Source organism: Mycolicibacterium austroafricanum (assembly GCF_000612725.1).
GTDB classification, from domain to species: Bacteria; Actinomycetota; Actinomycetes; order Mycobacteriales; family Mycobacteriaceae; genus Mycobacterium; species Mycobacterium austroafricanum.
The window spans coordinates 114208-226848 of the sequence record NZ_HG964458.1 but is presented as its reverse complement, the minus strand read 5'-3'; the positions used below and the strand labels follow the sequence as shown (position 1 = coordinate 226848).

Sequence of the window (112641 nt, the reverse complement as noted above, 5' to 3'; positions counted from 1 at the left end):
AATCCCCGCGCTGTGGGTGAGCACGTGTCGGATCGTCGTGCGGTCCTTGCCGTGGCTGGTGTACTCGGGCAGATAGTCGCACACCCGGTCCTCGAGTGAGAACGCCCCGCGTTCGACCAGCATGTGCGTCACGGTCGTGGTGATCGCCTTGGCCGCCGAGTACACGCAGAACGGCGTGTCGGTGCGGACGGGGACGTCGTCCCAGGCGTAGCCGATGGCCCGGTCGAGGATCACCTTGCCGTCGCGGCGCAGGCACACCTGGATCGCGGGCTGCATGCCCGCCCGGTACCAGTGCACCGCGGCCTGCCAGATCCGCTCGATCGCGGCGGCGTCGACATCGGAGGGGTCCTCTGCCCCGATCGCGGTGACCGGGTCCAGGTCCGTCAGCGCGGGCCCCCGGAGAACATGCCGCTGCCGATCGCCTGCGTGAGCTCACCCAGCAGTGACCCGGGCCCGGGCTCGGGCGGCATCGGTGCGTTGGTCAGTTGCCAGGTCTGGCAGTCACTGGTGGTGAAGGTGGTGTCGGTAGGCATGATCTGGACGAACGAAGGCTTCTTCGTCAGCCTGTTGTCCACCGTCTCTTCGCCGGCGGTGCGCTTCCAGTAGCAGGCGCCGCCGTCGATCGGTCCCGCCGACTGGTACACGCCCGGAGCGATCTCGGTGCCCACGGCGTAAGAGCCGTTGGCGTCGATGGTGGTCTTCGGTCCTTCGGCGGGTGGTGCGTCGGCCGGTGGTGCCGGCGGCGGCTCGGGAGCGGGCTGCGCTCCAGCCACCGGCGCGAGCACGCACCAGCCTGCCAGTGCAGCCGTGACCAGCACGGCTGGTTTTCTCAGCCTCATAGAAAGTCAGTCTAAGTGCTGCGGCGACGGGGGTGAACCCGTCGCCGCAGCCTCAGTAGTCCGGACAGGCGTCCGGATCAGCCGGCCATGAACGTGTCGTACGCCGACTGCAGGTCAGCGGGCAGGACGGTCACGTTGCACGACCGCTGCGCATCGCCGAGCGGCGCCAGGATGCCCCGCAGGTCGTAGTACTCCGCCGGGTTGGCGGTGAAGTAGCCCCGCAGGTTGGCCTCGGCCGCGGGCCGCGGCTGGTTCATCGCGGCGGTCACAGCCTGATTCGCGCCCGGGTGCGCGTCGAGGTACTGCCGCGCCGCAGCGGTGACCGAGCTGACGGTTCCGGTCAGCGAACTCGCCGAGCACGGGGCCGGCTGCGCAGTGGCCGCGGGCGCGGCCACAGTTGCCACAGCCAGGCCGCCGAACAGACTTGCCGCCCCGACACCCGCCACGATGCGTCGTTTTCCCGGCACGGTGAAACCATTGAATTTCATGATCGATTTGGTCCTTCGGATTGTGAAACGGTTACTGCCTCCCCTACCCGAAATCCAAGGTAACCGAGATCTGAAGTGCTCAAACGTGACTCGGTGGCGGCGAATGTCCGGCCGCGGATGCGTTACATGTTTGCGGCGTGATGTTCTTCTCAATCAGAGGCCGATTCGGTGCAATTGTGACAGTCGGTGTTTCCAAACTCTGAAACTTCTCAAGATTTGCCGGAATTGCTTAATTGATCGTGATCTGCGTCGTCACCGAATCGTGACCATTCGGCGGCTCCGCGGTGGGGGTTTAGGTTGGTGATCGTGAAACTGGACCTGCTGACGCCCGGCATCGAGGTGGGGCTCGTCACGACCGATCTGGACCCGATGGTCGCCTTCTACGAGGGATTCCTCGAACTCGAGCCGCAGGGCGAGATCGAGTTCGACGGCGGCTCGCAGCGGCGCTATTCGCTCGGCGGCAGCGTGCTCAAACTCGTCACCTACACCACACCGCCGCCGGCCCCCGCGGCGCCGGGGGGTGGCCGCGCACAGGCGGGTCTGCGGTACTTCACCATCGGCGTCAACGGGCTGCGCGCCGTTGCCGAGGCCTTCGAGGCCTCCGGCTACGACGTCGTCGAACCTCTCACCGAGTTCGCGCCGGTACCCGGGATGGGGTGGATGTTCGTCGCCGATCCCGACGGCAACCACATCGAACTCTTCGGGACCCTCTGAGGTGACGTACCCCTACCCGCCGGGCGCCCCGTACCAGCAGGTCCCGACCTGCTTCCGGCATCCCGACCGCCAGACCTACGTGCGCTGCACACGCTGCAACCGGTTCATCTGCCCCGAGTGCATGCACGATGCGGCGGTCGGGCATCAGTGCCCCGACTGCGTGGGCGAGGGCGCCCGCTCGGTACGTCCGGTCACCAACGCCGTCGGCGCCAGGCCGGCGAGGTCGACGACTCCCGTGGTCACCTATGCGCTGATCGGCCTCAACCTGCTGATGTTCGCGCTCCAGATGGCGTCGCCCGACCTGGACCGCGCCCTGGGACTGTGGCCGCCCGCCGCAGCCGACGGCGAGCTGTACCGGCTGCTGACCTCGGCGTTCCTGCACTTCAGCGTCACCCACATCGCGTTCAACATGCTGGCGCTGTACTTCGTGGGTGCGCCACTGGAGTTCGCGCTGGGCAGGCTGCGATTCGTCGCGCTCTACCTGTTCAGCGCGCTCGGCGGCTCGGTGCTGGTGTATCTGCTGACGTTCAACGCGCTCACCGCGGGTGCGTCGGGGGCGGTGTTCGGGTTGTTCGGTGCGACGTTCGTGGTGGGCAAGCGCCTCAACATGGATGTCCGGTCCGTCGTGATGATCATCGGGCTGAACCTGGCGTTCACGTTCCTGATTCCGCTGTTCACGTCGCAGAACATCAGCTGGCAGGGCCATATCGGCGGGCTGGTGACCGGCGCGGTGGTGGCTGCGGCGTTCGTCTACGCGCCACGGCAGCAGCGCAATCTCGTGCAGGCGGGCGCGGCCGTCGCGCTGCTGGTGCTGTTCGTGGCGCTGGTGGCATGGCGCACCGTCGAGCTGCGGACGATGCTCGGGCTCGGCTAACGCAGCCCCACCCGGTCGGCGATCGCCTCCAGCACCGCGAGGTGCTCGTCGACGGTGCGCAGTCCGGCGCGCATCGTGTCGACCGACAGGTGAGAGGCGCCGTGCTCGGCCCACTCGCCGATGTCGGCGGCGGTCTGGTCGAGGTCGTGCCGCCACCGCAGCCGGCCCTCCATGCCGATCTCCGACGGATCGCGGCCGGCCTCGCGAGCCGCGGCGTCGACGGCGCCTTTGGCCTCGTCGAGCGCGGGGCCCGGCCCGACGAGTGGGAACCAGCCGTCGGCGATCCGGCCGGCGCGCGCGTAGCCCCGTGGCGCCGCCGCGCCGATCCACAGCGGGATCGGCCGCTGCACCGGCAGCGGCGCGATGCCGGCGCCGGTGACACGGTGATGACGCCCGTCGAAGGTCACCGTGCGCTGCGTCCACAGCTGCCGCAGCAGCTCCACCTGCTCCTCGGACCGGGTTCCGCGGTTGGTGAACTGTTCGCCGAGCGCCTCGTACTCGACGGCGTTCCAGCCCACGCCCACCCCGAACCGCAGCCGCCCGCCGCTGAGCAGATCGACCTCGGCGGCCTGTTTGGCCACCAGGGCCGTCTGCCGCTGGGGAAGGATGATCACGCCGGTCACCAGCTCCAACGTGGTCGTGACCGCGGCGAGGTAGCCGAACATCACCAGCGGCTCGTGGAACGTGGTGTCGACGTCGTACGGACCCGACCAGCCCGTGTGCACGGCGGGGTCGGTGCCGACCACGTGGTCGTAGGCGAGCAGGTGGGTGAACCCGAGCTCTTCGACCCGCCGGCCGTAGGCCCGGACCGCTCCGGGGTCACCGCCGAGCTCCGTTTGAGGAAACACCACACCGATCCGCATACAAAAGAGGGTATGAGTGGAAGATGCTCGGCTTACCCGACCGGATCCGCGCGTGTCTGTTCGACCTCGACGGGGTGCTGACCGACACCGCAAGCGTGCACCGTCGAGCCTGGAAGGCGATGTTCGACGAGTACCTGCGCAGCCGCGCAGAGGACGGCGTGCCGTACGTGCCTTTCGATGCCGGCGCGGACTACGAGCGCTACGTCGACGGCAAGCCCCGCCTCGACGGGATCCGCTCCTTTCTGGGCAGCCGCGGCATCGTCGCCCCGGACGAGACCGTGACGCTGCTGGGGGACCGCAAGAACCACGTGTTCACGCAGACCCTGCACACCGACGGCGTCACGGTGTTCGAGGGATCCCGGCGCTACCTGCAGGCCGCCGCGGCAGCCGGTCTGCGGCGGGCGGTGGTGTCCTCCAGCGCCAATACCCGCACCATCCTCGAGCTGACCGGACTGGATGTCTACGTCGAGGCCCGCGTCGACGGTGTGACCCTGCGCGAGGAGCACCTGCCGGGCAAGCCCGCGCCGGACGCGTTCCTGCGCGCCGCCGAACTGCTCGGCGTCGCACCGGCCGATGCCGCCGTCTTCGAGGACGCGTTGTCCGGGGTGGCCGCCGGGCGGGCCGGCGGGTTCGGGCTGGTGGTCGGTGTCGACCGCACCGGACAGTCAGAAGCATTGCGGCGCAACGGTGCCGATATCGTCGTCACCGACCTGGGGGAGCTGCTCTCGCCGTGATGATCGCCGACGAAGCCTTTCCGGTCGAGCCGTGGCACATCCGGGAGACCGAACTGCGGCTGGATCTGCTGCCGCAGACCGAGTCGCTGTTCGCGCTGTCCAACGGGCACATCGGGTTGCGCGGCAACCTCGATGAAGGCGAACCGCACGGGCTGCCGGGCACCTACCTCAACGGCTTCTACGAAATCCGGCCACTGCCGTACGCGGAGGCGGGGTTCGGTTACCCCGAAGAGGGACAGTCCATCGTCGACGTCACCAACGGCAAACTGATCCGGCTGCTGGTCGACGACGAACCGTTCGACGTCCGGTACGGTGAATTGAGTTCGCACGAAAGGGTTCTGGATCTGCGGGCGGGCACGCTGACGCGGGCCGCGGAGTGGACGTCACCGGCCGGGAAGCGGGTCGAGGTGCACTCGACACGGCTGGTGTCGCTGACCCAGCGCGGTCTGGCGGCCATCGAATACGTGGTGGAGGCCGTCGACGACGTGCTGCTGACGGTGCAGTCCGAACTCGTGGCCAACGAGGATCAGCCTCCGGCATCGGCCGACCCGAGGGTGGCCGCGGTGCTGAGTCACCCGCTGACCCCGGTGCAGCACGAGGTCAGTGAACGCGGGGCGATGTTGATCCACCGCACCCGTGCCAGCGAACTGACGCTGGCCGCTGCGATGGACCACGTCGTCGAGGCACCCGGCCGGGTGGACCTCAGCGGTGACGCCGGACAGGACTGGGCGCGCACCACGGTGGTGTGCGGGCTGAAAGCCGGTGAGCGTCTTCGGCTGGTGAAGTACCTGGCCTACGGATGGTCGAGCCTGCGGTCGCGTCCCGCGCTGCGGGACCAGGTCGCCGCCGCCATCGCGGGCGCCCGCTACACCGGCTGGGACGGGTTGCTCACTGCGCAGCGTGAATACCTCGACGAATTCTGGGACTGCGCCGACGTGGAGGTGGACGGCGACGCCGACTGCCAACAGGCGGTGCGGTTCGGATTGTTCCACGTGCTGCAGGCCAGCGCCCGCGCCGAGCGACGGGCCATCGCGGGCAAGGGCCTGACCGGAACCGGTTACGACGGCCACAGCTTTTGGGACACCGAGGGTTTCGTACTTCCGGTGCTGACCTACACCGCGCCGCGTGCGGCTGCGGACGCGCTACGCTGGCGGGCCTCGACGTTAGAGATGGCGCGGGACCGCGCCGCCGAACTCGACCTGCGCGGCGCCGCCTTCCCGTGGCGCACCATCCACGGCGAGGAGTGCTCGGCCTACTGGCCCGCAGGCACCGCGGGATTCCACGTCAACGCCGACATCGCGATGGCGTTCGACCGTTACCGCGTGGTGACCGGCGACGAATCGCTGGAAAAGGATTGCGGTCTTGCGGTTCTCGTCGACACCGCGCGGCTGTGGCTGTCGTTGGGACACCACGACCGCTACGGCAGGTGGCGCATCGACGGCGTGACCGGGCCCGACGAATACACCGCCGTCGTGCGGGACAACGTCTTCACCAACCTGATGGCGGCGGCGAACCTGCGTGTCGCCGCTGACGCCTGCACCCGGCAGCCCGACGCGGCCCGCGCGCTCGGTGTCGACACCGAGGAGACCGCCGCCTGGCGCGACGCCGCCGACGCCGTGCACATCCCGTACGACGAGGAGTTGGGTGTGCATCCGCAGTGCGACGGGTTCACCACGCTGCGGGAATGGGATTTCGATCAGAACACGAAATATCCACTGCTGCTTCATGAACCGTACGTTCGTCTCTATCCCGCCCAGGTGATCAAGCAGGCCGACCTGGTGCTGGCGATGCAGTGGCAGAGCCACGCGTTCACCCCGGATCAGAAGGCGCGCAACGTCGACTACTACGAACGCCGCACCACCAGGGATTCGTCGCTGTCGGCCTGTACCCAGGCGGTGATGTGCGCCGAGGTGGGCCATCTGGAGTTGGCCCACGACTACGCCTACGAGGCCGCGCTGATCGATCTGCGCGATCTGCACCACAACACCGGGGACGGGTTGCACCTGGCGTCGCTGGCCGGCAGCTGGACCGCGCTGGTCGCCGGGTTCGGCGGACTCCGCGACGACGAGGGCATCCTGGCGCTGGATCCGCAGCTGCCCGGCGGTATCAGCAGGTTGCGGTTCCGGCTGCGCTGGCGCGGCTTTCGGGTCACCGTCGATGCCGACCACGACGCCGTCACCTACACGCTGCGGGACGGGCCGGAAGGCGTGCTGACCATCCGCCACTCCGGTGACCCGCTCGAGATCAACACCCGCAAACCCACGCGGGTCGCGGTGCGGCCGAAGAAGCCGCTGCTCGCCCCGCCGAAGCAGCCGCCAGGCCGTGAGCCGCTGCGGAGATGGCGCTCAACGGTGGACGCGTCGCGGAATTCGCGGGAGAGCTGACGACATGGAATTCGCGGTGGAAGAGGCGCTCGACGAGCTCTACTGCGCCGCGCCCGAGAAGTTCACGCAGCTGCGCACCAGGCTGGCCGCCGCGGCGAAGGGTAGCGGGGATTCCGAGGCGGCGCGCCGCATCACCGCCAGCCGCAAGCCGACGACGGCCGCCTGGGCGGTCAACCTGCTGGTCTCGGGTGGCACGGCCAGGGCCGCGCTGGCCGATCTCGGCGAGCGGTTGCGGCAGGCCCACGCGGCGATGGACGGTGAGGCGATCCGGGCACTGACCGCGGAACAACGCAGGCTCGTCGAGGAGCTCACACGCACCGCGCTGGAGCGAGCCGGCATCGCCTCACCGTCGGCGGCGCTGCGTGACGACATCACCTCCACGCTGCAGGCAGCCGTCGCCGATCCGGAGGTGACGGAACGTCTGGGCCGGCTGACGAAGGCCGAACAGTGGTCGGGATTCGGTGATTTCGGGTTCAGCGCCGCGGTGTCGGGTCCGTCCAAGACGCGCGAGAAGGCGCGACAACCGGCTACCGCGCCGAACACGAAGACGAAATCGCGGGAGGCCCGTGCGGCGGTGGCCGCTGCGGAGCGCGCCAAGGCCGAGGCGGACGCCGCGCTGAGCGAATTGCAGTCCGATCTTGCGAGGGCGCGACTGCGTCGCGAGGACGCACGGCGCAGGCTGGCCGACGCCGAACAGGCGCTGACCGCCGCCGAAGACGCCTACGCCGCAGGCAAACAGACCGCCAGGGACGCGGCCGACGCGCTGAAGGTGGCGAAGCGCTAAGTTGCGTAGAGCGCCGCGTCGCACGCGCGCGGTAAGCGAAATGCTCAGCGCCACGCTTAAATTCGGGGGTCTTGACATGGAAACCGACATCCGCCGGGTGGTGACCGGGGCGTCGATCGGCAATGCCGTCGAGTGGTTCGACTTCGCCATCTACGGATTCCTCGCGACGTTCATCGCCGCCCACTTCTTCCCGGCGGGCAACGACACCGCCGCGCTGCTCAACACCTTCGCGATCTTCGCCGCGGCATTCTTCATGCGACCGCTCGGCGGCTTCTTCTTCGGCCCGCTCGGCGACCGCATCGGCAGGCAGAAGGTGCTCGCGGTGGTGATCCTGCTGATGTCGGCGGCCACACTCGGTATCGGGCTGCTGCCCACCTATGAGGCCATCGGTGTGGCCGCGCCGATGCTGTTGCTGGTCCTGCGGTGCCTGCAGGGCTTCTCCGCGGGCGGTGAATACGGTGGCGGCGCGGTCTACCTGGCGGAGTTCGCCAGCGACGCGCGCCGCGGCCTGACCATCACGTTCATGGCCTGGTCCGGGGTCCTGGGCTTCCTGATCGGCTCGGTCACGGTGACCCTGCTGCAGGCGCTGCTGCCCGCCGCGGCGATGGAGAGCTACGGCTGGCGCATCCCGTTCCTGATCGCAGGCCCGCTCGGGCTGGTCGGTCTCTACATCAGGCTGCGCCTCGGCGACACCCCGCAGTTCGCCGAACTCGACAAGGCCGAGAAGACCGCCGACTCGCCGCTGCGGGAGGCCGTCACCACCTCGTGGCGACAGATCATCCAGGTGATCGGTCTCTTCATCGTCTTCAACATCGGCTACTACGTTGTATTCACGTTCCTGCCAACCTATTTCATCAAGACGCTGAGGTTCTCGAAGTCGGAGGCGTTCCTCTCGATCACGCTCGCCTGCCTGGTGGCGCTGATTCTGATCCTGCCGCTGGCGGCGCTGTCGGACCGGATCGGCCGGCGTCCACTGCTCATCGGCGGCGCGGTGTCGTTCGCCGTTCTCGGCTACCCGTTGTTCCTGCTGCTGACCTCCGGGTCGCTGGTCGCGGCGATCACCGCGCACGGTCTGCTCGCGGCGATCGCATCGGTGTACATCTCCAGTGCGGTGTCGGCGGGCGTCGAGCTGTTCGCCACCCGGATCCGGTTCAGCGGGTTCTCCGTCGGCTACAACGTCTGCGTCGCGGTGTTCGGTGGCACCACGCCCTACGTCGTCACCTGGCTGACGGCTGCCAGCGGCAACGCGATCGCGCCCGCGTTCTACCTGATCGCGGCCGCCGTCGTCTCACTGGCCACCGTGTTCACCCTGCGGGAGTCGGCCGGTCGCGCACTGGCACAGGTCCAGGAGCGCCCGGCTAATGTGGGCTCAGGCATCCACGAAGGGGAGATGCGTAGATGAAGCTTCAGGTGCTGCCCTACGTCACCGTCGAGATCGACGACCGGCTCCGGCGCAGATTGCGCGTCGTCGGGGAGCGGTTCCGCGTCAACGTCCGCGCCTACCTGCGCAGCGCCGCCGATGACGTGGACGCCGCCGGCGACCGTGTCAGCGGGCTGTGTGACCGCGCCGTGCACCGGGTCGACTCGGTCGTCGCCCGGGTCAACGATCGGATCGCCCCGACGGACGATCCGGCGGCCGACCCGACCGGGACGACCCCACACCTGCGGGTCGTCGGCGGCCGGGCGTCCTAAGCCGCCGCGCTAGGCCCGAGACCGTGCGGTCCGACCGCCGACGAAGAACGATCCGGCGAGCACGACCAGCCCCACGACGGCGACGGGGATCGCCCACGAGCGGCGCGACGACACCGCCGACTCGCACGCCGCCGCGTAGTCCGTGTGCGGAATGATCTCGTTGAGCACCGGCAGGTTGGCCAGATTGCCGCTGTCGGCGTCACGGGCCTGCGACAGGTCCGCGGCGATACCGTTACCGCATCCGATACTGCCGTTGGGCCCGGGAACCGACACCGGCACCAGCAGCGCGATGACACCCGCCAACAGCACAGCCACCCCGGCGATCATGATCAGACGTCGCATGTTCATGCCGCACTTAATGCCCCAGTTCCCCGGCGCCGAAACAAGATCGATCGGCCGCGACGCCGGACCGGACTGGGCGCTGCGACGGTAAGTGTGCTGTCCTTGTCGGGTGATCGGCCATGGCGTTACCGTTCTGCTGGCATTGCTTGCCGCGGTGTTCCTCGCTGTCGGCATCGTGATTCGGCAGCGCGCGACCCTGGACGTGCCCGCCGAACACGGCGTCAGCGCCGTGATGTTCCAGACCCTGGTGCGGCGGCCGCTGTGGTGGGCGGGCACCGCGTCGGCGGTCGCCGGGTTCGTGTTCCAGGCGCTTGCCCTGGCCAACGGCTCGCTGCTGCTGGTGCAACCGATCCTCGTCTCGGCCCTGCTGTTCGCGCTGCCGCTGAGCGCCCGGTTGGCCCACCGCAGGGTGACGCGCGCGGAGTGGGCGTGGGCCGTGCTGCTCACCCTCGCCCTGGCGGTGTTCGTGGTGCTGGCCAAGGCCAGCCCGGGAGACTACGAGGCGTCACTGTCGACCTCTGCGGTGGTGGCGGTGGTGTGCACGGTCGCGGTGCTGGCCTGTGTCATCGTCGCGACCCGCATCGCCGGATGGATCCGCGCCGTGCTGCTGGCGGTCGCGGTCGGTGTGCTGTTCGGCGTGGTGGCGGTGCTGACCAAGCTCGTCATGCACGTGCTGACCCACGAGGGCGCCGTGGCGGTGCTGACCACCCCGGTGCTCTATCTGCTGGCGCTGCTCGGTGTGGTGGCGACGCTGCTGCAGCAGTCGGCGTTTCACGCCGGCTCGCTGCAGACGTCCGTGCCCACCATGCTGGTGCTTGAGCCGATGGTCGCGGTGATCCTGGGGGCGGTGGTGCTCGGTGAGCACCTCAACGTCGGGAGGTGGGACGCGGTCGCGCTCGTGGTGTCCACGGCCGCGATGGTGGCGGGCACCATCGCGCTGGGACGGGACGAAGGAGCCTACGAGGAGCAGTTGGAGGCGGACTTGGCCGAAAAGGCTCAGGCGGCCTCGGGCAACGGGTAGCCGCGGTCCCTGGCGACATCGGCCAGCGCGTCGCGCAGCTGTCTACGGCCGCGGTGCAGCCGGGACATCACCGTCCCGATCGGCACGTTGGTCAACATCGCGATCTCCCGGAACTTCCGCCCCTCGATATCTGCGTAATAGATTGCTGTGCGGTACTTTTCGGGCAGCGAGCGCATCGCGGCGGCGATCACCGGGTCGCCGGTGTGGGCGATCGCGAGCTCCTCGGTGGACCGCGTCGCCGAACTACCGCGCAGGCTGTGGGCGAGCAGCTGGCCGTCGGTGAACTCGTCGGTGAACTGAAGTGTCGGGCGGTGCTGCTGCCTGCGGTAGGCGCTGATGTGGGTGTTGACCATGATGCGGTACAGCCAGCCCACCAGGTTGGTGCCCTCCTGAAAAGCGGCGAATGCCGCATAGGCCTTGGCCGCGGTCTCCTGCAGGAGGTCCTCGGCGTCTGCGTGGTCGCGGGTGAGCCTGATGGCGTGCCGGTACAGATCCGCGATCAGGGGCATCGCGTCACGCTCGAAGCGGCCGGTGAGCTGGTCGTCATGGCGGTCGGTGTGCATGACTTCACTCTGGCTCCGATGCGCCGCCGGGTCTGCCCGGCTGGCCACCAAAACGGTTACGGAGAACCGCACCGCGCGCTACCGGTTAACCCCCATGCCAGGACGACCAGTGATCGATCTCGACCGTGATGACCGGCCCGTTCAGCTCGACGCGCTGGTACTGCGGATACTTGGCGCGCAGCAGCGCATAGCCGGTGGCCATCTCGACCCCGCTGTGGTGGATCGCGGCCTTGCCGTCGGCGCGTACCCACCACAGCCGGGACCAGTCGTCTTCGTAGTGGTCGACGAGCAGGCTGACAGCGGGGTTGCTCTCGATGTTGACCAGCCGGCGCAGCCGCTGGGTGGTCTTCGGTTTCGAATCGACCGCCGTGTACAGGATGTCGCTGCGGTGGCTGGGCACCGCGAACACGACCGGCACCAGATGCGGCACCGCATCGAGTCCCGCCGTCGCCAGCATCGCCACCGGCGCGGCAGCGAAAGCCGTCTCATGATCGAAATCTGCCATCACCCCAGGGTAGGGTTTCGCTCGACTGGTCGGATTCGTTCACTGCGGGGTCGCGGGGCGGTAACCGCTGAGCCACTGCGCAGCCTCCTGCTCATCGGAAGGTTCGGCAATGAACACCTCACCCCACACCCCACGGTTGATGTCCCGGGTTTTCGCGGTGGCCGCGTCGGCACTGTTGTTCGGGAGCGCCGTGGCGTGCGCGCCGCCCGAGAAGGACAACTCCAACGCACAGACCGAGTCCGGGGTGAACGCGGCCGAGGCCACCTCGGCCGGAGACTTCGGCGGCCTGGAGGGTCTTGTCGAGGCAGCCAAGGCCGAGGGTGAGCTCAATGTGATTGCGCTGCCGCCGGATTGGGCGAACTACGGCGCGATCATCAAGGCGTTCTCCGACAAGTACGGCATCAAGGTCAACTCCGCGCAGCCCGACGCCTCCAGCCAGGACGAGATCAACGCCGCCAACCAGCAGAAGGGCCGCAGCAGTGCCCCCGACGTGTTCGACCTCGGCCAGTCGGTGGCGCTGGCCAACACAGCGATGTTCGCGCCGTACAAGGTGGAGACGTTCGACGACATCCCCGCGGCGTTCAAGGACGCCGACGGGACCTGGGTCAACGACTACGGCGGCTACATGTCTATCGGGTTCGACTCGTCCAAGGTGCCGCCGGTGACCAGCGTCGACGATCTGCTCAAGCCGGAGTACCAGGGCAAGGTCGCCCTCAACGGTGATCCGACCCAGGCCGGTGCGGCGTTCTCCGGCGTCCTGATGGTGGCGCTGTCGCAGGGCGGCTCGGCCGACGACATCGCACCCGGCGTCGAATTCTTCCGCAAACTCAAGGAGGCGGGCAACTTCCTGCCCGTCGACCCGACCCCCGCCACCATCGAATCGGGGCAGACACCCGTGGTGATCGACTGGAACTACACCAACTCCGCCGAGACCAAGAAACTGCCGTCGTGGACGGTGCTGGTGCCGCCGGAGAACGCCGTCGCCGGGTACTACTACCAGGCGATCAACAAGGACGCCCCGCATCCCGCCGCCGCGCGGTTGTGGCAGGAGTTCCTCTACAGCGACGAGGGCCAGAACCTGTTCGCCCAGGGCGGGGTGCGGCCGGTGCGGGCGGACAACATGCTCGCCGACGGCACCCTCGACCCGGCGGTCGCCGCGGCACTGCCGGTGGTCGACGGCCCGGTGACGGTGCCGACGCCGCAGCAGACCGAGGCGGCGTCGAAGTACCTCGCGGAGAACTGGGCCGCCGCGATCGGCTGAGGTGAGCCCCACGTGAGCCTTGCACGCCGGCTTCGTGATTCGCTGCCGCTGCTGCCGTTTCTGACCGTCGTGGTCATCTTCCTGATCATCCCGACGGTCACCGTCGTGGTGGGCTCGGTGTACGCCGACGGAGTCTTCAGCCTGGACCGCATCGAAGCGTTGTTCACCGGCACGGCGCTGTCGGCCCTGCTCGACAGCGTGCTGCTCTCGGGTGCGACCGCGCTGCTCGGCGCCGTGTTCGGGGCGGTGATGGCGTGGCTGATCGTCAGCAGCCCGCCCACCTCGATGGTGCGCCGTGCGGTGCTGTCGCTGTGCAGCGTGCTGGCCCAGTTCGGCGGTGTCGCACTGGCATTCGCGTTCCTGGCCACCGTCGGGCTGAACGGGGTGCTGACCCTGTGGGTGCAGCAGGTGTTCGGGTTCAACCTGGCCGGCTCGGGCTGGCTGTACAGCCTGAGCGGGTTGATCCTGGTCTACACGTACTTCCAGATCCCACTGATGGTCATCGTGTTCGTGCCGGCGCTGGAAGGTCTGCGGGAGCAGTGGCGCGAGGCGGCGGTCAGCCTCGGCGCCTCCACCTGGGCGTACTGGCGTGAGGTGGCGATCCCGCTGCTGACCCCGGCGTTCCTCGGTTCGGCGCTGTTGCTGTTCGCCAACGCCTTCGCCGCGTACGCCACCGCCGCGGCGCTGGTCAGCCAGGGCAGCCCGATCCTGCCTCTGCTGATCCGCGCTTCGCTGGTCAGCGAGGTGGTGCTGGGGCAGGCCGGGTTCGCCTATGCGCTGGCGCTGGAGATGATCGTCGTGGTGGCCGTGGTGATGGCCGCCTACAACCTGATGGTCAGGCGTAGCTCGCGGTGGCTGTCATGACGGGCGCCTCGTGAAAAGGGCTGTGCGCGGCGCGTTGTGGGTGATGTTCGGGCTGTTCTTCCTGTTCCCGCTCTACGCGATGGCCGACTTCTCCACCCGCAATCTGATCGCGGGCGGGCGCACGTGGCGGGCCTGGGCGAACCTGTTCGCCGACCAGGCGCTCTACCAGGCGATCGTGGTGTCGCTGCTGCTGGCGGTGTTCACGGTGGCCGCGATGCTGGTGCTGCTGGTTCCGACGATGATCTGGGTGCGGCTGCGTGCCCCGTGGGCCAAGGGGTTGGTGGAGTTCATGTGTCTGCTGCCGTTGACGATTCCCGCGCTGGTGATCGTCGTCGGTCTGCGCAACGTTTATCTGTGGGTGACGTACTTCCTGGGGGAGTCCGCGCTGACGCTGACGTTCGTCTACGTGGTCATCGTGTTGCCGTTCGCGTACCGGGCGATCGACGCCGCGCTGTCGGCGATCGATCTGCAGACCCTCTCGGAGGCGGCCAGGTCGCTGGGCGCGGGGTGGCTGACCACCATCACCCGGGTGGTGGTGCCCAACATCTGGTCGGGAATCCTGTCCGCGGCGTTCATTTCCATCGCGGTGGTGCTCGGCGAGTTCACCATCGCGTCGCTGTCGGGCTACCAGACGCTGCAGGTGCAGATCGTGCTGATCGGTAAGAGCGACGGTCCGACCTCGGTGGCGGCCTCGTTGGCGACGCTGTTGTTCGGTTTCGTGCTGCTGCTGATCCTGTCGCTGGTCACCCGTGGCCGGCGCAACGTGGGAGTGACCGTATGAGTGGAGTTGCCGTAGAGCTCGACGAGCTGACCCGGGTGTACGGCACCACCCGGGCGCTCGACGGCTTCACGCTGCACATCGAGCCCGGGGAGCTGGTCGCGCTGCTGGGTCCGTCGGGGTGTGGAAAGACCACCGCGCTGCGCATCCTCGCAGGCCTCGACGAGGCGACCTCGGGCACGGTGGCGGTGGGCGGGGTGGACGTCAGCAAGGTGCCGGCGAACAAGCGCGACATGGGCATGGTGTTTCAGGCCTACAGCCTGTTCCCGCACCTGACGGTGCTCGACAACGTCGCGTTCGGCCTGAAGATGCGCGGAAAAGACAAGCGGGACAGGCTTTCTCGGGCCACCGACATGCTCGAGTTGGTGGGCCTCGGGGAGTTGGGCGACCGCTACGCCAAGGAGCTCTCGGGTGGGCAGCAGCAGCGGGTGGCGCTGGCCCGCGCGCTCGCGATCCGGCCCAGGGTGCTGCTGCTCGACGAGCCGTTGTCGGCGCTGGACGCCAAGGTCCGCACGCAGCTGCGCGATGAGATCCGGCGTGTCCAGCTGGAAGTCGGGACGACGACGCTGTTCGTCACCCACGACCAGGAGGAGGCGCTGGCCGTCGCCGACCGGGTCGGGGTGATGAACCAGGGCAGGCTGGAGCAGCTGGCGGCGCCCGCCGACCTCTACGCCACGCCGGCCACCCCGTTCGTCGCCGAGTTCGTCGGGCTGAACAACAAGGTGCCCGCCACCGTGTCGGGTGGCACCGCCACCCTGCTCGGGGTGTCGGTGGCCGCGCTACCCGGTTCGGTGGAGGGTGCGGGGGTGGCGATGGTGCGGCCCGAGTCGGTGACGGTGACCGCCGACCCGGCCGGTGCGTCGACGGTCAGCTCGGTGTCGTTCCTCGGCGCGATCTCGCGGGTCCACGTCGCGGTGCCCGACGGTTCCACGGTCAGCGCTCAGATGACCAGCTCGGCCGCCCGGGGGTTCGCGCCGGGTGACCCGGTGACCGTCGGTATCGAACCGCGCGGAGTGCTGGTCACACGTCCTTGACGGGTTCGATCCCCAGGTCCCGGTACGTCACCAGCGCGTGGAACGGCACGTTGCGTTTGGCGAAGCGCGCTGCGGCGACGTCGCCGCGGTCGACCATCGGGATCACCCCGGTGACGACGACGCCGAGCGGGGCGATGCGTTCCAGCGCGAGCTCGGTCGACCCGCCGGTGCTGATCACGTCGTCGACGAGCAACACCCGCATGCCGGGCTCCAGTCGGGTGCCCTCGACCCACTGCTCCCTGCCGCGCTTCTTCTGCTCCTTGCGCACCGAGAACCATGCCTTGCCGGTGACCATCGCGACGCCGTGCGCCAGCGGGTCGGCGCCCATCGTCAGCCCGCCGACGGCGTCGAACTCGATGCCCTCGGCGGCGGCCAGGTCGGCCACCGCCCTGGATACGATCGTCAGGCGCTCACCGGTGTCGACGGCGTACTTGCCGTCGATGTAGTCGTGGCTGAGCTGACCGCTGGCCAACTTGAACGGCTCCTCGCGCCGCTCGTGCCCTCGGGTCCGGATCAGATCGAACGCGGCTTGCCAGGTCTGGGGGCGGTCGGTGTGGGCGGGCATACCCGGCATCGTAGATCAGGCGTTTCGCGCTCGTTGCGCCAACTCTGCCGCAGCCGAACGCAATTCATCGATCGAATCGATCGGGCGGGCGTAACCGATTCGCGTGTAGGCCATTCCGCGTTCGGTGCTCAGCCGCAGATCCAGGCCGTAGCGGTCGGCGCCCGTACACGTCGCGGACTGGGTGTCCGGGTAGCCGCCCAGCGTCCGCGCCATCGCCGCCAGCGAGTCAGCATGGTCGGCGTTGAGGTGGGCGATCGCCCCCGCGGCCCGCGGCGTCACCGGATCGGGCTGGGCCGCGGTGTAGTCCGCTCCGCTGGTCGAGTCCATCCGGCCGTAACCGCCCACCCAGCGCACCCGCGACACCCGCAGCACCCACAGCGAGAAATCGCTGTAGTCGATGTAGTACTTCGCCGCCGCGACCGCCGACAGGTGTGCCTCCCGGGCGGCCGCCCGCTCGGCGCCCTCGGGAGCCTCCACCCGCCCGGCCAGGGTCACCCGCGCGCTCGCCAACGGGTCGGTCTCGGCGCCGGGTGCGACGATCGCGATGCTGGCCCTCGGGTCGGCCGCCAGGTTGCGGCCGTGCTCGGCGAGGTTGGACACGCACAACACGGGTGCGCCGTCGAGCAGTCCGTAGGTGACGAACGACGCCCACGGGTCACCGTCGGCGGTCAGCGTCGCCAGCGTCCCTGCGTTGGTCGACGCGGCGATGGTCCTGGCCTCCTCGGCGGCCGATGGCCGGGTGGTGTCGGCGGGATCGGTCAGCGGAGGCGGGACGCTGGGTGCATCACCAGGGTCGCCATGGTCACGAGTCGAGCCGGCTGACGTCACGAACGCACCCTATCTGCTCGGCGATCCACAGGAGCCGTCGTTCGCCCGGTACCCGCAATCGACCAGGCGACTTGTGCCGATATGCGAGAATTGGGGCGGATTCACCCCTCGTAGAAGCAACGAAACCTCCGGAAGTGGGGGCACCATGGTCGGGCCGGCGCTGCGTGCTCTCGCGGTTGCTGGCGTGCTGATCGTGACCGGCGTGTCCGGAGGCGTCGCCGCGGTTCCTGCGCTGGCCCAGCCGGCCGATACCGACGATTCCAGCCAGACGTCCGACGACCCGGCAGACGGCGGCTCCGAGGACTCCGGCGATGGCGGGGACACGACGAACGACCCTGTCGATCCCGGTGAGACGAGCCAGGAACCGGACGAACCGGAGCCCAGCCGCGAACCCGCACCCGATCAGGGTGGCAGTGGCGATTACGGGAGCACCGACGACCCGGCGACCGAGAGCCCCGCGCCCACGCTGCGGGAATCACCGTTCGAGAACTCGATCACGCTTCCGTTCATCCGGTTACCGTCCGCCGGAGAGATCCCCATGGGCAGCTGGCCCACGGTGTCGACCTTTTACACCACCATCGAGATCCCGGTGCCCACCCTCGGCGAGTTCCTGGAGGCGCTGCAGATCGTGCCGTCCCCGGCTCCGCCGCCCGGACCCGCCATCCGGACCCAGGAGGAAGCGCCCGTCGCGGATGCCACCACCGGAGCCACCGGCGGTGGCGGCGGTGGTGCGGTGTCGGAGCCGGTGATCTTCCGCGCTCCGCTGGTGACCGTGCCGCGCGCAGGCACCGTCGCAGGCAAGCCACCACGGACGGTGCCGGGGAATCCCGGCGCCGTGGCCCCGAACGGAGTCACTGCGCCCGGGGTCGCGGGGGTGGCGACGCCGGTGATCCGCGGATCGGTTCCGTCCACCCCGGGGGTGACGGCGCCGCCCCCGGCGTCGCCGGCGGGCGGTCAGTTCGTCCGGCTGGGCGCTTCCCCGCGCGGCGCGACCAATCCGACTCTCGCTGAGATCGCCGCCGTCGCGCTGCCCGGCCTGGCCGGCCTGATCTTCCTCACGTTCAGCGGCGGGGTGATCGGTTACCGGCAGGCCAACGCCACCCGGTTCGTCAGGACCGCCGGAGCCGAACGCTTCCTCCCGTAGCAGCATCCGGCCGGTGATTCTTTTGGCGCCGGCCTGGGTAGGTTCCACACCATGACGCTGGCATTCGGCGATTGGATCGTGCACCGCCGCTGGTACGCCGGCCGCAGCCGTGAACTCGCCTCGGCCGAGCCTGCGGTGGTGACCCCGCTGCGCGACGACCTCGACCACGTCCTGCTCGACGTGACCTACACCGACGGCACCGTCGAGCGCTATCAACTCGTGGTCAGGTGGGCCGACAGTCCGGTGGCCGGCTTCGGTGAAGCCGCCACCATCGGCACCGCCCGGGGCCCGCAGGGGGAACGGATCGCCTACGACGCGCTGTTCGACTCCGACGCCGCCCGTCATCTGCTGCGCCTGATCGACGCGTCAGCCACCGTCGCCGACCTGAGGTTCACCAGGGAACCGGGTGCCACGCTGCCGCTGTACGCGCCGCCGAAGGTGTCGAGCGCCGAGCAGAGCAACACCAGCGTGATCTTCGGTAAAGACGCCATGCTCAAGGTGTTCCGCCGGGTGACGCCGGGCGTCAATCCAGATATCGAGCTCAACCGGGTGCTCGCCCAGGCGGGCAACCGGCACGTCGCAAGGCTTCTCGGTTCGTTCGAGACGTCATGGGCGGGCCCGGGCACCGACCGCTGCGCGCTCGGCATGGTGACGGCCTTCGCCGCGAACAGCGTCGAAGGCTGGGACATGGCCACGGCCAGTGCCCGCGAGATGTTCGCCGACGTGGTGGGCAGCGACTTCGCCGACGAGTCCTACCGGCTCGGGAAGGCGGTGGCCTCGGTGCACGACGATCTCGCCGAAGCCCTCGGCACCTCGACCGAGCCGTTCCCGGTCGACACCGTGCTCGCCCGGCTGCGGTCTGCCGCACAATCCGTGCCGGAGCTCGCGGGCCGCGCCGCGGCGGTCGAGGAACGATACCGACGCCTCGACGGGCGGGCGATCACCGTGCAGCGGGTACACGGCGACCTGCATCTCGGTCAGGTGCTGCGTACCCCGGACAACTGGTTGCTCATCGACTTCGAAGGTGAACCCGGCCAACCGCTGGACGAACGCAGGCGGCCGGACTCGCCGCTGCGCGACGTGGCCGGCGTGCTGCGGTCCTTCGAATACGCGGCCTACCAGAAGCTGGTGGAGCTGACCCCGGATCAGGACGCCGACGGTCGACTCGCGGACAGGGCAGGGAACTGGGTGGACCGCAACAGCGCCGCGTTCTGCGCCGGTTACGCGGCGGTCGCAGGGGACGACCCGCGCAGGCACGGCGACGTCCTGGCCGCCTACGAGCTCGACAAGGCGGTGTACGAGGCCGCGTACGAGGCCCGCTTCCGGCCGTCCTGGTTGCCCATTCCGATGAGATCGATCGACCGCATCCTGGGCTGACCCCGCACCCTGGGTCTCACGGCCGGACCCCCGGATTGGTCTATACCAATTCTTCATCTTCCGTTCCCGTCACCAACAACCTCCGGTCAGGACATGGTCGCGCTGTCCGGCGAGGGTCCAAGTCGCGCCGACTCCTCCGCGCAGCGACGACCCCACAGGAGACCCGATCGTGGACATGACCAGGCCCCAAAGACTGTCGCGGCGGCTTGTTCCCGCCGTGCTGACCGCGATCGCGCTGCCGCTCGCGGCATGTGGCGGATCCGGAACAGGCGCCGACGCCGACGCCGCGGCACCGGCCGACGTGAGCGCCGCCAAGGAACAGGCCAAGCAGTTCCGGACCGCGGGCATGCCCGACGACTGGATCAACTTCGGTGAGTTCTACCAGTCCGTGTGCGACAGCTACGAACTCGGCTGCAACGGATTTGCGGCGCAGGGCGTCAACCGCACCGACACCGATATGAGTTCGGCCGAGGAGATCGCGGCGTTCAAGAACGAGACCACCAACGCGCCGATGTGCTCGGACATCGGCATCGCGTTCGGCCAGGTTGCCGAGTCCGAAGGTGTCCTGCTCGGCTACACGCCCGAGGCTGCGGCCGCGCTGCCCCCCGCGTACAAGGCCGCCGACGGCGGCTGGGTGGCCTCGGCCGTCGGCGTCATCTCGATCATGACCAACACCGACGCGATCCCCAACCCGCCGAAGTCATTCGCCGATCTGCTCAAGCCGGAATACCAAGGCCGCGTATCGATCTCCAACCCGGTGACCTCCGGAACCGGACAGGCCACCGTGTTCTCGACCGCGGCGGCGCTGTCGAAGAACAAGGGCGAGTTCGACATGGACGCGGCCATCGACTATTGGGCCGAGTTCTTCCGGCTCGGCCAGCGCAACGAGGCCGAATACTCCGCTGCCGCATTCGAGCGCGGTGAGACGCCCATCCGGGTGGCCTACGACTTCGTCAACATCCAGGCCGGCCAGCTGGTCGGGGAGAAGGGTATCGACACCGAGATCGTCATCCCCGCGGAGGGTGGTGTGTGGTCGCCGTCGGCGACGATGTGCAACAAGAAGACCGAGGACCCCGATCTCGCCAAACTCGTTCTGGACCATACTCTTTCCGACGAGGGCCAGCTCGCGTTCGCCCGGGTCGGCGCGCGTCCGCTGCGCTACGTCCTCGGCGAACTCGAGGTTCCCGCGGAACTGAAGGCCAACTGGCTGCCGGACGGCCAGTACGCCAACGTGATCCAGTATCCCGACGATGCGTGGCCCGACCCCGCGATGGTGGCCGAGCGGTGGGAGAACGACGTCCTCACCGCGGGCTGATGACGGTCACCACGCCCACGGCCCCCGGTCCGGCGGTTACCCCGCCGGCCGCGGGGCCGCCCCCGCGGCCGCGTCCGCTGCGAACCTTCCTCACCCAGTGGGGGCCGGCGATCCCGTTCCTGGTGACCGCGGGCGGACTGCTCGTCGCCGCGGCGATCTGGTTGATTCGCAGCAGCTTCGCCGGACCGGACGGCGGTTGGACGCTGCAGGCCTGGCAGGACATCTTCACCCAGCGCATCACCCGGGACGCGATGGTGCGTTCCCTGGGGTTGTCGGCGATCGTCGCGACCTTCTGTCTGGTGGTGGGCTCGGTGCTGGCCTACCTGATCTCCGGCCTGGCGCGACGCGGCCGGGCGGGGGCACAGGCCTTGCTCAACGTCGCCGCCAACTTCGGTGGCGCGTCGCTGGCCATCGCGATGGTCTCGACACTCGGCGCCGTCGGCTTCGTCCGGCTGCTGCTGGAGAACTGGTTCGGCTACCACCTGGGTCTCGACCTGTACTCGGTGTGGGGGCTGGTGGTCACCTACATCTATTTCATCCTTCCGCTGTACGTCCTGCTCGTTCTGCCCGCCATGTCGGTGCTGCGCCCCGAATGGTGGGAGGCGGTGCAGACCGCCGGCGGGACCCGGTGGCAGTACTGGCGCCGCGTCGGGCTGCCGGTGCTGTTCCCGTTCCTGCTCTCCGGATGGGTGCTGACGTTCGCGTGGTCGCTGGGCCAGTTCTCGGTGCCCTACGCGCTGCTGGGCGACACCACCACCACGTCGCTGATCACCACCCGCCTCGGCAATTTCCTGTTCTCCGCCACCGGCGGCACCAACCGGTTCGAACGGGCCGCCGCGCTGGCCGTGCTGTTGATGGTCATCTCGGCGCTGGCGCTCGTGGCTTACCGGAGGATCGCCGCCCGCATGCTGGCCCGGCTGGAGGGTCTGCGATGACGAGCCGGGGTATCTCCCGATCCACGCTGCTGGCACTGTGGGGCGTCTTCCTCGCTCTCCCGGTGGCGGCGACCATGCTCTACTCGGTGGCCACGGTGTGGCGCGGCCGGGCGCTGCCGGACGGCTTCACGGTGCACTGGTGGGTTCAGACCCTCAGCGAACCCCGGGTGGTGTCGGCGCTGCTGCGGTCGACATGGCTGGCGACGCTGACCGTGGTCATCGTGGCGGTCGTGGTGGTTCCGGCACTGTACTGGGGATACATCCGTAACCCGCGGATCCGCACAACCATGCAGGTGTGTGCGCTGCTGCCGTTCGCGCTGCCGTTCGTGGTGCTGGCCTACGGCATCAAGCGGCTCGCCGGCGCCACCGAGGTGACCCAGCCGTGGGAAGCCAGCCCGCTCCTGGTGGTGCTCGGCCATGTGGCACTGGCGTTTCCGTTCTTCCTGTGGCCGGTCGACGGTGCGATGGCCGCGGCGGGAGTGCGGAACCTGTCCGAAGCGGCCGAGACCTCCGGGGCGTCCCCGCTGTCGACGCTTTTCCGGGTGGTCATCCCGAACATCCGCAACGGCATCCTGACCGGCGCGATCCTGACGTTCGCCACCTCGTTCGGCGAGTACTCGATCGCCCGGGTGATCACCGGAAGCTCGTTCGAGACGCTGCCGGTCTGGCAGGTCGCCGCCTTGCAGGACAACCGCGGTAACCCCAACGGGGTGGCCGTCATGGCGATGTTCACCTTTGTGCTCATGTTCGTCGTGTCGGTGCTCATCGCGCGGACCGGCAAGGGCGAGCCGGTGCGACTGCTGCCCGGCATCAACGCCACCCAGAAACGTTAGGAGACACTGTGCCCAGTGCAGTTCGGGTCGAGTCGGCCGGCAAGGCGTACGGTGCGACGGTCGCCCTCGACGACGTCTCGATACAGATCGAGCCCGGGCAGATGGTCGCCCTACTGGGGCCGTCAGGCTGCGGGAAAACCTCGCTACTGCGCTCGATTGCGGGCCTGAGTCCACTCGACAGCGGCACCGTCCGCATCGGGGACATCGACGTCACGCATCTGCCCGCCCGCCACCGACCCATCGGGATGGTGTTCCAGCATTACGCGCTGTTCCCCAACATGTCGGTGGCGGAGAACATTTCGTTCCCGTTAGCGATCAGGCGGGAGCGGCGGGCGGCGCGCGACGCACGGGTCGAGGAACTCCTGGGGCTGATCGGCATGTCCGAGCTGGCCGACCGCTACCCCAATCAGCTCTCCGGCGGCCAGCAACAGCGGGTGGCGCTGGCCCGGGCACTGGCGCCCGAACCCGACGTGTTGCTGCTCGACGAGCCGCTGGCTGCGCTCGATGCCGCCATCCGCAACGATCTGCGCGACGAGATCCGGCGGATCCAGCACCGAGTAGGCACCACAGCGGTTTTCGTGACACACGACCAGTCCGAGGCCATGGCGGTGGCCGACCGGGTTGCGGTGATGGATCGCGGCCGCATCCTCGAGGTGGCCGCGCCGGCCGAGATCTACGAGCGGCCGACGTCCCGATTCACCGCGACGTTCGTCGGATCGCGCAATGCGCTCGAACTGCCTGTGGACGCCGACCGCGTGGTCCGCTGGGGTCAGGCGTTCGAGGTGCAGGCACCGGCGGCGGCAAACGGCAAGGCGCTGGCTGTCTTTCGGCCAGAGGATGTCCGCATCACCGGGCGGGACGGCCTGCCGGCAACCGTTGACGTGGTGCTTTTCCTCGGCGCCACCAGCCGCATCTACCTGACCGTCGACGGCCACACCGTGCACGCCGACCTCCCGTCGCGCGCGGCCGCCGAATTCCGGCCGGGCCAGCATGTCGGGGTCACCGTGGCGGCCGACGACGTGAAGGTGTTCGCGTCATGAGCGCCGATACCAACGTCGCGGTGGTGATGGTCATCCTCGACGGTGTCGGAGCGCGTCGCGTCCGCGCGGACACGATGCCGACACTGCACACACTGGCCACCGCGGGGGCCTGGCGGCGCGACGGGGCCGAAGCGGTGCTGTGCTCGGCGACCTATCCGAACATCCTGACGCTGGTCACCGGGAGCACCCCGGCCCAGCACCGGGTCTTCGCCAACCCACTGTTCGGCCACGAGTTCACCGCGGATGCGCACACACAGACCGTGTTCGAGCGTGCCGCGACGTGCACGTCGGAGTTCGTGGTCGGGGACCAGTTCCTCATCGACGTGGCCAGAGCACGTACCGCAGGGCGACATTGGCCGCCCGAAGGGATCCTTCCCGCATCGGCGGGTGTCGACGAGTTCGGCTACGCCACCGACGCGCAGGTGCTTCCCCACGCAGTCGCGGCGGCCGAACGGGCGCCCGATCTGCTGGTGGTCCACTTCAACGGCCCGGACACCGCCAGCCATCTGCACGGCCCGGACAGCCCGGAGGCCATCGAGTCCTATCGAACAGTCGACGCGGCGCTGGCCGCCTTCATCGACTCGATCCGCCCCCGCTGGGACGAGTTGGTGGTGTTCATCGCATCCGATCATGACCAGGAGTCGATCGACGACGACCGCCGCATCGACCTGGCCGGTCTCGCCGCTGCCCGCGGGGTGGACGCCGGCGTGTTCCACGAGGGGACCGCCGCGGTGGTGGTGGGCCGCGACGCCTGCGACGACCGCTGGCTGTCCGGGGTGCCCGGCGTGGAGGGATCCTGGCTGTGCGAGCCGGGGGTGCGGGTGATCGCGTCCGCCCCGCACCACTGGTTCGCGGCGCCCGGCTATCCGAGTCGCGGTGGCGGACACGGCGGTCCGAGAACCCGGGACCAGGTGGCCGTCGCGACCGGAGGCCACCCGATGGTGGCGCAGATCGCGCAGGTGTGGCGGCACCGGCGACCCGCCGCCCAGGACTGGGCCGGCCTGGTACTCGCGGCGCTCAAGCTGGCAACCGTGGCCCCCAGGTAGGCGGCCGCCGCTCTTCGGCTCCTACACCCGGCCCGCCCGGCCGGTGGCACGCGGGAAGCACCCGATGCCGCATCGGAGGCCACGGTTGCAACAGCATGATCAAATTAACACACGACTCCCCGGAGAGGGGCCGACTCGCCGTTAAGCGTGCTGCCGCACAACAGCTTTCAGCCGGGGTTCGACTCGGCCCGCAGCACCAGGACGGTCCTTGCCTCGACGGACACCGTGGCGCCGGCCTGGTGAGGCTCGCCGGGTTCCGGCGCCACCGGCGCCGCGGAGGACACCACGGGCTGCCATGCCGTCGCAAACTTCTTGGGCGGCAACGTGAACTCGATCGGTTCGTGGTGGGCGTTGAAGAACAGCAGAAACGAATCGTCGATGACGCGTTGACCGCGCGCGTCCATGTCGGGGATGCCGTGGCCGTTCAGGTAGACACCGACGGACTTCGCGAAACCCGAACCCCAGTCCTCGCCTGTCATCTCCGCCCCCTCGGGGGTGAACCAGGCGATGTCCGGCAGGCCGGCCTGGCCGCGGCGGCCGACGGGCTTGCCGCTGAAGAAGCGCCGCCTGCGGAACACCGGGTGCTCGGCGCGCAGCCGTGACACCATCCGGGTGAAGTCCAGCAGTTCGGTGTCGGCACTGGCCCAGTCGATCCAGGTGATCTCGTTGTCCTGGCAGTAACCGTTGTTGTTGCCACCCTGGGTGCGGCCCAACTCGTCGCCGTGGCAGATCATCGGCACGCCCTGCGACAACAGCAGCGTGGTCAGGAAGTTGCGCTCCTGCTTGGACCGCAGCGCGAGGACCTCCGGGTCGTCGGAGGGACCCTCGACACCGCAGTTCCACGACCGGTTGTGACTTTCCCCGTCGTTGTTGTCCTCACCGTTGGCCTCGTTGTGCTTCTCGTTGTAGGAGACCAGGTCGCGCAGCGTGAATCCATCGTGGGCGACGACGAAGTTGATGGACGCCACCGGCCGCCGCGCCGTGTGTTCGTAGAGGTCGGCCGATCCGGTGAGCCGGTAGGCGAATTCGTCGAGCGTGGCTGGTTCACCGCGCCAGAAATCGCGCACCGTGTCGCGGTACTTGCCGTTCCATTCCGTCCACTGCGGCGGGAAGTTACCGACCTGGTAGCCGCCGGGCCCGACGTCCCAGGGTTCGGCGATGAGCTTCACCTGGCTGACGGTGGGATCCTGCTGGACGAGTTCGAAGAAGGTGGACAGCCGGTCGACGTCGTAGAACTCGCGCGCCAGCGTGGAGGCCAGGTCGAACCGGAATCCGTCCACGTGCATCTCGGTCACCCAGTACCGCAGTGAATCCATGATGAGCTGCAGTGAGTGTGGATGTCCGGCGTTGAGGCTGTTGCCGGTGCCCGTGTAGTCCATGTAGTAGCGCTTGTCGTCGTCGACGAGGCGGTAGTACGCGGCGTTGTCGATGCCGCGCATCGACAAGGTCGGGCCGAGGTGGTTGCCCTCGGCGGTGTGGTTGTAGACGACGTCGAGGATGACCTCGATGTTCGCCTCGTGCAGCGCGCGCACCATCGCCTTGAACTCCTGCACCTGACCGCCGGGATTGGGGTTGGAGCTGTACTTGGCGTCGGGTGCCAGGAAGCCGATCGTGTTGTAGCCCCAGTAGTTGGACAGGCCCTTGTCGATCAGCGTCGAGTCGTTCGCGAAGTGGTGCACCGGCATCAGCTCGATGGCGTTGACCCCCAGCGACGTGAGGTGCTCGATGATCGCCGGATGCGCGACCGCGGCGTACGTGCCGCGGATCTGCTCGGGGATGTCGGGGTGCGTCTGGGTCAGGCCCTTGACGTGCGCCTCGTAGATCACGGTGTCGGCGTACTCGTGGTTGGGCGGCCGGTCGACGCCCCAGTCGAAGAACGGGTTGATGACCACCGACTTGGGCATGCTGTCGGCCGAGTCGTCGTCGTTGCGGCTGTCGGGATCGCCGAAGTTGTAGCCGAACAGCGACTGGTTCCAGTCGAAGTTGCCGTCGATGGCCTTGGAGTACGGGTCGAGCAGCAGCTTGTTCGGGTTGCAGCGCATCCCGGCGGCGGGGTCGTAGGGTCCGTACACCCGGTAGCCGTAGCGCTGTCCCGGCTCGATGTTCGGGATGAACCCGTGCCACACGAAGCCGTCCACCTCGGGCAGGGTCACCCGGGTCTCGACGGTCCCTCCGGCTGCGTCGTCACTGAACAGGCACAGCTCGACCTTCTCGGCTACCTCGCTGAACAGCGCGAAGTTGGTTCCGGAGCCGTCATAGGTGGCGCCGAGAGGGTAGGCCTTGCCCGGCCAGAGTTCCAGCGCGAGGGCGGTGCGCGACGAGCCGGCGATCTGGGTCAAGTAGCACTCTCCTGTGAATTGGGGTCGGCGGTGGCGACGATAGGGAATGCCCACCTCCGGGGCAGCGCAATCGTCGGTTGCCTCACAGGACCTCGACACCGGCCGCGCGCAGGGTGTCCAGGGCATCGGCGGTGGTCGCCGGGGCCACCCCGGCGGTCAGAGGTGACAGCACCCGGGTGGTGAACCCGGCTGCGGCCGCGTCGGCGGCGGTGGCCTTCACGCAGTAGTCGGTGGCGATGCCCACCACGTCGACCGCGTCCACGTCGTGGGCCCGCAACCAGTCCGCGAGCGCGCTGCCGTTGTCGTCCTTGCCCTCGAATCCGCTGTAGGCGGCCGAGTGGTGCCCCTTCTTGAACACCGCCTCGACGGCCGTGGTGTCGAGGTCGGGATGGAACTCGGCGCCCGCGGTGTGCGCGACGCAGTGCACCGGCCAGGAGTCGACGTAGTCGGGGTGGTCCGAGAAGTGCGGTCCCGGATCGATGTGGAAGTCCTTGGTCGCCACCACATGCCGATAATCCGGGGCGGAGGCGAGCAGGTCGGTGATGCCGCGCGCGACGGCGGCGCCGCCGGCGACGGCCAGCGAGCCGCCCTCACAGAAGTCGTTCTGCACGTCCACGATGATGAGGGTCCGGTTCGACGTCACCCGTCCACGGTATCGCCGGCGCGGTTCACCCGCTGGTGAGCGGTCAGCAGCAGGTGGTCGAACGTCGCGCGGGGCGGCAGCGTCTCGTCGTAGCTCAGCGTGGTGTAGTCGGCCAGCAGTTGGTCGGCCAGCAGTCGCAGCTTGACGTTGGTCTCCTGCGAACGCCAGCGCAGCAGCTCGAAGGCGGCCTCGTCGTCGACCCGGTAGATCAACATCAGCATGCCCTTGACCTGTTCGATCACCGCGCGGTTCTCGGTGATCTCCGCCAGTGCCGCGGTGACCATGGCCTTGGCCTGGGTGTCGGTCGGGGTGATGTCGACGTAGAACCCGTGTGTGCCGATGAGCCGGCCGGCGTCGTCGAGCAGTTGATCGCCGATGACGACCACATCGTGGGTGTCGCCGCGGGTGTCGACGATGCGGTGCCGGGTGGAGAACGTGCGGTGCGTGCGGCGCATCTCGTCGAGCGTCGCGGCGACCTGCTGACGGTCGTCGGGATGCTTGTGTGACAGCACCAGATCGGTGGTCGGTGTCACCGTGCCCGGTTCGTAACCGTGCAGGATCTGTACCTGCTCGGACCATTCCCACCGTTCGTCGGCGAAGTAGAACCGGAACCAGCCGACACGCTGAGGCGCGCCGCCGGCGAGCGCCTGTTCCACGGAGTCATCGCTCGGCACAGCACGACCCTAGCGTCACCACCGGACTGTTCATCCGCCGAACAGCAGATAGAGGCCGGTGAACGTGTAGCCGACCATGACCAACATCATCGCCAGCTGCCCGGTCAGCTGGTGTCGCGCGGGCAGAACCTTGAGGGCCCGATCGTGGGCGGCCACGACACCGGCGATGTGGCCCGCCACGACGAACCCGACCTTCAGCGTCGCCAACACCGCCGGATGCATCGAGAGCACGTACATGACCTCGGCGTCCGGCTGCCCGAGCAGCCGGTACACCGTCTGCTGGCCACGCTCGACCAGGTACGTCAGGTAGTGGGCGAACACGTAGCCGATCACGATCGGGATCAGCGAGTGGGCGAACAGCCCGGGCAGTTCCCGGCGCCGGCGCGCGTCGACCCCGCCGGTGCACCGGGCGGCCGCCCAGAACGTGGCCGCCACGACGCAGGCGAACAGCGCCAGCCCGGCCGTCCGCACCGCGGTCGCGCCCAGTCCCGAATCGGTCAGGTCGTCGACGAATCCACGGAACTGCGGCGTCGCCGAGAAGCTGTCGAACGCCGTGGAGCCCAGCAGCACCGAAAGCACGGCGACGATCCCGGGGCGTACCGGCAGCGACGGCAGATGGTCGAACGGGTTGCCGATCGCGATGCGACCGTCGGAATTCCGCCGCAACGGCGACACGCGCGACGCGACGACGCTGTAGACCTCGAACGGATCGGCGCGGGCACACCACTGCGGGCCGCACCACAGCGCGCCGGCCACGGTCACCGCCAGGTAGACGAGCAGCCAGGTGCGGATCGCACACAGCGATCCGGGATCCGGGCTGGCCAGCTCGAGCCAGACGAACGCGAACAACCCCGCCGCCGCGGGCCAGTACCCCAGCGCTGCGGGATAGGTCCGGCCCAGCGAGCGCCCGCCGGAGAAGCGGTGCAGGGCACGCACCGGCGACAGCACCCGCCACACCGGACCCAGCAGCACCGACAACGCGACCAACCCGACCCACAGCAACACATAGAACACGCCGGGCAGCGCGTTGCCGGAATCCTGGGGACCCACGAATGTGGACACGGCGACCCAGCCGGTGAACAGCAGGGTCGCCGCGGCCAACGTCCAGCGCGTCGCGGGGGCGTCGACCGCACGGGTCACCCACTGCGGCAACGGTCGTCCGGGCCTGGCCGCGTCGAACCGCGGCGTGCGCCACGCCAGCGCCACGACGGCGAACGTGAAGGTCAACGCCCATGCCGCGCCGATCAGGGCGTAGGTGTACGGAATCGGGAGGTCGGCCGAGCCACCCAGACCGTGGGCCACCAGGTGTGCGGTCACTGCACCTGGATCGTCGCGATCGTCTTGTGCAGCTTGTGCAGTTCGATGTCGACCCGGCCCGGCACCTCGACGGTGAACTGGAACGACTGCGCGGGCCCGATGCCGACGTCGAAACTGTGCTCGGGCGTGGAGTGCACGTGCAACTCGTCGGTGACGTCGCTGGCGACGCGCAGGATGATGGGCTCGTCGACACCGGCCTGCAGCTGCGCGTTGGTCGGGGTCACCTGACCACCCTCGATCGTCACGTCGATGACGACCCGGGCGGGCCGCGCCTGAGCGTCGGTCATCGCGGACGGGTCGACCGCTCCCGACTCGGAAACCGTTGCGGTGTCCCGGGATTCACCGGCGCAGCCTGCTGCGAGCAGTAGCACCGCACCGAGGGTCAGGATTCGCTGTGCTGTTCGATGTGCTGTTCGATGTGCTGTTGTCACTGTTCCCTGTTGTCGTCTGACTTCTGTCGGTTCTTGGCGGCGATGTAGACCACGACGGCGGCGACCACGATCGCCGGCGCGAACGCCGGGACGGCGATCCAGATCGGATGGTCGGCCAGCACCACGACGTCGGACGGTCCGGTCATGATTGCGCGCTGGGTGCGAACTCGGCCTCGCTGCCGCTGGGCTCGCTATTGTTGATCCGGCCTGCGCCCCAGGAGATCCCGGCGATCATCGCCAGGGTGCAGAGCAGAACTACCAGGCACCCGATGAGCCACAGCGACGCCGGGATGTCGGGGCTGCGCTCGCGCTGCAGGATGGTGATCTCCGAGACGAACGGGCGGGTGAACTGCGCCTCGGCGGGCACCTCTTCGGCGCCGATGCCCGGATCTCCGGCCAGATAGATCGGCACCGCGGTCAGCGTGCGGCCGTCGTGCACCCGCAGCAGCGTCTTCCAGGTGCCCGACACCGGCATCGGTTCGGTGGAGCGGTAGTGGCCGACGCCCACCTTCTCCAGGTGGTCGACGAACTGTCCCCGCTCGTTGGGCAGGCCGCCCTGCCAGCCGAGCACCGACACCCAGTTCGGATTGTCGCCGATGACGTCCGGCGGGTTGAACCGCACGTCGGCGGTCACGAAGCGTTGCCCGTCGACCGCCGGGGCCTCGGTCAGAGTGACTGAGGCGGTGGCGTTCTGGGGGGTGTCGTAACGCAGACCGTTGGCCGCGGCGCCGCCGATCGCGAGCACCGTCAAGGCGACCAGCCCGATTCCGACGGCCCGGCCGGGCAGTCGCCGGCCGGTCAGCACCATGCCGACCATCGCGCCGCACCCGCCGGTCAGCACGGCCACCGGCACCGACATCGCCAGGGCTTCCGGCCAGATGCTCGTCGGCCAGGGGTACGGGTAGACGGCGCCGATCCACAGCGATTCCAGCCACAGTCCGACCGTGCCGATGCCCAACCCGCTGACGAGCCCGAACAGCACCGGCCTGCGCAGCAGCGGGGTCAACGCCAGGATCTCGACGACCAGGGCCGCACCGAGGTAGAGGGGGAACCAGTTCAGCGGGGCGTCGAGCACCGGGCCGACGGCCACCGCGACCAGACCACGCAGACCGATCGCGATCAGGGCTGCGATCAGTGCGGCGCCGCGCCCCATGAAGATCCGGGCGGCGACCAGCGCGAGGGCCGCGGCGGCGGCGATCAGCATGGGCTGGAACACCTGACGGAACTGGGGCACGCCGAAGTCGAACTCGATCTGATACACCGACGCGCCGATCAGCACTCCGGCGAAGGCCAGGTATTGCACGAATTTGAGGCCGATGCCGTCGGGCGGCGTCTCGTCGGTCCGGACGCGCCGTCCCTCGTACTCCAGGTAGAGAGCCGCCAGGGTGGAGAACCCGGCGCCGCCGATCATCATCAGATGCGTCGGGCCCCACAGCGTCACGTCCTGACCGAAGATGCGGTGCCACATGTCGTCGAGGGGGAAGCCGAGCAGGGCGTAGAGGCCGCACCCGGCCATCACGATTCCGCCGACCGGGGCGTACCAGTCGTCGGTGATGCGCACGGCAGCCGGGCCGGGCCGGTCATAGGGCAGCACCATCGCGGTGCAACCGGCGACGAAGATGCCGAACAGCCCGATGAGGATGAAGTAGTGCGCGGGGTTCGCCAGTGCGCCGTCGTCGCGCCCGTTGCCGATGTGCAGGCTGACGTCCCAGATGAAACCGAACAGCGCGCAGATGATCGACGCGATGAACATCGCGATGGGCAGCGCCACCCACGGTGGTCGTTTGAAGCGGCGCGCCGACCAGTCGGCCAGGCCGGCCAGCCAGGTGATCTTGTGGTTGCGGTGTTGCCAGCCGATCCACAGCAGGACCGCCGTGACGACGGCCCCGGCCGCCGACAACGCGACGATCTCGCTCAGGGCGGTACCCCCGCCCTCGTCGCCCGACGACTGGGCCAGCACGGACACCGCTTGCAGAGAGAACTCCATCGTCATCCCATCCCGCGTACCGGACATACCTTTGTGACTGGTCGGTAATGTTGCCAGAATTGCGGCAAGTGAAACCAGGGGTACCGGGTTTTCCGGGAACGCGGGCGTACCCTCGGTGACCGCGTCAATATGTGTGGATGACCAGTGGAAACACTGTCTTCGAGCTGCGCGTGCACGGGGTGTCGGGCACGTCGCCCCAAGCGATGCTGAGTTGTCCGGAGGAGTTCGTCGAACGGGTCTGCGGCAATGACGACGCAGCCTTCTACCGCCGCGCGGAATGGGTCGACAGGGCCGCCAACCCACGGGTGGGCACGTGGTGGCGCCGGATGGAGGCGTACTCGTGGGGAGGTCTGACCTCACGCAAGGCCACGCGTGCGCTTTGGCTGCTGTTCCTGCCGTTCAGCCTGATCAACCTGGCGCATTGGATGTTGCCTCCGGTGTCACGGCCCGGACCGGCCACGGTCGTGGTGGTGCTGCTGCGACTGCTCGCGCTGTCGTTCACCTTGACCCTGCTGCTGTCGATGGCGGTGGCGGTCCTCGACATCGCGGTGTGGCAGTGCGCGGGCACGCCGGCCTGCAGCAGCGGTTGGGGGCCGTTGGCACTGTTGGGCTCGTGGCCGATGGGCGTCCGGTTGCTCGTCGGTGCGCTGCCGCTGGTGGCGGTGATCGGCGCGCTGTGGTGGCTGGGACGGGAGGAGACCACCCGCGAGCCCGAGGCGGCGGCCCCGGTGCCGGCTGTCGCGGTGCTGGACGCTGAAGCAAAGGCGCTGCTGGACAACACACCTCCGCCCCCCGGACCTGTGGTGACCCCGACGATGCGCTCACCGCTTGCCAGAACGACGTTCTGGAACGGTGATGACGCGGTGCAGTGCATGCGCGCGTGCCACGTCACCGCCTGGGCGGCGGGCCTTGGTGCGCTGGTGCTCGCGCCGGTGGTGAACGACGAGCACACCGGCGTCGCCGGCCTGATCAACGCCATTCTCCTCGGGGTGAACGGGCTGACCTTACTGGCCGCCGTCTCCGCGACGGTGTCGTCGAACGCGACGGGGCGGGGTGGACGCCCAGCGTCGACCCGGATGTACACCGGCTTGATGCGGATGCGGTGGTTCGCGTTGGCGATGCTGGGCATCTCGTTGATCTGGACCGCGGCCCACTACCGCCGTTCCGGCGTGTCAGGCCCGTCTTCCCTTCCCGGACTGCACGATTCGATCTACGCGTTGGTGGTGGTCCAAGTCGTTCTGCTGGTGGCCGCCTTCATAGGCATCCTGCTGTCGAAGCCCGAGCTGGCGACCGAGGAGGGCTACCGACCGACGCTGAGGGGTTACACCACCGGGTTCGTGGCGCTGCTGGGTTGGCTGCTCGGCGGCACCTTCAGTGCAGGGGTGGGCCTGTGGACCGCGCAGACCCTCGGCACATGGACGTACCCGGGGGACACCGACCGGAAGTCGGACGCTCTGCTCATCGTGCCACCGGCCTACGTGTGGGCGGCGGTGGCGGCGCTGATCGTCGTGATCGTCGCACTGGCGGCGGTGATCCGGCTGGCTGTACAGGTTTTCGGCGAGGCGGCAAAGAAGAAGATCGAGTGCATCGCCGAACAGGGCGAGTTCGAGAACAACGCGCCCGATGAGGTCGTCAGGAAGATCCTCGGTGCTCGCCGGCTCGCCACGCTGACCGACCGGGCGCCTGGTCTGGTCGGAAGTCTGGTGTTGATCGCGTCCGCGTTGTTCCTGGTCGCGGCGGCGCTGCTGTTCGTGTTCAGCGTTCCGTGGGTCGAACAAGCGGTCCGCGACGAGGTCAGCGGGATCGCGGTCGGCGCCACCGTGGGTCTGGTCCTTGCGGTGATCGCGCTGGTGACCGCGGCCTTCCGTAACCGGCAGACGCGCCGGGTGGTCGCGATCCTGTGGGATGTCATCACGTTCTGGCCCCGCGCCAACCACCCGCTGACGCCACCGTCCTACGGCGGGCGGACGGTGTTCGACCTGCGGTTGCGGATGCGGGACCTGGTCGCATCGCCGCGGACGCGGGTCGTTCTGGTGGCGCACAGCCAGGGCACGGTCATCGCGGCGGCCACCCTCATGCAGTGCAGTGGTGCCGACGAGCCGTTCCCCCTGCTGACCTTCGGATCACCGCTGAGGCGGTTGTACGCCCGCAATTTTCCCGCCTACTTCGGACGCAAGTCGCTGGAAGCGCTGAGGCTCATTCACTGCCCGGATACCGCGGAGCCCGTCAAGCATCGATGGATCAACCTGTGGTCGCTCACCGATCCGATCGGCAGCTGGGTGTTCGTGACCAGACCGGCATTCGTCAGAGGCGGTGACGCCCCGACCGCGATGGGCGACGTTCCGCACGTTGTCGATTGCCGGGTGTTCGATGTCCAGCAACGGTTTCCGAGGGTGGGAGAGTTCGACGTGGACCGCGACGGTGCGGTGTGTGGACATTCGGGGTTCTGGACGCGCGCGGAGTACACCGAGGCGGTCGCGGTGCTGCAGCAGTTGGTGGCGCCCGAGCCCGAGGGGGTGCCGGTCAACGAGACGCCGCCTCCGACGCAGAAAGCGCTGTGACCGTCATTTCCTGGGGGGTCGAAGCACTTTCATGGCCATCTGCATCACGGGCGCGGGGACGCGGTCCTTCATCGCCAGGGCGGAGGCGGCGACCTGTGTGCGGGCCGGGGTGCCGCGACCGAACATGCGGTTCAACGGGCCGCCCGTCGGCTCGAGGTCGACGTGCAGCGGGGGCTTGCCGTCCGCCGCCCCGAGCGCATTGGAGATCACCATGCGCTGGATCTCGCTGGTTCCCTCGAAGATCGTGTACAGCTTGGCGTCCCGATACCACTTCTCGACGGGGTGATCCTTGACGTAGCCCCAGCCGCCCATGGTCTGGACCGCCCGCTCGGTGGCCCGCACCGCGAGCTCGCTGGCCGCCAGCTTCGACATCGAGCCCTCACCCCGTTCGAACGGGACACCGGTGGCCGCCATCCACGACGCCCGCCACGTCAGCAGCCGTGCGGCATCCAGGCCGGTGGCCAGATCGGCCAGCGGGAAGGAGATGCCCTGATTGTCGATGATCGGCGCGCCGAACGCTTCCCGCCGATTGGCGTACTCGGTGACGTATTCCAAAGCGGCCCTGGCGATCCCGAGTGCCTGCGCGGCGACCATGGGTCGGGTCTGCTCGAAGGTGCCGAGGGTGGCCGAGCCGGAGTGCCGGGCGCCTTCGATGGCTTCGCGGGCGCGCGCGAGCTTGTGGTCGAGCTTCTCCTGCCCGCCGAGCAGATGGTCTGCGGGCACCCGGACCCCGGTGAGCTTCAGCTCGGCGGTATGCGATGCGCGGCATCCGAGTTTGTCGAGCTTGCGCACCATGTCCAGGCCCGGCGTGCCGCCGGGCACGATGAACAGCGCCTGTCCTTTGTGTCCGAGTTCCTGGTCGACCACGGCGTTGACGACGTGGACGTCGGCGATGCCGCCGTTGCCGATCCACATCTTGTGCCCGTCGATGATCCAGTCTGCGTCTGCTCCCGGGCCTGCGCGGCGGGCCGTGGTGCGCAGGTTGCGGACGTCGCTTCCGCCTTCGGGTTCCGAGATCGCCAGTGCGGCGAGTTTGAGGTCGCCCGGGGTGCCGAAACATTCGGGCGCCCACTGCAACATCTGCTCGGGCGAGGCGGCCTGGCCGATCGCCGAGAGCGCCAGGGCGGGCATCACCACCGCCAGCCCGATGCCGGCGCACCCCCAGAACAGCTCTTCCATGAACATCGGCAGCGACAGGCCGGTCGGGTCGCCGATCAGGTCGCGGTAGAACAACGGACTGTAGAAGCCGCGGGCGGCCGCCTCCTCCAACACCGGCCACGGGAACTCCTGGCGCTGGTCGTAGTCGGCGGCAACCGGGCGGATCACCTCTTCGGCGAACTCGTGGGTGCGTCGGGCGAGGTCATGTTGAGCCGCGGTCGGAGTGATGTCGAACGCCACTGCTGTCCCCCTTGGTCGGCTTAAGGTGGCGAGTACCCAACGTCGGCGAGAAATCCACCGCGGAGGGAGCTGATGAAGATCGCGCCGCTGCACCTGAGGCAACGTGACACCACCACGTGCGGACCGACCGTGGCCGTCGTCGCGGGCGCGATCGTGGATCCGGCCTACCGCTTGTCGCTGACTGCGCCCGATGCCGACGTCTGGTTCGAGGCCGAACAGGGTCGCGTGCACCTGTCGGTGAACCGGGTGTGGCCCAGGGCGTTGGGCACCACGCCGGTCGGGATGGCGCGCGCGGTGACCGCCTGCTCGCGCGGGCGCGGGGTGAGCTACCGGTGGCGGTTGTGGCGTGGACGTCGCGACGGGCTGGCAGACGTGTTGTCGGCGGTGCGGTCCGGCTGGCCGGTGGCGATGCTCGTCGGCCGGTTCCTGCCCAGGCACTGGGTGTTGATCGTCAATGCTTCGGACGACGAAATGCACTGCTATGAACCGTCATCAGGCGAAGTGCGCGCGGTGTCGATCGACATGGTGCGGCAGGCCCGGATGACGGGGCTGGGCTATCGGCGGCCGTTCGGGTTCGTGCTGCCCAGTTCGCGCTAGAGCGGGCTCTCCCGGGGTGGCGCGTCCTCGGAGCGCTGCGCCGGCGGCGACCGGCACCGGGCCGTAACGAGGCCACTCGACCACCGCCGCGCCGCCGGCGGCCTACGTAGGCACGGCGCCGGCATCTTCGATGCGGCGCTTCGCCTCGCCGACCGAGATGCGCAGCCGGCGGGCCAGCACCTCGGCCCAGGGCGCTCCGGCGAACTCGACCGGCGGGGGACCGCCGACCATGTGTGCGAGCAGCTGGCGCTGCCTGGTGGCCAGCAGCTTCTCGAGCGCGTCCAGCCGGACCAGCAGGGCCCGCTGATCGGCCGGTTGCAGGGTGTGAAACGGCAGCCCGGCGACTGCCCGGTGTGCGTGATCGACCGCGTCCAACGCCGCGATCCACTCTTTCTTCGAACTCATGTTCGACATCCTAGAAGCGGGGTACGACACGTCGATACGCTGACGAGATGGCCAGAAAGCTCGCCACCGCCGACGTGGTCACACTGCCCCAACTGCTCGACTTCGTCCGGCCGCGGCACCGGATGGTGCTCACCACCTACCGCGCCGACGGGTCCCTGCAGAGCTCCCCGGTCTCCGGCGGCGTCGACGCCGAAGGGCGGATCGTCATCGCGACGTACCCGCAGCGCGCGAAGACCGCCAACCTCAGGCGCCGGCCGCGCGCGAGCGTGGTGGTGTTGTCCGATGAGTTCGACGGGCCGTATGTGCAGGTCGACGGCGATGCCGAGGTGGTGGACCTGCCCGAGGCCCTCGAGCCTCTCGTCGAATACTTCCGCTCCATCGCGGGCGAGCACCCGGACTGGGACGAGTACCGCCAAGCGATGGTTGACCAGCGCAAGTGCCTGATCAGGGAGACGCCGCGGCGGTGGGGACCCGTGGCGACCGGCGGTTTCCCGCCCGGGTAGCCCGGCCCGCACGAAGAGGTCGGACAGGACGGCCGGCCGCGACTGTGGTAGTCAGAGCTAGCGGACGGATTGCGTCTGCTAGCACGTCAAACTATAGTCTGGACACATGTCCAGGAGGGTTCGGATTCCTTGCTCCAATCGGTTCGGCCAGCTCAGGGCCGCTCTCCAGGGTCTGTGAGTTGAGTATGCGCATCGCACTGCTGTCGTATCGGAGCAAGACCCACTGTGGCGGCCAGGGTGTCTACGTCCGGCATCTGAGCCGTGGGCTGGTGGAGCTGGGCCACGACGTGGAGGTCTTCTCCGGGCAGCCCTACCCTGAGATCCTCGATCCGCGGGTGCGGCTGACAGAGGTGCCGAGCCTCGATCTCTACCGCGAGCCGGACCCGTTCCGCATTCCGCGGCCCAGCGAGATCAAGACGAGCATCGACCTCGAAGAACTGTTGACCACGTGGACGGCCGGGTTCCCCGAACCCAAGACATTCAGCATGCGCGCCGCCCGGCTGCTGGCCGATCGGCGCGACGACTTCGACGTCGTCCACGACAACCAATGCCTCGGCACCGGGCTGCTGACCATCGCGGACTCCGGAATGCCCGTGGTGGCGACCGTGCACCACCCGATCACCAGAGACCGGGTCCTCGAGGTCGCTGCGGCGAAGTGGTGGCGCAAGCCGCTGGTGCGTCGCTGGTACGGCTTCGCCGAGATGCAGAAGCAGGTGGCGCGACAGATCCCCGAGTTGGTCACCGTGTCCTCGACATCGGCGGCCGACATCGCCGAGGACTTCGCCGTCGATCCCAACCAGTTGAACGTCGTGCCCCTGGGCGTGGACACCCAGCTGTTCCAGCCGTCGGAGCACCGCGTGCGCAACCGCATCATCGCGATCGCCAGTGCCGACGTCCCTCTCAAGGGGGTCAGCCACCTGCTGCACGCGGTCGCGCGTCTGCGCGTCGAGCGCGATCTGGAGCTTCAACTCGTCGCCAAACTGGAGGCCAACGGTCCGACGGAGAAACTGATCGCCGAGTTGGGCATCTCCGACATCGTGCACATCTCCAGCGGATTGTCCGATTCCGAGCTGGCTGCTCTGCTCGCGTCGGCCGAAGTTGCCTGCATCCCTTCTCTTTACGAGGGCTTCTCACTGCCCGCAGTGGAGGCGATGGCCAGCGGGACGCCGATCGTGGCCAGCCGCGCGGGCGCGCTGCCCGAGGTCGTGGGTACCGACGGCGAGTGCGCGCGCCTGGTGACACCCGCGGACGTGACGGAGCTGACCGCAGTACTCGGCGAACTGCTCGACTCGCCGCGAGAACTGCGCCGACTCGGGGACAACGGTCGCCGGCGTGCGCTCGAGGTTTTCAGTTGGGAATCAGTGGCCGCACAGACGGTCGCGGTGTACGAGAGAGCCTGCGAAAGGGTCGCGACATGCTGACCGTGGACTTCGACCGGCTCGGTGTCGGCGCCGGTACCAAGGTGATCGACGTCGGCTGCGGCGCCGGCCGCCACACGTTCGAGGCGTTCCGGCGTGGCGCCGATGTGGTCGGATTCGACCAGAGCGTTGCGGACCTCAACGACGTCGACGAGATCCTGCAGGCGATGAAGGAGCAGGGCGAGGTGCCCGCTTCGGCCAAGGGGGAGGCCGTCAAGGGTGACGCCCTGGACCTGCCCTACGCCGACGGAACCTTCGACTGCGTCATCGCCTCCGAGATCCTCGAGCACGTCCCCGAAGACGACCGGGCGATCGCCGAGCTGGTGCGGGTGCTCAAACCCGGTGGCGCGCTGGCGATCACGGTCCCCCGCTGGCTGCCCGAGCGCATCTGCTGGGCGCTGTCGGACGAGTACCACGCCAACGAGGGCGGCCACATCCGCATCTACCGGGCCGACGAGCTGCGCGACAAGGTGCTCGCACACGGCCTGGCGCTGACCCACATCCACCACGCCCACGCGTTGCATTCGCCGTACTGGTGGCTCAAATGTGCTGTGGGGACGGAGAAGACGAACCATCCGGCCGTCGCCGCGTATCACAAGCTGCTGGTGTGGGACATGATGGGACGGCCATGGCTGACCCGGACTGCCGAGGCGGCGCTCAACCCCTTGATCGGTAAGAGCGTGGCGCTGTACTTCCGGAAGCCTGCCGCTGCTGATGCATGACATCCCCGGTGTGCCGGGTGTCTTCACGCCGGCTCAATGTCGGCAGACCGCTGAGTCGATCGCCGCGACACAGGAGTCGAGCGGCGCGATTCCGTGGTCGGTGGGCGGGCACACCGACCCGTGGGATCACATCGAGAACGCCATGGCGCTCACCGCGGCGGGACTGCTGGAGCCTGCCCGCGCGGCGTTCGAATGGTCGCGCACCCAGCAGCGCCCCGACGGCACCTGGCCGATTCAGGTGCGCAACGGCGTCATCGAGGATGCCCACAGCGACAGCAACTTCTGCGCCTACATCGCCACCGGCGTCTGGCACCACGTGCTCGTCACCGAAGACCGCTCCTTCGCCGAGACCATGTGGCCCGTGGTGGCCAAAGCCATCGACTTCGTCCTCGAGCTTCAGTTCGGAACCGGTGAAATCGCTTGGGCCCGTGGATCTTCCGGTGATGCCGACGAGGCGTTGCTCACCGGCTGTGCGAGCATCTACCACAGCATCCGCTGCGCCCTGGCGCTCGCCGACTACGTCGACGACCCGCAACCGGAATGGGAGGTCGCGGTCGGACGGCTCGGTCACGCCATCGCCCACCATCCGGATGGGTTTGTCACCAAAGACCGCTGGTCGATGGAGTGGTACTACCCGGTTCTCGGGGGAGCGCTGCGCGGGCCGAGGGCGCGGGCGCGCATCGACGAACGGTGGGACGACTTCGTGGTCCCCGGGCTGGGTATCCGATGTGTGGATGACCGACCGTGGGTGACCGGAGCCGAAACCTGTGAGCTGGTGCTGGCTCTGGATGCCATCGGGGACAAGGCGCGGGCGCACGAGCAGTTCGCGGCGATGCACCACCTGCGCGAGGATGACGGGTCGTACTGGACGGGCCTGGTGTACGCCGACGGCAAGCGCTGGCCCGTCGAGCGCACCACCTGGACGGGCGCGGCAGTGATCCTGGCCGCCGACGCGTTGTCATCCACCACGCCGGCAAGCGGAATCTTCCGCGGCTTGGATCTTCCGAAAGGCCTTGAGGGGCAATATGATTGCGAGTGCGCGACCAGCGATCGCTAGGCTGCGCCGAGCGCGCCGGCCTGCCCGGACACCCGCTCGAGCACGCGCATCGACCCGGCGGCCCGTACCTCGCGGAAGTCCCCGCAGTCGAGCGCCCGCTTGTAGATGAAGAACGGCGCCTGGCCGCCGTCGGCAGGATCGGGGAACACGTCATGGATGACGAGCACCCCGCCCACGTCGACCCATCGTGCCCAACCGTCGAAGTCCCGGTTGGCCGCTTCCTCGGTGTGCCCACCGTCGATGAACAAGAGCCGCAACGGTGTTCGCCAGCCGCGCGCCACCACCGGGGAGCGTCCGACGACGGCCACGACGTGGTCGTCGAGGCCTGCGGAATCCAGGGCGTGGCGCAGGGTCGGCAGGGTGTCGAACAGGCCGGTGACCGGATCGACCATCGACGCGTCGTGGTACTCCCAGCCCGCCTGGTGCTCCTCGGAGCCGTGGTGGTGGTCGACGGTGTAGAGCAGGCCGCCGGTCTGCTGGGCGGCAGCGCCGAGCATCACCGTCGACTTGCCGCAGTAGGTGCCGATCTCGACGCCGACACCGTCGCCCAGGTACTCCAGCGCGGTGTCGTAGAGCGCGCGGCCCTCATCGGCGGGCATGAACCCGGTGATCCGCTCGGCGAGCTCGAAAAGGGCTGCTGCGACGGGCGGCAGCGCGGTGTCGGATTGACGGCTCGCCACGGTGTCGGATTGACGGCTCGCCGTCGTGTCGGATTGACGGCTCGCCACGGTGTCGGATTGACGGCTCGCCGTCGTGTCGTCCATGGCAGTCCAACCTACCGTGCCGTCCCCTAGTGGTTCCCCGCTGGTTGTAGTAGCGTCCGGACATGTGTCCGATCCGGCTCTGGAGTCGACGCGGCGTCGTCTGACGGCCAGGCAGGCCGACACGGTGGACCGCTTGGGGCGCGCGGCTGTCGAGCTGCTCAGGCGGGACGGATTCGCCGCCCTGACCGTGCGCCGCGTCGCCGCGGAGGCCGGAGTCGGCGCCGCCACCGCCTACACCTACTTCTCGTCCAAGGAACATCTGGTTGCCGAGGTGTTCTGGCGGCGCCTGGCCGGCTCGCAGCGGGTCGACCACGGTTCCGGTGACCCGGCCTCACGGGTCGTCGAGGTGCTGGGCCACATTTCCCTGCTGGTGGCCGGCGAGCCCGAGTTCGCCGGTGCGGTGACGACGGCGCTGCTCGGCAAGGATCCCGACGTCGAAGTACTGCGGCTGCGTATCGGCCGCGACATTCGGGACCGTCTGTCCGACGCTCTCGGGCCGGACACCGATCCGGACGTCATCGACGCGCTGGAGATGCTCTATTCGGGCGCCTTGGTGCGCGCGGGAATGGGTTACACCTCGTATCCGGAGATTGCCGCGAAGCTGGAGAAAGCGGCCCGCCTGATGCTGGGTTGAGCGCTAACCGGCACTCACCAGCGCCGTGGCCGCCGCGACCGCAGGCGCGGCGATGCCGTGCACATCCCGCTCGTCCTCGACGAAAAGTGCTGTCAGTTCCCGCAACCCGCCGACCAGGATGAGCGCCACCGGCGCCGTGATCGGATCGAGCCCGGCGCGGCGAAAGCCCGGGTTGCCGGTCAGCGACACCAACAGGTCGGTCAGGTCACCCATCACCAGTCGGTGCAGCGGACGGGCGGCCGCGCCGAGCCCGGGCGCCTCCCTGATCCAGCACAACGTGATTGCGGGTCGCGCGCTGATGTGATCGATGTAGGCGCCGACGGCCTGGTCGATCTGCAGTCGCCAGTCGGCCTCGGGCTCCACCGCCGCCCCGATGCCGGCGATCAGGTCGGAGTGGTTGCGGCGCAGCATCTCGATCAGGCACTCCTCCTTGCTTGCGAACTGCTCGTAGAACGTGCGCTTGGAGGTGCGTGCGTAGCGGACGACATCGGCGACGGTGCTGTCCCGGTACCCGCGCTCGGTGATGGCCGACGCCAGTCCGTCGAGAAGGCGGTCGGCCACCGAGGGGTGGGGCCCGGCCGCCAGCGGTGTCGTCCTCACCTGCCAAACCACCCTTGCGCCTTGTGGTACCAAGCGGTACCGTACCTGAACACACGATGGTACACAGGAGTACCAGCCGATCGATCGGGAGTCCGATGAGCGAAGCAACGATAGCCGCGCACCGCTCCACCGCCGACGCTGAGTCCGCACCGCCGCGGCCGGTTCGGCTGCCACCCACCCCGCGGATACCGAAACTCCTCCAAGGCCTCGGCTTCTCGTTCTCCCGCCAGTGGACCGTCGCCCAGATCGTGCGCCGGTACGGCGATGTCTTCTCGATGACGCTGCCGGTGTTCGGACCGACCGTCATGGTCGCCGATCCGGCTCTGGCCAAACAGCTGTTCATGGCCAACACCGACGACGTGGGCAACATCCAGCCCAACCTCTCCCGTGTCCTGGGCTCGGGTTCGGTGTTCGCGCTCGACGGCGGCGACCACCGCAAGCGCCGCAAGCTGCTCACGCCCCCGTTCCACGGCAAGAGCATCAAGAACTACGAGACGATCTTCGAGGAGGAGACGCTCCGCGAAGCCGCGAATTGGCCTGAGGGACAGCCGTTCGAGACCCTCGAGCCGATGATGCGCATCACGCTCAACGCGATCCTGCGCGCGGTGTTCGGCGCCGACGGCGCGCACCTGGACGAGTTGCGCCGCATCATTCCGCCGTGGGTCACCCTCGGCTCGCGGCTGGCCGTACTGCCCACACCGCACCGCACATACGGCCGATTCAGCCCGTGGGGACGGTTGGCGGCCTACCGACGTCAGTACGACGACGTGATCGGCCGCCTCATCGACGCCGTGCAGGCCGACCCGGACTTCGACACCCGCGACGACATCCTGGCGCTGCTGCTGCGCAGCACCTACGAGGACGGCTCCACGATGTCGCGCCAGGACATCGGCGACGAACTGCTGACGCTGCTGGCCGCGGGGCATGAAACGACGGCGGCGACCCTGGGATGGGCGTTCGAGCGCATCAGCCGGCACCCCGAGGTGCTGGCCAAGCTGGTCGCCGAGGCCGAGACGGACGGCAACGAATACCGGCAGGCAACCATCCTGGAGATCCAGCGGTCCCGCACCGTCATCGACTTCGCCGGCAGGCACGTGTACGCGCCGACCTTCGAGCTCGGGGAATGGGTTATCCCGCAGGGATATTCGATCGTCGTCGCGATCGGTCAGGTACACAAGCGCGCGCAGGACTTCGACGACCCTGACCGCTTCGATCCGCAACGCTACATCGGCCAGCGGCCGCCCACATTCGCGCACATCCCGTTCGGGGGTGGAACCCGGCGCTGTGTCGGCGCCGCATTCGCCAACGTCGAGATGGACATCGTGCTACGAACAGTGCTGCGCCACTTCGTGATCGAGACGACCACCGCGCCGGGGGAGAAGATGCACTCGCGAGGCGTCGCCTACACCCCCAAGGGCGGCGGCCGCGTCGTCATGCGTCGCCGCTGATCTTGGCAGGTGCGCAGATTGGTGCGCCGAAGGGTCCCGTCGGCGTTTTAGGCTGGCCAGATGACGACGTTGCGCGTGGACCCGGCGGGTCTGTCGGCCTTCGCATCGTCGTGTTCCTTCGCGGCGGCCGTGTTGCGCGCGTCACTGGTGGACGCGGACCCGGGACCGGCGTGTCAGGCGAGCGGGTCGGTCGTCGCCGCGGCCGACGACAGGATCGCAGCCGCCGCCTCCGCGTTGGCGGCACGCGCGGAGGAGATGTCACAGGCGTTGGCTACGGCCGCGGCGGACTATCGCAACCGTGATCAGGCATCGGCGGTGCCCATCACGAAGGCCATGGGGTCGACGGACCGATGAGCGTGGCGCACGGCCTTCCGACCCTGTCGCAGATCGAGAGCTGGGAGACAGCTCACCTCGACGGGGCCGCCCGTAGGTGGACCGCCACCGCCGAGCGATGGGAATCCAGCTTCGGGCTCATCGCGGACGGCGTTCGAAGTCCCAACGGCACGCACTGGGAAGGTGACGCCCAACGCGCCGCCCAGGCACGAGCCGACAAGGACCGCGAGGGTGTGCGGATACTGGTCGATCGGTTACGCACGGCGGCACGGACCGCCGTCGACGGCGGATCCGCCATCGAGGCGGCCAAACACGAGGCGTTGACGGTAATCGCGGCGACGGACGCGATGGGTTTCGACATCGCTGAAGACCTGACCGTCTCGAGCCGCATGGGCGCCGCGCTGCGGCGCACCGACGCGGTACTGCTCGGAATCAGCGTGCGGACCGGGGCGGCTCAGCTGGCGGCGGTAGATCACGCGGTCGCCGCTGAATTAGACAGCGTCACAGCGGGCTTCGACGCGTTGAACTTCGGCGAGGGACCGGTCATCGCGCCGATCGCCACCGGCGGCGACGGGCAGTCGTTCGGCCAGTGCTTCTCGGACAATTTCAAGGACGACATCGGGGAGAACATGGTGCAGGGTGTCTTCGTGGGCGGCGCCCTCGGTGCGTTGCGCGGAGCCGTGCTGGGTGTCCTGGGTGGACCACTCGGGGTGCTGGGGGGTTCGGTCGCCGGCTTTGTCGGAGGAGCAGCCGGCGGCGCGATGATCTCGGGGCCCGCGCGAACCGCGGTCACGTCGGCGTGGGATTGCCTGTAGCCGCATGACCGTCACCCGCCGAATCCTGTTGGGATGGTTCGTCAGTGTCGTGGCCACCGCGGTGTGTTACGCGGTGTTCTTCAACGGTGAGTTCTCCGATGGTGGCGCTGTACCTCCGTGGATCATCGCGGCGGCGGCAGGGCCGGCGGCGCTGACATTGGGGTCTGTCCTGCGCTTTGCCCGCGCCGGCGCGCACTCACGGTTCGGCGATCCCGACGGCATGTACGTCCTGATGACCGCGACTGCGATCGTCAGCGAGGGGCTGACGATCGCAGCCGAAATTGCCCTCGGGGCGCCCGCGCTGTGGTTGAGCATCCCGATCGCCACCGTGGTCTACAGCGTGGGAGCTGCGATCACACTTCGGCGCGCTTAGGCAGCTTCCAGCCGGGCCGCGGGAAGTGGCAGGTGTAGCCGCTGGGGTAGCGCTCCAGATAGTCCTGGTGCTCGGGTTCGGCCTCCCAGAACTCCGGCGCCGGGCTGACTTCCGTGACCACCTTGCCGGGCCACAGGCCTGACGCGTCCACGTCGGCGATGGTGTCCAGCGCGATCCGGCGCTGCTCGTCGTCGACGTAGAAGATCTCCGACCGGTAGCTGGTGCCGACGTCGTTGCCCTGGCGGTTCTTCGTCGTGGGGTCGTGAATCTGGAAGAAGAACTCCAGCAGCGCCCGGTAGTCGGTCTGCGCCGGGTCGTAGACGATCTCGATCGCCTCGGCGTGGCCTGGATGGTTGCGGTAGGTCGGGTGGTCGTTCTGCCCGCCGGTGTAGCCCACCCGCGTGGACACGACGCCGGGCTGCTTGCGGATCAGATCCTGCATACCCCAGAAGCATCCACCCGCCAGTACGGCTCGCTTGTAGTCGCTCACGCCTGCTCCTTGTCGGTCGCTTCGAATAATCCACGGTACTGCGCGTATCCCTGTGCCTCGAGGTCGTCGAGGTGGATGAAACGCAGCGCCGCGGAGTTGATGCAGTAGCGCAGTCCGCCGCGGTCCCGCGGCCCGTCGTTGAAGACGTGCCCCAGGTGGCTGTCGCCGTGCGCGGAGCGCACCTCCGTGCGGATCATCAGATGGGAGAAGTCCCGCTTCTCGAGCACGTTCTCCTTCTCGATCGGCCGGGTGAAACTCGGCCATCCCGACCCGCTGTCGAACTTGTCCACCGACGCGAACAGCGGCTCGCCGGAGACCACGTCGACGTAGAGGCCGGGCTCGTGGTTGTCCCAGTACTCGCCGGTGAAGGGCCGCTCGGTGCCGTTGCGCTGAGTGACGTGGTACTGCTCGGGCGACAGCGCGTCCACTGCCGCGGGATTCTTGTTGTATCGCTGTGTCATGGCGCTCGTATAACCTCCTGCGCTGCGGTTTTAATCCGTTGCCATGGCTGCCGATCTCACGGCAGGAGGCCCAGTTCGCGCCCTTTGCGCACGGCGTCACGCCGGCCCGTGGCGCCCAGCTTGCCGAGAATTGCGGCGACGTGGTGGTCGACGGTACGCACCGAGAGGTAGAGGTGTCCGGCCAGTTCAGCGTTGGTCATGCCGTCACCGATGAGCTGCAACACCTCGATCTGTCTGGCTGTCAGGCCCGCGGGATTGGCGAGGGTGGACGCGCGGCGTCGGGCGGGCACGGCGGTCGCTCCGCCCGATCGCAACGCGCGGCGCACCTTGGCCGCGACTGCAGCAGCGCCGAGGTTGTCGAGCCCGTCGAGGCCGCGGCGGATCAGAACGGGGTCGCCGGAATCGACAAAGGCGAGCGCAGCCTCGTAGGGCATCGACAGCCGGTGAAACTCCTCGGCCGCCGCCGCGTAGTCGCCGTCGAGCAACAGCCGATGGGGCCCCACCGCCCGGTCCGTGCCCACGCTGCCGTCCAGCCGGTGCAGCCAGACCGCGAGATCACCGATCGCCATGTCGATACCCCCGACGGGGCAGCTGTCGATGAGTGCGCGGCACTCGTCGAGACGGTCGTCATGCCGACCTGTCAGCCACACCCGCTCGGCGATCGCCGCCGCGGGAAACAAAAGGTAGTGTTCGCCGAATCGACGAAAGACGTCCCACGCCTCGTCGATGCCGTCCTCGGCCGTACCCTCGCGTCGGAGCGAGATGAGTGTCCGAACGACGAGCGGCCAGGTGCTGACCAACCGTCCGCCCGGACTGGCGAGCACCGTTCCTGCATCGGTGGCGGCGTCGTCCCAATCGCCGACGAGCAGAGCGAGTCGGGCGCGCATCGCCAGCAGCCAGGACCGGGTGAACGGCACATCGCGTTCGACGCTCACCGGAACGCTGATGTCCAGCAGCTCTGCCGTATTCGCGTGGCGTCGCTGTTCGATGTCGATGAACGCCAGGATGGAGCAGCCGTACGCATAGAGATCGTCCGCGTGCAGATCGCTCGCAGACCCGATGCTCGACAGAATGCCGTCGTGCGCGCCGTCCTCTCCCGCGAGCCCGCCGCGGTAGCCCTCGATGATCCTCAGTCGGACGTCGAGTACGGGATCGCCGCCGTCGCACCGTCGGGCCTTGGTCAGCAGCGTCTCGGCACGTGCGAGGTCGGCCGCCGAGAGTGCGAAGTACGCCTGGGTCGCGAGTGCGTTCCCGAGTGTGACGAGTTGCTGCCGGTCTCGTTGGTCCACCTGGCCGTCGAGGGCGCTCACTGCTTGTGCGGCATGGTGTTCTGCCGCGGGAAGGTCGGCGTTGTAGGACTCGTACAGGGCCAGTGCGTGGTGGTTCTCGGCAATCGCGACGGGCTCACGGAGTTGCTCGCGAAGGCGCAGCGCCCGGCGCCGAGCCGCGATTGCCGAGTCCAGTCGGTCGGTCAGGTAGTACTCGTTGGCGAGGCGTTCGCACAGCTCCGCCTCGGTGGGCTGCGGCAACGCACCGCCTCGGGTGAGGGCGATCTGGTAGAACTCCGTAGCCTCGATATGGGCGCCCGCCCGTGCCGCGGCGGGTCCCGCCTCGGATGCGGCACGCACGATTCTCGCGCGGTCCCCCGCGCCCAACGCATGATGGGTGATAACGGATGGATCCTGTTGTGGCGCTTGGTCATATGCGGCGATCATCCGACGGTGCACCGCAACTTCGGCGCCCGGCGGAATCACACTCGCCACCGCGAGTCGGCACAGGTCGTGACGGAATGTGACGCCCCGGCCGGTCTGCCGGATGAGCTTCGCGTCGGCCAGGGTGCGCAGTGCCGACACGGACACACCGAGATCGGCGAGGAGATAGTCCGGAATCGACCCCGGCGCACACGCCAGCAGATACAGCACATCCCACTCGTCAACCCCGAGATCCACAGTGCGCGACAGGATCGCGTCCCGGACCGTGGTGGGCAGGTCACTGCCGGCGTGGTCGAGCATCTCGACGACGAAGAAGGCGTTGCCGCCCGTGATGCGGTGCAGCCCAACGGGATCGATGGGACGAGCGCCGACGAGCTTGGTAACCGCCCCGAGGCTCAGAGGCGGTAGCTCCAGCGACGTCGCCGAGGTCGAGCGGGCGACGTCACCGAGCAGTGCCCGCATCGGGTGACTGATACCGATGTCGTCGTCGCGGACCGTGCCGATCACGAGGGAATGCGTGTGCCGAATTCGGCGAAGTACGAATCGGAGCAGATCGACGACGGCCTGGTCTGCCCAGTGCAGGTCGTCGATGACAAGGACTGACGGTACTTTCCTGAGTTCCTCGAAGACCGCGGCGAAGGTCTCGTGCGGGTGATCGCTTCCGAGCAACGATCGCTGGGTTGTCTCGCCGAAGTGACCGGCCAAGTCGTGGATGGGACCCAACGGACGGGGCGTGGACAGCGGGTCGCACATCCCCCACAACACCCTGGACCCGTCGGCCCGGCACTCCAGAAAGGTCTCGACGAACGACGTCTTGCCGACGCCGGATTCGCCGGAGACGATCACCATCCCGCCACGGCCCGCCCGCGCGTCCGCAGAACGCGCCGCGAGCACTCCAAGCTCTTGCTCGCGCTCTGCGAACACCACGAACGAATAATACCGAGGGCACCGCATCTCACCAGCGGAAACGCCACTCCAGGTAGGAATCCCCACGCATAGGCAGCGACCCGGGCAGCGTGAACATGGGCATCGGGTGCCGATGTCTGCGGCAGGCAGATCGTCGAGCGTGGACCCGGTCCATCAAGCCGGGCGGGCCGTGACACCCGATAGGAGCCGAATGCCGTGAAGCGATTCATCATCGAGCGGGAGATGCCCGGCGCCGGCCAACTGACCGACGCTGAACTGAAAGAGATCTCGAACAGGTCCAACACTGCGGCAGCCTCACTCGGCGTGCCGTACCGATGGGTGAACAGCTACGTCGCCGCCGACAAGATCTACTGCGTCCACGAGGCCGACGACGAAGGTGTGATCCGCGAACACTCTCGGCGTGGCGGACTGCCGGCGAACGCGGTGTGCCTGATCACCAACGAGATCCGGCCGCAAACACCACCCGATGCGCAGGAGTGACAACCGGATGAACACCATGATGACAATGGCCCTGACCGCAGGTGTGCTCACCGCGTTCGGAACCGCCCCCTCGAGCGAAACCCATTCTGTCCCAGAGCATAAGCCGCTCTCTGCGAGCACGACGGCGACATCCGTGCCCGCTCGGCAGAGCCCCCGGACTGCGGCGACCGGCGCACCTCGGACGGTGGCTGTCGGTGCGGACACCAGTCCGGGTCGGGTGCTGCACCCAGTCGACCCGCACCCCATCTTCGACGGACTTGCGCTCGGGCCGGTCCAAGCAGGAAGCCGCCCGCACCGTCCCGAGCGCACACGATCGGTTGCCGCCGACGGGGGCGGCGAACCGACCGGCCCCGTGTCGGTTCGGCGGAACCACACGGACACACGGACCGAGGTCGGTCCGTCGAGTTCCGGGCTGTTCACCCCTACCGGGGCGTTCCTCGGCCTGATCGGACCCGGCGGCCTGCTGATCGGCAACGGTGTGGATGCCACGTCCAACTGTGTCGGGGCTGCCTGCCGCGGAGGCAACGGCGGGATCCTGTTCGGCAACGGAGGTGCCGGGGCCAACGGCGGGGCCGGAGGCAACGCGGGACTGTTCGGCGACGGCGGCCGGGGAGGCATGGGGCTGCGCGGGCAAGTGGGCGGAACCGGCGGCAACGCAGGGCTGTTCGGCACCGGAGGCGCCGGTGGAACCGGCGGCACGGACTACAACAACACCGGTGTGGGCGGCGCCGCCGGCGGAGCGGGCGGCAAGGGTGGACGCGGTGGTCTCCTGCTCGGCAACGGTGGCACGGGCGGCGCGGGGGGCGCGGGCATCGCGACAGGAACCTCCTACGGCGGAGTGGGTGGAACCGGCGGCAGCGCAGGGATTTTCGGCAAGGCAGGCGGCGGCGGTACCGGCGGCGGCGGCAACTCCAGCGGCGGCGTCGCCTACGGCGGCCGCGGCGGCGCCGGCGGCGATGCCTCTCCGGCCGGCCGGGCAGGCGACGGCGGCGCAGGTGGCGGCGCAGGCAGTGACTACGGCGCCTACGCCGGCGACGGCGGTGACGGCGGTGATGGCCGCGGGGTGGGCGGGGCCGGGATGGGCGGCAACGGCGGAAACGCCGTGGGCCAGAAGACCGCCGTGGGCGGCAACGGTGGAGACGGCGGGGACGTCGATGTCATCGGGGTCGGCGGCCGGGGCGGGAATGGCGGAATAGGCACCTCCAACAGCGGCCTCGGCGCCGGCGGCTACGGCGGCGACGGCGGAACAGGTGGCGGCCTGGCCGGCCGCGGCGGCTCAGGTGGGGCCGGGGGTTCCGGCCAGAGCACGTCGAGCACGGCCAACGGCGGTGGTGGCGGTGACGGCGGTGCGGGCGGTGCCGGCTCCTCTGGCGGGAGCGGCGGAAATGGCGGCGGCGCGGTGTCCAACTCCAACGACGGCATAGGTGGAGACGGTGGCGACGGCGGGGTGGGCGGTCGCGGAGGCAACGGCGGCACAGGTGGCGACGGTGGGGCCGGGGGCTCCACCACAGGCAACGGCTATGGCGGAGGCGGCGGTGACGGCGGCAACGCCGGTCCGGGCGGCCGAGGGGGCCGCGGCGGGGCGGGCGGCGACGGGAAGACCGTCGACGGCAGCAACGGCCGCGATGGCGCCGACGGTTAGTGCGAAGCGAGACAACGGGGCCGGCCGTTCCGGCGGCCCCGGATCACCAGAAAGGAATGAACACCATGAAGAACATCGGATCAAAAGCCGGAGCCACGACCGCGGTCATGGTTGCCCTCGGGCTGGCCGCCGGCGTCGGTCCGGCGCAGGCGGCGCCACAGCAGAGCCCTGGGGTGCACCTGTCGAGTGTGGTCGTCGACCCGGCCAACCCGGCGAACTACGTCCTCAAGATCCAGGGGACGTTCCCGATGAGTGAGGGCGACGCGCACGACAGGGTCAACCATCTCGGACCCGGTGGGGGGATGGACTACATCGTCTACGCCGATGACCCCGGTGAGAACGACCCCATGATCGGGTCGCCACACGGATACATCGGCATGCCGGGCCCGCCCGGCGGCTGGATGACGGCCTCGCCGTTCGGTATCAGGTTCCTCCGCGAGATCAGCGTGCCGCGATCGCAACTCGACGAGGACGACGGCACCGACGAGGTCTACGTCAGGGTGCGGTTCGTCCAGGGCAACGGCGCCGGAGACCTGCGCGCGAACACGGGCCCGTACTCGTGGGACTTCTGACCGGACCGGGACTAGAAAGGACGGATGCGCTCAGTTGCGGGCATCGTCCTGGCGATGCTGATGATGCTCGGGACCGGGGGCGGTCCGGCCGCCGCCCAGCCGCCGGCGCCGGTGCCGGTTCCGGAAACCCCCACGGGCACCCCGGCCGCGATGTTCGTCGACAACCCGGCCATCGTCGACGCGTACCCGACGCGACCGCAGGCATGGAGCCGCGTCATCGACGAGCGGACGGTCCGGCTGCACTTCACGACCGGAACGCCGGAGTGCTACGGCGTGTCCGCGACCGTGCAGGAGTCGTCCGACGCGGTGCTCGTCGACCTGCGGACCGGGACGCTGCCCTCGGCGCTGGACCGGGCCTGCATCGCGATCGCGCTGTTCGGCGGGCTCGATGTGCCGCTGCAGCAGCCCCTCGGCGCGCGCCGTGTGCTCAGCGTGACCTGACCGGCCTCGACAACGGCAGGTAGAACGTGTTCTATTTCCAGGTGTGACGGGCAACACTTTCACGCGGGACGAGCTCGCCGAGGCGTTCGCGGGGTTCGAGAAGACGGTCGACCGTGCAGCACAGACCCGGGACTGGGATCCCTGGGTTGACCAGTACACCGACGACATCCTCTACATCGAGCACGCCGCAGGCACGATGCGCGGCCGCGACGAGGTCCGGCCATGGATCTGGAAGACCATGGAGTCCTTCCCCGGCAGCTACATGACGTCGTTCCCGTCGCTGTGGAGCGTCATCGACGAAGCGACCGCACGCATCATCTGCGAACTCGACAACCCGATGCGCGACCCCGGTGACGGCACCATCATCAGCGCGACCAACATCTCGATCCTCACCTATGCCGGTGACGGGAAGTGGAAACGCCAGGAGGACATCTACAACCCGCTGCGGTTCGTGTCGGCGACGGTCAAGTGGTGCAGGAAGGCCGAAGAACTCGGGACGCTGCCCGACGAGGCGGCGCAGTGGATGGCGAAATTCTCTCCCGGCGGTCGGGGCGCCCTATGACGGCTCTGGTCATCGGCGCCAACGGTTACCTCGGCAGCCACGTCACCCGCCGGCTCGTCGCCGACGGCCAGGACGTGCGCGTGATGGTGCGCGAGGGCGCCAACACGATCGGCATCGACGACCTGACCGTCACGCGCTTTGTCGGAGACATCTGGGACGACGACGTGCTGCGCGAGGCGATGACCGGATGCGACGTCGTGTACTACTGCGTCGTCGACACCCGCGGCTGGCTGCGCGACCCGGCGCCGCTGTTCCGCACCAACGTCGAAGGCACCCGCAACGTCCTGAATATCGCCGTCGAACCGGCCGTGGCCGCGGGGCTGCGCAAGTTCGTCTTCACCAGCAGCTACGTCACCGTCGGGCGCAGGCGCGGGCGGGTGGCCACCGAGGCCGACGTGATCGCGGATCGCGGGCTGACCCCGTACGTCCGGTCGCGGGTACAGGCCGAGAATCTGGTCCTGGAGTACGCCCGGACCCGCGGGCTGCCCGCAGTGGCGATGTGTGTGTCGACCACCTACGGCGCCGGGGACTGGGGGCGCACCCCGCACGGGGCGATCATCGCCGGCGCGGCGTTCGGCAAGCTGCCGTTCGTGCTGGGCGGCATCGAACTGGAGGCCGTCGGGGTCGAGGACGCGGCACACGCACTGCTGCTGGCCGCGGAGAAGGGCCGGGTCGGCGAGCGTTATCTGATCTCGGAGAAGATGATCTCCAACGCCGACGTCGTGCGGATCGCCGCCGAAGCCGCCGGGGTGCCCGCACCGTCGAGGACGATGCCGCTGCCGCTGTCCTACGCGATGGCCGCGCTGGGCAGCCTCAAGGGCCGGCTCAAGGGCACCGACGAACGACTCTCGCTGGACTCGCTGCGTCTGATGCGGGCCGAGGCGCCGGTGGACTGCGGCAAGGCCAAGCGTGAATTGGGTTGGCAGCCAAGACCTGTCGAGGAGTCCATCCGCGAGGCCGCGAAGTTCTGGGTGGGTCTGCGTGCCGCGAAGCGGGCAGGCAAGGCAGCGGGCTGAACGGCACGCCGTGGCGCGTTCAGTCACTTCCCGGACGGCCGCGGCGGGACTAGCGTCGAGTTCGTGAGCGATCGACTGCGCGTCGACCTGCACGGTTCTCCGCAGACCATGTTGGCGACCCTGTACGCCAAGGCGCTCGATGCCGGCGCCCCCGACTCGGTGCTCAACGACACCTGGGCCAGAGACATCGTCGACCGGATCGACTACGACTGGTCGTCGACCACCATCACCACGCGCAACGCGCCATCGGTGACGCTGCGCTCGGCCCACTTCGATTTCTGGACGGAGCAGTTCCTCGCAGCGCACCCCCGAGCTGTGGTCGTACACCTGGGCTGCGGCCTCGACAGCCGGTTCCTTCGGGTGCAGCCCGGAGACGGCGTCGACTGGTACGACGTCGACTATCCGCAGGTGGCCGCGCTTCGGGAGCGGTTCTACCCGGTGCGACCCGGCAACCATGTGGTCGCGGCGTCGGTCACCGACCCGGCATGGCTCGCCGACATCCCCGACGACCGTCCGGCCCTCGTGATCGGGGAAGGCCTGACCATGTACCTCCGCGAGGCCGACGGCGTCGCATTGCTGCGCCGTGTCGTCGACCGCTTTCCCTCGGGCGAACTGCAATTCGACGCGTTCAATTGGCTCGGCATCAAGGCGCAGTGGAGTAACGCGGTGGTGCGTCGGTCGGGCTCCACGCTGTACTGGGCGATCAACGGGCCGGAGGACATCCTGGATTCCGTCCCGGGAACCCGTCTGCTGCAATGGGTTCCGGTCTTCGAGTCCGACGTGTTCGATCGGCTGCCCGGCGTCTACCGGTTGTTGGGCGCGGTGATGAACCGCATCCCGGCGGCGCGGACCATGTCCCAGTTCCATCGGTACGCCTTCTGAGTCAGGAGGTCTGAGCCCGCTTTCCGAACACCGGCTGGCATCCATGGCCGTCGCAGAACCTGTCCGACCACGGCCAGTGACCGTGCCTGTCGGCCCACACCACCTGCAGGGCACGGATCGGACCTTCTGCGTGATTGACCGCCCAGCACAGATGGACATCGGGGTGATCCACGTCGACGAACTCGATGAGCGGGCCTTCTTCCACCGCCAGCCGAGCGCCTGCTACCACGCGGAGACCCCGCAGGGCTCTGCGCGCGACCGAGCGCAGAAGCCATGTCGACGCCGACGGCGGCACACCTGTCACCAACAACTCGGGCAGATTCCAGTCATTCAGCCCGACCGTGTAGGCGAACGGGTGGCTTTCGTCCTCGACATACTGGACCGCCCAGCCGTGCTTGCGCGCCTTGTCCCGCAGGACCGCGAGATAGTCCTGTGGGGTTGCAGTCGGGTGTTCGCACAACCAACACATGACGCCAGCCTGCACCTCGGCACCGACATTCCCGCTGGGCTGCGACAATCTCCCGGTGCCTACCCGAGCGCCGGTGAACGGCTACGTGTCCCACTGGTTCGATGAGCTGCCCTTCAGCCGCGGACCCCTGCCGGGCAGCCGGGATGCCGACGTGTGCATCGTCGGCGCCGGATACACCGGGCTGTGGACGGCCTACTACCTCAAGCGGGCGGACCCGTCGCTGCGCATCGTCGTGCTGGAGGCACGGTTCGCCGGATTCGGCGCGTCCGGCCGCAACGGCGGCTGGCTGTCGGGCCTGGTGCCGGGCGACCGTGAGCGAATGGCGCGGCGGTACGGCCGTGACGGTGTGGTGGCCTGGCAGCGCGCCCTCAACGACGCGGTCGACGAGGTGATCGCCGTCGCCGGGCGCGAGGGCATCGACGCCGGCATCGTCAAAGGCGGAACGCTGGAGGTCGCCCGCAACGCCGCCCAGGCGTCCCGGCTGGCGGCGGCCGTCGAGGCCGAACGCCGATGGCAGGTCGACGGCATCGAGCCGCTGACCGCCGACGAGGCGACACGACGCATCCGGCTCGACGGTGTGGTCGCCGGCTATCACAATCCGCACTGCGCCCGGATCCAGCCGGCCCAGCTGGTCCGCGGGCTCGCCGACACCGTGGAGCGCCTCGGCGTCGCCGTCTACGAGCGTTCACCGGTGATCGAGATCGGCGCGGGCCGCGCGGTGACCCCGTGGGGCGCCGTGACCGCCCCCGTCGTGCTGCGCGCCACCGAGGGGTTCACCGCGGCACTCCCCGGGCTCAAGCGCCGCTGGCTGCCGATGAACAGCTCGATGATCGCGACCGATCCCGTGCCCGAACAGGTTTGGGACACCATCGGCTGGCAGGGCAGGGAAACTCTGGGGGACACGGCGCACGGCTTCTTCTACGCCCAGCGCACCGTCGACGACCGGATCGCCATCGGCGGACGCAGTGTGCCCTATCGGTTCGCATCGCGCATCGACCGGGACGGGCGGGTGCCCGAACGCACCATCGCCCACCTGACCGCGACGCTGCACTCGATCCTGCCGCAGGTGGCCGATGTCCCGATCGCGCACGGCTGGTGCGGCGTGCTGGCGGTGCCGCGGGACTGGGAGGCGACCGTCGACTTCGACAGGGAGACCGGGCTCGGGTGGGCGGGCGGCTATGTCGGTCACGGGGTGACCGCGACCAACCTGGCCGCGCGCACGCTGACCGACCTGGTGCTCGGCCGCCAGTCGCCGCTGACACGTCTGCCCTGGGTCGGGCACCGCTCGAAGAGCTGGGAGCCCGAACCGTTGCGCTGGCTGGGGGTGCGGGGGATGTATCTCGCGTACAAGGCCGCCGACTGGCACGAGGCCCGCGGCGCCAGAAGGACGTCGCCGATCGCCGTCGTCGCCGACAAGATCGCCGGCCGCCCGCACTAGGCGTTCAATGGTGGCATGACCGATCGACCTGTCCTGGAGCCCTCCCCGGCCCATCCGATCACCGTCGTGCCGACCGGCAGGCACGTCGTCGTCCGGGTGAACGGCGAGACCATCGCCGAGACCGACTCTGCTCTGACCCTGCAGGAATCCAGTTACCCTGCCGTGCAATATATTCCGATGGCAGACGTGGTCACCGAACGGCTCCGCCCGAGCGACACCGCGACGTACTGCCCGTACAAGGGCCAGGCCGGCTACTTCGACGTCGTCGCCGGTGGGCAGACCGTCGCCGACGCGATCTGGACCTACCGCGAGCCCCACCCCGCCGTCGCACAGATCGCCGGCCACGTCGCGTTCTACGCGGACAAGGCCGATGTCACCGTGCACCCCTAGGCTGAGGCGATGCGGATCTCGGCCAGCGTGGAGTTCGCCGGCCCGGTGAATCCCGGCTGGACGCTCTCCCCGCTGCGCCGCGGCCGCGGCGACCCGTGCTACCACGACGCCTCCGACGGGGCGATCTGGCGGACCAGCCTGATGCGCAGCGGGCCCGTCACGGCCCGGCTGAGCCGCAGTGCGCCCGCCACTGTCGACTGCGAAGCATGGGGGCCGGGCGCCGCCGAGTTCACCGACACCCTGCCGGGGCTGCTGGGCGCCGACGACGACGCCGCAGGGTTCGATCCGCAGGAGCCGACGGTCGCCGCCGCCCTCCGCAAGGCACCCCATCTGCGGCTGGGCCGCACCGGGCGTGTCCTGGAGGCCATCATCCCCGCAGTCCTGGAACAACGGGTGGTGGGCAAGGACGCGTTCAGGGCGTGGCGGCTGCTGGTGACCCGCTACGGTGCCCCCGCCCCCGGTCCCGCGCCGGCCCACATGCGGGTCCCGCCGACCGCCGAGGCCTGGCGTCGCATCCCGTCGTGGGAGTTCCACCGCGCCAACGTCGACCCACGGCGCGCGCGCACCGTCGTCGGCTGCGCACAACGAGCCGACGCGCTGGAGCGGCTCGTCGACCGGCCCGGCGAGGCGGCGCGGACCGCGATGATGTCGCTGCCCGGTGTCGGGATCTGGACCGCCGCGGAGACCGCACAGCGCGCCCTGGGGGATGCGGACGCGCTGTCGGTGGGCGACTACCACCTTTCCGGCGTGGTCGGGTGGACCCTGCTCGGGCATCCGATCGACGATCCGCAGATGGTCGAGCTGCTCGAACCGCTGCGACCGCACCGCCACCGGGCGGTGCGGCTGCTCGAAGTCAGCGGACTGGCGTTCAAACCGCGCTTCGGGCCGCGGCTGCCGATCCCGCATCTCGCCGATCTGTGACCTCCACGTCACAGGTGATTACCTGCCCACACACCCGGGTACACGGGGCGGGAAGTCAATCGTGCGAAGGAGCAAGTAATGACTGCGTTCACCGTTCCCGGCCTGACCGACAAGCAGGGAGCCGAAGTCGCCGAGCTGCTGCAGAAGGCGCTCAGTAGGTACAACGACCTGCACCTCACCCTCAAGCACGTGCATTGGAATGTGGTGGGGCCCAACTTCATCGGCGTCCACGAGATGATCGACCCGCAGGTGGAGCTGGTCCGCGGATACGCCGACGAGGTGGCTGAGCGGATCGCCGCCCTGGGGACTTCGCCGCTGGGCACCCCGGGCGCGATCATCAACGACCGCACCTGGGACGACTACTCGGTCGCCCGCGACACCGTCCAGGCTCACCTGGCGGCGCTGGACCTCGTGTACACCGGCGTCATCGAGGACACCCGCAAGAGCATCGAGCGTCTCGAGGAGCTCGACCTGGTCTCGCAGGACATGCTGATCGGGCACGCCGGGGAACTCGAGAAGTTCCAGTGGTTCGTCCGGGCGCACCTGGAGAACTCCGGTGGCGAGCTCGTCAACAAGGGTGCCGCCACCGAGAAGGCCGCAGCCTCGAAAGCCAAGAAGAACTCCTAGCGTCCCGACTGCCGCCGGGGAGCGTGCCGTCCCGCACCGGGTGGACGGCCGTTCCCCGGCGGCGCTCTGCGGAGGGCCGCGGGTCAGCGGTAAGCGGTCAGCCGCGCGATGATCGCGGTCCTGCCGTCGCGGCCCACAGCCTGCGCCTCGGCCACGCCGCTGCTGCGCCCGGTGTGGATCGCCGTGGCGCGGTAATGCCCCTCGCCGCCGCCGTGGAACGGCCGCAGGAAGTTCACCCGCAGCGACGCGGTCTGATAGTGCTGCGCCGCGTTGTCTCGATTGATTGCGGCGCTGCCGACCAACTCCAGCCCCATCGACGACACCCCACCGTGCACCGCGCCCACGCTGTTGTTCAGCACCGGGTCGTCATGCTGCACCAAAAGCGCTGCGTTGCCACCTGTCTCGCCGATCTCGACGGCCATCAGCTCGTCCAGCCGGGTGCCGGGAAGGGATCCGGAAGGCTTGTCCGGCCACGCCGTCAGTGTGGTGGGCACCGTGATGTAGAAGGACCTGACGGTCGCGGTGGCGATCACCTCTGCGCCGACGCTGAGCTCACAGACTCCGAGCGCGGCGGCGCGTTTGCGGCCCAGCGGCCGGGAGACGGCGACGACGTCGCGGTCCGGCGTGGACGCGATGATCTCGGCGGCTCCGGGCGCCACCTCCACGGCGAGCTCGCTGGACACCGTCCACTCCTGCGCCGCCCGGCGGGCGTGGTTGATCAGGCCACCGGCATGGTCGACCAGCATCGCCAGGGGCGCCAGGGTCGGGGCGCCGGTCAGCGGATTGACCAGGCCGCTGGCCGGGATGGAGGCCACGCAACGGTCCCGGGTCTCCTCCGACGTCTCGATTCCGAAACGGCCGAGCGGTGTGTTCAGTGGGTAGGGCACACCTGCAGCTTGACGCCGGGACCACGTTACGGATACCCCCGCGGGGTATCCGTAACGCGACAGTTACGTCCCGGCCGCCCCTGGGCGGTCGCAAAGATGTTCTCGCCCAGTGCTTTACGGAGGGGTTGCCTGGCCCGGCGGCGGAGCGGCGCATCGGCTCGGAGTTTGCCGGGGCCGGCATGCCGCCGATCCGGCCGCGGGTTGGTTTTCTAAGAATCCAGAAAGGCTTTGTGCAAAGGGTGGTGGGCCCGTCGATGCAGCGCAAAGACTGGCCTGCCGACTTTCAGCAAACTTTGCATCCGCGGCAGGAGGGAGTGTGACCCAGCACTCACCGGCCCCGCTGGAGCGCGAACGGTTTGAAAGAGTCACCGCGGCAACGTTATTCATCTGTGATGTGCGCTGGGGGTTTTTAAGGGAGCGCTCGGCGGGCGAACTAAGTTAGGTTGGGCTAAGTTGGCATGTCAGGGGCCTTTTGTCATATCGTTTTGTCCACTTATGGCGCATGGAAAAGGGCCGTCGTTCGGTGCTGCACGAAGGACCTTCCATCGCCGAACCGGTTAACACGCTCGTCCACGGTTGCCGTCCGTAACTCTCGTCGAGACGTGTGCACTTAGAGGTAGGTGGGAATGGCTCCCAGTCGTCAAGCGTCTAATCGCTCTCCGCGTGCGCAGGGGCTTTACAACCCCGCGTTCGAGCACGACGCGTGCGGCGTGGCGATGGTGGCCGACATGCACGGCCGGCGCAGCCGCGACATCGTCGACAAGGCCATCACGGCCCTGCTGAACCTCGAGCACCGCGGAGCGCAGGGCGCCGAACCCAACACCGGCGACGGTGCCGGCATCCTGCTGCAGGTACCCGATGAGTTCTTCCGCGCCGTCTGCGAGAAGGAAGGATTCGACCTTCCCGAGGCGGGCAGCTACGCCACCGGCATGGCCTTCCTGCCGCAGTCGTCCAAAGACGCCGCAATCGCCTGCGCGGCGGTCGAGAAGATCGCCGAGGCCGAAGGCCTGCAGGTACTCGGCTGGCGGGACGTGCCCACCGACGATTCCTCGCTCGGCGCTCTCGCGCGCGACGCGATGCCGACCTTCCGTCAGATCTTCCTGGCCGGCGCCTCGGGCATGGAGCTGGAACGGCGCGCGTACGTGGTGCGCAAGCGTGCCGAACACGAGCTCGGCACCAAGGGACCCGGCCAGGACGGCCCGGGTCGCGAAACCGTCTACTTCCCAAGCCTTTCCGGGCAGACGTTCGTCTACAAAGGCATGCTGACCACGCCCCAGCTCAAGGCGTTCTACCTTGACCTGCAGGACGAGCGGATGACCAGTGCGCTCGGCATCGTGCACTCGCGGTTCTCGACCAACACCTTCCCGTCCTGGCCGCTGGCCCACCCCTTCCGACGGGTCGCGCACAACGGTGAGATCAACACCGTCACCGGCAACGAGAACTGGATGCGGGCCCGCGAGGCACTGATCAAGACCGACATCTTCGGCGGTCAGGACCTGGAGAAGGTCACTCCGATCTGCACCCCCGGTGCGTCGGACACCGCGCGGTTCGACGAGGTGCTCGAGCTGCTGCATCTGGGCGGCCGCAGCCTGCCGCACGCCGTGCTGATGATGATCCCGGAGGCCTGGGAGCGGCACGAGTCGATGGACCCGGCCCGGCGGGCCTTCTACCAGTACCACGCCTCGTTGATGGAGCCCTGGGACGGCCCGGCGGCGGTGTGCTTCACCGACGGCACCGTCGTCGGCGCGGTGCTCGACCGCAACGGTCTGCGCCCGTCCCGGATCTGGGTGACCAGCGACGGCCTCGTGGTGATGGCGTCCGAAGCAGGCGTGCTCGACCTCGACCCCGGCACCGTCGTGCAGAAGATGCGTCTGCAGCCGGGCCGCATGTTCCTCGTCGACACCGCGCAGGGCCGGATCGTCTCCGATGAGGAGATCAAGGCCGAGCTGGCCGCCGGGCAGCCCTACCAGGAGTGGCTCGACGCCGGGCTCTTCCACCTCGACGAGCTGCCGCAGGGCGACTACGTGCGCATGCCCCACCACCGCGTGGTGCTGCGCCAGCAGATCTTCGGCTACACCTACGAGGAGCTCAACCTGCTGGTGGCGCCGATGGCGCGAAGCGGTGCCGAAGCGCTGGGCTCGATGGGCACCGACACCCCGATCGCGGTGCTCTCGGCGCGGCCGCGGATGCTCTTCGACTACTTCCAGCAGCTGTTCGCCCAGGTCACCAACCCGCCCCTGGACGCCATCCGCGAAGAGGTGGTCACCAGCCTGCAGGGCACCGTCGGTCCGGAAGGCGACCTGCTCAATCCCGACGCGGAGTCCTGCCGCCAGATCGTGCTGCCCAACCCGATCCTGCGCAACGCCGAGCTGTCGAAGCTGATCTGCGTCGATCCCGACCACGAGATCCGCGGCCACAAGCACGGCATGCGCGCCGCGGTCATCCGCTGCCTCTACCCGGTCAACCGCGGAGGCCGTGGCCTCAAGGAGGCCCTCGACAACGTGCGGGCCAAGGTCTCGGCGGCGATCCGCGACGGCGCACGCATCATCGTGCTGTCCGACCGCGAGTCCAATGAGCAGATGGCGCCGATCCCGTCGTTGCTGTCGGTTTCTGCCGTGCACCATCACCTGGTCCGGGACCGTACGCGCACCAAGGTCGGCCTCGTGGTCGAGGCCGGCGACGCCCGCGAGGTGCACCACATGGCCGCCCTGTGCGGCTTCGGCGCCGCCGCGATCAACCCCTATATGGCGTTCGAGTCGATCGAGGACATGGTCGACCGGGGTGTCATCTCCGGAATCAGCAGCGACCAGGCCAAGGCCAACTACGTGAAGGCCGCCGGCAAGGGCGTGCTGAAGGTGATGTCGAAGATGGGCATCTCCACGCTGGCGTCCTACACCGGCGCGCAGCTCTTCCAGGCCATCGGGATCAGCCAGGCCGTGCTCGACGAGTACTTCGCCGGGCTGTCCTGTCCGGTCGGAGGCATCGACCTCGACGACATCGCCGACGACGTCGCCACCCGGCACGCGCTGGCCTACCTGGACCGGCCGGACGAGTGGGCGCACCGTGAGCTCGAGGTCGGCGGCGAGTACCAGTGGCGCCGTGAGGGCGAGTACCACCTGTTCAACCCCGACACCGTCTTCAAGCTGCAGCACTCGACCCGCACCGGCCAGTACTCGGTCTTCAAGGAGTACACCAGCCTGGTCGACGACCAGAGTGAGCGGATGGCGTCGCTGCGCGGCCTGCTCAAGTTCCGTGAGGGCGTCCGCCCGCCGGTGCCCCTGGAGGAGGTCGAGCCGGCCAGTGAGATCGTCAAGAGGTTCTCGACAGGCGCGATGAGCTACGGCTCGATCTCCGCCGAAGCCCACGAGACCCTCGCGATCGCGATGAACCGCCTTGGCGGACGGTCGAATTCCGGTGAGGGCGGCGAATCCGTCACCCGCTTCGACCCCGACGAGAACGGCGACTGGCGGCGCAGCGCCATCAAACAGGTGGCGTCGGGCCGGTTCGGCGTCACCAGCCACTACCTCGCCAACTGCACCGACATCCAGATCAAGATGGCCCAGGGGGCGAAACCCGGTGAGGGCGGACAGCTTCCGGGCCACAAGGTGTACCCGTGGGTGGCCGAGGTGCGTCACTCCACACCGGGCGTCGGACTGATCTCCCCGCCCCCGCACCACGACATCTATTCCATCGAGGATCTCGCGCAGCTCATCCACGACCTGAAGAACGCCAACCCGCAGGCGCGTATCCACGTGAAGCTGGTGTCCGAGAACGGGGTGGGGACGGTTGCGGCCGGCGTGTCCAAAGCGCACGCCGACGTCGTGCTGATCTCCGGCCACGACGGCGGCACCGGGGCCACCCCGCTGACATCGATGAAGCACGCAGGTGCGCCGTGGGAACTCGGCCTGGCCGAAACCCAGCAGACGTTGCTGCTCAACGGTCTTCGCGACCGCATCGTCGTGCAGGTCGACGGCCAGCTCAAGACCGGCCGCGACGTGGTGGTCGCCGCGCTGCTCGGCGCCGAGGAATTCGGTTTCGCCACAGCGCCTCTGGTGGTGACCGGCTGCATCATGATGCGGGTCTGTCACCTCGACACCTGTCCCGTCGGTGTCGCCACCCAGAACCCGCTGCTGCGCCAGCGCTTCAACGGCAAGCCGGAGTTCGTGGAGAACTTCTTCATGTTCATCGCCGAAGAGGTGCGGGAACTCATGGCACAGCTCGGCTTCCGCACCGTCAACGAGATGGTCGGACAGGTCGGGGCGCTGGACACCACCCAGGCCGCCGAGCATTGGAAGGCCCACAAGCTGGACCTGGCACCCGTGCTGCACGAGCCGGAGTCGGCGTTCATGAACCAGGACCTGTACTGCAGCTCGCGTCAGGACCACGGTTTGGACAAGGCGCTCGACCAGCAGCTGATCGCGCAGTGCCGGGAAGCCCTGGACCGTGGCACGCCGGTGCGATTCTCGACCACCATCGCCAACGTCAACCGCACCGTCGGCACCATGCTCGGCCACGAGGTCACCAAGGCCTATGGCGGGCAGGGGCTTCCGGACGGCACCATCGACATCACCTTCGAGGGATCGGCCGGCAACAGCTTCGGCGCCTTCGTGCCCAAGGGTATCACGCTGCGGGTCTACGGTGACGCCAACGACTACGTCGGAAAGGGGCTGTCCGGCGGCCGGGTCGTGGTCCGGCCCTCCGATGGCGCGCCCGAAGGCTATGCGGCTGAAGGCAACATCATCGCCGGCAACGTGGTGCTGTTCGGCGCCACCAGCGGGCAGATGTTCCTGCGCGGCCAGGTGGGAGAGCGCTTCGCCGTCCGCAACTCGGGTGCGCACGCGGTCGTCGAAGGTGTCGGCGACCACGGCTGCGAGTACATGACCGGTGGACGTGTGGTGATCCTGGGCCCCACCGGACGCAACTTCGCGGCGGGCATGTCGGGCGGAATCGCCTATGTGTACGACCCGGACAACACGCTGGCCGACAATCTCAACGCCGAGATGGTCGAACTCGAGGGCATGGGCGGTATCGACTCCGACGACGCCGTATTCGTCCACGGCATCGTCCAGGAACACGTTGACGCCACCGATTCAGCGGTGGGGCAACGGATTCTGGCTGATTGGAACACTGAATTGGGCCATTTCAAGAAGGTGATGCCGCGCGACTTCAAGCGCGTGCTGCAGGCAATCGCCGAAGCGCAACAGAGCGGTGCCGACGAGAACGGCGTCGCCGAGGCGATCATGGCGGCCGCAAATGGCTGACCCGCGCGGCTTCCTCAAGCACACCCACCGCGAGACGCCGAAGCGGCGCCCGGTCGACCTGCGGTTGAAAGACTGGAAAGAGGTCTACGAAGACTTCTCCCACGACACTCTCCAGGTCCAGGCCAGCCGTTGCATGGACTGCGGTATTCCGTTCTGCCACAACGGTTGCCCGCTGGGCAACCTGATTCCCGAGTGGAACGATCTGGTGCGTACCGGGCGCTGGCACGACGCCATCGAGCGGCTGCACGCCACGAACAACTTCCCCGAATTCACCGGCCGGCTGTGCCCGGCGCCGTGCGAGGGATCGTGCGTGTTGGGCATCAATCAGGACCCGGTGACCATCAAGCAGGTCGAGGTCGAGATCATCGACAACGCGTTCGCCGAGGGCTGGGTCGTGCCGTTGCCGCCCACCAAGCTGACCGGTAAGACCGTCGCCGTCGTCGGATCCGGACCTGCAGGCCTGGCCGCAGCTCAGCAGCTGACGCGGGCCGGCCACAAGGTGACGGTGTTCGAGCGTGACGACCGCATCGGCGGCCTGCTGCGCTACGGCATCCCGGAATTCAAGATGGAGAAGCGCCACATCGACCGGCGCTTGGAGCAGATGCGCGCCGAGGGCACCGAGTTCCGTGCCGGCGTCAACGTCGGGGTGGATATCACTGCCGCACAGCTGCGTTCGGAGTTTGACGCGGTGGTGCTCGCCGGCGGCGCGACCGCGCGTCGCGACCTGCCGATCCCCGGCCGCGAGCTCGACGGTATCCACCAGGCGATGGAGTATCTGCCGTGGGCCAACCGGGTTCAGCTCGGTGACCCCGTGGTCGACGCCGACGGTCAGCCGCCGATCACCGCGAAGGGCAAGAAGGTCATCATCATCGGCGGTGGCGACACCGGAGCCGACTGCCTGGGCACCTCGCACCGGCAGGGCGCGGCGAGTGTGCACCAGTTCGAGATCATGCCCCGCCCGCCGGAGACGCGTGCCGACTCGACGCCGTGGCCCACCTATCCGTTGATGTACCGGGTCACCTCGGCACACGAAGAAGGCGGCGAGCGGGTTTACTCGGTCAACACGGAGCAGTTCGTGGGTGAGAACGGCCGTGTGACAGGGCTGCGTGGCCATGAGGTCGTGATGAAGGCCGGCAAGTTCGAGAAGGTCGACGGCACCGATTTCGAAATGGACGCCGACCTGGTGTTGCTGGCGATGGGCTTCACCGGCCCGGAGCGGGAAGGCCTGCTGACCGATCTGGGTGTCGAGTTCAACGAGCGCGGCAATGTCGCACGCGATTCGGCGTTCGCAACCTCGGTGCCGGGCGTGTTCGTGGCCGGTGACATGGGGCGTGGCCAGTCGCTGATCGTGTGGGCCATTGCCGAGGGTCGCGCGGCGGCCGCTGCGGCCGATCGGTATCTGGTGGGCCACACGGCCTTGCCCGCGCCGATCAAGCCGACCGCCGCACCGCAGCGGTAGCAGGCACCACCCTCTGCGCCGAGAGTGCGCCTGCGGTTGTGACTGCATCGATTTCGCAACCGTGAGAGCACGCTCGGTGAACGGCCCGGTTGCAGTGCGGTCTCACCGAGTCACATCAGTCACTTCAGTCACGCCAGAAACATCGGATCATTGTTCGGCGTGGCTCCGGCAGTTTGCCGGCGGGCAGGTATCTAATGACTTGGTGAGGGGGCTGGGGTAACGTGGCTCCCCGGTTCAGCTATTGCACACCGCAGGAGTAATCGCCATGTACCTCAACCCGATTACCCGGACACGGGTGGGTCGAATCGCCTGGACATTGTTCCGTCACCCGGTCAAGAGCCGTGAGTTTCCCGCCAAGGCAGAGCGGCTGATCACCGCAGCCGAGCTCACCCGCTACGGTATCTAGCGAATTCTCCACAGGCCGGATCGGCCGCGTGTGCGGCCCGTGACCCTTCGTTTGCTCAACCGTTATCGCTTCGTGATCGTCAGCGGGCTTTGCTGTCAAGCAATCCGGACGCCCTGATCTTGTCCGCCAGCGGTTCCAAAACCGCGGGGTCGTGAGGCAGCGGCAGATAGACGATCGCCAGTTCCAGCCCCTCGGCGCCGAGAGCGGCGGCCTCCTCGATCACCTTGTCGTAATCGAGGTCGGCACCCAGTCGGATGTGCGCCGACAGCGAGATCTCGCCGGGGTCGCGGCCGATGTCGGCGCAATGCCGTGCGAGCACGTCGCGCTTACGGGCGAACTCCTCGGGCGGGCCGCCGACGAAGTTCCAATGGTCGGCGTACTGCGCGGTGATCCGGAGGGTGCGCTTCTCGCCACTGCCGCCGATGCAGATCGGCGGGTGGGGTCGCTGCGGGCCCTTCGGCTCGTTGCGGGCGTCCTTGAGTTGGTAGAACTTGCCGTCGAACGTGGTGGTGTCCTGGCTCAGCAGCCCCTTGAGCACCTGGCAGGCTTCCTCGAAGCGGTCGAAACGCTCCTTGATCGAGCCCAGTTCGATGCCGTAGGCGCCGGACTCCTCCTCGTTCCAGCCGGCACCGATGCCGAGCTCAAGGCGGCCGTCGGAGACGATGTCGAGCGCGGAGGCCATGTTGGCGAGGACGGCGGGATGGCGGTAGTGGATGCCGGTGACGAGCACCCCGACACGCAGGCGCGTGGTCGCCTGCGCGAGGGCGGTCAGGGTGACCCACCCCTCCAGGCAGGGGCCGCTCGGGTCGGAGAAGATCGGGTAGAAGTGGTCGAACGTCCAGCCGGATTCGAAGACGTCGATGTCGTCGGCGGCCTGCCACACTGAGAGCATGTCCGACCAGGCGGTGTTCTGCGGGGAGGTCTTGAACGCGAATCGCACCCCATTGACTGTAGGCCGATGAGTTCTGCCTGGCCGCTCGGTCAGTACGGACATGATCGACATGACCGAGGCGTGCACTACCACCGCTGAGCTCTTGGCGCAGGTGAGCGACGATCAGCTGACCGCAGCCACGCCGTGTCGCGATATGGATCTGGGTGCGCTGATCGCTCATGTCGGTGGTCTCGCACTGGCGTTCGAGGCGGCCGCGCGCAAGGATTTCGGTCCGCTGACCGACACCCCGCCGACCATGGAAGGGGGAGTGGACGACGGCTGGCGACAGGCGTACCCGTCCCGGCTGGCCGCTCTGGCGCAGGCCTGGCGCGATCCCGCGGCGTGGCAGGGGATGTCGCGGGCCGGCGGTGTCGACTTCCCGGCCGAGCTCGGCGGCATGATCGCGTTGACCGAGGTCGTGGTGCACGGGTGGGACGTCGCGGTCTCCGCCGGTCTGCGCTACGACGTTCCGGTGGATGTGCTGAACGTCGTGCTGCCGCATGTCGCCGCGTTCGCCGAGCAGGGGCCCGTCGAGGGACTGTTCGCGGCGCCTGTGCCGGTTCCCGGGGATGCGCCGGTGCTGCACCGGGTGCTCGGGCTGACCGGGCGCGATCCTTCGTGGCCCGCCGGCTGAGTCAGTGCGGTTGTCGGTGCGCGTGCGTCCTGGCGTGCTCGATCGCCTCGTCCAGGGTGTCCACCAGATGGTTCTCGTGGCGCAGCGATTCGAAGACGCCGACGCTCGACAGCAGCGCGGAGTGCTCGGGGCGGACCCCCTTGATGATCACCGTGATGCCGCGGGCCTCCAACTCGGTGCAGATCTGCGCCAGGGTGTTCGCGCCGGTGGCGTCGAGCATGCCCAGCTGCGACATCCGGATGATCACCACCGAGGTCCGGGGATGGTCGCTGTCGATGATCGCATTCGAGATCCGTTCGGCCACACCGAAGAACATCGCGCCGTCGAGTCGCAGCAGGGCGATTTCCTCGTCGCCGGGCTGGTAGGGCGCGGGCAGTTCCTCGCGCACCACGCTGCTGCGCCGCGCCAGGCTGTGCAGCGCGAAGAACGCCGCCACCAGGATGCCGATCTCGACGGCCTCGATCAGATCGAAGCACACCGTGATGACGGCGGTGAGGACGAACGTCAGTGCGTCGGATCGGGTGGAGGTCACGATCTTGCGGATCGTCGACCACGAGATCATCCGGAACGACGTCACCATCAACACACCGGACAGCGCTGCCAACGGAATCGCCGACACCGGTCCGGTCGCCAGGTAGACGACGCCGAGCAGCACCAGTGAGTGCACGACGGCGGAGAGGCGGGTGCGCGCACCCGACCGGACGTTGACGGCGGTGCGTGCGATGGCTCCGGTGGCCGGCATGCCGCCGAAGACCCCCGAGGCGACCGACGCCAAGCCCTGCCCGACGAGTTCCCGGTCCGGGTCGTAGGGTCCTGTCGGCGCCATCGTGGCCGCCACCCGTGCCGACAGCAGCGACTCGATCGCCGCCAGCGCCGCGATGGCCAGCGCCGCGCCGAAGAGGTCACGCAGGGCGCCGACGTCGGCGTGGGGCAGCACCGGTGCAGGCAGATGCGACGGCAACTCGCCGATGGTGGCGACCGAGATGCCGAGCACAGTCACGGCCACCGTCGCGGCGATGACGGCGGCGAGCGACTCCGGGATGGCCCGGTGGATCCGCGGCAGCAGAAGCATGAGGGCCGCGACGAACGCGATCACGCCAAGGGTTTTCCCGGCCTGGCTCCAGTCGGCGTGGGTGACGACCTGCCAGGCGGCGGGCAGGGTGCGCTGCCCCGGCGGACTGGTCGCCGAGAACGCGGCGGGGACCTGCTGCAGGAAGATGATGGCGGCGATGCCGAGGGTGAATCCCTCGATGACGGGCCAGGGGATGAACGTGACCGCGCGACCCAGTCCGGTGACGCCGGCCAGGAGCACGATGAGCCCGCCGAGCAGGGTCACCAGCGCGATGCTGCCGAGGCCGTGTGAGGCGACGATGGGGGCGAGGACGACCGCCATCGCGCCGGTTGGCCCGGACACCTGGACAGCCGAGCCGCCGAACACGGCCGCGACCAGTCCGGCGACCACCGCGGTGATGAGGCCCGCGGCAGCCCCCACCCCGGAGCTGATCCCGAACGCCAGGGCCAGCGGCAGCGCGACCACGCCGACGGTGACACCGGCCAGTACGTCACGACGCCACGAGCGCGGCAGGTCGGCGTAGTCACGACGGCTGGGCAGCAGGCGGCGCACATTGCGCGCGGCGGCGGCGATCATTGCCGCTTCTCCAGCGGAGGAAGTGCCTCGAGCGACTTCAGCTGATCGCGCTGCCCCGCGAGCGTGTCGGCCAGGAACGTGCGTGCGATGACCAGCAATTCGGAGATCAACGGATGGGCGGGCTCGTAGAGGACGGCATTACCGGTGCGCCGGGCCGTCACCACATGGTGGCGCTTGAGGACGGCGAGGTGCTGCGACAGCAGCGTGGCCTCAAGACCCGTGCTGGCGAGGATGTCACTCACCGAGGTCGGTTGCCTGTTGGTGGCCAGGATCTCCAGGACGCGGATGCGCGCAGGATGGGCCAGGGCTTTGAACAGGTTGGCCTTGATCTCGTAGAGCGGCCGTTCCTGGTCGGCGGGGAAGCGATCGGACATCGCCAGAACCTAACGGATTGATGGATTGAACGATTTCTCAATCAGGTTAGCCCCGGGTGGTGTGACGGCGGCGAACAACGTGTCGAGGTTCACGTCCTCGGTGGCGACCGGTGGTCGCGTCACTCGTGCGGGGCGACCAGCGACATCAACTCGGTGCCGTCGTCGGACAGGCGGACGAGGGTCGTGTTGATCTGCCACAACTCGGCATAAGAACCGTTGTCGCCGGAAAGGGACCAGACCGTTTCGCATGTGCTCAGATCGCGGCCCTTGGCAATAAGGGGTACATCCGGGGCATCGAGAACCCTGAAGACTCCGACGGTTGCATCGGATCCTACGAAGCGAGTGCCGAAGTCGAACTCGCAGGGTTTTCCCTCTTCGCCAGTTCGGAGGTCGTAGCGCCGCTGGTGTGGCACGCCAATCTTGTCCTTGCCGTGCATGAACAGACTTGATCCGATAAGGCGCACATCGCTGTGGAACTCGATGGGAGGAATCTGGGCAATCGGAGTTCCGTTGACGCCGTACACGATTGACTCATCACGAGAGGCCACGATGGGAATGTCCGGAGACGGCAGAAAAAGTTGGGCACCCTTCTTCTCCGGCAGACCGACATTGGAGACCCGTATTCCCTTTTCGTCGAAAAAGACAATCTCCTGAGGAGAGTAGAGATTCGCGTTCGGTTCAGAGGTGAGCTCGATGGCGAAGCCTCCGGGATAGACGCGTGCGCCGAGTTGTCGCTGGCCCGGAGACGCACCCGGATCGACTACCGCACCGTCGACGAGGGAGAAGACAATCTGTCTGTCGTTTCCGCGCCCCGCGGCGGTCTGAACCCCGAACGGGGGAGGAGTTGAGCCGTCTGTCGGACGACTCATGGTGTCAACAGACCCGCTTCCTGGGACGAGCCAGGTGGTTTCCGCTCTCGCACCTACACCATGAACTCCGTTGACGTAGTCCTGGGCCACCGCATAGATGCCGACCTGCACCAGCCCGCCGGCACTCAACTGCGTCGGTCCGAAGTAGGACACCACGCCCTGATCGGTGTCGATCACCCACGCGAAGGCGCCGTCGATGGGCTTCCGGAGGTCTTCGTCGGCTCGTACGCAGAGAACAGTCCGTGGTCCGTTCATCAGGCAACGGGGCGGTATTTCGGCTACTTCAAGGGAGATTGGAGCGAACAGCGGTGTGCCTTCGCTGACATCGACTCCTGTCAGCCAGGATCGAGTCCCGGTAGTTTCGGCACTACGAGCGAGGAAATAGGCGCGGTCGCCCACGTTGCCTACGAGAGATGACGGATCAAAAACATCATCCGGTGCAGCGAAGCGACTCTCGGCGGTGTCAGCGGAGTTGGCGTTCGGCAGTCCCAGATCCGTAACCGACAGACGCCAGCCGGGTTCAGGTCGGCGCTCCATTGGCGAAGCGAGCAGCTGTTGTTTGGGCTGACGCCAGATGACCGAGCCATCCGTTGTCGTGCTCGGGGTGGCGCAGGACACGCCGAGAAGCGCACTCACAAGAAGAACTGCAGCCGAGAGTGATGGAATGGCGCGGCAGCGCACTCGTGGACCTTTCAGCACGTGTACAGATGGTCGCGGGCCGCGAAGGACTCCGCTCGCCGTTTTCGGACGGATTCTGGTGATGGAAGACCGATTTCAAACTCCAGTATCCCCCGCGTCGAGACACGGTCGTGCCCGAGCCTCGCCATGAACTCGGTGATGAGCACGTGCTGCGCGGCGCTCGCTTGGGCGCGCGCCAGAGAGGTGATCAACGCAATCTCGTCGGACAGTTCCTGCGCGGTAAACGCTGCGACGCCGGGTGACAGATCAACGCGAAGGATCCTGCCGTCGATCAGAGCAGTGGCTGAGACCGTCCCCGGGGGATTCGTCGCCGTGAACAACAACGTGGGCACTGTCTTGTCAGCGGGGCCAATGGGAGGATCTTCATCCGGGGCATGGCACGCGTCCAACGCTTCCAGTTCGGAGCGCTCTCGTTCGATTCCAACGTCGTCCGCGTCGTCCCACGATCGGCTCATAGTCCACATGCGCTGACATCGCGTCCGTTCTGGTAATCGACGTTGTCGTACAGCGCTGCCGCAGCACGCAGTCTGTCTTCCAGATCGGTGGCGATCTCATAGATCTTTGCGCCCGCGGTTGATCGAGCGCGCTCTGCCGCTGTCACAGCGAGGTGCGTGGCCAGACATGCGGCACCATGAGAGCTCAACACGGAATCGGATGCACCGCTGATTGCCTGGTTCGCAAGCGTGATTCGGCCGGACGCAGCCCCTTGCTTACCGGCAAGCCAAATGACGTGGTCGGCCAGTACCCTCAGGTTTCTGTCGCGATCGTTCACGTCGGAATCTCCTGACTCTTGTCATCGGATGTCGGCCGCGCTGTAACTCTCAGAGGTGCGGCGCCACGATTGCCGGCGCCTTGTCCTGGTAGCGACCCAGTGCGCGTGCCGGGTGCGCCGGTCGGCTGCGGTGTGGGCGAGGCGGGGGCTGCGGTCGGGTTGGTCCCCGCCCAGGGTCGTGGTGCCGACCCCTGTGGATGCGCAGTTCGAGAAGTGCTCTGAGGCGCAGGCATTGGTACCGATGAACCCCCGCCGATATAAGGAGTTGCCGCAGGTCCGTGTTGCGGAGGTTCAACGGGTGTAGGCACGGTGTAGTGCGGGTTGTCGAAGCGGCCCGGCCGCCCCGCGGCGCTTCGATCTACCTTTTCCGGTACGAACGGCCCGTCGCACGTTGGGTCATCGAGTTTTCGCTCCTGGTTGGCTGCGCCCTCATAGAGATTGAACTGATCGCGGATCTTTCCGCCCCGCTCAACGGAGTCCGCGACGAGTGTGAGTAATGCGCGCTCTGCGCTGAGGACACCGCCGGCGGCAGCGGTCGCATCGACGACAAGCTTGGCCGCGCGTCCGCCTGGAATACCGTTCATCCACGCCGTCGAGAGCGCGAACTGAAAAAGGTACTCATTGATGTCGTCGAGAGTCTTGCGGGTGCGCATGACCTGTTCGGCCTCGGCTTCGAGGAAGTCCGCAATATTCCAGTCGGCAACTTGGACACCCGAAGTTGCACGCCTGTTCTGCGTGTTCGCTCCCGCGTACTGCTCCGAGGCAGCCCCGCTCCAATGGTCGCCATGCGGAGCCGCGTCGATGAGAAGCTCCAAAGCTTCCTGCATCAGCTTGGCAGCGTTCTTGAACTCTTCTCCGTCGACCGGGTCACCGGATCCGGTGGTCAATCGCATGCCGGCGATGACACGCTGCGCAAGTTCGATCGGCGGCGAATTCGCCAGCTCCAGAATCGGATTGTCGACGAAGCGTGACGGCACCCGGCCGATGCTCACACCGAGGTCGCGGACGCCACCGAGAACGTCCCTGGCGTTGTCGACAAACTCGTAGGCGTCCCGGGTAGCCCCGGTGACATCACCGTCGAGGACGCTGCCGACGAAGTCGACACCGCTCTCCACAGTGCCCACGCTGCCCTCGACAACGTCCACGACATTGCCGACGACACCCGAGACGTCATCAAACAAGCTCACGCGAAGCCCTCCCGCTCAGCGACGCTATCACCGCTGGACAGGGGGTCATTGCACGAATTTATGCCGCGGGTTCCGGGCACACTGGAGTCATGGATCCGGTCACCGCGCTGCGTCAGATCGCGTACTACAAGGACCGCGCACGGGAGGATCCGCGCCGGGTGATGGCCTACCGCAACGCCGCCGACGTGGTCGAAGCGCTCACCGACGCCCAGCGCGAGAAGCACGGCGCCGCCAACAGCTGGCAGACGCTGCCCAAGATCGGGCCCAAGACCGCCAAGGTGATCGCGCAGGCCTGGGCCGGCCACGAACCCGCCGTCCTGGTGGAGTTGCGCGAGGCCGCGCAGGACCTCGGCGGCGGCGACATCCGGGCCGCGCTGCGCGGTGACCTGCACGTGCACTCCAACTGGTCCGACGGTTCGGCGCCCATCGAGGAGATGATGCTGGCCGCCCGCGCGATCGGGCACGAGTACTGTGCGCTGACCGACCACTCCCCGCGGCTACGGATCGCCAACGGGCTCTCCCCGGAGCGCCTGCGCGAACAACTCGACGTCATCGACGAGATCCGCGAAAAGGTCGCTCCGCTAAGGATTCTCACCGGGATCGAGGTCGACATCCTGGAAGACGGCTCGCTGGACCAGGAACCCGAACTGCTGGAGCGGCTCGATGTCGTCGTGGCCAGCGTGCACTCCAAGCTCGCGATGGATGCCGCCGCGATGACCCGGCGCATGCTCAAGGCCGTCACCAACCCGCACACCGACGTCCTCGGTCACTGCACCGGACGGCTCGTCACCGGCGGCCGCGGTATCCGACCCGAATCGAAGTTCGATGCCGAGAAGGTGTTCACCGCCTGTCGCGACGCAGGCACCGCCGTCGAGATCAACTCGCGTCCGGAACGCCGCGATCCGCCGACACGTCTGCTCAGGTTGGCGATGGACATCGGATGTGTGTTCTCGATCGACACCGACTCCCACGCGCCGGGGCAGTTGGAGTTCCTCGGCTACGGCGCCCAACGGGCCCTGGACGTCGGGCTGGAACCCGAGCGCATCGTCAACACCTGGCCCGCCGACCAACTGCTCGCCTGGACGCGCTCCGGTTAGTCTGCTCCTCGCGCAAGCGCTCGTCGGCGGTTAGTCTGCTCCTCGCGCAAGCGCTCGTCGGCGGTTAGCCGAACTCCGCTGCGAGCAGTCGCGCCGCCGCCACGCCCGTCGGCTGGCCATCCGCGCCGAGGACGTTCAGCTGGACGTGATCGGCGCCGGCGGCATGTAGCCGCGCTGCGTGATCGAGGACGTGTCGCGGGCTGCCCCACGCCACCAGCGTGTCGACGAGCCGATCGCTGATGCCGGAGATGTCGTCAGCCGAGAAGCCCTGACGCTCCAGCGATTTGCGGTACTGGGGCATCGCCGTGAGGAATCGTAGCGGTCTACGCGCGGTGACCCGCGCCGTCGCCGGGTCCTCATCCAGCACGACGTACAGACCCACCGAGAGCGTCCGATCCGCGCCGAGCACTCGCCGGACCTCGGCAGTCCGCTGCGCCGTGAACAGCATCGGCATCGCTCCGGCGAACCGGTCCCGGGCCACTGTGAGCGCTCGGGGTCCGAACGCCGCCAACAGCCTTCGGTCCTCCGGCACGGCATCGAGTGCGTCGAGATAGTCACCCAACAGCGTGAGTGCACGTGGACGGTGTGACGAGCCCAGGCCGACCATCAATCGAGCGGGTGCGTCGGCCTCGGCGCGCGCGAACAGCTCCGACACCTCGGCGGCGCTGTATCTGTCGGGCGGGATGATCGCCGATCCGACCACGGCGGTGGTCGTCGCAGCGAGTAGATCCGTCAGCCGGTCGAGCCGATCCAGTTGCCCCCCGTTGAGCCACAACGTGCCGAACCCGAGCCCTTCCACCGTCAGCGCAGCGGCCAGGTGGCTGTCGTCGTCCCGCACCTCGACGGAGAATCCGTACCGCCCCAGGCTGATTCGTGACATGACAGGACCGTATGACCTGAACCATGGTTCAGGTCAATCGCCGCTTCAGTCGGGCAGCATCGGCATCTCCAATCCGGGGTCGCGGCCCAGCAGTACGCCCCGGGTTACCGCGGCATTGCCGTAGCGCCCACGCACCTTGTCGATTGCCAGGTCGATGGTCAGCGAGTCCCCGGCTCCGTGGTCCCTACCGAACGGCAGTTCAAGCTGCTGGGCTCCCTCACGGTCGATGTTGCACACCGCGAAGCCGATGAGGGTGAGACCGCGCTCGGCGATCAGCGGCGACGCCGCCCCGACCAGGCCACGCGCGGCCGCCAGGATGGCGTCGGTGGACGCCGTCGCCCTCGGCATGGTGTGGGACCGGGTCGCCCGGGCGAAGTCGTCGAACCTCAACCGCAGCACGACGGTTCGCCCGGAACGCCCGGCCTTGCGCATCCGACGGGTGATCCGGTCGATGAGGTTGACGACGACGGCATCGACCTCGGCCGCCGACATCGTGCTGCCTGCCCGCCCGAGCGCGCGTTGCGCGCCGACCGACCGCCGACGATGCCCGGTCACGACTCGGCGGCTATCCACGTTGTGCGACAACGCGAACAGCTGCCGTCCCATCGCCCCGCCGACGAGGGATCCCAGCGTGCTCTCGCTGAGCTCCGCCACGTCGGCGACCGTCTCGATGCCGTGGACGCGCAGTTTGTCGGCGGTCTTGGCGCCCACCCCCCACAGCCGGCGCACCGGCAGCGGGTGCAGGAATGCCAGCTCCCGATCGGGCGGTACCAGGAGCAAGCCATCGGGCTTGGCCTGCTGGCTGGCGACCTTGGCGAGGAACTTGGTGCGCGCGATGCCGACGGTGATCGGCAGTCCGACCTCGTCGCGAACCCTCTCGCGTAGCCGGGCCCCGATCTGCACCGGGGTGCCCGAAACCCGCCGGAGACCGGAGACGTCGAGGAATGCCTCGTCCACCGAGAGCGGCTCGACGACCGGGGTGGTGTCGTGGAACACCTCGAACACCGCCGCGCTGGCCGCCGAGTATGCCGACATTCGTGGCGGGACGACGATCGCCTGCGGACACAGGGCACGTGCCTGACGGCCGCCCATCGTCGTGCGCACCCCGTATGCCTTCGCCTCGTAGCTGGCGGCCAGCACGACGCCGCCGCCGACGATCACCGGCCGGCCGCGCAGCGACGGGTCGTCGCGCTGCTCGACCGAGGCGTAGAACGAGTCGAGGTCGGCATGCAGGATGGCCGCGGGCTGAGCCGGCAATGAAACCGGAGCCGGCTGAGCAGGCTGAGCCGGCTGTGGAACGCGAGCGGCGGACACGAACATATGTTCGCATCATGGCCCGACAGATTCAGTCGGTCTTGCCGTAGATGCTCGTGGTCCAGATGTGCACGAGGTTGTCGAGAACCCGGTCGTCGGGAATCGCGGGTTGGTGGCCGGTGAAGGTCGCCGTCATCACCGACTCGTTCATCAGGTTCAGGGCGGTGGACAACTCGCGGGCGGGCACGGTGACGGGTGCGGCCCCGTCGGCGCGTTCGGCCTCGATCACCGCGGCGATGTGGTCGATCCAGCGCTGCATCGAACGCGACCACAACTCACGAGCCTCCGAGTTGGTGCTCTTGACCCCGACGGTGGTCGCGCACACCGCGCGATGGGCGCCGAACGTCTCGAAGAAGACGTTGATACCCCGACGCCAGATGGTGCGACGGTCGGAGGAGCGTTCGGCGATCAGCTGTGCCAGGGCGGCGTCGGCCTCGGCGATCACGCGCTCCAGCAGCGTGAGCAGCACCGCGTCCTTGGAGGCGAAATAGAAGTAGAACGTCGGCCGCGAGATCCCGGCGCCCTTGGCCAGGTCGTCGACCGAGATCTCGGCCAGCGATCGGTCTGCCAGGAGGCGCTCCGCGGTCTCGAGGATCGCCAGCTCCCGGTCATCGCCGGAGGGGCGGGCGGCGCGCCTGCCTCGCGCAGGGCGGGTGGGGCTGGTGGCTGTCACCGGACTGACTTTACACCGTGTTGAAGATCTCAACAGGGTGTTGACTCGTTCGACACCACGTTGATAGCTTGACGCCATGACCGAATTTGTCGACGTTGTGATCGTGGGTGCCGGGATCTCCGGCATCAGCGCCGCCTGGCACCTGCAGGACCGTTGTCCCGGCAAGAGTTACGTGATCCTCGAACGCCGGGATAACCTCGGCGGCACCTGGGACCTGTTCAAGTATCCGGGCATCCGGTCGGACTCCGACATGTTCACGCTCGGCTTCCGGTTCAAGCCGTGGACGTCGGACAAGGCGATCGCCGACGGGCCCGACATCATGGCCTACCTCAACGAGACGGTTGCCGAGTACGGCATCGACAAGCACATCCGCTACGGGCAGAACGTGAAGTCCGCGGACTGGTCCGACGCCGACAACCGGTGGACCGTGCGCGTCGACCGTGCCGGCGAGGAAGTCGAGATCTCCGCCCGCTACCTGATGGCCTGCAGCGGCTACTACAACTACGACGAGGGCTACTCGCCCGACTTCCCCGGATCGGAAGACTTCGAGGGCACCCTCATCCACCCGCAGCACTGGCCGGAGGATCTCGACTACGCCGGTAAGCGGATCGTTGTCATCGGCAGCGGGGCGACCGCGGTCACCCTCATTCCCGCCCTTGCCAATTCGGGGGCGGGCCACGTGACCATGCTGCAACGCTCGCCGACCTTCATCGCGGCGCTTCCCGATGTGGACCCGTTCACGGTGGCGACCAACAAGCGGCTGCCGGCCAAGGTGGCTTACGTGCTCAACCGCTGGAAGAGCATCCTGCAGCAGTCCGTCCAGTACCAGGTCGCACGCAAGTTCCCTGACTTCTTCCGCAAGCAGCTGCTGACGATGGCCAAGCACCGGCTGCCCGAGGGCTACGACGTGAACAAGCACTTCAACCCGCGCTACAACCCGTGGGATGAGCGAGTCTGCCTGGCGCCCAACGGGGATCTGTTCAAGACGATCCGCGCAGGCAAGGCCGACGTGGTCACCGACACCATCGAGCGGTTCACCAAGACCGGAATCCAGCTGGCCTCCGGCCGCCATCTGGACGCCGACATCATCGTCACCGCAACGGGTTTGAACCTGCAGCTGTTCGGCGGCGCAACGATCTCGCGCAACGGCGAGGCCATCGAACTCAACGACACGATGGCCTACAAGGGCATGTTGCTGACGGACATGCCCAACTTGGCCTTCACCATCGGCTACACGAATGCCTCGTGGACCCTGAAGGCCGACCTGGTGTCGGAGTTCTTCTGCCGCATCATCAATTACATGGACGCCAACTCCTACGACAGGGTCGAACCGCGCCACCCGGGCAGCAGCGTCGACGAGCGGCCGCTGATGGACTTCACGCCGGGTTACGTGCTGCGTGCCCTCGATTACCTGCCCAAGGCGGGCTCGCGGGCACCGTGGCGGCTCAAGCAGAACTACCTGATGGACCTGCAGTTGATCCGGCGCGGCAAGGTCGACGACGAGGCGCTCGCCTTCTCAAGGCACCCGGCCCAGGTGACGGCCTCGGCCTGATCAGCCCGCAGCGATGACGACGATCCCGTCGTCATCGCTGTAGGCGATGTCGCCGGGAGTGAACACCACGCCACCGAACTCGACGGCCTCGTCCCGGATGCCCTCGCCGGTCTTGGTGCTCTTGCGCGGGTTGGTGCCCAACGCCTTGATGCCGATGTCGAGGGTGCGCAACGTCGAGGCGTCCCGCACCGCGCCGTTGATGATCAGCCCGGACCACCCGTTGGACCGTCCCAGTTCGGCGATCACATCGCCGACCAGCGCCGTGTGTACCGAACCGTCACCGTCGATGACCAACACCCCGCCGTCGCCCGGCTCGGAGAGCACCGACTTGAGCAGTGCGTTGTCCTGGAAGCAGCGCACGGTGGTGATCGGTCCGGCGAAGTCTGTCCGCCCACCGTACTGGCGAAGCTGCAGATCGCAGCTGCGGACGTCGGGGCCGATCTCGTCGACCAGGTCAGCGGTGGGGCGCGGCGTCACTGTCACCGCGCGATTATCTCAGTCGGTGTTTCGACCGGCTCAAGTGCTTTCGGTCAGCGGTCGCTGTTGCGGCGCGCGGCCAGCAGGATGACCACCAGCGCCAGTACGCCGGCGACCAGTGCCGCCACGATCGGCAGGCGCGACGAGTCCAGGCCGGCGGGCGGCGCGGGGGGAGGTGCCGAGACCGCAGTGCTGGCGGTAGCAACCGTCGACTTCGCCTGTGCTGCAGTCTCTTCGGCGGCTGCTGCCAGACTGGCCTGCACCGGCGGCGCCTCCTTGGTGGGGGCGGCCTTGGTGGGCGCCGCTTTCTTCGCGGCGGCTTTCTTCACGGGCGCTTTCTTGGCAGGAACCTTTTTGGCTGGAACCTTTTTGGCCGGAGTCGCCTTCTTCGACGGCGCAGCCTTCCTGGCGGCGGCCTTCTTCACCGGCGGGACCGGTGGTGGCGTCGCAGGGGTTGCGGTATCGGGACTTTCGTCGGGCCGATCCGGCTCGTCCGCCATTTCGCTGCTCCTTTGAGTGTCTGCACCCGGCAGTGACCCCATCATGCCAGGTCGCTGTGAGGGTCCTCGCCGGTGTCAGCCGGTCACCGACAACACCGCGGCCGCGGCCACGGTGGCCGCCATCAAGGTCAGTTCCGTGTAGGCCCGGGTCCGCGACACCGCGGCGGTGCTGCGGTGGGTGCGGGCCGCGGGCAGCCACAGCTCACGGTTGCGCCATGCGAGCGCGATGAGCACCAGTGTCAGCGCGATCTTGAGGGACAGCACCCTGCCGTACCCCGTGGCGTACAGCGCCGCAGGGGACTCCAGCACCGTCACGCCGGCTGCGATACCGCCTGCCAGCAGCGCGGCCACACAGCCCAGTGAGAGTTGGGAGAACCGGGGCAGAACCCGCGCCCATTGCCCCCGGTGATCGACCGTCAACACCAGACCCGCCAGCGTGCCGCACCACAGCGCCGCCGCCAGTGCGTGTACCGCGATCGAGACCCCGCCCAGAACGCTGCCCGACAGGTGCCCGGTCAGCGGGTGCCCGATGACGCCGATGCAGGCGAGCCCCGCGCCGGCGATGCACGCAGGTCCGGACCTCGGCGCCACCGACGTCACCGCGCACACCGCTGCGGCGGCGAGCACGGTGAGCAGACCCGCCCGGCCCGGCGCGGTGTATGCGGCGAATTCCCACGCCTCACGCAGGCCCAGACCGGTGACCGTGGTACCCGCCGCCTCGGCGCCGGCGAGCGCGAGCCGCACCAGTTCGGCGACCACCCAGACTGCCGACGCCGACACCAGAGGTGCGGTGGCCCGACGGACGAGTTCGTCGCGGTATCGAGGTCCGTCCAGCGCAGGCACCACCGCCAGCCCGAGCGTCACGACCGCGGCGCCGTCGGCCACGGCCCTCGGCACCGCCGATGTCAGCGAGCCGGCCGGGTAGGCCAGCGCCCACGCCGCGACGCAACTCGCCACGGTGACGAGCGCACCGCCCGCCACCGCCCGCCGGTGCGTCACGACCTGCGCCGAACCGCCCACAGCGCACCGGCGGCCACGATGACCGTGGCCGCCGCCACGAACGGCCAGACGGGCAGCCCGTCCGAGGGCGCGTCTCCGGCGGGGGCGGCCGCCGTGGTCGTCGGGGGCGTCGCCGACGAGGCGGCCGGGGGCGTGGGGCCCGCCGCCAGTACGCGGTAGGACCACGCACCGGTCACGACGTGGCCGTCGGCGGAGGTGGCGCGGTAGTTCACCGTGTAATCGCCTGCCGGCCCGCCCGGCCGGACCGGCACGCTGATCACCGTGCCATCGACGATGGGGGCCCCCTCGGCCCACTGCACGCCGTCGGGGCCGATCACCGTCATCGCCGCGAACTGGGCCTGCATCGGTTCGTTGAAGGTCGCGGTCACCACCGCCGGCGGCTGCGCCAGCTCCGCGTTGTCGACGGGATCGCCGGCGATCCTGGCGGCATGGGCCCAGGCGGCAGCGGCGTAGCCGAGGGCGCCGGCGAGGAGGCCGAGGGTTGTCAGCGCGACGAGGAGGACGTGCGTGGCACGTTGTACTGCAGTCATTCGATTGTTGCTTTCTCGGTCGGTAGGAGGGTGTCGGTCAGCAGCGCGCGCCGGCCGGTGGACCTCGATACGACATCGAGCAGGCGATGAGCAGGGTCGAGCGCATGGGCTGGTCGGCGGCGGTGGCGCTGAGGCGCGACACGGACGCAAGCGGCGGGTTGGGCCGCCCGACCAGCCGTAGCACCTTCGACAGCACTCGGCACAGCCGGGCTCCGGTGTTGATCAGCAGCCCGCCGACCACGACGGCGACCGCGTGGGCAGAGACCATCGCCGCGGCCGGCGGCGCGGCGTGGGCATGCCCACCGGCGGCCAGGACGACGTGCCCGACCAGCTGTCCCGCACCCAGCAGGCACACCATCACGCGCAGATCGTCGGCGCCTGACACCGAGGCGGCCAGGCCGCCGACGACGGCCGCGACCACCAGGAGCTGCACCGTGGCCGCTCCGGCGAGAACGGCGCCGCCGCCGACGCCGTGCGCGGCGAGCGTCAGCGCGGCAGTCAGCAGGCCGGCCGCCGCACCGCGCAGAGCCGCCGTGGCCTCCGACGTGGCCTGAGACAACGGGTCAGACCACGCCCAGGCGGGCCATCAGGTCGGCGTCGATACCGTCGAGCTGCTCGGCGATCGCCGCGTGTGCGGCGCGCCGGCGCGCCGACGGCATGTTCTCGGCGGCGGCCACCGCGGCGCCCAGGTCACTCAGCCGCTCGGTGATGGCGCCGACGAACTGTTTGGTCTCGGCGTCCTTGGGCTTCTTGTCGGCGAGCAGACGCAGCGAATGCTCGGCCCCGGCGATGCGCGCCGACAGTTGCGCGCCGTGCCCGGAGAACTGGCCGAGCTGGCTCAGCGGGACACCGAGCCGGTCAGCGCGGCGCTCGTCGATCAGCCCCCGCGCTGAGATCGACGCGCGGTACACGAGCGGGACCACCACCGGGGCCAGCAAACGCGACACCGTGAGTGCCCTGCGAACTCGGGTGGGAGAGAACAGCTTGCCTTCGCGGGCCGCCTTCAGCTGCGTTTCAGCAACCTTTAGTGCGGCGCGGTCACTGGCGCGTTGCGCCTTCAGCTGCGCGTTGAGCGCACGCGCCTCCGCCTTCTGCTCGGCCTTGAACCTGCGGACCTCGTTCTTGGCCGCCAGCTTCGCCTCGAGCTTGGCCTTGGCCTTGATCGCACGGGCCTCGGCCCTGCGGGTAGCGCGGGATTTGCGTCGCTTGAACAGACTCATCCCTGCGGCCTCCCGGTCGACTCTTCGGCACGTTCCGCCGTGATGCGGCGGTGACGGTGTCCCACACTATCGTTCGCCGATGACCCCGGCGCCTCCGCGCCCCGGTCGACCGATCGGTTTGCTCTTCTCAGCAAACCGCGATTGCCCTTTGTGCGAGAATCGTCGCACATCGGGGTCGGACGGCGGCAGGTCCGTCGAAGGGTGGTGACGACGTGGGTTCGCGTGCGCGTGTCACTGCAGCGGCCTGCCTGATGGCCTCTGGCCTGCTGGTCGGAGGCTGGACCACCGCAACCGCATCGGCCGACACAGGCACCGCCGCCAACGCGGACGCGGACGCGACCGGCGGTGGAGCCGACGACCGGGCCCGGCCGGACACCGCCGCGGCGGCGGGCGGCGGCACGGACCGCGACCCGGATGTCGAGCCTGCGGACGGCGGGGCTGTCGCCGAGTCCGACGACGCGGGCGACATCACGGGCCGCGACACCGACCCCGAACCGCTGCCCGATCCCGCCGACGGCGAACCGCAGCCTTCCGAGGATGCGCCCGTGGCCGATAAAGAGCCGGAGGAGCCGCGCCCGCCCTGCTGCAAGGACGGCGACAAGGACTGCGAACCCGGATGGCCGTGGCCGTGGCCGTGGCCCGACGATCCGGACGATCGGCCCAAGCCGGATGACGGCTACGGCGAGGGCCGTCCGGAAGGGGTGCCCTCCGTCCGTCCGCTGCCTGGCGGGGTCATCCGACCGGGAATCGAGCCGCCGGTGGCGGAGCCCGAGGATCCCGGCGTGCTCGACACCGTGCCCGGAATCGGCGTCGCCGCCGGTAACGGCCCCGAGGCGCCGATCAGCGTCCCGATCCTCGTGACCGTGCCCACCGGAGGCGGCGCGTCGGCCGGACCCTCCGTGGCCGGCTCGGGCGGGGCTTCCGCCTCGCCCCGACAGATCGTCGAGTCGACCCCGCCGAGGCAGCTCTCGCCGGCCCCCGCCGGCCGCGACTTCGCCGTCCCGCCGTCGGTCAACCGCGCCGGGTACGGCGATTATCTACGCAGCGCCGGCATTTCACAGGTGGCGGCGTTGGCGGTGCCGGGTCTGGCCGGAATCCTGATTCTGACCGGAGTCGGCGGGTATGTCGGTTACCGCCAGGCCAAAGCAGGACAAGGAGTGCGCGCCAGCGGAATTGCGCGATTCATGAACTAGAACGAACTGCTCACCCGGCCGGGATGAGCAGCGCATAGTGGAATCCATCGAGAGGGGGGATTTATGTCCGCGAGCCGCAGCGTCACCCGAGCGGTCAGTGACGTGCTCGACCTCGCCCCGCGGCGGGGCGAGGTGTCGCTGCCCCGTCTGGTCGAAGCGGTCGGCGAAAGCCGCGGCCGGCCCATCGAGCTGGCGACGGCCGAACTGCCGCCCGGCGTGTGCGGCCAGTGGCGTCAGTACGTCGACCGCGACGTCTTCCTGATCCAGCAGGGTCTCCCAGCCTGGGATCGCACCCTCGCCCACGAGTTGGGGCATCTGGTGCTCGGTCACGAGGGCATCCCGGTCGTCCAGGCCGCCATGGAGAGCACGGAACTGGCCAGCTCGGAGCTGATCGGCTACATGCTCAACCAGCGCACCGGCTGTATGGGCCCCAGCGGTGAGGACGCCGAACAGGAAGCCGAGGATTTCGCCGCGCTGCTGATCTACCGGCTGGGACGGCTGCCGTCAGACCGCTCGTCGATCGTTCAGGTCCGACTCGGAGAGGCGTTTGGTTGATCGTCTGGGTGATCGCCGGTCTTCTCGGGCTGGCCACCGGCCTTCGCATCGGCTGGGCGCTGGTTAACAAGCAGTCGCTGGTCAGCACCGCGATGATCCTTGCGCTCGGCAGCCTGGGCCTGGTCGCCGCGCTCAACTGGCAGCCGCTGACCCTGTTGATCGACACCCTGCTGCGCTGGCCCAACATCTCGATCGGGCTCAGTCAGGTGGCGCTGGTCGCGTGCGCGGCGGGCAGTTGCGTGATGATCACCACGGTCTCGTCGAGTCGTGCGCCGGCGACCGCCAGGCGGATCGCGGTCGCGCAGTACGGCGTGGCCGCCGTGATCGCGGCCGTCAGCCTTGCCGTGTTCCTGTCGGCAGGCCAGCAGCCGGAGATGTCGCCCGAGGAGTACCTCAGACGCAACCTGGGCTCTGGCGGCAACGCCCTGCCGTGGCTGCTCCCGCTTCTCTACGTACTGATGGCGCTGAGTCTGGTCGTGTGGGCCGGGCTGCGCCACTCGAATCGGACCCGGCGCGGGCGGGCGCTCTTCGTCTTCACGGTCGGCATCGTGCTGATCGTGTTGGCGTCGGCGTTCTTCCTGCTGCGAGCGGCGGGGACCACCGGCCCAGTCGGTGTGGGTGCCGCGGCGACGCTGCTCGGCTGCGCGATGCTGATCGTGGCGGCCGGCTCGCTGCTGCCGAGCCTGGAGGACTGGTTCGGGGCGCATCGGGAGCTGCGCACGATCCAGCCCATTCTGGACGAGCTCGGCCATCGACACCCCGACGTGGGCATCGGTGTCCGGCCGCGCGGGCCGCTGGCCTTCCGCGTGGCCGAGCGGATGTCGTTGATCTCCGACGCCCTGTTTCTGGAGGCCACCACCGCCGACGGTGCGCTGCGGCCCGTCGACAGCAGCGGCGCCGACGTGACCGACCTCGAGGATCTGATCACGCGAGAGGACCTGGAGGCACCTGACGTGCCACCGGCTGAACAGGCACGCGCCGTGGCCGAGTGGATCTTCGCCGGCCGGGGTGGCGCCGCGGGGGATGGACGGGCGAAGTTCCCGGGGCTGGCATGGCTGCGCCAGCCGAGCACGTTCTCAGACCGTGAGTGGATTCTGGAGATCGCTCGCCAGTATCGAACGCTGACCGCGGATGCCGTCCACGCCGTCCCAGAACGCGCCGGCCAGGGTGCGGTTGCCGACTAAGGCGCCGGCCATGACAACAGGCTAATCAGGTCAGTCGTCGAGGTTCTCGCGACGCCGCAGCTCATCGACCTTCTGGACGATGTCCTGCTTGGCTTCCGCGGACAACCCGACAGTCCGTGCCGCAATTCTGCGAACCCCTTCGTCGCGCATCCCGGCGAGCAGCGTGAGCTCCTTGTCGAGCTTCTCGTAGTACTCGTCGTCGGTGAAGTACGCGGGCTTGATCCGGAAGAAGTTGGCAAGCGCCGCCATCGTTGCCACCGAGGGATTGGTTCGGTTGCCGGAACGCAGCTGCGACAGGTACGGCGCGGACATGGTGACGCCCTCCGCTTTGAGTGCTGCGATCACCTCAGCCGAGGTGTGCGGCCCACGTCCGGGCGGGTAAACCGTGTCAAACAATCGGTTGAGGCGGGCGGCAAACGTGTTGCTCATCGGGTTGACCTCCACATACAGGCGAGCGGGTTCATAGGGCGGCGTATTTGCTGATCATCGTAGCGACAGTTGTGGTCCCAACCAAGTGCAAACCGAGTAAAAGTCAACTCGGCCCGCAATGTGATGCGCCGCTACTGGTGTGAACGGCGCCGATATTCACACCTTGTGCTGCCACAGTACGGTGCGGTTAAGCAAATAATAACGGCTCCGTAGCCAGCATACTCGCGCCCCTTTGGCAGCTCTGGTCACAGGAGTTTCATCCTTTACCGCCGGCAACCGTCAACTCTTTGCATTGGCAAGCCAATTTTCGTTTGCTGAGGGGCCCGGGGCCCGATAGTGCCGGCGCCGTCCCCGGCCGACTTCTCGCCAAGTGGCACGGCAAACTCCGGGACTCCACGGACAGCGGGCCGCTGGTAAAGCTGTCAGTAGCCAGTGGCAAGCCGGGAGCGGGGCGGCTGTGCGCCTGCTGTCAAGACGGTCACAGAACTGCTGTGAGGGCCGCTACGCGGCCAGCAGCATCGCGAGAATCGCGGTGTCGGGATGGCTGATCGGATCGACCCCCACACGGCTGACCATCGACGTCACGGTGCCGTCCGACTCCGCCTCGACCCACGCGGCCCGATGCTCAAGCCCGAGGTGGGGCAGCCCGGGCAGCAGGACGCATCCGGAGGCTGCGCCGGCGCATTCGGGGAGTGACGGCGTGGTCTCGGACGGCGGGTGCAGCATCATCAAGGCGGGAGGTTGGCGGTCGGCGAAATGCCCCGGCGGCACGGCGGCATCACCGACCACCGTGCCTTCGGCGAGCACCAGGCCGACGGTGCCCGGCTCGGGCTCGTCGGGGAGCTCTTCGCGGGCACCGAAAATGGTTGTGGTGGAGAGCAGCCCGGGCATCGACGCGACGCGGACCGCCACCATGAGCAGTTGCGCCCACTCCTTGGTGGAATCTGGCCAGCGGCCGGAGACGACGAACCCCTTGAGAGATCCGCGTGAGTGAAAAGGGGCGATCTCGATCGCCCGCCCGGACCCGAAATCCATTTCGCCTCCTGGCATCCAGACCAATGCCCGACACGCCCCTGGGTCGATCCGCCCAGAATGCGGCAGACAGCCGTTGGCACGCAAGTGGACACGACTGCCAGGTCACGAAAAAGCCCGGCTCGGTCAGTGACCGAGCCGGGCGACGTTGGTAGGTGAGGCGGCCGTCAGGCAGGCGGGTAGACGCCCATCTGCTTGCCCTTGTCGGTCTGCCAGAAGATGTCGGAGATCTCGTCGATCGTCTTGAGCAGCTTCTCGGCCACGGCCGGGTCCAGCGACTTCTTCACGTCGCCCGCGCCGTGCACGCCGTCCCAGAACAACTGGTGCAGGTTCGGGAACTGCTCGAAGTGGTCCTTGGTGAAGAAGTCGGCCCACAGCACCATCAGGTGATGCTTGACCTCTTCGGCCTGGCGCTCCTTGATGATGATGGCGCGGGTCTTGAAATGCTCGTCGTCGGAGTCGTGGTACTTCTGAATCGTCTTGAGGCAGGACAGTGCCTCGATCTTGGCCTGCGCGGGGTCGTAGACGCCGCAGTACAGATCGCAGTGGGCGTGGGCGGGAGTTGCGTTGGCGAACAGTCGATGCAGCATGGCCCTAACTTACCCTTAGCCTCGATCCGTGGATCGACCCTGTTGAGGTTCTTGTGGCTGGTTCTTGTCGTGCGCCCAGATCGTGGGCAGCCTGTAGCTGCTGGTCTGCCCAGCTTTTCCTGTGATGTTCTTGTCGAGGCCTGTGGGCCGGTGGTCAGTGGGTCGCAGCAGTTGGCGGGCTGTGACCGATGGTGTTGCGCCACAATGTGAGCCACTGCTGGGCCCACGGCCAGTGGGTGGGTAGGTGCAGGATTGCTCGGCGTTGCGGCCGAGCCAGTCGGGCCGGGATGTTGACGAACTTGCGGCGCAGTGTGGCTCCTCGCGCGACCGCATGGACACCTCCGGCGAGCACCCCGACGGCGCGCAGCAGGTTATAGGCGATCGCAGCACACAGGATCCAGGCCGAGTTCGCGCCGAACCGCCCCGAGGGCATGTGCGCCAAAGGTCCGTCGATCAGGTCGGCGAACACGGTTTCGATGATGGCGTGGCGGCGATGGGTGATGTCAGAGGCGTCGACGGGTTCGTCGGAGTCGGTGAAGAACGGGTGGTACCGCCACACCGGAAACAGCGCATCGAGGAACCGGGCGTCTTTGACCCGGCGCACGATCAACCGTGCAGTGACCGGGGTCTTGGTGGAACTGAAAGCGGTGTATGTGGTTTCGGCGACTTCGGCATCGGAGATCCAGGCGCCGGTGTCGGGGTCGCGGACCGCGCCGGGATATTTGACCGGAACCCAGGCGCTCTCGGAAATGGACTCGATGGCTGCAGCGACGGCGGCGGTCTTGGTCAGCACCAGCGAGAACCGGGCTCCGGCGCGACGGCAGGCGGCCACCACGGCGCTGTTGCCGTAGGCCGAGTCACCACGCACCAGGATCTGCCCGGTGACACCGCTGGCGCGGGCGGTGGCGACCGCTTGGGCGATCATCCGGGCGGCGCCTTTGCCGGAGTTGGTCTTGCCCGCCCGTAGCCGGGCTCCGGTGATCACCGGAGCTGCTGTCTCGGTGCTGATGGTGGTGACCAACGGGGACAGACCCTTGCGCAGGATCTGCTTGCCGGCGATCTTGGTGTGCCCGTAAGAGGCGCCTTGCTTGGCGCGGCCGTAGACCGGGCGCAGCAGCGAGTCGATATCGACAAACGCCCGCTCATCGCTGCCCGGCAGCAGTTGGACGCGCTCACACAGCCCGGCCAGATGCTCTCGTAGAACCGATTCGAGTTGGCGGGCGTGTCCGAAGGTGAACTCCCGCAACAGTGTCCCGATGGTCGAGGGAGCGTACACACCGTCGAACAGTGTCTTCATCCCACCGCTACGCACGAGGTCGAGGTCATCAATGCAGTCCGCGCCGGCGCACATCCCCGCGACCACGGTCGTCAGCTTCGGTGCCGGGTTGGCCGATCCGGACTTGATCCGCGGCTCGGTAATGCGCACCTTGGCGGCCAACAGCTGTGCCAACCCCGTCTGGGCGGCCAACGTCATCACCGGGACCAGTCCTGCGCACGACACGAGATGGTCATCATCGAAGACCGCCGACGACGCGGCGAACTTATGGGACACTTGCACCGGAAGTGCCTTTCGGAGTTGTGTCGATAAGTGCGTAGAGAACACTCATCATCACAGCTCAGAGGGCACTTTCCTCGTTACGACACCCGATGACCAGCTGATTCATCGGTGGATCGAGGCTTAGGCGATGCGCGGAAACCATGGGCCACGGGCGCCGCGGTTCCGGTGGCCGTTACGGCGTTTCGTGGTCGTCGAGGACTCGATGCGTCCGACGCTGGAGCCCGGTGACGGCCTGCTGGCGCTGCGCGGTGGCACGCCAAAACGAGGGCAGCTCAGGGTGTTTCCCGATCCGACACGTGCGTCGCGGTATCTCGTGAAGCGGGTGGGTGGGGTGCGTGGCGGAGAGGCCGTGATGTTCGAGGCGTTGTCCGACAACGCCGATGCGCCGGGAGTGACCGACTCGCGGGTGTTCGGCTGGGTGCCCGCGACGCGTTCCTACCGGGTGGTTTGGACGGTCCGGAAGGGCTGAGCCGTGCCGGGTCAGTACAGGATGATCAGCGCGAGGACGCCGAGAAGGACGAGTGCGATGAGCCCCGCGCGCAGACAGGCCATCAGCTGACTGCGGGTGTACACGCGCGCAGAGGTCTGCCACTCAGACGGCGGAAAGGCCGACCCAGAGCCCATCGAAGACGCCATCAGATGCTCCTCACCTGCACGCTGCTTACCTCCCCCAGCTCACGGTTCCAGTGACATCAGTCACAACTACACTCGTGTGACGGCGATCATAGCGCTTGGTGTGCGCTGCCGGAAATCGAGTCCGGACGACGTCCCTCCAACGCCGAATTACTTAGCAGTGCGAGGCATTTCGCTCGCAGCGATGCGGGCCTGTTGATCGTCACCGGAACGCCGGCGAGGTTATCCACAGGAAGACCGCCCGACGGCGCGGACTGGCTAGGTCATGGCCGCTCGGAGCCCCTCCGGATCCTGTGCATGAACCTGTGGAAACTGTGGATAGCCGCCCCCGGTCGGCGATATTGCTGCACCCCGATCCCGGCCGGCCGGGCAGGGGCGTGTCAGCATGGGGACATGGATGACACCGACGTGCCGCAGGCCTCGATCGGCGACGTTCCGGTCGACTTCGACGAAACCGTGGTCCTGCTGGACGTGCGCGAGGACGACGAGTGGCAGCGCGGCCACGCACCGGGCGCCCAGCACATCCCGATGGGTGACGTGCCCGCGCGTCTTGCCGAGATCGACACCGAGGCCCAACTCTTCGTGGTCTGTCATGCAGGCGGCCGCTCCCAGCGGGTTGCGCAATATCTGGCACGCAACGGCTACGACCCGATCAATGTCGCCGGGGGCATGTTGGCCTGGGCCGGCGCCGGGCGCCCAGTGGTGACCGACGGCGGGGACTCGGGCGCGATCTGACCTACGCTGTCCTGGTGAGGCTGGTCCGATGATCCAAGTGTGTTCCCAGTGCGGGACGCGGTGGAACGTGCGCGACCGTCAGCGGGTGTGGTGCCCGCGCTGTCGCGGCACGCTGCTCGCGCCGTCGGGCCACGCTGCCGGCCACGGGTGGGACCCGCGGCAGGCTTCCCCGCAGGACGCGCGGCGCCAGGGGGCACGTCTGCCGTCCGGATACCGCTGGGTCGCCGTGCGTCCCGGTGCGCCGCCGCGCCCGCCGCGCCGCCGCCGGGACCTCGGCCCGACCCCGCGCTATCTGAGCATTCCGCGGTGGGGCCTGGTCGAACGTTTCGACGTCCCGGTCGAAGACGCCGCGCAGCGCAAGGGCCCGTCGGTCAACGCGGTGCAGATGACGCTGGTGGCCACGATGGCGGTGCTGGGCGCCGCGGCGTTCGTCCACGTGGTGCGCTACGTGTTGTTGATCGTCAACCGCTCGGTGCTGCTGAACCCGTGGATCGCCGGGGCGGCCACCTGGGGCGGTGTCGCCGTGAGCGTCGTCGCGGTGTTCCTCACCGTCGCTAGCCTCGTGGTACTGACCAACTGGCTGATCGCACGCCGGTCCGCCGCCTTCGCCCACCAGGGTCACCGGGATCCGCGGTCGGCATGGGTGCTGCGGCTGGGGTGTCTGACCCCGTTCGTCAACTTGTTCTGGGCGCCGGTGTACGTGATGGAGCTCGCCGACGCCGAAGGGCGGCAGCGCTGGCTGCACCGGCCGATCGTGGTGTGGTGGCTGTTCTGGGTCGCCAGCACGACGGTGTCGACGTTCGCATTCGCGACCAGCTTCACCGCGGACGCGCAGGGCATCGCCGACAACACGGTGACCACGATCGTTGCGTACCTGTTCGCGGCCGCGGCGCTGCTGTCGGCGCTGCGGGTATTCCTCGGTTTCGAGCGTCAGCCGGTGCAGCGGCCGTCCCGGCGGTGGGTGACGGTACGGGTCGATGCCGGCGAATCGGATGACGCCGAACCCGCGCGTGCAGTTGAGAGCAACGGGGAGAACCCGGCAGCATAGCGGTATGAGCTCCGGCGAGACGTTCGGCGGCCACCCCTTCGTGGTGGCCCACCGAGGTGCCTCGGCTGACCGTCCGGAGCACACCCTGGCCGCCTACGAACTCGCCCTCGGCGAGGGCGCCGACGCCGTGGAGTGCGATGTCCGACTGACCCGCGACGGTCATCTGGTGTGTGTGCACGACCGCCGGCTGGACCGCACGTCTACGGGCAGCGGCCTGGTGAGCGAGATGACGCTGGCCCAGCTGCGGGACTTCGACTTCGGGTCGTGGCATCCGAGCTGGCGGGCCGACGGAAGCCACGGCGACACCGGCCTGCTGACCCTGGACGACCTCGTCAGGCTGGTCCTGGACTGGAACCGGCCGGTCAAGATGTTCATCGAGACCAAGCATCCGGTGCGCTACGGCGCATTGGTGGAGAGCAAGGTGCTCGCCCTTTTGCATCGGTACGGCATCGCCTCGCCGGCTTCGGCCGATCTGTCGCGCGCGGTGGTGATGTCCTTCTCCGCCGCCGCGGTGTGGCGTATCCGGCGCGCGGCCCCGCTGCTTCCGACCGTGCTGCTCGGCGAGACATCGCGCTACCTCGGGGGCAGCGCGGCCACCACGGTAGGTGCCACCGCAGTGGGGCCGTCGATCGCAACCCTGCGCGAGCACCCCGAACTGGTGGACCGGGCCGCCGCGCAGGGTCGCGCGCTGTACTGCTGGACCGTCGACCACTACGAGGATGTCGAGTACTGCCGTGACCTGGGCGTGGCGTGGATCGCCACGAACCACCCAGGCCGCACCAAGGGCTGGCTGCAGGACGGTCTGACGGGCGCGGGGCGCGACTAAGACCAGATGGCCGCTAGAGCGCGCCGCCCGCGGCCCTGGGCGCCGACGGATCCGCCGCGCCCGGGGTGATCTCGCGTGCCACGTAGTCCTCGAGCTGGAACAGGTCGGCGCCCGCCCGATCGGCGATACGCACCAGCGTCGTCATCAAGGCGACCTCTTCGACCTGCTCCTTGAGGAACCACTGCATGAACTGCTCGCCGAGGTAGTCACCCTCGTCACGGGCCGTGCCGGCCAGCCGGCTGATCTGCTCGGTGACCGCACGCTCCAGGTCGAGCGCAAGGGCGATGGCCTCGCGCGGGGTCTCGAAGGTGTTGCGGACCGGGTCGACCGCCGGGATCTCGGCCGGCACGCCACGGTCGATCAGGTACTGCACCAGCATCATGGCGTGGTTGCGTTCCTCGACCGACTGGCGATAGAAGAACTTGGCCAGCTGGGGCAGGTCGGAGCTGTCGAAGTGCACCGCGATGGCGAGATACTGCTGCGACGCGCCGAGTTCGCTGCGCACCTGTTCGTTGAGAAGGCTGTGGAACTTGGTGTCGACCGCATCGAGAGCGCCGGGAGAAGTCATTTCTCCAAGATAGACCAGGTCAGGTTGCATATTCATCCAAGGTGAACCTTACTTCGGCAAGGGTTGGCCAGCTTTGCCTAAGTTAGGTCAGCCAGTGTGATGCGCTGAACAATGTTTGCTGCGATCAGGGGTTGGCCGCGTCGAGGACGTCCTGTGGCACCGGTGTGTCCGACGCCAGCGCGCCGAACAGACGTTGGGCGGCCTCGCTGTCCCACACCACGATGGAGCCCGACCCGTTCTCGGTGAACTCGCCGATCGGGACGGTGACGTTGACGATGTCGCCGCGCAGCGCCCACGCCAGGCGCGCCAGGTCCCAGATGTGGTCGCCGTCGTTGACGGTGACGGTGTCGGCCGCCGCGCGGGCCATCGGATACCACTTCAGCGGGTTGAGCAGCACCGTGGGGCTGGCCGCACGGTCAACCAGAGCCGACATGAACTGTCGCTGGTTGGCCATCCGGTCCAGGTCGGCCCGCGCGGTCGCGCGGGAGCGGACGTAGCCCAGTGCCGTCCGCCCGTCGAGGCGCTGGCATCCGGCGGGCAGGTCGATACCGGCCAGCGGGTCGCTGATCGGTGCCTCCGGACACATCGTCACGCCGCCGACCGCGTCGACGAGTTCGGCGAATCCGCCGAATCCGATTTCGGCGTAGTGGTCGATACGCAGACCGGTCGCCAGCTCGACCGTTCGGGCCAGCAGGCGGGGGCCGCCGACGGAGAATGCCGCATTGATCTTGTCGCTGCCGTACTCGGGGATCGACACGTAGGAGTCGCGGGGGATGGACACCATGGTGGCCGGCGTCGCAGAGCCCAGCCCGGGCAGGTGGACCACGAGGATGGTGTCGGTGCGGCTGGCGCCGAGGTCACCGCCGGTGGCGAGTTCGGCCTGCTGTTCGGGTGTCAGCCCTTCGCGCCCGTCGGAGCCGACGAGCAGCCACGTGGTGCCCTCACCCTGTGCGGGCCGGTCGGAATAGTCGGTCAGTGCGGAGATGCGGGTCAGTGCCGAATCGATCCACACACCGGCCGCGACGGTGCCGGCCGCGAGCAGCATCACGATCACCAACGCGACGCGGAAGAGTCGGCGCACCCGCCGGGGCTTCTTCCGCGTGGGTGACGGTGGACGCGGCGGTGGGGAAGGCGCCGCCACCCGACCGTGCCGCGGTGGCGGTGGCGGTTGCCGTGGCGGCGGCGGGGGTGGGGGCGGTGACGGTGGTCTGGCGGGTGGCGGCGCGGGCCGGTGCACCGGGGTCGGGGGATTGGGCGGCCACGCGGGGCGGTAGTTCGGGTCGCGCCGGATGATCTGCGACGGCTCCCGACGGCGCGGGGTCCCGCGCTGGGGAGGAGGCGGCACCGGCCCGGGGAAAGGCGGCCGCTTGTCGGTCACGACAAGAATGTACGCGCCGGCAGCACGGGTGGCGGTGACGCCGCGCGTTCAGATCAGCCAGCCGAGCCGACCGTGAAGCAGCGAATACCCGACGAATGCGACGGCATCGATCAGCGTGTGCGCGATGATCAGCGGCCACAGCCGGCCCGTGCGCTGCCAGGTGTAGCCGAACACCAACCCCATCGCGACGTTGCCCAGCCCCGCGCCGAAACCCTGATAGAGGTGATAGAGACCGCGTAGCAGGCTCGAGATCACCAGCGCCAGCCACGGATTGACCCTGAGCTGGCGCAGCCGGGTGAGCAGGAAGCCGACGACGATCACCTCCTCGGCCCATCCGTTGCCGAAGGACAGCAGCAGGAGCAGCGGGATACGCCACCAGGTGTCGTTGAGCTCGGCGGGTTCGACCGAGGCGTTGAGCCCGAGGATGCGGGCGATCTGATACAGCGCCAGGCCGGGCACCCCGATCAGCATCGCCAGCCCGACCCCGCCGAGAAGGTCTCGGCGCCAACAGATTCGGCCCAGGCCGATGCGGGCGGGACCGTCGCCGCTGCGCCACAGCAGGTACACCGCGAGCGCCCCCCAGGCCAGCAGCTGGAACAGCCGGGCCAGGTTCAGTCCGAGGTCGATCAGATCGAACGGCGAGCGGGTCGGGTTGAGCGCGATGGTCTGGCCGGACAGGCCGAGCAGCACACTCTCGATCAGGCTGAGCAGCGCGGTGTAGGCGCTGAGGGCGAACGTGACGGCAAGGACGACGGCGATCTCGATTCGCAGGGCGCGCCGCTGCGCGTCGGTGGGTTCGTCGTCGGTCGCGCTCACCGCAGTCACGGTAGCGGGCGCCCGGACGGCGCGGCGCTCACGCGCCGCGTGCGCGCAGCCCGTTGAGGAAGGGGCAGCCCATCAGCACCCGGATGGCCTGGCTCAGGCCCGTCACATCATCGACCGGATGGGCGAACGGCAGCCGGACATCGTGGTCACCGTCGGCGCCCTCCACCCGCAACTGCACGCCGTAGCGGTCCAGGCCCAGCGGCCGCACCCGGCCCCGGCGCAGCGAGGCGGGCAGGCGGGCGGCAAGGCGGTCGACGACGTCCCGGTGCGCCGACTCCATGTGCTGCAGCCAGCAGGACTCCATGCCGCAGAACGGATCCGGTCGGGCACCGAGCAGTGCGCTGAGCGCGACGGACTCGGCACCGGTCGCGTCGGCGACGACCACGGATTCGATCTCCAGGCGCATCAACGCCAAACGGGTGTCTCCCTCGCCCTGAGAAGACCCTGAATTAACCTGCAGCAGAGCGGGATTGGGCTCGGTACTGGCGATCAGGTCCAGCAGTGCGGGAACCTCGCCGATCGGCACGTCCCGCAGCCTGCCCTGGATCCAGACCAGCGACCGGACCGGCTCGCGCAGCGGCAGCGGTGCGTAGTCCGTCATCTCCAACACTGCCTGCACGCCGGCGTTGCCCGCGGAGACGACCGTTGCGACCAGCGATCCGTCGCAGGGCACGGTGATCGCGAACGACCCGTCGTCGAGCAGGTGGTGTACCGGCGTGGTGGTGGGATCAAGGCCCTCGACGGCCAGCATTGCGCCGCCGGACCGCGCGCACGCGCTGCGGATGCGCTCTGCCGTCGTGGGGGCTGAAGTGGGTGCCGGGGATGCCATCACGCCGCCTCTCTGTTGGTAAGGTGAGCCTAACTTAACTACTGCGGGGCTGACGGCGCAAGGCCTTCGCGCAGCGGAATGGGATTACCGGGCAAACCGATAAAGTGGTGCGGTGCCCGGCATCGCATACCTCGGACCCGAGGGGACGTTCACCGAGGCCGCGCTGCGCGCCCTCCAGGCCCACGGGCTGATCCCGTCCACCGCGCCGGACGCCGCGGGCGCCGACGAGGTCACTCCAATCGCCGCCGACAGCACGTCCGCCGCGTTGGCCGCCGTGCGGTCTGGTGACGCGGACTTCGCGTGCGTGCCGATCGAGAACTCGATCGACGGGTCCGTAATCCCGACGCTGGACAGCCTTGCCGATGGCGCCGCCCTGCAGATCTACGCCGAGCTGACCCTCGACGTCTCGTTCACGATCGCGGTTCGCCCCGGGACCGCCGCCGCGGACGTCCGCACGGTGGCGGCCTATCCCGTGGCCGCCGCCCAGGTCAGGCGGTGGCTGGCCGCACACCTGCCCGAAGCCGAAGTGGTTCCGGCGAATTCGAATGCCGCTGCGGCGCAGGACGTCGCCGCCGGCCGCGCCGATGCCGGGGTCAGCACGGCGCTTGCGACGCAGCGCTACGGGCTCGAGGCGCTGGCGGCGGACGTAGTCGACGAGCCGAACGCCCGGACCCGGTTCGTGCTGGTGGGTCGGCCCGGGCCGCCACCGAAATGCACCGGCGCCGACCGCACGTCGGTGGTGCTGCAGCTCGACAACGTGCCCGGTGCCCTGGTCTCGGCGATGACGGAGCTGGCGGTCCGCGACATCGACCTGACCCGCATCGAGTCCCGGCCCACCCGCACCGGGCTGGGCACCTACAAGTTCTTTCTGGATTTCGTCGGCCACATCGAGGACCCCCCGGTCGCCGAGGCGCTGCGGGCGCTGCACCGGCGCTGCGCCGATGTGCGTTATCTGGGCTCGTGGCCGACGGGTGACGTGGTCGGCGCCGCGCCCCCGCCGATGGACGAGTCGGCATCCTGGCTGGAAGGGCTGCGGGAGGGCCGGCCGTGAGCGGACGTCTCGTGCTGGTGCGCCACGGCCAGTCGCACGGGAACGTGGCGCGGCGCCTGGACACCAGACCCCCGGGCGCCGAACTGACCGATCTGGGTCGCGAGCAGGCCCGGACTTTCGCCCGCGAGCTGACCCGTCCGCCCGCGATGGTCACGCACTCGATCGCCACACGGGCCGTCCAGACGGCCGGCCACATCTATTCGGAGCTCAGCGGCGTCATCCGATCCCAGTCCGGCACGCTCGAGTTCGAAGGCCTCCACGAGGTTCAGGTCGGTCACCTGGAGGATCGCTGCGACGAGGCGGCGCACGATGAGTTCAACGCCATCTACCAGCGCTGGCACGGCGGCGAACTCGACCTCGCGATGCCCGGCGGTGAGTCCGCCCAGCAGGTGCTCGACCGGTACGTGCCGGTGCTCGAACAGCTGCGTATGCGGTACCTCGAGGACGGGTCATGGCACGGCGACATCGTCGTGGTCAGCCACGGCGCCGCCATCAGGCTCGTCGCCGCGGTCCTCGCGGGCGTCGACAGTGGATTCGCCGTCGACCATCATCTGGCCAACACCGAATCGGTGGTGCTGGCCCCGGTGACCGAAGGTCGGTGGAGCTGTGTGCAGTGGGGCAAGCTCACCCCGCCGTTCGGGCCGGAGGCGCCCGTCGTCACCAGTCCGGAAGCGGCGCAGTCAGCCGACCCGATGGGGTGAGAGCTGCGCCGCCTCGTCGCAGGCACACCCTACGGCGACGCAGTCGAGATGCAGTTCGTGGACGCCGGCGGCGATGACGCAGCCGTCCTCGGTGCATTCGGTGCGGCGGTAGGGGTGGTGGATGAGAGCGCCGTGGCAGTGCTCCAGCCCAAGACGGCAGGCGCGGCACTGATTGGTCATGTGCCGTTCATAGCACTCGCCGGTGACGGATTCCGGTTGCCGCGCGGCCATTTCGCGATCCGGTCAGCCCCAGCCCAGCTCGTGCAGCCGATCGTCGTCGATACCGAAGTGGTGCGCGATCTCGTGGATGACCGTGATGGCGACTTCGTCGACGACCTGCTGGTCGCTGTCGCAGATGTCCAGTAGCGCGTCGCGGTAGATGGTGATGGTGTCCGGCAGCGACCCGGCGGCATACCAGGAGTCCCGCTCGGTCAACGCGATTCCCTCGTAGAGCCCGAGCAGGTCCGGTTCCTCCTCGTTGCGGTCGGCAACCAGGACCACCACGTTGTCGATCGCCTTGGCCAGCTGGGGCGGGACGAGATCGAGCGCGTCGCCGACCAACTCTTCGAACCGTTGCGGGCTCATCCGCACGGTCACCGGCTTATATCCCCGGTGGAGGCGGCGGTAGCGGAGCCGGCGGGGGTGGCAGCACCTCTGCAGGCGGCGGCACCACTTCGGCGGGCGGAGCCGGTGGCAGCGGTGCCCCGGGCGGTGCCGGTGGCAGCGGTCCGGCGGGCGGTGCCGGTGGCGCCGGCGGCGGGCCGTTGAGGAACGTGTTGCCCTGCCCCGGCGGGGCCTGCCCGGCCGGCTCCTCGGTCTGCGTCGGTGCCGTGGTGGGCTGCGGGCCGTGCACGGTCTGCTGCGGGCTTTCGCTCTCGTCATAGGTCGAACCCGACGAACTCGACGAACCGGAGGAATCCGAGGAGCTGTCGGACGACGAGTCGGGCACCGGGATCGCGGGCAGGGTGAGCCGCTCCTCGGGGATGTCCGGGGGCGGAACCGGGGGCTGGCCATTGATCATCAGCGGACCCTTGGCGCTGTTGAGCAGCGTCGACCACCCGCCGTTGCCGAGGGTGGCACCGATGCTGCACGACACCTGGCGGCTGCCCGCAGCCCAGCTCGGCAGAGACACCGTGCTGTAGATCAGCGTCAGCGTGGTCTCGCGCAACTTGATCGGCGCCAGGTAGGCGTCCGTCATCTTGGTGCACTCGTCCTTGATGAAGGTGTCCTGCTCGGCCTCGGCCGGCAGCACGTCGGGGAACTTGGCGGCCAGGTTGACCGCACCGGTCACCTCCATGGCGTGCGGTGCCGCACAGTCGATCGGGATGTCGGTGGGCTGGTTGGTCGCCGGATCGATGCCGAGGCAGGTGCCTGCCGGCCACACCTTGGACTGGTCGATCTCGGCGACCTTGCCCTGGAATGCCAGCTGCTGGTTGTTCGGGCCCGGCAGTTGCAGGCCGCACAACATCCGACGCTCGCCGGACTGCCGCCATGCCTTGTCCCCGGACCACAACATGCTGATCGTGAACCGGCTGTTGGGGTCGAAACGGGCGCCCAGGTAACGCTTGACCGCGGCCGAGCACTGTTCCTGGCTGATCTGCTGGATACGCGCCGCGGACGGGGGAGCGGCGTCGGGACCGTACTCGCTGCCGGGGAAAGTCCGCATGTCCACCGACTCCGCCACCTCGAAACGGTGCTCGGCGGCGCAGTCCACCACCTCGGCCGCATCGGGGGTGCGGTCCGGCCAGTTGAGGCAGTCGCCACTCTTGGCGTGGTCGAAGGTGTCGTTGCCGCGCGGTCCGAGGGAGATCGAGTTGGCGGTCAGCCCCCCGGTCGGGTCGGCCTTGGGCAGGGCGGTGATGACACCGGCGATCAGGAGGCCACCGAGCGCCGTCAACAGCAGCGCGCGCCGGGTCGACGCGGCCTGCAGGCTCCTCCACCAGGGACCGGGTGCCGGTCCGGGTATCTCTGACATCCGCTCCATTGTGACAGGCGTGTCAGGCGCTGTGACAAGTGATGCAGTTGTAACGTTATGCGGCTGGAGCCGCCCCGGCTGCGGCCCTCAGCGGTTGTGCCAGGTCGCCGCCCGACCCCGTAGGGTTGCGCGCGTGATTGACCTCAAGGTGCTGCGAGAGAATCCGGACGCCGTGCGTGCATCACAGCTGGCGCGGGGCGAGGATCCCGGCCTTGTCGATGCGCTCGCCGACGCCGACACCGCCAGGCGCGCCGCCATCTCGGCCGCCGACAACCTGCGCGCCGAGCAGAAGTCGGCCAGCCGGCTGGTCGGGAAGGCCTCACCCGAGGAGCGGCCCGCCCTGCTGGCCGCCGCCAAGGAGCTGGCCGACAAGGTCAGGGCCGCGGAGTCCGCCCAGGCCGAGGCCGAGAAGGCCTACAGCGCCGCCCACATGGCGATCTCGAACGTCATCATCGACGGTGTCCCGGCCGGGGGCGAGGACGACTTCGTGGTGCTCGACACCGTCGGTGAACCGACCGCCCTCACCGATCCGAAGGACCACCTCGAGCTCGGGGAGTCGCTCGGACTGATCGACATGGAGCGCGGCGCGAAGGTCTCAGGGTCACGTTTCTACTTCCTCACCGGATTCGGGGCGCTGCTGCAGCTGGGCCTGTTCCAGCTCGCGGTGCGGACCGCCACCGAGAACGGATTCACGCTCGTCATCCCGCCGGTGTTGGTGCGGCCCGAGATCATGTCGGGCACCGGCTTCCTCGGCGCCCACGCCGACGAGGTGTACCGGGTGGAGGCCGACGACCTCTACCTGGTCGGAACCTCCGAGGTGCCGCTGGCGGGCTACCACTCCGGCGAGATCCTCGACCTGTCGGAGGGCCCGAAGCGGTACGCCGGCTGGTCGTCGTGTTTCCGCCGGGAAGCAGGCAGCTACGGCAAGGACACCCGGGGCATCATCCGGGTGCACCAGTTCGACAAGGTCGAAGGGTTCGTCTACTGCCGGCCGGAGGAGGCGGAGGCCGAGCACGACCGTCTTCTCGGCTGGCAGCGACAGATGCTCGGCCTCATCGAGGTGCCGTACCGGGTGATCGACATCGCCGCAGGCGATCTGGGCTCTTCGGCGGCGCGCAAGTTCGACTGCGAGGCGTGGGTGCCGACCCAGCAGACCTACCGCGAGCTGACCTCGACGTCGAACTGCACGACGTTCCAGGCCCGCCGGTTGGGGGTGCGCTACCGCGACGAGAACGGCAAACCGCAGACGGCGGCCACGCTCAACGGCACGCTGGCCACCACCCGCTGGCTGGTGGCCATCCTGGAGAACCATCAGCAGCCCGATGGCAGCGTACGGATCCCCGAGGCGCTGGTGCCGTACGTCGGCACCGAGGTGCTCACCCCCAAAAACTAGCGAAAAGCTAACGGGCGTCCAGGAGTTCGTCGAGGACCTGGACGAACTCGTCGGGTCGTGCCGGTGTGCACGCCGGATGCAGCCTTACGCCGGCCACGTCGAGCGTCACCATGGTGGACCGCAGCGGCCGGTACATGTCCAGGGGTAACCAGCGCCGAAAATCCGAACTTCCCCACAGCCGGAAGCGGTGGACGAACGGGCCGAGCGCTTGCACCCGGTACCCCAGGATGTCGCGCAGCGGGATGATCTTCGACGTTCCCGACGGAAAGTGGTAGCGGCGCAACGTGAGCGCCTCGCGGTCCAGTTGGATGCGGCCGTCGTCGTAGAACCGGGTGGATCCGTTCGTGGCGGTCACAGTTTGGCCGATCGCAACTCGTGCCCGTTGGTGGTCAGGCAGCGGCCATTCGTGAGATTCCACTGCCAGCCGTGCAGGTTGCACGTCAAGGTGTTGCCCTCGACGACCCCGAACTTCGACAGATCCGCCTTCAGGTGCGGACAGCGCCGCTGAATCTCCCAGCCGTCCAACGTGATCGAGGCGCAGTCGTCGTGTGCCTCGGCGAACCAACCGTCGGCGTACGCGATCCGCTCGTCGGTGAGGCACTTGAAGAACGTGTACAGGTACTCGTTGTACCCGCCGACGCGCCACGCCGTGAACCGGGTGGACAGGAAGATCGTGTTGACCCAGTCCGGCTCCCGGTCGCGCACCACGGTGCGCACCAGCTCGGGGGCGATGGCGAATCCGTAACGGAACTTCTCGTCCGGAATCGCTTCACGCACTGCACGTTTCGGGAAGTCCAGGACGATGGTCTCTTCATGGCCTCGGGAATGTAGCCGCAGCTCGACGGGATAGCCGATGCCGTCGCAGATCTGATCGGAGGCCAGCATGATCGGCTCGAACAGTTCACGCAACGGCTCCAGCAGCGGCTTGCCCGCCGCGGGTGCCCACGACGCCCTCTCTGCGGCCAGCACCGGCGCCATCCGCTCGGCGTAATCGGCGATGTAATCGGCCTTGCCGGTGGTGAAGATCGCCTGCACGTCGTCGTCGGGGATCGGATGGGTCAGCGAACGCAGCTGTGAACCCGCGAAATCGGCTGCCGATCCGGGGATCATCAGCAGGCCGCCGTCGTGCCCGTGCGTGCGCATCTGGTCCAGGAACACGACCTGGTCCGGGAAGATGTTGGCCGGATCGCCGTGGTCGTCGTTGAGGCCGCGCAGTTCGGGATCCAGGAAACAGGGCGGCCCGGCCGACGGGATCACCCAGGTCGCCCCGACCTGGGCGATGTACTGGCGGCACCGGTCCATCTGGCGCTGGCGCTTCTGGATGCCGAACGCCTCTTTGGCGCGGGCGGGCATGTCGTAGACCATCGGATACCAGATGGCTCCCGAGTACTGCAGCATGTGCACGTCGATCTGGCCGAAGTCGGTGTGCAGCATGTCCAGGTCGACCGGCCGGGCATCGTTCATGTTGAAGACGGTCGTCTCGCCGTCGTCGACGACCAGACCCGAGTCGCCGATCGGGCCGTCGGCCGGGGCGCGCAGCGCGACGATCATCACGTCCAGCTCCCCCTTGGGGCCGCTGACCCGGTGCTTCACCGAGTCGGCGGTCTCGAAGAATCGGTGGAAGCCCAGCTTCTCCAGTTCGCGACGCAGATCGGGCACCGGGAAGTCCGGCAGCAGCACCACAGCGTCCTTGTTGACGTGGTCACGCAGATTCTGCGGGTCGAAGTGATCCTTGTGCAGATGTGAGACGTAGAGATAGTCGACGTCGCCGAGCGCCGCCCAGTCCAGGTCGCTGTTGTCGGGGAACGGAAACCACGACGCGAAGTACGCGGGGTTCAGCCACGGATCGCACAGAATGCTCCCGGCCTTGGTGTCGATGCGGAAGCCGGCGTGACCGACGCTCGTGACCTGCACAGATGCCCCTTCTGCACCCGATCGGGGTGCTGTTCGTCCGCCTTGCAGCTTAGCCGGGGTCGAGGGGCTGGTCGTCCCGGCGAGCCCGGTCGGTGGGCGAAGTGTTCCGGGTTCGGGGCGACGCTGTGGTGGGCTGAGTGCGCGCACTACGCTGGCTGCTGTGGAACCGGTATACGGCACAGTCATCCAGCTCGCGCGCCTGGTCTGGCGCGTTCAGGGTCTGAAGTTCACCGTGACCGGGGTCGAGAACCTGCCCACGACCGGTGGCGCGGTGATCGCGATCAACCACACCAGCTACTTCGATTTCACCTTCGCGGGTCTGCCCGCGTATCAGCAGCACCTCGGCCGCAAGGTGAGGTTCATGGCGAAGAGGGAAGTCTTCGACCACAAGGTGACCGGGCCGATCATGCGCAGCCTGCGCCACATCGAGGTGGACCGCGACAGTGGCGCCGCCTCGTTCGAGGAGGCCGTCCGCAAGCTCAAGGACGGCGAGTTCGTCGGCGTCTATCCCGAGGCGACCATCAGCCGCAGTTTCGAGATCAAGACCTTCAAGTCGGGGGCGGCACGGATGGCCATCGCCGCCGGGGTCCCGATCGTGCCGCACATCGTCTGGGGCGCTCAGCGCATCTGGACCAAGGGGCATCCCAAGAAGATGTGGCGCCCGAAGGTGCCGATCTCGATCGCGGTGGGCAAGCCGATCGAGCCGACGCTGCCCGCCGCCGAGCTGACCACGGTGCTGCACTCGCGGATGCAGCACCTGCTCGAGCAGGTGCAGGAGGACTACGGCCCGCATCCCCCCGGAGAGTTCTGGGTGCCGCGCCGGTTGGGTGGCGGCGCACCGTCGCTGGCCGAGGCCAACCAAATGGACGCCGAGGAGGCGGCGGCCAAGGCGGCGCGCCGGGGCGGGACGCCCGGACTCGACGCCGGATCCGCCGAGGCCCCGGGGTAGGTCAGATGGAACCTGTCTTCCGCGCGCTGGAGATGACGGCGCACGTGGCGGTCAGGGCCACCGGGACGAAGATCACCTTTCACGGGCTGGAGAACCTGCCGACCGCCGGAGGCGCTGTCATCGCGATCAACCACACCGGGTACCTGGACTGGCTTCCCGCCGCATTGGCGGCCACGCACCGCAAGCGGCGCATGCGGTTCATGATCAAGGCCGAGATGCAGGACGTGAAGATCGTCGACTGGCTGATCCGCCACACCAAGACGATCCCGGTGGACCGCCGCGCAGGAGCGGGTGCGTACGCGGCGGCGGTGCAGTGGCTGCGCAGCGGCGAAATCGTCGGGGTCTATCCCGAGGCCACCATCAGTCGCAGTTTCGAGCTCAAGGAATTCAAGTCGGGCGCGGTGCGCATGGCGAAGGAGGCGCAGGTGCCGATCGTGCCGTTGGTCGTCTGGGGGGCGCACCGTCTCTGGACGAAGGATCATCCGAAGGCATTGGGGCGCAACAAAATACCGGTCACAGTGGCGGCCGGTCCGGCGATCGCGCCCGCCGGTGAGATCGCCGAACTCGACGCCGCCCTGCGTGCGCGGATGACGCAACTGCTGCACGACGCGCAGGACGGTTACCCGCAGCCGCAGGGAGCGTTCTGGCTGCCGCGCCGGCTGGGTGGCGGTGCGCCCACGCCCGAGGAGGCCCGGCGCCTGGACGAGGCCGAGCTGGCGGAGCGGGCGCGCAGACGGGCCGGGCAGCAGTGAAGCCCTTGCTCGTCGCCACCGATGTGGACGGCACGCTGCTCGACGACGACGAGAACGTCAGCCCCCGAACCCGCTCGGTGGTGCGCGCCGTCGTCGACGCGGGAGCGCAGTTCGTACTGGCCACCGGCCGGCCGCCACGCTGGGTACCGCCCATCGTCGACCAGCTGGGCTTCGCGCCGATGGCGGTGTGTGCCAACGGCGCGGTGATCTACGACCCGTCCACCGATCGCATCATCTCGGCCCGCACGCTGTCCGCTGATGCGCTCGGGCAACTCGCCGAGATCGCCACCCGGGTCGTCCCCGGCGCCGGATTGGCCGTCGAACGGGTGGGCAGCAGCGCGCACGATGCGGCCACGCCGCAGTTCGTCAGCTCACCCGGCTACGAACACGCGTGGCTCAACCCGGACAACACCGAGGTCTCGATGGAGGATCTGTTGAGCGCACCCGCGGTCAAACTGTTGATCCGCAAGGCCGGGGCGCGCAGCGCCGACATGGCCGCCGTGCTGGCCCGACACATCGGCATCGAGGGTGACATCACGTACTCGACCAACAACGGGCTGATCGAGATCGTGCCGCTCGGCGTCAGCAAGGCCACCGGTATCGAGGAGTTGGCGCGTCCGCTCGGCATCGAACCCGCCGACGTGGTGACGTTCGGCGACATGCCCAACGACGTGCCGATGCTGGGTTGGGCGGGACTCGGGGTGGCGATGGGCAACGCGCATCCCGACGCCGTCGCCGCGGCCGACGAAGTGACCGCCACCAACGCCGAGGACGGCGTCGCGCGGGTGCTCGAGCGGTGGTGGCTGTAGCCGCGCGCTCACAGCGATTCCGCAGCAGACTCCCATCTTTGTCGCCTGAGCAAATTTGCTTCCGGCATGATGTCGGGTGTGGGGGGTGGCTATGGCCTCACGGCGGCCTCAGCGGCCGCCGTGGACGACTTTCTCGAATCGGCCCGGCGGCATCCGGCGGGGATGCTGATCGAGGGCGATGCGGGCATCGGCAAGACGACGATGTGGAACACGGTGGTGCAGCGGGCCGCCGAGGCCGGCTTCGTCGTACTCACGGCGCGTGCCGGGCAGGCCGAATCCGGGCTGGCTCATGCCGCGGTGGCTGACCTGCTGAGCGCCGTCGATCCCGAAATCGTCGACGCGCTTCCCGACATGCAGCGGCTGGCCGCAGGCCGTGTGCAGCTGCGCGATCACGCGGGCGGCCGACCGGCCGACGAAAGGGCCACCGCCGCAGCGCTGTTGAGTGCCGTACACGCGGCCGGGGCGCGAGCCCCGGTGCTGATCGCCATCGACGACGTGCAGTGGCTGGACGCGTCCAGCCGTGCCGTGCTGGCCTTCGCCGCGCGACGGCTCAAGGGGGCCGTCGGGGTGGTGGCGACCGAGAGAACCGGACAGCAGTCGCAGGAGCGCGCCGCATCATGGCTGCAGGTCGGCACCGGCGGTCTCGCCAGGGTTCAGGTCGCCCCGATGAGCCTGGGCGCTCTGCACTCGATGCTGTCGGACCGGCTCGGACGCCGGTTCTCCCGGCCTGCCATCGTGCGGATCGCCGAAGCTTCCGGAGGAAACCCGCTCTACGCCTTGGAATTGGCGCGGGTGATGGACGGGGACATGCTGCGCCCGGGCGTCCGGTTGCCCTCGACGCTGGCCGAAGTCGTCGGGTTACGCGTCGACAAGCTCGACGACGACGTGCGCGATGTATTGCTGGTCGCCGCGTCGGTGACCCAGCCGACGGTGGATCTGCTCGCGCAGACGCTCGCGGTCCGCGCCGAACAGGTGACGGCCCTGCTGGAGTCCGCCGAGGTCGAGGGTGTCATCGCCATCGAGGGAAACCGGGTCCGGTTCACCCACCCGTTGTTGGCCAGCGGCATCTACGACAGTGCAGCGCCGGCGCGCCGCAGGGAGTTCCACCGGAGGCTCGCCGACATCCAGACGCAACCGGAACTCCGCGCCCGGCATCTGGCGCTGGCCGCCACCGTCGCCGACGACGCCACGCTGGCGACCCTCGATGCCGCAGCCGATTCCGCGCGAGCCCGCGGGGCTCCGGCTGCGGCGGCCGAGCTTGTGGAGCTGGCGATCCGCCTCGGCGGCGACAGGGTGTCCCGCCGGATCCGGGCGGCCGAGCATCATTACGTCGCAGGCGATATGCCGCGGGCGGCGGAGCTGCTGGACCAGGTGACCGGAGATCTGCGGCCCGGCGTGCTGAGGGCGATCGCACTGAATCTCCGTGCCGGCGTGCGTATTTTCGAGGACGACTACGCCGGGGCGGTCGTCCTGCTGGAACGCGCGTGTGCGGACGCCGCCGACAACGACGAGGTCCGGGTGTCTTCGCTTGTCGCGTTGGCATTCGCCCAGGGGATGGTCGGGGCGTTCGAGGACCAGTTCGCTTCGGCGCTGCGGGCTGTCGCCGTCGCCGAGCGCGCAGGGGTCCCGGCCCTGACGAGCCAGGCGCTGACCACGTGGGTGTACGTGCGCCTACAGGCGGGCGGCGGGCTGGACGGACCAGCCCTGCGGCGTGCGGTCGAATTGGAGGGCGCCGACGGCGACACTCCGATCCCGTTCCGCGCCAGCGCAATGCAGGGGCTGGCCCTTGCCGTCACCGGGCAACTGGAGGACGCGGACCGTCAGCTGGCGGAGATCGCCCAGCGTTGCCTGCACCGGGGCGCAGAACACGACCTGATGGCGGTGACGGGTTACCGCACCCTGATCGCGATCTGGCGGGGCCGCTTCGACGACGCCGGGCGACTTGCTGCGGACCTGTTGGAGCGGGCCAGACAGGTCGGGGGTTCGATGGCGCTCGCGATGAGCATCTGCGCGGCGGCGGCGGCGTATCGGGGCGAGGAGACGCAGGCCCGCGAGTTCGCCCGGCAGGCGCTCGAGCAGGGCGCCGGCCATGTGCCGCTGACGGCGTGGGCGCGCGCGACGCTGGCGTTCCTGGAGGTTTCCCTGGGCGAACACCACCGGGCGGTCGAGGCGGCCGAGCCGCTGATGGCGCTGTATCGACCGTTCTCCGGTACCGAGGTGATCACCGGCTCTTTCCTGCCCGACGCGGCAGAGGCGCTGATCGCGCTGGGCCGTCACGACGACGCCGAACAGATGGTGGGGGCACTCGAACGCAACGGGGCGGCACTGGACCGTCCCTGGATGCTCGCGGTCGGAAATCGTTGCCGGGCATTGCTGTTGGTTGCACAGGGCGACCTCGACGGCGCACTGGGGGCCGTCGAGCGAGCAATGGCCGAGCACGACAGGCTCCCCATGCCGTTCGAGCGGGCCCGTACGCAACTGGTGATGGGTGAGGTGTTGCGCAGGCTGCGCCGCCGGGATGCTGCGGAGCAGATCGTGCGCGAGGCGTTACGGCAGTTCGACGGGCTGGGCTCTCCGGTGTGGGCCGACCGGGCCAGGAAAATCCTGGCCCGTGTCAACGGTTCCGGTCGATCCGGCAGCGTCGTGCTGACCGACTCCGAGTTGCGAATTGCCGAACACGTCGCGTCGGGGATGAGCAACAAGGAGGTCGCCGACGCGTTGTATGTGAGCGTCAAGACCGTGGAGACCAACCTGACCCGGGTGTACCGCAAGCTGGGAATCCGGTCCAGGGCCCAGCTCGGCACCCAGCTCGCGCAACTGCGCGAAGCTTAGGCGGGATTGCTCGGCGGGGTGAACCGCTCCAACTGGACGGGGGTCGAATCCGCTCCGGGTGGCGGTAACTCGACGGGCACACCGTCGATGACGCGGGTGACGGCTCCCGTCTCCCGGTCGAAGTTGAGCGTCCCGTGCTGGAAGTTCTGCACGATCCACAGAGGTTCGGGGATCTCGGCACTGGTCGGCAGGCCCAGCGCGCCCCGCTCGAATCCGAGGGAACCCCAAGCGTTGTACAGCTCACCGGTGACCGGCTCGGCACCGCTTTCCGGTGACCAGTACACCGCCCCGTGCTCGAACGTCACGTAGCGTGTCGCGCCCTCTCCGGACGCCTCGGGTGAGGTGGGCCTGCCGAGGTAGCTGTTCATGCCACCCAACGCCTCCCACTTCGCATGGATCGCACCGCCGCGAAGCGTCTCGGCGAGTTGTTCGGGGCCAGGGGGGTCGTTGAACCGGGCAGCGATGTCGCGGATCTGGCCCATCAGGGCATACGCCGCGTTGCCGGGGCACTCGGTGTTACCGACGTCGCGGTGGGTGAAGATCGTCGGCAACGTCGGGGACGCCCCGAACGGGAACTTGGTGAACGAGCCGCCTTCGGACGGCATCACGACCGTTGCGAGCGGATCCACCCCGGCCTGACCCAGCACCCAGCCGAGAAGTGTTGCCGTGTTGCGTAGTTGGATCGGCGTCGGGGGGACCACGTCGAAGTTGCCGAGCATGGCCACACCCCAGGTGTTGTGATTGAAGCCGCCGGTGTGCGCGCCCTCGACGGGGCGGTTCATGCCGCCGGCCCGCCCCTCGAAAACCTGACCGTACTTGTCCACCATCGCGTTGTAGGCGATGTCGCACCAGCCCAGTGTCCGGGTGTGGTACTCGTAGATCGACCTGACGATGCCCGCCGAATCCTCCGGCGTGTATTCGTTGCTGCCCGCGGTGTGGTGCACGACTCCGGCGCGGATCCTGGTGTCGTAGCGCGGTTCTCCGCACCGCATGCCTTCGTCGGCGCCCCATTCGACACGGTTGATGATGCGGGGCGGCTGTCCTGCCGGGGTGGCGGCGTTGGGCAGCGGGACGAGGTCCGGTGGCGCCTGCGGCGGGCTGATCAGCACCGCGGTGATGTTCTGCGGCAGCGGCAACGGCGACTCGACGTTGGCGGGGATATAGCCGAGCGCGGGGCCGTCGGGCTTGTGCGCCGCAGCGGCGGGCCCGATCGGCGGGGCGTCGGAGGGCCGGGTCACCGCGACCTGCACCGTGGTGGTGCGCCCGACGAACACGGGTTCGGTCCCGCGCGGTCCGGGGAGGTCGGCCCCGACGCCTTCGAGGGGCTCCGCCTCGTACCACGGCCCCCAGGATCCGTCGTCCTTCTTGGCGCGCACCCGCGCCGACGTGCCGGCGAAGTCTTCCGATGTCAGCGCCACCATCGAGAACGGGGTGTCCTGGTGCAGCTCGCGGATCGACTCGCCGCCCCCGAGGTCGGCGAGCGGCTGCTGGGCGAGCTGGGGCGCCGGCATCGCCGGGCTGTCGTCACCGTCGGGTCCACCGGAAATCGCCCACGGCAGCATGACCACTGTCGCCGCGAGAGCGGTGAACAGTATCGACGGTGCGGGGCGACGATACAGCACGGACTGATGTTACGTATGCGACATGTGTTGCTTGTGTTGCGACACGCACACACAACGGCACCGCAGAGCGTGCTTGACGCTTCTGCGGTGCCGTTCCGGGGTAGGACTGTGCTGAGCCGGGGCCTAGGCGCCCGGTTCGATTGCGGCCTCGGCCGCTCCGAGTGCGGCCTCGGCCTCCGCGGGCACGGTGCCCGCGGCCTGGGCGACGGGTGCGGCCGGCAGCGGCGCCGGCGGTTTGACCGCCGACATGATCGCCGGCATCAACACACCCTTGAGCAGGTCGATCGCCTCGCCGGCACCCAGCGAGTTGGCCGCGCTGGACAGATCGCCGAGCAGTCCGCCGCTGCTGGATGCGACGGGCTGGGTCGCGGCCAGCGAGGGGTCACCGAGAACCGGGTAGCTCCCGAGCGCGGGATCCAGTCCGATCGGAGCCGAGATCGGCACTTCGCCGGTCCCCAGGCCCGAGGTCGAGATCGGCAACGCCCCGAGCGCGGGGTCCGTCAGCGCCGGAGGCGTCGAGAGTCCCGGCGTGGTCAGCCCGGGGCTGGCCAGCGCCGGATCGGTGAGCGACGGCGTGGTGAGTCCGGGCGTGGTGAGTCCGGGCGTGGTGAGACCGGGTGCTGCGCCCGTCGGACTCGTCAGCGCCGGGTTGGTCAGTGCCGGGTTCGCCAGGCCCGGGTCGGTGAGAGTCGGCGCGGTCAGGCCCGGTGTCGTGAGGCCCGGAGAGGCCAGGCTCGGGAAACCCAGGCCGGGGGACAGCGTGGTGGGCGAGGTGGCACCCGACCCCGTGAGCAGTCCCGTCGGCATCGGCGGAAGATTGATGCCGAACTGGGAGAGCCCCTGGGACAGCGCGTTGAACAACTCGCCGGGCAGATCGGTGATGGTGGCGGCCTGCACGAATTCGCGATGCTGGGGTGCGCCGTCGCGCCCCGGTTCTGCGGATAGTTCGGTAATGGCAACAACTGCAACAGGACTCGCGACTGCCAGAGCGGCGACTGTGCTCAGGGCTGTCGAGAGCCGGCGGCGACGTCGGTTCGGCACGGAAGTCTCCCTAATACATGGGTTAGTGCGGACTAGTACTGGCGTACGTGCCTGATGTTACTGACGTGACTGGTGTGTCTAGAGTTACGAGATGGAATCGTGAGCTAATCGCGACCTGCGCGGCTCGGTCGACGCGGGTGGCGCCGCCGCGGTCGGATACCCTTGCTGCCGATGATCTCTCCTGATCCCCGGGCCGCAGCGCGCCCGCAGGCCGACGGATTCGACCTGTTCGTCGTCGGTTCCGGATTCTTCGGCCTCACCATCGCCGAACGGGCTGCGACGCAACTGGGCAAGCGCGTCCTCGTCGTCGAACGCCGTCCGCACCTCGGCGGTAACGCCTACTCCGAGGCCGAGCCGCAGACCGGCATCGAGGTGCACAAGTACGGTGCCCACCTGTTCCACACCAGCAATCAGCGGGTGTGGGACTACGTGCGGCAGTTCACCGAGTTCACCGGCTACCAGCACCGTGTCTTCGCCCTGCACAACGGGCAGGCCTACCAGTTCCCGATGGGCCTCGGACTGGTCAGCCAGTTCTTCGGCAGGTACTACACCCCCGATGAGGCCAGGGCGCTGATCGCCGAACAGGCCGCCGAAATCGACACGGCAGATGCGCAGAACCTCGAAGAGAAGGCCATCTCGCTGATCGGCCGCCCGCTCTACGAGGCCTTCGTCAAGCACTACACCGCCAAGCAGTGGCAGACCGACCCCAGGCAGTTGCCTGCGAGCAACATCACCCGGCTGCCGGTGCGCTACACCTTCGACAACCGGTACTTCAACGACACGTACGAAGGTCTGCCCGTCGACGGCTACACCGCATGGCTGGAGAAGATGGCCGCCGACGACCGCATCGAGGTGCGGCTGAACACGGACTGGTTCGACGTGCGCGACCAGTTGCGCGCCGAGAATCCGGACGCTCCGGTGGTGTACACCGGCCCGCTGGACCGGTATTTCGACTAC

The 112641-nt window shown here is 68.5% G+C and carries 119 protein-coding genes (2 of these 119 cut by a window edge); 62 read left to right on the top strand and 57 right to left on the bottom strand.

The window, feature by feature from the left end:
* From lipE to BN976_RS27655, 3 genes are all read right to left on the bottom strand, one after another.
* Positions 1–378 carry the start of a lipase LipE gene (lipE, locus tag BN976_RS27665; protein ID WP_051558581.1) on the bottom strand. Its footprint begins 795 nt before the window's first position, so the window shows 378 of its 1173 coding nt (coding positions 1–378); its start codon is at positions 376–378; its stop codon lies off the left edge, out of view.
* A gap of 5 nt (positions 379–383) precedes the next feature.
* Positions 384–839 carry an Rv1352/Rv1906c domain-containing protein gene (locus BN976_RS27660; protein ID WP_011782873.1) on the bottom strand — a complete coding sequence of 152 codons (456 nt, stop codon included), beginning with the start codon at positions 837–839 and terminating at the stop codon, positions 384–386.
* A gap of 77 nt (positions 840–916) precedes the next feature.
* The gene (locus BN976_RS27655; protein ID WP_011782872.1) at positions 917–1327 is read right to left on the bottom strand and encodes a heme-binding protein; all 411 of its coding nucleotides are present in this window, start codon (positions 1325–1327) and stop codon (positions 917–919) included.
* Between the two features lie 300 nt (positions 1328–1627).
* Between BN976_RS27655 and BN976_RS27650 the strand changes: the two genes are divergently transcribed.
* Together BN976_RS27650 and BN976_RS27645 are read left to right on the top strand one after the other, a co-directional pair.
* Entirely contained in the window at positions 1628–2041 is a 414-nt protein-coding gene (locus tag BN976_RS27650) for a VOC family protein (protein WP_011782871.1), read from the top strand.
* A 1-nt stretch (position 2042) separates the two neighbouring features.
* Positions 2043–2915 (top strand): rhomboid family intramembrane serine protease, encoded by an 873-nt coding sequence (locus tag BN976_RS27645; RefSeq protein WP_011782870.1) that lies wholly within the window; start codon positions 2043–2045, stop codon positions 2913–2915.
* On the opposite strand, the gene BN976_RS27640 is transcribed toward BN976_RS27645, so the two are convergent.
* Positions 2912–3778: an LLM class F420-dependent oxidoreductase gene (locus BN976_RS27640; protein ID WP_036375902.1), complete on the bottom strand. Its 867-nt coding sequence runs from the start codon at positions 3776–3778 to the stop codon at positions 2912–2914. The two genes, BN976_RS27645 and BN976_RS27640, sit on opposite strands and share 4 nt — an antisense overlap.
* A 23-nt stretch (positions 3779–3801) precedes the next feature.
* Here BN976_RS27640 and BN976_RS27635 point away from each other — a divergent pair, with 23 nt between their 5' ends.
* The 5 genes from BN976_RS27635 to BN976_RS27615 all read left to right on the top strand — a co-directional run bounded on the left by BN976_RS27635 (position 3802) and on the right by BN976_RS27615 (position 9372).
* Positions 3802–4512 (top strand): beta-phosphoglucomutase family hydrolase, encoded by a 711-nt coding sequence (locus BN976_RS27635; protein ID WP_011782868.1) that lies wholly within the window; start codon positions 3802–3804, stop codon positions 4510–4512.
* The gene (locus tag BN976_RS27630; RefSeq protein WP_036375900.1) at positions 4512–6896 is read left to right on the top strand and encodes a glycoside hydrolase family 65 protein; all 2385 of its coding nucleotides are present in this window, start codon (positions 4512–4514) and stop codon (positions 6894–6896) included. The genes BN976_RS27635 and BN976_RS27630 overlap by 1 nt, the downstream gene beginning before the upstream one ends.
* A gap of 4 nt (positions 6897–6900) precedes the next feature.
* Positions 6901–7680 (top strand): hypothetical protein, encoded by a 780-nt coding sequence (locus BN976_RS27625; RefSeq protein WP_036375897.1) that lies wholly within the window; start codon positions 6901–6903, stop codon positions 7678–7680.
* A 76-nt stretch (positions 7681–7756) separates the two neighbouring features.
* Entirely contained in the window at positions 7757–9082 is a 1326-nt protein-coding gene (locus tag BN976_RS27620; RefSeq protein WP_036375893.1) for an MFS transporter, read from the top strand.
* A complete protein-coding gene (locus BN976_RS27615; protein WP_036375890.1) occupies positions 9079–9372 on the top strand; it encodes a hypothetical protein in 294 nt (97 codons plus the stop codon). Before BN976_RS27620 ends, BN976_RS27615 begins: the two co-directional genes overlap by 4 nt.
* A gap of 9 nt (positions 9373–9381) precedes the next feature.
* On the opposite strand, the gene BN976_RS27610 is transcribed toward BN976_RS27615, so the two are convergent.
* Positions 9382–9720 (bottom strand): hypothetical protein, encoded by a 339-nt coding sequence (locus BN976_RS27610; RefSeq protein ID WP_036375887.1) that lies wholly within the window; start codon positions 9718–9720, stop codon positions 9382–9384.
* A gap of 103 nt (positions 9721–9823) precedes the next feature.
* Between BN976_RS27610 and BN976_RS27605 the strand changes: the two genes are divergently transcribed.
* Positions 9824–10735, top strand: coding sequence for a DMT family transporter (locus tag BN976_RS27605; RefSeq protein WP_036375884.1), 912 nt, complete (start codon positions 9824–9826; stop codon positions 10733–10735).
* Here BN976_RS27605 and BN976_RS27600 read toward each other — a convergent pair.
* Together BN976_RS27600 and BN976_RS27595 are read right to left on the bottom strand one after the other, a co-directional pair.
* The gene (locus BN976_RS27600) at positions 10711–11298 is read right to left on the bottom strand and encodes a sigma-70 family RNA polymerase sigma factor (protein ID WP_051558580.1); all 588 of its coding nucleotides are present in this window, start codon (positions 11296–11298) and stop codon (positions 10711–10713) included. The two genes, BN976_RS27605 and BN976_RS27600, sit on opposite strands and share 25 nt — an antisense overlap.
* A gap of 85 nt (positions 11299–11383) precedes the next feature.
* Entirely contained in the window at positions 11384–11803 is a 420-nt protein-coding gene (locus BN976_RS27595; protein WP_036375881.1) for a TIGR03668 family PPOX class F420-dependent oxidoreductase, read from the bottom strand.
* A 109-nt stretch (positions 11804–11912) separates the two neighbouring features.
* Between BN976_RS27595 and BN976_RS27590 the strand changes: the two genes are divergently transcribed.
* From BN976_RS27590 to BN976_RS27575, 4 genes are read left to right on the top strand one after another with little or no spacing between them, the layout of a single operon-like run.
* On the top strand, positions 11913–13064 hold the full coding sequence (locus BN976_RS27590) for an ABC transporter substrate-binding protein (RefSeq protein ID WP_036375878.1): 1152 nt from the start codon (positions 11913–11915) through the stop codon (positions 13062–13064).
* A 12-nt stretch (positions 13065–13076) separates the two neighbouring features.
* Positions 13077–13928, top strand: a complete 852-nt coding sequence (locus tag BN976_RS27585; protein WP_036375874.1) for an ABC transporter permease — start codon at positions 13077–13079, stop codon at positions 13926–13928.
* Between the two features lie 43 nt (positions 13929–13971).
* A complete protein-coding gene (locus BN976_RS27580; protein WP_199559025.1) occupies positions 13972–14709 on the top strand; it encodes an ABC transporter permease in 738 nt (245 codons plus the stop codon).
* On the top strand, positions 14706–15740 hold the full coding sequence (locus tag BN976_RS27575) for an ABC transporter ATP-binding protein (RefSeq protein WP_036375869.1): 1035 nt from the start codon (positions 14706–14708) through the stop codon (positions 15738–15740). Before BN976_RS27580 ends, BN976_RS27575 begins: the two co-directional genes overlap by 4 nt.
* On the opposite strand, the gene BN976_RS27570 is transcribed toward BN976_RS27575, so the two are convergent.
* Together BN976_RS27570 and BN976_RS27565 are read right to left on the bottom strand one after the other, a co-directional pair.
* Entirely contained in the window at positions 15727–16305 is a 579-nt protein-coding gene (locus tag BN976_RS27570; protein WP_109489675.1) for an orotate phosphoribosyltransferase, read from the bottom strand. The genes BN976_RS27575 and BN976_RS27570 overlap by 14 nt on opposite strands.
* Positions 16306–16320: 15 nt before the next feature.
* Positions 16321–17133 carry a HugZ family pyridoxamine 5'-phosphate oxidase gene (locus tag BN976_RS27565; RefSeq protein WP_036375862.1) on the bottom strand — a complete coding sequence of 271 codons (813 nt, stop codon included), beginning with the start codon at positions 17131–17133 and terminating at the stop codon, positions 16321–16323.
* A gap of 184 nt (positions 17134–17317) precedes the next feature.
* Between BN976_RS27565 and BN976_RS27560 the strand changes: the two genes are divergently transcribed.
* From BN976_RS27560 to BN976_RS27530, 7 genes are all read left to right on the top strand, one after another.
* Positions 17318–18277: a hypothetical protein gene (locus BN976_RS27560; RefSeq protein WP_235622138.1), complete on the top strand. Its 960-nt coding sequence runs from the start codon at positions 17318–17320 to the stop codon at positions 18275–18277.
* A 51-nt stretch (positions 18278–18328) separates the two neighbouring features.
* Entirely contained in the window at positions 18329–19654 is a 1326-nt protein-coding gene (locus BN976_RS27555; RefSeq protein ID WP_036375856.1) for a maltokinase N-terminal cap-like domain-containing protein, read from the top strand.
* Between the two features lie 175 nt (positions 19655–19829).
* Positions 19830–20969, top strand: coding sequence for an ABC transporter substrate-binding protein (locus tag BN976_RS27550; protein WP_036376011.1), 1140 nt, complete (start codon positions 19830–19832; stop codon positions 20967–20969).
* Positions 20969–21904: an ABC transporter permease subunit gene (locus BN976_RS27545; protein ID WP_036375853.1), complete on the top strand. Its 936-nt coding sequence runs from the start codon at positions 20969–20971 to the stop codon at positions 21902–21904. Before BN976_RS27550 ends, BN976_RS27545 begins: the two co-directional genes overlap by 1 nt.
* Positions 21901–22737: an ABC transporter permease gene (locus BN976_RS27540; protein ID WP_036375850.1), complete on the top strand. Its 837-nt coding sequence runs from the start codon at positions 21901–21903 to the stop codon at positions 22735–22737. Before BN976_RS27545 ends, BN976_RS27540 begins: the two co-directional genes overlap by 4 nt.
* An 8-nt stretch (positions 22738–22745) precedes the next feature.
* Complete coding sequence (locus BN976_RS27535; protein WP_036375847.1) at positions 22746–23777, top strand: ABC transporter ATP-binding protein; 1032 nt, start codon at positions 22746–22748, stop codon at positions 23775–23777.
* The gene (locus BN976_RS27530; RefSeq protein ID WP_036375844.1) at positions 23774–24823 is read left to right on the top strand and encodes an alkaline phosphatase family protein; all 1050 of its coding nucleotides are present in this window, start codon (positions 23774–23776) and stop codon (positions 24821–24823) included. Before BN976_RS27535 ends, BN976_RS27530 begins: the two co-directional genes overlap by 4 nt.
* A 167-nt stretch (positions 24824–24990) precedes the next feature.
* Here the strand turns inward: BN976_RS27530 and glgX are convergent, their stop codons facing one another.
* From glgX to BN976_RS27500, 7 genes are all read right to left on the bottom strand, one after another.
* Positions 24991–27162 carry a glycogen debranching protein GlgX gene (glgX, locus tag BN976_RS27525; protein WP_011782846.1) on the bottom strand — a complete coding sequence of 724 codons (2172 nt, stop codon included), beginning with the start codon at positions 27160–27162 and terminating at the stop codon, positions 24991–24993.
* An 82-nt stretch (positions 27163–27244) separates the two neighbouring features.
* Positions 27245–27805, bottom strand: a complete 561-nt coding sequence (locus BN976_RS27520; RefSeq protein WP_036375841.1) for an isochorismatase family protein — start codon at positions 27803–27805, stop codon at positions 27245–27247.
* The gene (locus tag BN976_RS27515; protein ID WP_011782844.1) at positions 27802–28479 is read right to left on the bottom strand and encodes a PAS and ANTAR domain-containing protein; all 678 of its coding nucleotides are present in this window, start codon (positions 28477–28479) and stop codon (positions 27802–27804) included. The genes BN976_RS27520 and BN976_RS27515 overlap by 4 nt, the downstream gene beginning before the upstream one ends.
* A 30-nt stretch (positions 28480–28509) precedes the next feature.
* Entirely contained in the window at positions 28510–29796 is a 1287-nt protein-coding gene (locus BN976_RS27510; protein WP_036375825.1) for a hypothetical protein, read from the bottom strand.
* Complete coding sequence (locus tag BN976_RS27505) at positions 29793–30161, bottom strand: hypothetical protein (RefSeq protein ID WP_372923245.1); 369 nt, start codon at positions 30159–30161, stop codon at positions 29793–29795. Before BN976_RS27505 ends, BN976_RS27510 begins: the two co-directional genes overlap by 4 nt.
* A gap of 62 nt (positions 30162–30223) precedes the next feature.
* Positions 30224–30373, bottom strand: a complete 150-nt coding sequence (locus BN976_RS34090; protein WP_165804690.1) for a hypothetical protein — start codon at positions 30371–30373, stop codon at positions 30224–30226.
* The gene (locus BN976_RS27500; protein WP_036376002.1) at positions 30370–32214 is read right to left on the bottom strand and encodes a hypothetical protein; all 1845 of its coding nucleotides are present in this window, start codon (positions 32212–32214) and stop codon (positions 30370–30372) included. Before BN976_RS27500 ends, BN976_RS34090 begins: the two co-directional genes overlap by 4 nt.
* A 137-nt stretch (positions 32215–32351) precedes the next feature.
* Between BN976_RS27500 and BN976_RS27495 the strand changes: the two genes are divergently transcribed.
* Positions 32352–34775, top strand: a complete 2424-nt coding sequence (locus tag BN976_RS27495; RefSeq protein ID WP_036375822.1) for a hypothetical protein — start codon at positions 32352–32354, stop codon at positions 34773–34775.
* A gap of 3 nt (positions 34776–34778) precedes the next feature.
* Here the strand turns inward: BN976_RS27495 and BN976_RS27490 are convergent, their stop codons facing one another.
* Positions 34779–36173: an acyl-CoA dehydrogenase family protein gene (locus BN976_RS27490; protein ID WP_011782839.1), complete on the bottom strand. Its 1395-nt coding sequence runs from the start codon at positions 36171–36173 to the stop codon at positions 34779–34781.
* Positions 36174–36245: 72 nt separating this feature from the next.
* Between BN976_RS27490 and BN976_RS27485 the strand changes: the two genes are divergently transcribed.
* Complete coding sequence (locus BN976_RS27485; protein WP_011782838.1) at positions 36246–36770, top strand: hypothetical protein; 525 nt, start codon at positions 36246–36248, stop codon at positions 36768–36770.
* A 102-nt stretch (positions 36771–36872) separates the two neighbouring features.
* Here the strand turns inward: BN976_RS27485 and BN976_RS27480 are convergent, their stop codons facing one another.
* Positions 36873–37175, bottom strand: a complete 303-nt coding sequence (locus BN976_RS27480) for a gluconate 2-dehydrogenase subunit 3 family protein (protein ID WP_011782837.1) — start codon at positions 37173–37175, stop codon at positions 36873–36875.
* A gap of 47 nt (positions 37176–37222) precedes the next feature.
* Between BN976_RS27480 and BN976_RS27475 the strand changes: the two genes are divergently transcribed.
* From BN976_RS27475 to BN976_RS27460, 4 genes are all read left to right on the top strand, one after another.
* Positions 37223–37678, top strand: coding sequence for a PPOX class F420-dependent oxidoreductase (locus BN976_RS27475; RefSeq protein WP_036375819.1), 456 nt, complete (start codon positions 37223–37225; stop codon positions 37676–37678).
* A 185-nt stretch (positions 37679–37863) separates the two neighbouring features.
* Positions 37864–39099 (top strand): MMP alpha-(1->4)-mannosyltransferase, encoded by a 1236-nt coding sequence (locus tag BN976_RS27470; protein WP_011782835.1) that lies wholly within the window; start codon positions 37864–37866, stop codon positions 39097–39099.
* A complete protein-coding gene (locus BN976_RS27465) occupies positions 39093–39818 on the top strand; it encodes a class I SAM-dependent methyltransferase (RefSeq protein ID WP_036375816.1) in 726 nt (241 codons plus the stop codon). Before BN976_RS27470 ends, BN976_RS27465 begins: the two co-directional genes overlap by 7 nt.
* On the top strand, positions 39811–40875 hold the full coding sequence (locus tag BN976_RS27460; RefSeq protein WP_011782833.1) for an MMP endo-(1,4)-3-O-methyl-alpha-D-mannosidase: 1065 nt from the start codon (positions 39811–39813) through the stop codon (positions 40873–40875). Before BN976_RS27465 ends, BN976_RS27460 begins: the two co-directional genes overlap by 8 nt.
* Here the strand turns inward: BN976_RS27460 and BN976_RS27455 are convergent.
* Positions 40872–41639, bottom strand: a complete 768-nt coding sequence (locus BN976_RS27455) for a class I SAM-dependent methyltransferase (protein ID WP_234935385.1) — start codon at positions 41637–41639, stop codon at positions 40872–40874. The genes BN976_RS27460 and BN976_RS27455 overlap by 4 nt on opposite strands.
* A gap of 64 nt (positions 41640–41703) precedes the next feature.
* Here BN976_RS27455 and BN976_RS27450 point away from each other — a divergent pair, with 64 nt between their 5' ends.
* Positions 41704–42273, top strand: a complete 570-nt coding sequence (locus BN976_RS27450; protein WP_011782831.1) for a TetR/AcrR family transcriptional regulator — start codon at positions 41704–41706, stop codon at positions 42271–42273.
* Between the two features lie 3 nt (positions 42274–42276).
* On the opposite strand, the gene BN976_RS27445 is transcribed toward BN976_RS27450, so the two are convergent.
* Positions 42277–42873 (bottom strand): TetR/AcrR family transcriptional regulator, encoded by a 597-nt coding sequence (locus tag BN976_RS27445; protein WP_051558577.1) that lies wholly within the window; start codon positions 42871–42873, stop codon positions 42277–42279.
* 95 nt (positions 42874–42968) lie between these two features.
* Between BN976_RS27445 and BN976_RS27440 the strand changes: the two genes are divergently transcribed.
* The 4 genes from BN976_RS27440 to BN976_RS27425 are packed head-to-tail and all read left to right on the top strand — an operon-like array spanning position 42969 to position 45842.
* On the top strand, positions 42969–44321 hold the full coding sequence (locus BN976_RS27440; RefSeq protein WP_036375813.1) for a cytochrome P450: 1353 nt from the start codon (positions 42969–42971) through the stop codon (positions 44319–44321).
* 60 nt (positions 44322–44381) lie between these two features.
* Positions 44382–44675, top strand: a complete 294-nt coding sequence (locus BN976_RS27435) for a type VII secretion target (protein ID WP_036375810.1) — start codon at positions 44382–44384, stop codon at positions 44673–44675.
* Positions 44672–45469 carry a hypothetical protein gene (locus tag BN976_RS27430; RefSeq protein WP_036375806.1) on the top strand — a complete coding sequence of 266 codons (798 nt, stop codon included), beginning with the start codon at positions 44672–44674 and terminating at the stop codon, positions 45467–45469. Before BN976_RS27435 ends, BN976_RS27430 begins: the two co-directional genes overlap by 4 nt.
* 4 nt (positions 45470–45473) lie before the next feature.
* On the top strand, positions 45474–45842 hold the full coding sequence (locus BN976_RS27425) for a hypothetical protein (protein ID WP_036375803.1): 369 nt from the start codon (positions 45474–45476) through the stop codon (positions 45840–45842).
* Here the strand turns inward: BN976_RS27425 and msrA are convergent.
* From msrA to BN976_RS27410, 3 genes are read right to left on the bottom strand one after another with little or no spacing between them, the layout of a single operon-like run.
* Entirely contained in the window at positions 45823–46332 is a 510-nt protein-coding gene (msrA, locus tag BN976_RS27420; protein ID WP_036375800.1) for a peptide-methionine (S)-S-oxide reductase MsrA, read from the bottom strand. The genes BN976_RS27425 and msrA overlap by 20 nt on opposite strands.
* Entirely contained in the window at positions 46329–46793 is a 465-nt protein-coding gene (gene msrB / locus BN976_RS27415) for a peptide-methionine (R)-S-oxide reductase MsrB (protein ID WP_036375797.1), read from the bottom strand. Before msrB ends, msrA begins: the two co-directional genes overlap by 4 nt.
* Positions 46794–46849: 56 nt before the next feature.
* Entirely contained in the window at positions 46850–49432 is a 2583-nt protein-coding gene (locus BN976_RS27410; protein WP_036375794.1) for an ATP-binding protein, read from the bottom strand.
* 195 nt (positions 49433–49627) lie between these two features.
* On the opposite strand from BN976_RS27410, the gene BN976_RS27405 reads away from it, so the two are divergent.
* The 7 genes from BN976_RS27405 (at position 49628) to BN976_RS27375 (ending at position 55027) form a co-directional block, all read left to right on the top strand.
* Positions 49628–49912: a DUF4242 domain-containing protein gene (locus BN976_RS27405; RefSeq protein ID WP_036375791.1), complete on the top strand. Its 285-nt coding sequence runs from the start codon at positions 49628–49630 to the stop codon at positions 49910–49912.
* Positions 49913–50264: 352 nt separating this feature from the next.
* Positions 50265–51554 (top strand): PGRS repeat-containing protein, encoded by a 1290-nt coding sequence (locus BN976_RS34640; RefSeq protein WP_158498045.1) that lies wholly within the window; start codon positions 50265–50267, stop codon positions 51552–51554.
* 65 nt (positions 51555–51619) lie between these two features.
* Positions 51620–52126, top strand: coding sequence for a hypothetical protein (locus tag BN976_RS27395; protein ID WP_145977987.1), 507 nt, complete (start codon positions 51620–51622; stop codon positions 52124–52126).
* Positions 52127–52150: 24 nt separating this feature from the next.
* Positions 52151–52567, top strand: coding sequence for a hypothetical protein (locus BN976_RS27390; protein WP_036375785.1), 417 nt, complete (start codon positions 52151–52153; stop codon positions 52565–52567).
* 43 nt (positions 52568–52610) lie between these two features.
* On the top strand, positions 52611–53129 hold the full coding sequence (locus tag BN976_RS27385; RefSeq protein ID WP_011782823.1) for a nuclear transport factor 2 family protein: 519 nt from the start codon (positions 52611–52613) through the stop codon (positions 53127–53129).
* Positions 53126–54145 (top strand): NAD-dependent epimerase/dehydratase family protein, encoded by a 1020-nt coding sequence (locus tag BN976_RS27380; RefSeq protein WP_011782822.1) that lies wholly within the window; start codon positions 53126–53128, stop codon positions 54143–54145. The genes BN976_RS27385 and BN976_RS27380 overlap by 4 nt, the downstream gene beginning before the upstream one ends.
* Before the next feature lie 75 nt (positions 54146–54220).
* Entirely contained in the window at positions 54221–55027 is an 807-nt protein-coding gene (locus tag BN976_RS27375) for a class I SAM-dependent methyltransferase (protein ID WP_036375993.1), read from the top strand.
* Between the two features lies 1 nt (position 55028).
* Here BN976_RS27375 and BN976_RS27370 read toward each other — a convergent pair whose 3' ends face one another.
* The gene (locus BN976_RS27370) at positions 55029–55496 is read right to left on the bottom strand and encodes a DUF4262 domain-containing protein (RefSeq protein WP_036375782.1); all 468 of its coding nucleotides are present in this window, start codon (positions 55494–55496) and stop codon (positions 55029–55031) included.
* A 55-nt stretch (positions 55497–55551) separates the two neighbouring features.
* Here BN976_RS27370 and BN976_RS27365 point away from each other — a divergent pair, with 55 nt between their 5' ends.
* The 4 genes from BN976_RS27365 (at position 55552) to BN976_RS27350 (ending at position 58872) form a co-directional block, all read left to right on the top strand.
* On the top strand, positions 55552–56934 hold the full coding sequence (locus BN976_RS27365; protein WP_036375779.1) for an NAD(P)/FAD-dependent oxidoreductase: 1383 nt from the start codon (positions 55552–55554) through the stop codon (positions 56932–56934).
* Positions 56935–56949: 15 nt separating this feature from the next.
* Complete coding sequence (locus BN976_RS27360; RefSeq protein ID WP_011782819.1) at positions 56950–57324, top strand: DUF427 domain-containing protein; 375 nt, start codon at positions 56950–56952, stop codon at positions 57322–57324.
* A gap of 9 nt (positions 57325–57333) precedes the next feature.
* Complete coding sequence (locus BN976_RS27355; RefSeq protein ID WP_036375776.1) at positions 57334–58245, top strand: DNA-3-methyladenine glycosylase family protein; 912 nt, start codon at positions 57334–57336, stop codon at positions 58243–58245.
* Positions 58246–58323: 78 nt separating this feature from the next.
* On the top strand, positions 58324–58872 hold the full coding sequence (locus BN976_RS27350) for a Dps family protein (protein ID WP_011782817.1): 549 nt from the start codon (positions 58324–58326) through the stop codon (positions 58870–58872).
* Between the two features lie 83 nt (positions 58873–58955).
* Here the strand turns inward: BN976_RS27350 and BN976_RS27345 are convergent, their stop codons facing one another.
* Complete coding sequence (locus BN976_RS27345; RefSeq protein ID WP_011782816.1) at positions 58956–59759, bottom strand: PaaI family thioesterase; 804 nt, start codon at positions 59757–59759, stop codon at positions 58956–58958.
* 626 nt (positions 59760–60385) lie between these two features.
* On the opposite strand from BN976_RS27345, the gene gltB reads away from it, so the two are divergent.
* Together gltB and BN976_RS27335 are read left to right on the top strand one after the other, a co-directional pair.
* On the top strand, positions 60386–65020 hold the full coding sequence (gene gltB / locus BN976_RS27340) for a glutamate synthase large subunit (RefSeq protein WP_036375773.1): 4635 nt from the start codon (positions 60386–60388) through the stop codon (positions 65018–65020).
* Positions 65013–66479, top strand: coding sequence for a glutamate synthase subunit beta (locus BN976_RS27335; protein WP_036375769.1), 1467 nt, complete (start codon positions 65013–65015; stop codon positions 66477–66479). The genes gltB and BN976_RS27335 overlap by 8 nt, the downstream gene beginning before the upstream one ends.
* Before the next feature lie 485 nt (positions 66480–66964).
* On the opposite strand, the gene BN976_RS27330 is transcribed toward BN976_RS27335, so the two are convergent.
* Complete coding sequence (locus BN976_RS27330; protein ID WP_036375766.1) at positions 66965–67825, bottom strand: LLM class F420-dependent oxidoreductase; 861 nt, start codon at positions 67823–67825, stop codon at positions 66965–66967.
* Positions 67826–67877: 52 nt separating this feature from the next.
* Here BN976_RS27330 and BN976_RS27325 point away from each other — a divergent pair, with 52 nt between their 5' ends.
* Positions 67878–68450 (top strand): TIGR03086 family metal-binding protein, encoded by a 573-nt coding sequence (locus BN976_RS27325; RefSeq protein ID WP_011782811.1) that lies wholly within the window; start codon positions 67878–67880, stop codon positions 68448–68450.
* Between the two features lies 1 nt (position 68451).
* Here BN976_RS27325 and BN976_RS27320 read toward each other — a convergent pair whose 3' ends face one another.
* From BN976_RS27320 to BN976_RS27300, 6 genes are all read right to left on the bottom strand, one after another.
* Entirely contained in the window at positions 68452–70098 is a 1647-nt protein-coding gene (locus BN976_RS27320; protein ID WP_036375761.1) for a SulP family inorganic anion transporter, read from the bottom strand.
* Positions 70095–70472, bottom strand: a complete 378-nt coding sequence (locus BN976_RS27315; RefSeq protein ID WP_036375758.1) for an ArsR/SmtB family transcription factor — start codon at positions 70470–70472, stop codon at positions 70095–70097. The genes BN976_RS27320 and BN976_RS27315 overlap by 4 nt, the downstream gene beginning before the upstream one ends.
* Positions 70473–70591: 119 nt before the next feature.
* Positions 70592–71977, bottom strand: a complete 1386-nt coding sequence (locus BN976_RS27310; protein WP_145977986.1) for a 9-bladed beta-propeller domain-containing protein — start codon at positions 71975–71977, stop codon at positions 70592–70594.
* Between the two features lie 56 nt (positions 71978–72033).
* A complete protein-coding gene (locus tag BN976_RS27305; RefSeq protein ID WP_133167753.1) occupies positions 72034–72495 on the bottom strand; it encodes a YbaB/EbfC family DNA-binding protein in 462 nt (153 codons plus the stop codon).
* Positions 72492–72812 (bottom strand): ESX-1 secretion-associated protein, encoded by a 321-nt coding sequence (locus BN976_RS32950; RefSeq protein WP_011782806.1) that lies wholly within the window; start codon positions 72810–72812, stop codon positions 72492–72494. Before BN976_RS32950 ends, BN976_RS27305 begins: the two co-directional genes overlap by 4 nt.
* The gene (locus tag BN976_RS27300) at positions 72809–73993 is read right to left on the bottom strand and encodes an EspA/EspE family type VII secretion system effector (RefSeq protein WP_145977985.1); all 1185 of its coding nucleotides are present in this window, start codon (positions 73991–73993) and stop codon (positions 72809–72811) included. Before BN976_RS27300 ends, BN976_RS32950 begins: the two co-directional genes overlap by 4 nt.
* A 95-nt stretch (positions 73994–74088) precedes the next feature.
* On the opposite strand from BN976_RS27300, the gene BN976_RS27295 reads away from it, so the two are divergent.
* Entirely contained in the window at positions 74089–75096 is a 1008-nt protein-coding gene (locus BN976_RS27295; RefSeq protein WP_036375750.1) for a PHP domain-containing protein, read from the top strand.
* Between the two features lie 64 nt (positions 75097–75160).
* On the opposite strand, the gene BN976_RS27290 is transcribed toward BN976_RS27295, so the two are convergent.
* The 3 genes from BN976_RS27290 to BN976_RS27280 are packed head-to-tail and all read right to left on the bottom strand — an operon-like array spanning position 75161 to position 77963.
* Entirely contained in the window at positions 75161–75976 is an 816-nt protein-coding gene (locus tag BN976_RS27290) for a TIGR03620 family F420-dependent LLM class oxidoreductase (protein WP_036375747.1), read from the bottom strand.
* Positions 75977–76021: 45 nt separating this feature from the next.
* Positions 76022–77296: a DNA polymerase IV gene (dinB, locus tag BN976_RS27285; RefSeq protein WP_234935383.1), complete on the bottom strand. Its 1275-nt coding sequence runs from the start codon at positions 77294–77296 to the stop codon at positions 76022–76024.
* A 25-nt stretch (positions 77297–77321) separates the two neighbouring features.
* Positions 77322–77963, bottom strand: a complete 642-nt coding sequence (locus BN976_RS27280) for a TetR/AcrR family transcriptional regulator (protein WP_036375741.1) — start codon at positions 77961–77963, stop codon at positions 77322–77324.
* Between the two features lie 76 nt (positions 77964–78039).
* Here BN976_RS27280 and BN976_RS27275 point away from each other — a divergent pair, with 76 nt between their 5' ends.
* Complete coding sequence (locus BN976_RS27275; RefSeq protein ID WP_011782800.1) at positions 78040–79515, top strand: flavin-containing monooxygenase; 1476 nt, start codon at positions 78040–78042, stop codon at positions 79513–79515.
* Here the strand turns inward: BN976_RS27275 and rraA are convergent, their stop codons facing one another.
* The 6 genes from rraA to BN976_RS27245 form a co-directional block, all read right to left on the bottom strand.
* Positions 79516–79998, bottom strand: a complete 483-nt coding sequence (gene rraA, locus BN976_RS27270) for a ribonuclease E activity regulator RraA (RefSeq protein WP_011782799.1) — start codon at positions 79996–79998, stop codon at positions 79516–79518.
* A gap of 47 nt (positions 79999–80045) precedes the next feature.
* Positions 80046–80492, bottom strand: a complete 447-nt coding sequence (locus tag BN976_RS27265) for a hypothetical protein (RefSeq protein WP_036375737.1) — start codon at positions 80490–80492, stop codon at positions 80046–80048.
* A 75-nt stretch (positions 80493–80567) separates the two neighbouring features.
* The gene (locus BN976_RS27260; protein ID WP_011782797.1) at positions 80568–81491 is read right to left on the bottom strand and encodes a CopD family protein; all 924 of its coding nucleotides are present in this window, start codon (positions 81489–81491) and stop codon (positions 80568–80570) included.
* The gene (locus BN976_RS27255; protein WP_011782796.1) at positions 81488–82042 is read right to left on the bottom strand and encodes a copper resistance CopC family protein; all 555 of its coding nucleotides are present in this window, start codon (positions 82040–82042) and stop codon (positions 81488–81490) included. The genes BN976_RS27260 and BN976_RS27255 overlap by 4 nt, the downstream gene beginning before the upstream one ends.
* 37 nt (positions 82043–82079) lie before the next feature.
* Positions 82080–82601: a hypothetical protein gene (locus tag BN976_RS27250; RefSeq protein ID WP_011782795.1), complete on the bottom strand. Its 522-nt coding sequence runs from the start codon at positions 82599–82601 to the stop codon at positions 82080–82082.
* Positions 82602–82605: 4 nt separating this feature from the next.
* A complete protein-coding gene (locus tag BN976_RS27245; protein WP_011782794.1) occupies positions 82606–83262 on the bottom strand; it encodes a DUF6474 family protein in 657 nt (218 codons plus the stop codon).
* Positions 83263–83474: 212 nt separating this feature from the next.
* Between BN976_RS27245 and BN976_RS33905 the strand changes: the two genes are divergently transcribed.
* The 3 genes from BN976_RS33905 to BN976_RS27230 all read left to right on the top strand — a co-directional run bounded on the left by BN976_RS33905 (position 83475) and on the right by BN976_RS27230 (position 86194).
* A complete protein-coding gene (locus BN976_RS33905; protein ID WP_036375734.1) occupies positions 83475–84455 on the top strand; it encodes a hypothetical protein in 981 nt (326 codons plus the stop codon).
* Between the two features lie 63 nt (positions 84456–84518).
* The gene (locus tag BN976_RS27235) at positions 84519–85010 is read left to right on the top strand and encodes an ImmA/IrrE family metallo-endopeptidase (protein WP_011782792.1); all 492 of its coding nucleotides are present in this window, start codon (positions 84519–84521) and stop codon (positions 85008–85010) included.
* The gene (locus tag BN976_RS27230; protein WP_036375731.1) at positions 85007–86194 is read left to right on the top strand and encodes a hypothetical protein; all 1188 of its coding nucleotides are present in this window, start codon (positions 85007–85009) and stop codon (positions 86192–86194) included. Before BN976_RS27235 ends, BN976_RS27230 begins: the two co-directional genes overlap by 4 nt.
* A gap of 30 nt (positions 86195–86224) precedes the next feature.
* Here BN976_RS27230 and BN976_RS27225 read toward each other — a convergent pair whose 3' ends face one another.
* The 4 genes from BN976_RS27225 to BN976_RS27210 form a co-directional block, all read right to left on the bottom strand.
* Complete coding sequence (locus BN976_RS27225) at positions 86225–86623, bottom strand: helix-turn-helix domain-containing protein (protein ID WP_011782790.1); 399 nt, start codon at positions 86621–86623, stop codon at positions 86225–86227.
* A gap of 501 nt (positions 86624–87124) precedes the next feature.
* Positions 87125–87658, bottom strand: coding sequence for a hypothetical protein (locus BN976_RS27220; RefSeq protein ID WP_011782789.1), 534 nt, complete (start codon positions 87656–87658; stop codon positions 87125–87127).
* 164 nt (positions 87659–87822) lie between these two features.
* Positions 87823–88245, bottom strand: coding sequence for a superoxide dismutase, Ni (gene sodN / locus BN976_RS27215; RefSeq protein ID WP_011782788.1), 423 nt, complete (start codon positions 88243–88245; stop codon positions 87823–87825).
* Between the two features lie 154 nt (positions 88246–88399).
* A complete protein-coding gene (locus tag BN976_RS27210; RefSeq protein WP_036375728.1) occupies positions 88400–89803 on the bottom strand; it encodes an IS1380-like element ISMva3 family transposase in 1404 nt (467 codons plus the stop codon).
* 127 nt (positions 89804–89930) lie between these two features.
* Between BN976_RS27210 and BN976_RS27205 the strand changes: the two genes are divergently transcribed.
* Positions 89931–90272 (top strand): S26 family signal peptidase, encoded by a 342-nt coding sequence (locus BN976_RS27205; protein WP_011782787.1) that lies wholly within the window; start codon positions 89931–89933, stop codon positions 90270–90272.
* 11 nt (positions 90273–90283) lie between these two features.
* On the opposite strand, the gene BN976_RS34085 is transcribed toward BN976_RS27205, so the two are convergent.
* Positions 90284–90439, bottom strand: a complete 156-nt coding sequence (locus BN976_RS34085) for a hypothetical protein (protein WP_165804608.1) — start codon at positions 90437–90439, stop codon at positions 90284–90286.
* A gap of 390 nt (positions 90440–90829) precedes the next feature.
* Between BN976_RS34085 and BN976_RS27200 the strand changes: the two genes are divergently transcribed.
* The 3 genes from BN976_RS27200 to BN976_RS27190 are packed head-to-tail and all read left to right on the top strand — an operon-like array spanning position 90830 to position 93045.
* Positions 90830–91171, top strand: a complete 342-nt coding sequence (locus BN976_RS27200; RefSeq protein WP_011782786.1) for a rhodanese-like domain-containing protein — start codon at positions 90830–90832, stop codon at positions 91169–91171.
* A 28-nt stretch (positions 91172–91199) separates the two neighbouring features.
* Positions 91200–92219: a DUF4328 domain-containing protein gene (locus BN976_RS27195; protein ID WP_036375725.1), complete on the top strand. Its 1020-nt coding sequence runs from the start codon at positions 91200–91202 to the stop codon at positions 92217–92219.
* Between the two features lie 4 nt (positions 92220–92223).
* Positions 92224–93045, top strand: a complete 822-nt coding sequence (locus BN976_RS27190) for a glycerophosphodiester phosphodiesterase (protein ID WP_011782784.1) — start codon at positions 92224–92226, stop codon at positions 93043–93045.
* 13 nt (positions 93046–93058) lie between these two features.
* Here BN976_RS27190 and BN976_RS27185 read toward each other — a convergent pair whose 3' ends face one another.
* Positions 93059–93613 (bottom strand): ferritin, encoded by a 555-nt coding sequence (locus BN976_RS27185; protein ID WP_036375716.1) that lies wholly within the window; start codon positions 93611–93613, stop codon positions 93059–93061.
* A gap of 124 nt (positions 93614–93737) precedes the next feature.
* Complete coding sequence (locus BN976_RS27180; RefSeq protein ID WP_375167632.1) at positions 93738–94694, bottom strand: LCP family protein; 957 nt, start codon at positions 94692–94694, stop codon at positions 93738–93740.
* A 23-nt stretch (positions 94695–94717) separates the two neighbouring features.
* On the opposite strand from BN976_RS27180, the gene BN976_RS34510 reads away from it, so the two are divergent.
* Positions 94718–94906, top strand: coding sequence for a hypothetical protein (locus BN976_RS34510; protein WP_235622151.1), 189 nt, complete (start codon positions 94718–94720; stop codon positions 94904–94906).
* 133 nt (positions 94907–95039) lie between these two features.
* On the opposite strand, the gene BN976_RS27175 is transcribed toward BN976_RS34510, so the two are convergent.
* On the bottom strand, positions 95040–95807 hold the full coding sequence (locus tag BN976_RS27175) for a CPBP family intramembrane glutamic endopeptidase (RefSeq protein ID WP_011782781.1): 768 nt from the start codon (positions 95805–95807) through the stop codon (positions 95040–95042).
* Between the two features lie 37 nt (positions 95808–95844).
* Positions 95845–96645 (bottom strand): DUF2470 domain-containing protein, encoded by an 801-nt coding sequence (locus tag BN976_RS27170; protein WP_011782780.1) that lies wholly within the window; start codon positions 96643–96645, stop codon positions 95845–95847.
* Positions 96646–96757: 112 nt separating this feature from the next.
* On the opposite strand from BN976_RS27170, the gene pheA reads away from it, so the two are divergent.
* Together pheA and BN976_RS27160 are read left to right on the top strand one after the other, a co-directional pair.
* Complete coding sequence (gene pheA, locus BN976_RS27165; RefSeq protein ID WP_011782779.1) at positions 96758–97696, top strand: prephenate dehydratase; 939 nt, start codon at positions 96758–96760, stop codon at positions 97694–97696.
* A complete protein-coding gene (locus BN976_RS27160) occupies positions 97693–98397 on the top strand; it encodes a histidine phosphatase family protein (protein ID WP_011782778.1) in 705 nt (234 codons plus the stop codon). The genes pheA and BN976_RS27160 overlap by 4 nt, the downstream gene beginning before the upstream one ends.
* Here BN976_RS27160 and BN976_RS27155 read toward each other — a convergent pair.
* The 3 genes from BN976_RS27155 to BN976_RS27145 form a co-directional block, all read right to left on the bottom strand.
* A complete protein-coding gene (locus BN976_RS27155) occupies positions 98377–98577 on the bottom strand; it encodes a hypothetical protein (RefSeq protein WP_036375980.1) in 201 nt (66 codons plus the stop codon). The two genes, BN976_RS27160 and BN976_RS27155, sit on opposite strands and share 21 nt — an antisense overlap.
* Positions 98578–98640: 63 nt before the next feature.
* Entirely contained in the window at positions 98641–98994 is a 354-nt protein-coding gene (locus BN976_RS27150; protein WP_036375713.1) for a metallopeptidase family protein, read from the bottom strand.
* Positions 98995–98998: 4 nt separating this feature from the next.
* On the bottom strand, positions 98999–100381 hold the full coding sequence (locus tag BN976_RS27145; protein WP_011782777.1) for a septum formation family protein: 1383 nt from the start codon (positions 100379–100381) through the stop codon (positions 98999–99001).
* A gap of 124 nt (positions 100382–100505) precedes the next feature.
* Here BN976_RS27145 and serS point away from each other — a divergent pair, with 124 nt between their 5' ends.
* Positions 100506–101765: a serine--tRNA ligase gene (gene serS, locus BN976_RS27140; RefSeq protein WP_011782776.1), complete on the top strand. Its 1260-nt coding sequence runs from the start codon at positions 100506–100508 to the stop codon at positions 101763–101765.
* Between the two features lie 7 nt (positions 101766–101772).
* On the opposite strand, the gene BN976_RS27135 is transcribed toward serS, so the two are convergent.
* Both BN976_RS27135 and BN976_RS27130 read right to left on the bottom strand, forming a co-directional pair.
* Positions 101773–102120 carry a hypothetical protein gene (locus BN976_RS27135; protein WP_011782775.1) on the bottom strand — a complete coding sequence of 116 codons (348 nt, stop codon included), beginning with the start codon at positions 102118–102120 and terminating at the stop codon, positions 101773–101775.
* Positions 102117–103679 carry a Rieske 2Fe-2S domain-containing protein gene (locus tag BN976_RS27130; RefSeq protein ID WP_011782774.1) on the bottom strand — a complete coding sequence of 521 codons (1563 nt, stop codon included), beginning with the start codon at positions 103677–103679 and terminating at the stop codon, positions 102117–102119. The genes BN976_RS27135 and BN976_RS27130 overlap by 4 nt, the downstream gene beginning before the upstream one ends.
* Before the next feature lie 160 nt (positions 103680–103839).
* Between BN976_RS27130 and BN976_RS27125 the strand changes: the two genes are divergently transcribed.
* From BN976_RS27125 to BN976_RS27110, 4 genes are all read left to right on the top strand, one after another.
* A complete protein-coding gene (locus tag BN976_RS27125) occupies positions 103840–104628 on the top strand; it encodes a lysophospholipid acyltransferase family protein (RefSeq protein ID WP_011782773.1) in 789 nt (262 codons plus the stop codon).
* A gap of 5 nt (positions 104629–104633) precedes the next feature.
* Entirely contained in the window at positions 104634–105380 is a 747-nt protein-coding gene (locus BN976_RS27120; protein ID WP_036375708.1) for a lysophospholipid acyltransferase family protein, read from the top strand.
* Positions 105377–106189, top strand: coding sequence for a Cof-type HAD-IIB family hydrolase (locus BN976_RS27115; RefSeq protein ID WP_036375705.1), 813 nt, complete (start codon positions 105377–105379; stop codon positions 106187–106189). The genes BN976_RS27120 and BN976_RS27115 overlap by 4 nt, the downstream gene beginning before the upstream one ends.
* Before the next feature lie 69 nt (positions 106190–106258).
* Entirely contained in the window at positions 106259–109021 is a 2763-nt protein-coding gene (locus BN976_RS27110) for a helix-turn-helix transcriptional regulator (protein WP_109489680.1), read from the top strand.
* Here the strand turns inward: BN976_RS27110 and BN976_RS27105 are convergent.
* A complete protein-coding gene (locus BN976_RS27105; protein WP_036375702.1) occupies positions 109018–110643 on the bottom strand; it encodes an N-acetylmuramoyl-L-alanine amidase in 1626 nt (541 codons plus the stop codon). The two genes, BN976_RS27110 and BN976_RS27105, sit on opposite strands and share 4 nt — an antisense overlap.
* 123 nt (positions 110644–110766) lie before the next feature.
* The gene (locus BN976_RS34200) at positions 110767–111684 is read right to left on the bottom strand and encodes an exported repetitive protein Erp (RefSeq protein WP_036375699.1); all 918 of its coding nucleotides are present in this window, start codon (positions 111682–111684) and stop codon (positions 110767–110769) included.
* 171 nt (positions 111685–111855) lie between these two features.
* Here BN976_RS34200 and glf point away from each other — a divergent pair, with 171 nt between their 5' ends.
* Positions 111856–112641 carry the 5' portion of a UDP-galactopyranose mutase gene (gene glf / locus BN976_RS27095; RefSeq protein ID WP_011782767.1) on the top strand. It continues 456 nt past the right edge of the window, so only the first 786 of its 1242 coding nucleotides appear in the window; it begins with the start codon at positions 111856–111858; the stop codon falls past the right edge of the window.

Bases quoted from the DNA above. Each gene is read 5' to 3' on its own strand.
- BN976_RS27660 (WP_011782873.1), bottom strand. From the start codon at position 839: ATGAGGCTGAGAAAACCAGCCGTGCTGGTCACGGCTGCACTGGCAGGC.
- BN976_RS27655 (WP_011782872.1), bottom strand. From the start codon at position 1,327: ATGAAATTCAATGGTTTCACCGTGCCGGGAAAACGACGCATCGTGGCG.
- BN976_RS27640 (WP_036375902.1), bottom strand. From the start codon at position 3,778: ATGCGGATCGGTGTGGTGTTTCCTCAAACGGAGCTCGGCGGTGACCCC.
- BN976_RS27635 (WP_011782868.1), top strand. From the start codon at position 3,802: ATGCTCGGCTTACCCGACCGGATCCGCGCGTGTCTGTTCGACCTCGAC.
- BN976_RS27630 (WP_036375900.1), top strand. From the start codon at position 4,512: ATGATCGCCGACGAAGCCTTTCCGGTCGAGCCGTGGCACATCCGGGAG.
- BN976_RS27625 (WP_036375897.1), top strand. From the start codon at position 6,901: ATGGAATTCGCGGTGGAAGAGGCGCTCGACGAGCTCTACTGCGCCGCG.
- BN976_RS27620 (WP_036375893.1), top strand. From the start codon at position 7,757: ATGGAAACCGACATCCGCCGGGTGGTGACCGGGGCGTCGATCGGCAAT.
- BN976_RS27615 (WP_036375890.1), top strand. From the start codon at position 9,079: ATGAAGCTTCAGGTGCTGCCCTACGTCACCGTCGAGATCGACGACCGG.
- BN976_RS27610 (WP_036375887.1), bottom strand. From the start codon at position 9,720: ATGAACATGCGACGTCTGATCATGATCGCCGGGGTGGCTGTGCTGTTG.
- BN976_RS27600 (WP_051558580.1), bottom strand. From the start codon at position 11,298: ATGCACACCGACCGCCATGACGACCAGCTCACCGGCCGCTTCGAGCGT.
- BN976_RS27595 (WP_036375881.1), bottom strand. From the start codon at position 11,803: ATGGCAGATTTCGATCATGAGACGGCTTTCGCTGCCGCGCCGGTGGCG.
- BN976_RS27590 (WP_036375878.1), top strand. From the start codon at position 11,913: ATGAACACCTCACCCCACACCCCACGGTTGATGTCCCGGGTTTTCGCG.
- BN976_RS27580 (WP_199559025.1), top strand. From the start codon at position 13,972: ATGTTCGGGCTGTTCTTCCTGTTCCCGCTCTACGCGATGGCCGACTTC.
- BN976_RS27575 (WP_036375869.1), top strand. From the start codon at position 14,706: ATGAGTGGAGTTGCCGTAGAGCTCGACGAGCTGACCCGGGTGTACGGC.
- BN976_RS27570 (WP_109489675.1), bottom strand. From the start codon at position 16,305: ATGCCCGCCCACACCGACCGCCCCCAGACCTGGCAAGCCGCGTTCGAT.
- BN976_RS27555 (WP_036375856.1), top strand. From the start codon at position 18,329: ATGACGCTGGCATTCGGCGATTGGATCGTGCACCGCCGCTGGTACGCC.
- BN976_RS27550 (WP_036376011.1), top strand. From the start codon at position 19,830: ATGACCAGGCCCCAAAGACTGTCGCGGCGGCTTGTTCCCGCCGTGCTG.
- BN976_RS27545 (WP_036375853.1), top strand. From the start codon at position 20,969: ATGACGGTCACCACGCCCACGGCCCCCGGTCCGGCGGTTACCCCGCCG.
- BN976_RS27540 (WP_036375850.1), top strand. From the start codon at position 21,901: ATGACGAGCCGGGGTATCTCCCGATCCACGCTGCTGGCACTGTGGGGC.
- BN976_RS27530 (WP_036375844.1), top strand. From the start codon at position 23,774: ATGAGCGCCGATACCAACGTCGCGGTGGTGATGGTCATCCTCGACGGT.
- BN976_RS34090 (WP_165804690.1), bottom strand. From the start codon at position 30,373: ATGACCGGACCGTCCGACGTCGTGGTGCTGGCCGACCATCCGATCTGG.
- BN976_RS27500 (WP_036376002.1), bottom strand. From the start codon at position 32,214: ATGGAGTTCTCTCTGCAAGCGGTGTCCGTGCTGGCCCAGTCGTCGGGC.
- BN976_RS27495 (WP_036375822.1), top strand. From the start codon at position 32,352: ATGACCAGTGGAAACACTGTCTTCGAGCTGCGCGTGCACGGGGTGTCG.
- BN976_RS27485 (WP_011782838.1), top strand. From the start codon at position 36,246: ATGAAGATCGCGCCGCTGCACCTGAGGCAACGTGACACCACCACGTGC.
- BN976_RS27480 (WP_011782837.1), bottom strand. From the start codon at position 37,175: ATGAGTTCGAAGAAAGAGTGGATCGCGGCGTTGGACGCGGTCGATCAC.
- BN976_RS27475 (WP_036375819.1), top strand. From the start codon at position 37,223: ATGGCCAGAAAGCTCGCCACCGCCGACGTGGTCACACTGCCCCAACTG.
- BN976_RS27470 (WP_011782835.1), top strand. From the start codon at position 37,864: ATGCGCATCGCACTGCTGTCGTATCGGAGCAAGACCCACTGTGGCGGC.
- BN976_RS27465 (WP_036375816.1), top strand. From the start codon at position 39,093: ATGCTGACCGTGGACTTCGACCGGCTCGGTGTCGGCGCCGGTACCAAG.
- BN976_RS27460 (WP_011782833.1), top strand. From the start codon at position 39,811: ATGCATGACATCCCCGGTGTGCCGGGTGTCTTCACGCCGGCTCAATGT.
- BN976_RS27455 (WP_234935385.1), bottom strand. From the start codon at position 41,639: ATGGACGACACGACGGCGAGCCGTCAATCCGACACCGTGGCGAGCCGT.
- BN976_RS27440 (WP_036375813.1), top strand. From the start codon at position 42,969: ATGAGCGAAGCAACGATAGCCGCGCACCGCTCCACCGCCGACGCTGAG.
- BN976_RS27435 (WP_036375810.1), top strand. From the start codon at position 44,382: ATGACGACGTTGCGCGTGGACCCGGCGGGTCTGTCGGCCTTCGCATCG.
- BN976_RS27430 (WP_036375806.1), top strand. From the start codon at position 44,672: ATGAGCGTGGCGCACGGCCTTCCGACCCTGTCGCAGATCGAGAGCTGG.
- BN976_RS27425 (WP_036375803.1), top strand. From the start codon at position 45,474: ATGACCGTCACCCGCCGAATCCTGTTGGGATGGTTCGTCAGTGTCGTG.
- msrB (WP_036375797.1), bottom strand. From the start codon at position 46,793: ATGACACAGCGATACAACAAGAATCCCGCGGCAGTGGACGCGCTGTCG.
- BN976_RS27395 (WP_145977987.1), top strand. From the start codon at position 51,620: ATGAAGAACATCGGATCAAAAGCCGGAGCCACGACCGCGGTCATGGTT.
- BN976_RS27390 (WP_036375785.1), top strand. From the start codon at position 52,151: ATGCGCTCAGTTGCGGGCATCGTCCTGGCGATGCTGATGATGCTCGGG.
- BN976_RS27380 (WP_011782822.1), top strand. From the start codon at position 53,126: ATGACGGCTCTGGTCATCGGCGCCAACGGTTACCTCGGCAGCCACGTC.
- BN976_RS27370 (WP_036375782.1), bottom strand. From the start codon at position 55,496: ATGTGTTGGTTGTGCGAACACCCGACTGCAACCCCACAGGACTATCTC.
- BN976_RS27360 (WP_011782819.1), top strand. From the start codon at position 56,950: ATGACCGATCGACCTGTCCTGGAGCCCTCCCCGGCCCATCCGATCACC.
- BN976_RS27355 (WP_036375776.1), top strand. From the start codon at position 57,334: ATGCGGATCTCGGCCAGCGTGGAGTTCGCCGGCCCGGTGAATCCCGGC.
- BN976_RS27350 (WP_011782817.1), top strand. From the start codon at position 58,324: ATGACTGCGTTCACCGTTCCCGGCCTGACCGACAAGCAGGGAGCCGAA.
- gltB (WP_036375773.1), top strand. From the start codon at position 60,386: ATGGCTCCCAGTCGTCAAGCGTCTAATCGCTCTCCGCGTGCGCAGGGG.
- BN976_RS27335 (WP_036375769.1), top strand. From the start codon at position 65,013: ATGGCTGACCCGCGCGGCTTCCTCAAGCACACCCACCGCGAGACGCCG.
- BN976_RS27325 (WP_011782811.1), top strand. From the start codon at position 67,878: ATGATCGACATGACCGAGGCGTGCACTACCACCGCTGAGCTCTTGGCG.
- BN976_RS27320 (WP_036375761.1), bottom strand. From the start codon at position 70,098: ATGATCGCCGCCGCCGCGCGCAATGTGCGCCGCCTGCTGCCCAGCCGT.
- BN976_RS27315 (WP_036375758.1), bottom strand. From the start codon at position 70,472: ATGTCCGATCGCTTCCCCGCCGACCAGGAACGGCCGCTCTACGAGATC.
- BN976_RS27305 (WP_133167753.1), bottom strand. From the start codon at position 72,495: ATGAGCCGATCGTGGGACGACGCGGACGACGTTGGAATCGAACGAGAG.
- BN976_RS27295 (WP_036375750.1), top strand. From the start codon at position 74,089: ATGGATCCGGTCACCGCGCTGCGTCAGATCGCGTACTACAAGGACCGC.
- BN976_RS27290 (WP_036375747.1), bottom strand. From the start codon at position 75,976: ATGTCACGAATCAGCCTGGGGCGGTACGGATTCTCCGTCGAGGTGCGG.
- dinB (WP_234935383.1), bottom strand. From the start codon at position 77,296: ATGTTCGTGTCCGCCGCTCGCGTTCCACAGCCGGCTCAGCCTGCTCAG.
- BN976_RS27275 (WP_011782800.1), top strand. From the start codon at position 78,040: ATGACCGAATTTGTCGACGTTGTGATCGTGGGTGCCGGGATCTCCGGC.
- BN976_RS27265 (WP_036375737.1), bottom strand. From the start codon at position 80,492: ATGGCGGACGAGCCGGATCGGCCCGACGAAAGTCCCGATACCGCAACC.
- BN976_RS27255 (WP_011782796.1), bottom strand. From the start codon at position 82,042: ATGACTGCAGTACAACGTGCCACGCACGTCCTCCTCGTCGCGCTGACA.
- BN976_RS27245 (WP_011782794.1), bottom strand. From the start codon at position 83,262: ATGAGTCTGTTCAAGCGACGCAAATCCCGCGCTACCCGCAGGGCCGAG.
- BN976_RS27235 (WP_011782792.1), top strand. From the start codon at position 84,519: ATGTCCGCGAGCCGCAGCGTCACCCGAGCGGTCAGTGACGTGCTCGAC.
- BN976_RS27225 (WP_011782790.1), bottom strand. From the start codon at position 86,623: ATGAGCAACACGTTTGCCGCCCGCCTCAACCGATTGTTTGACACGGTT.
- BN976_RS27220 (WP_011782789.1), bottom strand. From the start codon at position 87,658: ATGGATTTCGGGTCCGGGCGGGCGATCGAGATCGCCCCTTTTCACTCA.
- sodN (WP_011782788.1), bottom strand. From the start codon at position 88,245: ATGCTGCATCGACTGTTCGCCAACGCAACTCCCGCCCACGCCCACTGC.
- BN976_RS27205 (WP_011782787.1), top strand. From the start codon at position 89,931: ATGCGCGGAAACCATGGGCCACGGGCGCCGCGGTTCCGGTGGCCGTTA.
- BN976_RS34085 (WP_165804608.1), bottom strand. From the start codon at position 90,439: ATGGCGTCTTCGATGGGCTCTGGGTCGGCCTTTCCGCCGTCTGAGTGG.
- BN976_RS27200 (WP_011782786.1), top strand. From the start codon at position 90,830: ATGGATGACACCGACGTGCCGCAGGCCTCGATCGGCGACGTTCCGGTC.
- BN976_RS27195 (WP_036375725.1), top strand. From the start codon at position 91,200: ATGATCCAAGTGTGTTCCCAGTGCGGGACGCGGTGGAACGTGCGCGAC.
- BN976_RS27190 (WP_011782784.1), top strand. From the start codon at position 92,224: ATGAGCTCCGGCGAGACGTTCGGCGGCCACCCCTTCGTGGTGGCCCAC.
- BN976_RS27185 (WP_036375716.1), bottom strand. From the start codon at position 93,613: ATGACTTCTCCCGGCGCTCTCGATGCGGTCGACACCAAGTTCCACAGC.
- BN976_RS27170 (WP_011782780.1), bottom strand. From the start codon at position 96,645: ATGGCATCCCCGGCACCCACTTCAGCCCCCACGACGGCAGAGCGCATC.
- BN976_RS27155 (WP_036375980.1), bottom strand. From the start codon at position 98,577: ATGACCAATCAGTGCCGCGCCTGCCGTCTTGGGCTGGAGCACTGCCAC.
- BN976_RS27145 (WP_011782777.1), bottom strand. From the start codon at position 100,381: ATGGAGCGGATGTCAGAGATACCCGGACCGGCACCCGGTCCCTGGTGG.
- BN976_RS27120 (WP_036375708.1), top strand. From the start codon at position 104,634: ATGGAACCTGTCTTCCGCGCGCTGGAGATGACGGCGCACGTGGCGGTC.
- BN976_RS27110 (WP_109489680.1), top strand. From the start codon at position 106,259: ATGTCGGGTGTGGGGGGTGGCTATGGCCTCACGGCGGCCTCAGCGGCC.